The following is a 91,627-nucleotide window of genomic DNA, read 5'->3' on the forward strand; positions in this document are numbered from 1 at the left end:
CAATCGTCGCACCTGCGACGGGAACGTACCGAGGCTATCCCTTCGAGGTACTCGTGGAAGCGTCTGTCTCACCGTTCGAGAAAGACTCCTCCGTGCGACTTGATCAGATTCGAGCCGTGTCTGTCGAGAAGCGAATTCATTCGGTGGCTGGCAGTCTCGCCGACTCGACAATGGATGAGGTCGACGACGCACTCAAATTGAGTCTCGGACTCAACTGATCCGCAAACGTTTTCTGAAGAGACCAGTGTCACTGTTCATCCTCAACGCTCGGGTGTGACTCGCTAGGGGCGTGTTTGCGCCAGGATTCCATGTCCTGTGTGCCAAACTGCTCGTTGAACAGTGCAGTAACCCGCTCGTAGCCGCTGTATCCGTCGAGTCGTTCGGTCTCCTCGGTGATCGCCCAGTACGTTGCCTTGTGTTCGACGAGATCACGATCCTTCAATCGCGAGAGAGCAGTGCTGACCGCGCCCTCGTTGGTGCCAATCTGAGAGGCGATCTCGCGGGCCTTGAACGCTCGATTCTTATTGGCGGCGAGAAATCCAAGGACTTGATCAGGCACAGAGAGCTCCTCAAGTTCCTCCTTGCTCGTTTCCTCGAAAGTGCCTCGATCGATGGACATCGTTGAATGGAGGTACGTTATCCTATCTAAGACAATTCACAATTGCTATCGTAGCATATAGTTTATCGGAGAACACGACACACGGCCGAGCCTGTCGGAAAAATGCACCGCTAGCGGGTCGAGCGGGTCAAAAACGGGTGTGCTTAAAACGGCGCCTGCGGTCCTTCGTCGTCGTCGGTGGTCTCACCGGGGAACGACGGCGACATCCCGCCAGTACCACCGAGATCACCGTCAGCACCGGCGCCCGCACCAGTGTCGGCGTGGACGGTCTCAATCTCGGGGATTTCTTTCACCATCCGGGACTTGATCGCCTGAATCGTCATCGGCGAGATGCCACAGCCGGAACAGGCGCCACCGAGTTGGACGTGCACCTCACCCGTCTCACGGTCAAGGTGACTGATGGCCGCGCTGCCGCCGTGCATCTGGATCTGCGGGAAGTTCCGCCGCAGGAAGTTCGTGATACGCTCGCGAAGGTCGTTCTCCGGGTCACTCGTCTCAGTGCTCATGTGTCGCGAAACGAGTGCGCTGGGCTTATGTGTTTGGTTCGTTCCGGCAATCCTACGCTGGCCGGTCGGCATCGAGCGTGCGGTACAGCTCCGTTTCGATGCGCTCTACGTACTCTGCAAGCGTCTCCTCGAACGTCTCGTCGTCAACGACGACACCCTGGAGACGCTCGCGCGGATTCGGCGGCAATTCGACGTGGAACGCTCCGTCTTCGTACATTGGCTCCGACTCGTTGAGGACCATTTGGTCGATCCCGTGGATCAACTCTGAGTCGTGGCGATCGTTCATCTGGGAGAACGCGTTCTTGTACGCGCGTTGGAGCTCCGTAAAGTAGTTCGCGTACTTGTCTTCGAACTTCTCGGGGTCAAACTCGGCCATACTCCCACTAGGGAAACGAGCGAAAAAAGCCAGTCGGTCGGACCGGACGACACAGATGTGCCCTGGCCGTCAAGGAGGATGGAGCGGGAGAACGACGAGTGAATAAACCTCATGTGACGATATAAAATGTGGACTCGTCTACCTCGGTCAGATCCCACTACGGTGAACGAGAGCAAAGTGGAGTAAGCGAGGAGAGGGGAACACCGGAACGAGCGGGGCGGCCCGCAAACGAGACGAGTGCCGACGGCGGTCCCCACGAAGGGAGTGTCGCGCTCACCGATTCAGCGTGTGTATCGCCTGCCCACGGGCGTTCTCTGCGGCCTCCATCACGGCCTCGGCGAGCGTCGGGTGCGTGTGAACCGTGGACGCGACGTCTTCGAGCGTCGCGCCGAGCTCGACTGCGAGGGCCGGCTCTGCGATCAGTTCAGAGGCCTCCGGCCCGACGATCTGTGCGCCGAGGACGAACTCGGTGTCGGCGTCGGCGACGATCCGCACGAAGCCGTCGGTGTGGCCGGTCGTCATCGCGCGGCCGGAGGCGTCGAACGACATCTCTCCGATGACGGGGTCGAACCCGGCCTCGTCGGCGTCGGCCGCCGTCATCCCAACGGTTCCGATCTCGGGGTCGGTAAAGACGGCAGCGGGGATCGCCTGCGCGTCGAGCGCGGCGGGCTCACCGGCAACGACCTCCGCGGCGACGACGCCCTCCTGTGAGGCCGCGTGTGCGAGCATCGGATCGCCCGCGACGTCACCGACGGCGTGTACGTGGTCGACGGCGGTGCGGGTGCGGTCGTCGGTGTCGAGGAAGCCGCGGTCGGTCGGCTCGATACCAGCGTTCTCGAGAGCGAGGCCGTCGGTCACCGGCGCGCGCCCCACAGCGACGAGCACGCGGTCGGCCGGATACGCCGACTCTTCCCCGTCGTCGGTCTCCGTGTGAATCAGGTAGCCGCCGTCACCGGACTCCGACCAGCCACTGGCACCCTCGCCGAAGTGGAACTCGATGCCGAGATCCTCCGCGCGCCGTCTGACGATGCGTTTGACGTCCTCCTGGTACGGACCGAGGATGTCCTCAAGCATCTCGACGACGGTGACTGTGGTACCGAGTTTCGCGTAGACGGTCGCGAGCTCCATCCCGATGTACCCGCCGCCGACGACGACGAGCCGATCGGGAATGGACTCGGCCGCGAGCGCCGCCTTCGAGTCCCACACGTGGTCGTCCTCGAAGTCGAACCCGGGAATCTCAATCGGTCGGGACCCGGTGGCGACGACCACGTGCTCGAACCGGATGGACGTGGCGTCGCCGTCGCGCTGATCGGCGTCGTCGCGGTCGACGCGGACGGTGTGGTCGTCAAGGAACGACGCGGTCCCCGAGACGAGGTCGACGCCGTTGGCCTTACACAGCTTCTCGACGCCTCCGGTGAGCCGGTCGACGATCCCGTCTTTCCACTCGACCATCCGCGCGAGGTCGACGGCTGGGTCGGCGTGAATGCCCATCGCTTCGGCGGTTCCCGCCTCGTGCGCGAGACCGCTCGCCGTGATGAGCGCCTTCGACGGGATACACCCGCGGTTGAGACAGGCGCCACCGTACGCGTCGCGTTCGACGAGCGTCGTATCCACATCAAGCTGTGCGGCGCGGATGGCCGCGACGTAGCCGCCCGGGCCTGCACCGATTACCAGTACGTCCGTGTCAATCGTGTCGTCAGTGTCCGTCATTGGTGGGTCAAAAACAACAGGGGTTCTTCAAGCCGTTCGATCACTGTCTCGAGAAACGCCGCCGCGACCGCGCCGTCGGCGACCGACTGGTCAACCGCAAGCGAGAGCGGTATCGTCGACGCGGCGACCACATCGGCGGTTCCGTCAGGCCCTTCACGAACCGTCGGGCGCTTCTCGACAGTCCCCAGCGCGAGTGTAACCGGTGCTGAGTCGGTGACTGCCGGTGCGACGTGTTCGCGGCCGAGCACACCGGGGGCGGTGAGCGTGAACGCGGTGCCAGCCGATGGTGCATCGTCGGTCTCGACGAGGCCACCGTTTTCAGCGGCGTCGCTGTCGAGGGCTGTCGCCGCTGTCAGCTCGAATACCCCCCTGTCGGCGGCGTTCTCGACGAGCGTCGTCGTCAGCCCGTCGGCAGTCGTCACACCGACGCGAATGGGCCCTGGCTCGGCTGAGCCGTCGGCTTCGGCACCCTCGACGTCGAGTGCAGAATACCGATCGAGGCCAACAGCGACCGCCTTCGCGACGAAGGCCAGCAGACTAGGCTGATTGCCGTCTGCCGCCTGCGACGCGAGCCGGTCGCGGGCCGCGAGCACCGAGTCGACCGTGGCCGTGTCGTAGACGACAGTCGCCGTCGACGGGGTCGCCGTCGAAGTGGTCGCCGTTCCAGCGGTCGCCGTCTCGGCGGCCGGTTGGGTCGACGGCGACACAGGGGTGTCCGTCGATGCCGCCTCGATGGCGCTCGTCTCGACATCGGCACCGGTCGTCACAGCGTCGTCACCGGTCGTCTCGGCCTCCAGCTCGGCTGCGTACGTGCGAAGGCGCTCCTCGTCCACGACCGCCTCGCCGTCTCGCGTCTCGTCGGTCGGCACGCGATCGAGGGTGACACCGAGCTCGCCCGCGAGTCGGCGCGTCGCTGGCGTCGCAAGCGTGGTCGACCGCGAAGGCGCCTCACGGCTCTGAACGGCTGACGATCGGTCACCAGACCCGATATCGAGTGGCTTCGGACTCAACGATTCGTCTGCATCCGTGTCAGTCGTCGCTGTGGACGCCTCTTGACCACGGACTGCTGACTGGCGGTTATCGGAGCCGAGATCGAGTGGCTTCGGACCTGACGTCGCGTGATCCTCCATGCCGGATCCCGTATCGGTTTCGGCCACGTGATCCGTGACGTCCCCAGCGGTGATCCGGCCGGACGGTCCAGTACCCTCAACGGCCGTGATGTCGACACCGTGTTCGCGGGCGAGCCGGCGAACTGACGGGGGCGCGAAGACGCGACCCGACGGGACCGCCACCGCGTCGGTAGCGGCCTCGTCGGTCGATTCGGCGGCAGCAGAGGCGTCCCCATCGGTTGAGTCGCGGTCACTGGGAGACTCCTCATCCGTCGGGCTCGCCGTACCCGCGCCCGCCTCGGATGACGAGTCAGAGCCGGTTACCCGGTCGATGGTCGCGAGCGGGTCGTCGACGGCGACGACGCTTCCCTCCTCGACCGAGAGCGATTCGACGACGCCATCGACTGACGCGGTCACCTCGACGAGTGACTTGTCGGTCTCGACCTCGGCGACGAGGTCGCCAGCCGCGACGTGGTCGCCCGGAGCGACCAGCCACGAGACCAGCTCGCCTTCCGACGCGTCGCCGGCGTCCGAAAAGCGGAGTGTTTCGGTCATGGTCTGAACTCTACAGCCTCCCTGATACCTCTCTCGATGTCTCTCACCAGCTGGGTCCGCGCCGACTCACTGTGAGAGGACTGCTCGTCCGAGGCCCACTCGTCGGAAGTCGGGGTGACACCGACAACCGGTGCCTCCTGGTACAACAGCGACTCAGCCTGGAGGAACGCCGTGATCTCCGACGCGAGTCCCTCGGCGAGCGAGGCCGGCTGTACGACCACGGCACGGCCAGTTCGCCGGAACGTTTCGCGTATCGTCTCGCAGTCGAGCGGTGCGAGCGTGTGGAGGTCGACCACCGTACAGTCGGTCCCCGAATCGGCCAACGCCTCGGCCGCTCGAAGCGTCGGTCTCGTCGCGGCCCCGGCGGAGAACGCCGTCACGTCGTCGCCACGACGCACGACACGTGACGACCCTCCCTCGAGCGCGACGAGCTCTCGATCCCGCGGGACCATCGTTCGGGCGTGGTCCGCGGCCGGTGGGTCGAACACGACTACTGGGCGCGGATCGTGAAGCGCCGCAGCGAACAGGTCGGCGGCATCCGCCGCGGTCGATGGTGCGAGGACGACCGGCCCGGCGTCCCGCGTTGCCGCCGTGTCAGCGTCGGCGGGCTCGTCGGCGGCTGTACCGTTCCGTAGCGCCGACCCTGTTCGGACGAGACTCGAACAGACGGCAGATGCGTCACTCGGCCGGACCGACTGGGTGGGAACACGAATCGTCACCGGCGGGGGTGTGGCATCGGCGGACCGACGCGCAGGTGGGACTCGGTCGACCGCCTCCGCCACCGCTGCCGGGGAACCGCCGGCCGTGACAACCGGATGGACTCCCGCGGTGGCCGCGCCGACCGCACAGTCGACGAGCGTGGCCGTGCCAACCGGAAGCGACAGGACGCGACCGTGGCCGACAGCCGACGCCAACGCGTCGAGCTCGCGGCGCGTGCGATCCGACGCGTCGACCGTGCTTCCGAACAGCACGTAGTCGTTGCTCGCCTGGAGCGCCGCGCGGAGTTCGGCATGGATCGCCTGCCGCGGGGTGAGCGAGCGCGTATGTGCCGCACCCGTATCACCGGTGGGTGTCTCCGCTGCTTCGGCGACCACGGCCGCATCGGTCGCGCCGTCTGCGGTTCGCGCGGTTGTGGGCGTTTCAGCCGGTGGTGCGGGCCCACGACTGAGCGCTTCGTCGACCGCCTCGGCCACGCGAGCGCGCGCATCTGCTTCGATCGCGTCGAGGTCTGCGGCGTCGAGAGCACCGGTGGACCGGAGGTACTGCTCCAGTCGCGACGACGACGCGGCCGCCGAATCCGTCACTCGACAGCCGACGGCCTCGATCACGACCGCTCTGGGTCGATCTGTCGGCTGGCCACGCGCGTGCTCGACGGCGGCTGCCGTGACGGCGGACACGGCGAGCGGATCCGAGCCGTCGACACGGATCGTCTCGAGTCCAGACGCCGCGGCCTGGCGAGCCGGTCGCGACGGAGGCATGCGGTGGGCAGCGGGCGCAGCTCGTGGACGCTCGGCCTGGCGCCGGTCCGTCGGGACGCAGACGAACACGACGGGTGCGTCGAGCGCACTCGCGAGTCCACACGCCTCGTGAAACGCCCCGCTGCTGGTCGCGTCGCCGTCGACGTAACACAGTGCCACCGCGTCATCACCTTGGTGTGTGCTACCCCAGGCCGCACCGGTTGCACGCGCCGCCGCAGCGCGCGGTGGGGTGGCCGACTCGACGCGGGTGTCGGTCACAGCGCTCGCCGGGTCAAGCCGCGACCGAATTGTCGCAGTCAACGACTCCTGGTGGACGAGCGCTGTCGCGTGTGTCGGCCGTGACGCCCAGAGCGTGTCTTGTGGGTCCAGTGCGGCCGCCGAAGCGACCTGGGTCGTTGTGAAGCCAGCGACTGGTCGATACGAGTGCAATCGGCCTTGCTCGCGCAGGCTCAAGGCCCGTCGATCCGCGTGAGCGGCGAGTCGCAGCGTGCGAGCGAGCTCGACGAGCGCGTCGGGGGAACGGTCGGGGGGGTCACCGACGACAGACCCGTCCGCATCGAGGATGCGAACCGGATCGTCGGGAAATCGATCGAAGACGCTCACCGGTGGGACCACTCCATCATGGATGTGGATTCTAACGCCCGGGTAATATCGTTTCTGCGAAGTGCGGGACCGATGCGGACCATGGGCCCGATCATCAGGGGCGGCTCACCCAAGCCGGAACGACGGCTCGTCGGGATCGAATGACCGCTCGCTGTCGTCGGGATCGACCGAGTGACTGTCCGCCTCCTCGGCGTCTGCACCATCGAGGTCGTCGAGCAGGATCACGTCGTCAGACCGGTCTTCGAGCTGCGACTCGAGGTACGCGACGTAGCGTTTGTGCTCTTCGAGCTGTTCGCGGAGATGGTCCGCCTCAAGCTCGAGCCGCTCGTGTTCGCGGACAAAACTCTTTGGGACCTCGACCCGCGGAGGAAATGGGGCCGGGTCGTCGTCGCCGTCGCGCTCAGCGTCCGGAACGACACTGACCTGGCCATCGTGGGCAACGAGGTCGTCGACGTAGTCGCGGAACACGGCCGACAGCGAGATGTCGCGGTCCTCAGCAATCTCCCGCAGTGTCTCGAAGGCGTCCTCGTTGACACGGAAGGAGATTGTCTTGTTCTTATTGCCCATTGCCGGCACATAGCAGTCACGAGTACTTTAACGTTCGTCAGACGAGCACAACGGGTTGGCGACCGCGGCGCGATCGGGTTGACGTGACCGAGTCGACGTGGCTGAGACAGCGTGCCCGGGAGCCCGCGTCTGAGCGGATACCTCAGTCGGCGGCGGGATCGGGTGCGTCTGTCGTGTCGGTACCGTCGGCAGCGAGCTCGTCGGTCTCATCGAGGTCCTCGAGCGCGGACAGCGACGCACGCTTGTACGTCGCCGGATCGAGCGCGTACTGCTCGTCGGCCATCCGTGCGTACTCGTTGCCGTCGTCGTCGAACGCGGCGACGCGGTCGATCGTTCGCCGAGCCGTTTCGGCGACCCAGCGGTCGCGGACAGCCGCGTCGACCGTCGTGATCGACTCGGGTCTGACCGACACGCGGATCTCACCGTCGTCGGTCTCGTACGTCCGGGGCTTACCCACGACTGCGACGTAGGCAGGTGGCTCGAGTGCGCGGAGCGTGGAGGCGGCTTCGGGCTGGTACTGGCCGGCGTACACGAAGAACGTCCCTGTCGGGTCGACGATGCGTCCCCGCCAGTACTCGCTGTCTTCGCCGACGTCATCGCGCTCGGTGAGCGTGCCGATGAAGAAGACGCGGTTGGCCGACGCGCCAGTCGGCAACAGCAAGTACACTGGGGCGCGCTCGTCGTCCGACTCCTTGAACGTGTAGCCGGCATCGTTGAACTCACTCGCGAAGACGCGGCGCGCGACCTCGCGAGTTGGGGCAGATCCGCTCATCTCAGATCGACCTCGCTTCGATAAGTACGCTCTCGACGTCTACCGGCCCAGGCTCTTCGAACTCGTCGACCAGAACGTATCGGCCGAACGTTGGCCCGGTAACGCGGTAGTAACGACCGAGGACGTCGTCAGCCATTTCTTCAGCGACGACAGTCGTATCGAGCGCGTCCATCGCGAGATCCTTCGCTTCCTCGAGGGTCATTCCAGTGAGTCGCTCCGTGGCCTCGCGGTCGAAGATGACCTCAGTGACGGTCTCGCCGTCGTCGAGGACGCCTTTGATTCGAAGGTCGAACTCGCCGTCGACCTGGCCGTGTTCAGAGCACCGGCCGTTCTGGAGGACTCGGGTACAGTCTTCCTCGGGACAGCGCTTGATCAGTCCGGAGCCGGACTGGATGTCGACGAGCGCGCCTTTGACCGTGTCGGCGTCGTCGCCGACCTCGATCGACTCGTCAAGCTCCGTGATCTGTGTGGTCCGGTTGAGTTTGACCGAGTATCGGCCCTCGTACTCGTCGGTGACGACGTTCGAGAGCGCGTACGACTGGCCCTCCGAGAGCGCCGGAAGGTCCGACGTCTCAAACGCGACGAACTTGATCGTGCCCGACTCGTCGCCGAGGAGCCCGACTTGAGCGATCGAATCGCTGCGGGGCTCCCAGAGGTCGACGAGCGTCACTCGCAGGTCGACCCATTGTTCGTCTTCGTCGACGTCGCCAACCTGAACGCGGGTGGCACTGCCGGGGGCAAGCTCGTCGCGGTCGAGTCCGGCGTCGTCAAGGTAGCTGTTGGTGACGCTTCGGCGCGCCTCCTCGAGCGGGACGCGGTACTCGTCGACGAGGTTCTCGAGTTGAGACTCGATCTCCGCGGGGTCCACCTCGAGGTGGTCCGAGAACTGTTCTGCCATCGCTTCCGCTTCCTGTCGCAGTTCGCTCATGGGTGTCTCGCCTCCGGTCGTGTTTCTGTGGGAGGCGTACGATAGTTGGTTCCTCATCGTATTAAAACGCCGGTGACCGGGGTGAAAGTGGCAAATTGTCTGACGGACGGCAGCCGCACGGCAGTCGGGCGCGGGCGGTGTTTCGAGTGGAACGTGCCGAAACGCAGATCACAGCGGCGGGCTCCGGTAAGCCAGCGACGAACATTTTACCGGGGCGGCCGAATGGCTCGTATGGATGACCGGCTCGAGCGAGTGATCCGCGGGCAGCTCCGGAAGGCCGGCCGGCAATTCGAGGCGGCGAAGCAGGCCTACGAGGAGGGACGAACAGACACCACGGACGCGAACGAGGCCGCCGAACGGTACGACCCACCAACTGACGAAGCGGGACGCGCACAGATCGTCTGTCGACGGTACGCGGAGCGACGGACCGTCGAGGTCGACAAGGCGGGGCGGCCGGCGTGTTTCGAGGCCGCCCACGCCGACTGTGAGGGGTGTGCCGCGGACGTTCGGGCGGGCCGTGTCGAGACGTGGTGATCAGTGTTCCGAGGTGGCGTAAAGCCACGCTATCGCCGACCCGGTTCCTGGCAACGAGTGCGACAGCCTGTCAGCACCAATCGTGGATTGCCACCGCTCCGACTGGCTATCGCAGCGTGGATTGATCCAGTAGCCACGGTAGTCTGCCGGCGACAATCGGTAGCATCTCTGAGGTATCACAGAGGTCGTCACACCGCCCGAGGGTGGCACACCGTACGGGCCGCTCCACCATAGAACTGATATATTCCGTGAATTCATATCGAGTAGAGAATGACCCGACAGATCAGTCGGCGCCGCGCGCTCGCAGGGCTCGGCCTTGCGGTCGGGAGTACCGGCTGTGCCGGTCGGGCACAGAATATCGCGGGGCGTGAGAGTTCCACACAGCTCGTGTTGGAGATCCGAACCACGCCGGCCGACGAGGATCCAAACGGGATCCGAATTGCACGCGGACTCGCCGAGAGGTTGACCGAGATTGGTATCGACGCACGGATCGAGACGATGAGCCAGACGGACCTCCACCGGACGGTGCTTCTCAACCACGACTTCGACGTGTACGTTGGGCAGTACACGGAGGTGCTCCCGTACGATCCGGACGTCCTCTACGGGCTCACCCACTCGAAGTTCACCGCCGAGCCAGGGTGGCAGAACCCATTTGGTCTGACCGACCTCGAGATTGACGAACTGCTGGACGAGCAACGGGCTCCAGGCGGATCCGACCGTGCGCAGGTCGTCTCGACCCTGCAAGAAGCGGTATGTGAGAAACAGCCATTCACGGTTGTCGCCTTCCCGGACGCACTGGCCGCGGCACGAACAGATCGCTTCGTTGGATGGGAAACGAAACCACCGATAGCCGCGACGGGACTGCTGTCACTCGAGCATGTCGAACCAGAGGCCGAAGACAGCGAACCAGTCACTCTTCGTCTCACGTCGACTGACGGGCGGATCTCAACGAATTGGAACCCGCTCGCCGCAGAGTACCGCCGGTACGGCACGTTCACCTCACTTCTGTACGACCAAATCGCAATAGCCGACAACGGAGCCACGATCCCATGGCTCGCTCGCGGCTGGGAGTGGCTCGATCCGGAGACGCTCGAGATCGAACTGCGGGATTCGACGTGGCACGACGGCGAGCCACTGACGGCAGGGGACGTCGCGTTCACCTACACCTTTCTTCGAGATACCTCGCTAGGTAACGCCGAGACGCCGATACCTGCCCCCCAGTTTCGCGGCCGTAGCTCGATCGTAGATTCGGTCGCGGCCGTCGACGACTCGACCGTTCGATTGGTCGTCGGTGCCGCCGGTGAGGAGATCGCTGAGCGGGCTCTCCAAGTCCCGGTACTCCCAAAGCACGTCTGGGGCGATCGAGTCAGGACGGCGACGGTCGGCGGGTTCGAGTTCGATGTCGAAACGACAGAAGCACTCGTCACGGCCAACAAAGCTCCCGTTGGAAGTGGTCCGATGCGGTTAATCGAGGCGGACCCGGACAAACGGGTCGTCTTCGAGCGGAACCCAGATCACTTCCTCGTTCGGTCCGGCGCTGCGAGGGATGATAGGGCTGGATCGACGACGGGGATCGAAGACGAGGGATCGGTGCTCAAATCGTATCGTAAAAAGCCAGAATTTGAACGTCTCGAAGTCTTTATTGTCGGATCAGACGTATCTGCGGTACAGTGGGTCGCTGACGGCTACGCTGATGGGACGGTGTCGAATCTCGGGCCAGATTCGGTTCCTCGGATCGGTCGCGAGAGCGACATCCGCCTCGTGAGCACGCAGTCTGCCGCGTTCTACTACGTGGGATACAACACCCGACGCGCGCCGCTTTCGAACCCGCGGTTTCGTGGAGTTCTCGCGTCGCTCGTGGACAAGCCGGCTATTGTCGACGACGTATTCTCGGGGTACGCTCAACCGGCCACCAGCCCGCTGGCAATGTCACCCGAGTGGGTCCCTGAGCATCTCACGTGGGACGACAACCGCGAGAAAGACGCCGTTCATCCGTTCCGTGGAGAGGGCGGATCGCTCGATGTCGGCGCGACGCGCGAGGAACTTCAGGCGATTGGGTACCGATTCGATGAGTCGAACAGGCTGCTCGCGCGGGACCCATAGTCATGTCACTTCAGGTCGTTACTGACACTCCCATACTCTCGGTCGTGACGAGCGTTTTGCTCTGGGTAGCCGCGATGTGTCTCGTCGTGGGAGTCGTCGTCGTCGGCCCGTCGGGGCTGTACCGGGTCGGCAAGAACCTCCTTCCACACGTTCGCGAGTCGCGTCGAGAGACCGTTGCCTTGCTCGTCGTGCTCTTCGTGAGTGGAATCAGCCGACCAGCGCTCCAGTCGATATCAGCGGTGTTTGGTCTGCGATTGACCAGCACCATCTTGATCGTGGAGGGCGGATTCGTTTCGTGGATCCAGGGGACGTTCCAAGATCCACAGCTGACGCTGTACTTCTCGTCGGTCTACGTGTTCGGATACGCGTTTCTCCTCGTGTTTCCGTTCATCGCGTACGCCGCCTTACCGGATGCGACGGTCGTGAGACGGCTGATCGTGGCGTACACGCTTAATTACGCGCTCGGACTCGTGGTGTACACCCTCGTGTTGGCGTACGGTCCGCGGAACGTGATGCCGGACGCTGTGACCTCACTTCTGTACACGTTCAACCCAGACTTTCAGACGCTTACCGGACAGGTGAACGTGGAGACGAACGTGTTCCCCTCACTTCACACCTCGCTGTCGGTGACGGTCGCGGTGTTCGCCTCGCTTACGCACGGAACGTACCCCAGGTGGACACCTATCGCCTGGTGGATCGCCCTCTCGGTCGTCGTCTCGACGATGTACCTCGGGATCCACTGGCTCACAGATGTGGTCTGTGGAACTGCTCTCGCACTAGGCTGTGTGTACGTGTCGTATCGCTACGTAGACGCGGTCGAAGAACCGCGAGGAGGACGCCAGTGAGACCGTAGACGGCGCGGAAAAAGAAAGCCCACGACAGTGCTTACAGGAGAATCAAGAAAGACGATAGATCAGTTCGACGACTGAGACCGCCACCGACTAGTACAATCGGTGAATACTGTGGGGCATGCCAGCGCCCGACGCCTCCGAAGCGAGTGGTGAACAGCAAGACGATGCCACCACAAATGGTGCCGCCACGGCCGGCTCGGTCGCACGCGAGTCGCCGCCGGTCGCGCTGACGATCGCCGGCAGCGACAGCGGCGGAGGGGCCGGGATCCAGGCAGACCTGCGGACAATGGCGGCACACGGCGTCTTCGGCACGACGGCGGTGACGGCCACGACCGCACAGAACACCCGTGGCGTCCACGACGTCCACCCGCTGCCTGCCGACCACGTCGCCACGCAGTTCGAGGCCGTCGTTGACGACCTCGGGCCGGCGGCGGCCAAGACGGGGATGCTCGCCACGAGCGAGATCGTCGAGACGGTGACAGCCGTCCTCACGGCGTACGGCGGCCCGGTCGTCGTCGATCCCGTGATGGTCGCCGCGACCGGCGATCGACTGTTGTCGCCCGCGGCGGAGGCGGCCTACGAGGATCTCGTTGCCCGCGCGACGCTCGTCACCCCGAACGTCGACGAGGCGGAGGTGCTCGTCGACCGAGCGGTCGAGACGCCGGCTGATGCCGCCACGGCGGGTCGGCGACTCGTCGAGTGGGGGGCCGACGCGGCGCTCGTGAAGGGCGGACACCTCGACGGGGGCGAGGATGCGCCCCCTGAAGCCGACACACGGGAAGCCAGCACCGTGGTCGACACGCTCGTGATCGGTGACGAAGCCGGACGCGAGCCGACCGTGCGCCAGATCGAGAACCCGCGGATCGAGACCGACGCGACCCACGGATCTGGCTGCACGCTCTCCAGTGCGATTACCGCCCGACTAGCGCGCGGCGAGCCGCTGGCGTCGGCGACGGTCGAGGCGGTGAGTGAAATGCACGAGGCGATTCGCCGCGGGTACGACGTCGGGTCCGGGCCGGGAGCGGTGAACGGGTCCATCCTTGACGGCGGCCGGCCGAACGACCGCGACTGACCGACTCGGTCGGATCGCACGACGGCCACCGGCGCCACACCCGCAGGGTTTTACCGGCCCCCGCCGGGGGTACGAGTATGCCAACGGGGATCGTCGGAGAGTTCCTCGAACTCAAAGCAGAGACGGACGCGGACGTCCTGGCGATGCAGTGTGGTGACTTCTACGAGTTCTTCGCGGACGACGCCGAGCTCGTCGCCGACGAGCTCGATCTGACCGTCTCACAGAAGTCGTCACACGGGTCCTCGTACCCGATGGCCGGGGTGCCACTGACCGAGCTGACGCCGTATCTACGAGCGCTCGTCGAGCGAGGTTACCGCGTCGCCGTCGCCGACCAGTATGAGACAGACGACGGCGGCCACGCCCGCGAGATCGTCCGGGTCGTCACGCCAGGGACGCTTCTCAAGACGAGCGACGACGACGCGCGATACCTGGCGACCATCGTCGCTGGCGGGGACAACGACGGCCGCACCGGGGACAAGACGATGAGTGGCGTACCGGTCAGTGGCGAGGGCACACAGCCAATCGGCGTCGCGTTCGCGGACGTCACCACCGGTCGGTTCCTCGTCACCGAACTCGACGGGTGGGCGGACCTCCGCGCGGAGCTGTACCGGTTCGACCCGGCTGAAGTCGTTCCGGGGCCGGCGCTGCGCAACGACAACGCCTTCCTCGAGGCGGTACGCGAGGACCTTGGCGGAACTCTCTCGGTTTTCGATGCGGAGGCGTTCGCGCCGGGGCGTGCCGCCCACGCGGTTCGCGACCAGTTCGGCGCGTCGATCGCAGATAGCGTTGGACTCGACTCGACGCCCGCGACGCGCGCAGCCGGGGCTGCGCTCGCGTACGTTGACGAGACAGGCGCCGGTGTGCTGGCGTCGATGACGCGGCTAACCGGGTACGCCGCCACCGACCACGTCGAGCTCGACGCCACGACACAGCGCAACCTCGAGCTGACGGAGACCATGCGGGGCGAGACAACGGGATCGCTGCTCGAGGCGGTTGACCACACGGTCACCGCCGCTGGCGGCCGGCTGCTCCGGGAGTGGCTCACACGGCCAAAGCGCGACCGCGAAGCTCTCGAGCGACGGCTGGACGCGGTCGACGCGCTCGCCGGCGTGACACTCGAACGCGACCGGCTCACCACGATTCTCGAGGACGCGTACGACCTCGAACGCCTCGCCGCGCGGACCACGAGCGGGAGCGCCGGGGCACGAGCACTCGTATCGATCCGAGACACGCTCGGCCTGCTGCCGGAGCTCGTAGACGCCGTCGAGGAAACGTCGCTCTCGACGACGCCGGTAGCCGATGTGCTCGCTCGGCCGAACTACGACGGCGCTCAGGCGCTTCGTGAAGCGCTCGAAGATGCGCTCGCAGACGACCCGCCGAAGACGAAGACCGAAGGAGGATTGCTGTGTCGCGGATACGATCCCGAGCTGGACGAACTGATCGAGCGACACGAGGCCGCCCGAGAGTGGATCGACACGCTCGCAGAGCGTGAAAAGCAGGCACACGGGCTCACCCACGTCACCGTCGACCGGAACAAAACGGACGGGTACTACATTCAGGTGGGCAAGTCGGTCGCCGACGAGGTTCCGGCTCACTACCGGGAGATCAAGACTCTCAAGAACTCGAAACGGTTCGTCACCGACGAGCTGGTCGAACACGAGCGCGAGGTGCTCCGGGTAGAGGAGGCGCGCGCCGAACTGGAGTACGAGCTGTTCGAGGCGCTTCGCGAGCGGGTCGCCGAGTCCGCAGCCCTGGTCCAGGACGTCGGGAGAGCCCTGGCCAGACTGGACGCGCTCATCTCGCTCGCGACGCACGCCGCGAGCGAAGACTGGACCCGCCCAACGCTCACCAACTCGCGCGAACTCACGGTGACAGCCGGGCGACATCCGGTCGTCGAACAGACGACTGACTTCGTGCCGAACGATCTGCGTCTCGACACCGACCGCGGGTTCCTGATCGTCACGGGGCCGAACATGAGCGGAAAGTCGACGTACATGCGGCAGGCGGCGTTGATCCAGCTGCTCGCACAGGCAGGGTCGTTCGTGCCGGCACGCGAGGCGCACATTGGGCTCGTCGATGGAATCTACACCCGGGTCGGCGCGCTCGACGAGCTCGCACAGGGACGGTCGACGTTCATGGTGGAGATGCAGGAGCTATCGAATATCCTCCACTCAGCGACGGCAGACTCGCTCGTGATACTGGACGAGGTCGGCCGCGGTACCGCCACCTACGATGGGATCGCCATCGCGTGGGCGGCGACAGAGTACCTGCACAACGAAGTGCGCGCGCGGACGCTGTTTGCGACCCACTATCACGAGCTAACGACGCTTTCAGACCACCTGCCTCGGGTGACAAACGTCCACGTCGCGGTCGATGAACGTGACGGCGGCGTCACGTTTCTGCGAACAGTCCGTGACGGCCCGACAGATCGGTCGTACGGGGTGCACGTCGCAGACCTCGCCGGCGTTCCGGCACCGGTCGTCGACCGCGCCGATCACGTGCTCGACCGGCTGCGAGAAGAGAAAGCGATAGAGGCCCGGGGAGGCACGGCTAATGGCGAGACGACACAAGCCGTCTTCGACCTCTCGACCGGCTCGTTCGCCACGGGTGCTGACGACACGAGAACCCGGAACGGAGAATCAACAACGGACACGACAGATAACGAGACGAGGGCCAGCGACGACTCGACAGCAGACTGCGACGACTCGGCAAACAGCGACGACTCAGCAGACAGCGACGTGGTCGACCCGGCCGCACAAGCCGTCCTCGAGGAGCTGACCGACCTAGATCTCAAAGAGACACCGCCTGTGGAACTGATTTCACTCGTGGACGCGTGGCAAGACCGGGTGACTGAAAATACGGGGGCCACACACGAGGGGTGACCACTGGAGCGCGAGCTGGCCGGTGGCAGACGCGTCTGACGCAAGAACTAATGTCCGAGGTGGTCGTTATTCTGCTATGGGTATCATGAGCAAGATTCTCGGCGGGGGCGGACAGCGCTCCGTCGAGGACTACGTCGAGCTCGACATCGACGAGTTCGCCGCCGTGAGCGCCGAGTCGAGCATGGAGGTCCACATCGCCGAAATCGCAGACCAGAGCGACGTCATTCCGATCAAAGACGCGATCTACGACGGCGACTTCGTAATCGCGGACATCACCCGCCACTCGACGTCCGACCGGACGATCGAGCGGATCGTCGACGAGCTTCGACAGGTCGTCGAAGAGGTCGACGGCGACATCGTCCAGAAAGGCGACGACCAGATCGTGGTAACCCCGACCGGTGTGCGGGTGTCGCGCGAGAAGCTCTCGTAGTCGACATACAGCTGTCTCGGCGTCGACCCGACGAGTCGTCCGAGCGTCGACGCTACAATCCATCCGGATATAGTTACGGAGACCGCCGTCGAGCGGCCGCAGAACCGCATCATATATGCCGCTCTCCGGGTGAGTGTAAGGTGAATGGACGAGCCGGTCCTACTCACGGGCGCGGGCGGGCGGGTCGGCCAGGCGATCCTCGACGGCATCGGCGAGAAGTACGAGTGGCGGCTGCTCGATCGAGAGCCGATCCCTGCGGCGAAGGTGCCGAGCCACGTCGCCGACGCGGATCAGTACGTCGCGGACATCACCGACGAGAGCGCCGTTCGGGCCGCGATGGCCGACGTCGGAGCAGTCGTCCACCTCGCCGGAGATCCGCGTAAGACCGCCCCGTGGGACTCGGTGTTACGAAACAACATCGACGGGACGCAGGTCGTGATGTCGGCTGCGGCTGCGGCCGGCGTCGACCGCTTCGCGTTCGCCTCCTCGAACCACGCGGTTGGCGGGTACGAGACCGATGACCGGACGCCCGAGCTGTACCGCACGGACGATGAGTACCAGCTCACGGGCGAGGAGTTACCTCGACCAGGCAATCTCTACGGCGTCTCGAAAGCGACCGGCGAGTTTCTTGGGCGTTACTACCATGACGAGTTCGGGTTGTCTGTCGTCTGTGTCCGGATTGGGAACCTCACCAAAGGTCACCCACCGCGGGAGTACGAGCGGGGTCAGGCGATGTGGCTCTCACACCGGGATTGTGCGCACCTCTTCGATCGCACGCTCCGGGCCGACTACGGCTTCGAGATCGTGTACGGCATTTCCGATAACGACCGCAAGTACTACTCGATCGACCGCGCCCGCGAGGTGCTCGGCTATGACCCACAGGACAACTCGGCGGAGTACTCCTTCGCGGGCGACCCACTCGAGGGGACCGACCACCTGGCAACCGAGACCGACCCGCCAGTCGACGAGCCGTGAACCGCCTCGAAGTCACGTGATTCGAGACGCAGAACGTCTCGTTATCACAGAAATATTCGATCTCTGTCCGACCCCGACGCTCGCCTGACTCACCTGCAGAAGACTCACTGGCGGCTACGCTCGATGGTCGTTCAACAGCTCACTCGAAGAGGCTGCCGACGTCCCGGCGCTTTCGGTTCGCCCGCTCGACATGGTCGTCGATCCGGGCGGCAATTTGTGGACGCCGCGTGGGGTGAGTGAGGTACGAGAATATGAGGTCGATCACCTGCGTGCGGCCGGTTCCTCGCTCCTCGATCGCGAGTGTTGCAGCCGCCTCAAGGGTATCCTCATTGCCGGCGTCGACTGTCGACGCGAGTCCCGGTGCCGCGAGAAGCGCGGCGTTGAGATCGAGCTCAGAAAACCCGATAGCGGTCCCGTCGACGCGGATTCGCGGCGGGACAGCCCGCTCTATGATCTCGGGATCGATCCGGAGTCGACGACACCACTCGACGACCGGATCGAGGGAGACGTCGCGATGGCCGGGAGAAACAGCGGTGAGATAGCCGACCGCGTTGGCCGCACAGCCGGCCGCCCCAGACCAGTTGCGATCTGTGGCATGGTGCGTCGCCGCGGTCGCCGCGATTAAGCCGTGGAGGAGTCGTTCGTCATCGCCCGTTTCAAGCGGCAGCCAGGCGGCCTCCCACGGCTCGTGAGCTGCGAGGTGGTACCCTTCGTTGAACAGCGCGACCCCGGCGTAGAGCGCGGAGGTCACCGCTGGGGGACCATCGGATGCGTCGTGCATGTATCGCTGTAGCGGTGAACCGGATAAAAAGCTACAGAGAAACGAGGAGAGAGTCCTCGGCCCAGCGAGGCATTCACTCCGGCGACGATTCGTCCGCCGGCTCGAACACGAGTATCCACCCGTCGCGTTGGACGCGGATCCGGAACGCTATGTACCCGAACTCGATCGCGTCCGGCTCACACCGAGACGACACCGGCTCGGTACTGAAGAGCGCGATCTCGACCGCCTCAACGTCCACGCACGCGTACAGTGGCTGGGTGGAAACGGCGCGAGGGTCGACGTCCATCGCGTCCGCGACGGTGAAGACGATGGCAGTGGTGAGCTCAACCGGCTCCGTCGAGTCGTAGTGGCGCTGGGCGACCGGTGACCGCGGCGGCTCGGGGTCGTCGGGTGCGTCGGGGTCGTCCGATGGATCCTCGTCACTCCCGCGCCGCATCCGTCTCACGAGGGGCCTGCACCCTCGCGTAGGTCGAGACCGGTGCTGATTCCGCGCAGCGCGAGCAACACTTGGTGGGCGTTCTCCCCGGGTGCGACCGTTTCGGTCGACTCGTCGAACAACAGGACATCCTCCTCGACGAGTTTGGGGACATGAGCGTGGTAAAGTGAGACGTACACCGCAGACCGTCGCTGGTCGGTGGGCGCCTCCGGGCCGTCCGTATGCTCCCACGCAGCGATAGCTTCGGCGAGGTCTTCGAGCGACCACACGGCGTCCTCGAGGAGCGCATAGCAGAGGTATCGACGACGAGGGTGCGAGCACCGCGCGCGCCCCGCCGTTCACGGTGTCCGAAAACGTCCTGACGGAGATTTGAACGCAGAAAGACGGTCGGCCTCGCTTCGCTCGGCCGCTGCGACGTTCCTACTCAACTCTCCGCGTCGATTCTTTCAGTACGCCTGCTCGCTACGCTCGGGACGTTGTACTGAAAGAAACGTCCTGACGGAGATTTGAACTCCGGTCCCTGGCTCCGCAAGCCGTCTCCAGAAGTAGTCTCCCACTTCCAACAACGACACATCGCTCCTCCATATAGCGAGCTTCTCCGTCTCCGTACTGTAATTGTATGTGCTTTCGGCTGATAAATACCCGCCTCGATGGTGTGACCGACAACGACGATTCCGTGAGTTCTTCACCCCTGACCCAAGACCGAATCTATTCCTTGTCGAAGGTTGAGGGCACTTCCTTGGCGAACAAAGACACGCACCTACTGCTCGTCCGAACGTACCACTGTACCGATTAGAGGGCTACTCGGTACACAGAAGTCCTCGGACGAGACGGTCGATATGAGTACCGGTGGGGGGGGGCACAACTGTCACAGGTCTTGACTGATTTAGTTGAAGAAGAGGTTCGGTATTGGTGATGGATAGATGTCTCTCGAAAACTGTCGTGACACTACTGACACCCCAACCGGTATTCAGGTTCTTGTGTCACGGATGAACGTTCTCTGTATGTACAAACTACGCGGGGGTCACGTGTCTTCTTCCTCGGTATCCCGACCGAGGGAGTATTTCAGGAAGACCAGCCCGAGAATCTTCTCTTTCGACGGGTCGCTCTCTCGGCGGAGTTCGTGGACTTCTCTCCACGCTCGCGCCATCCCGCCGTTCTCGATGAGGACCGCCATCACCTGTCTGACTGACAGGTCGGCTTCGACTATGAACTCGGATGATTCCCCAAGATAGTCTGCTATCTGCTCTTGGACGTTGATGTTTTTGAATCCAGAGTACACAATTTCTTTCGCCTCATCTGATAGCTCGGTTGTTATCCCCTCGCCTCGCGAGAATCCATCTATTTGCTCTTGAGTCGACATAATTCCAATTAAGTCAATCTCGATACTGTAGAAGTCGATAAATGCCTTCTCAACCTCTCTCGCGCGTGTCTTTGGATATGGCTCTTTGATTGTATCTGTGCTGAAGTAGTCTGAAAGGAATCGTTGAGAGTCAAGACTAAGTATCATATCACATAGATTTCTACCGTCAATCAACTTCACGTTCAGGTCATTAGCTATCTGCTCTGCTTGAGACGTGAATGAACTTGTTGTCACTATGACAACAGCGTCGACGCCACTCTCTTGTCGTCTGAGACTATCGTACTGCTGGACATCTCGACTGCTTATTTTATTGCCCTCAGCCCATCTCTTTGCCTGAATAAGCTGTTTCTGCTTGAATGGGGTACTCTGTTTAGCGATAACATCAATACCTCGGTCGCTTGAATCAGGCGTCTCTGTCGTTTTCCAGCCTCGTTCTTCCCATACGTCAGCAATCAAAGATTCAAATTCGCCTCCGTTTATTTGGCGAAGCTTAGAAAGAAGTTCGTCACGGCTTAGCTTCATTGAACTACGGTGTGCGTGAACCGATAATAATTCTTTGACCCACGCGGATATATCACGCCCCTTCGTCATTCAGCAACCGCTCTGGATAGAGGTCAGAGATTAGTCCGATAATCTGGTATTCGAGTTGTTCGAGCGGAACCTCAAAATCGTGATATAGGCCGACATCCTCTTTTCGCCACGCCTTCGTCCAGAAGTACGTCCGTCGTCGGAGTTGTCTCCCCTCGTTGAAGAGCCGGTCGGCCCACTTCTCATACTTCTGCTTCTGGTTCTTGTCGTGGTCGAAGATGATGGCACTCAGATTCCCGATGTGGTAGTAGTGTCCGTCTCCCCATCGGGCGAATTTGCCGGTACTGTTTCCTCGAAGACCACGTAGATTTGCGCTCAAGCCTTCACCGTCTCTCCCGTACTTGCCGGCCTTCCCAACGTAGAGAGGAATGAGGTCTCCATCCACCATCCAGTACATCAAGTAAATCAGGCCGTCGTAAGTGTCGTCAGAGGTCGACCAATCGTTGATGGCCTTGCGACCCTCTTCTCGAACGAGGGTTTCCATTTCCTCGCTTCGCCTCAGGATTCGTCTGTCGTCTTTGCCGTAGTTCTTGTACTCGACAACCCGATTCTCGTTAGTCTCGAAGAGAGGGATAGGGCTCTCTGTGTCGACATAGCGGTTAGTCCAATCCTGCCATATCCCCACCTTTGTAGTCATACTATTTCCCACGAGATGACGGCTCCCCGTTGATGGACTGGATGACGTAGTCCATTGAAGTGAGCCACGTTCCTCGTCTCAACCTCGAAGTCATACCAGTAGTCGACATCAAGAGCAAACTTCTCTGCGACAGCTTCGGGACTCATCCGCTCGTATGACTCGTCTTCGGGCTCGTAGTATAGGCCAAGTAGTCCGCCGTGTTCCTCAAAACCTGCCTCGTAGAGCTTTTGAGCGTCTGTCAGGAGGGTCGATGTCGTTCGTTCGGGGAATGGACTGAAGACCTTCGCAAAACTGTTCGGGTCGATATTTCCGTTATCGTAGCGGAATCGAAGGAGCTTCGCCTCGACCGGAATCTCGGTCTCCTCGCTATCGATGAAGAGGTCGACCCGTTGCCCTCCATCGATGTACGGCTCTTCAGTCTTGATAGAGTAGCTGGTGTTTCCTTCGAGAGCATCTCGGAGCATCTCGACTTGTCGCTCCTCCTCGAAGGGGCCGACACCCGCTTGCCATCGGTCGTGTTCCGCCTCTGCGTCTACTGCTGGAACCACCGAAGCGAAATCGTTTGCGAGATTCGTGAGCAAGTCCGACGTATCCATTACTTGCACAGAGGGCGACGGTCGTTTAATTTTCTTACCCCGCGTGGAGACTATATCTATTCCCGATTCGGTTGAAACTACGACAGGGTAGAACAATACTTTTAGTGATTGCCAGAGAAGAGTATGGTAACTAATAACAGATATGTCGGAAACAAATGAGCAGAGAAGGGCTTCAGAACTCGCACAAGAATTGGAAGAAGATACCAGTCGACTAACCGAGTCTTATCAAGGTGATGGTACTACCAATCAGCCAATTATCGAATATCTTGAAGAGAATGAAGATATTAAATATATCTTCACGGCTTCGATAAAAGCTATTGCTGTTAATGACAAAGGTTCTGGTGAAACACTACCTAAAGATGGAGAACCCACCTATGTCCTCACAGAGTCCAGAATCTTGGGTATAATGCCTAATGAAGAGGGTGACAAAATATACGAGATACCATTTGGTTCAGTATTAGATGTCGAAAATCATTTTGGGTGGACAAAGTGGAGAATGGAAATTAAAACGAATGATAATAATTACCATCTCTGGATTTCACCATCGGATAATCAGAAAGAGACGGTGAATAACGCAAGAGATTATATTCTCGAAAAGGCTGAGAAAAAAAGGCCAGATTCGAGTAGTGATAGTGATAATATAGATGAGGAGAGAACAAATTTAGATAATAGTCAGGAATCTCAGCAAAGTCCAATTGATACTGATAATATCGACCCAGAATACTCGTTCACGGCGAAAAAGAAGGGGATGAAAATTGAGGAGGACGGCGAAACAGTCCATCTTACTTCTGAAAAAGGTTCAAAATCAAAGTTCGAGTTTGCCGGTAAGCAATTTATTGCTACGATTCCACAAGAGTCAGACGATGAAATATTTGTAGTTGATTATGAGTCTATAGATGATGTCGGGTTCTCATCGGGTTTTCGTAAGAATAGGATAGATATCCAAACAGAGAATAAGCTATATAAATTCTGGACGAAAGATAGTGTCGATTCAAATGAACTAATGGAGCTTATATCAGAAGGTGCTGTTACAGAGTCGTTCACAGTAAATGACCTATTATTTGAGGATGAAAGCATAGAGAAGGAATACAACCTTAGTAAAAATGGAGTTAACCTGATAAATGCAGAAGAAGGTGAAGATATCAAATTGATACCTTCTGATGGGAATGAAGCAAAGCTTGTTTTCACTGACAATCGGTTTCTGTCGGTAGTCCCTCAATATCTGGATGACAAGAAATTTTCTGTTAGTTATGATTCGATAATTGATGTAAAATATGAAACAGGACAAATCACTTTGTACGCTCCACCTGAAACATATCTGTTTTACGTTGGAGACTCCATTCGTGAAAAGAAATTAATCCGATTCATATATGATAAAATAAAGGGGAACGGGTCCAATAAGCTCGCTGAAGAAATTGATAACGACGAGAAGATTAAGAAAATAACTACAGCAAAGAAGCACGGAATAGAAATTAGAGGGAATCATACAAAACCGGAAACCTTTGAGGCCAAATTTGTGTTTACCGATAGTAGATTCTTATCCTATATTCCACGTAAAGAGTCAAGTAAACTCTCCATCTTAGACTACGATTCGATAGTTGATTTTGAATCATCTTCTGGAATGACAAAAAACCGTATTGATATACATCGTGGTTCGACGACCTACAAATTTTGGACAACTGACAAGCCATCTCGTATAATAAGATTCCTGTCCAGTAACGCAGGTCGGGAGAGGTTTGAGCTTGTAGAAAGTGACGATGAACAGGGGACACTGAGGATTGAGGGATGGACGAAGGGGTCATCAGATATAAATGCTGATGTCAACGCTTCATCGAATTCGAAGGGAAAATCGTTTGGCGTGCAAGGAGGCCCATTCTTTGCTTCCAAGACCGCTTCCAAATCCTCAATCAAAGGTGACATATCTGGAGAAATAACCGATAATACCTACACGGCTGAGATAGAAAAGTTGAAGATTTATAAACAGAATCTTACTTTGAAATCTGGTGTGGAGCTTGATATCCATCTTTCAGAGATAGGAAATGTATTCAAGCAACAGAACGGGCTTATTATAGAAGTAGCAGGCACAACTTTTAGAATGGGTGACCTTCCGAGCGATGCTAAGGTCAGCGAAGCAGTTAGCTACATAAAAGAACATATGACGAGTTCTGAGGAAGAGATAGAAGCCACAAGTTCAGCTGAAAAGGATGAAAATGAAAATAAAGACGAATATGCTGACTCAGCGAACGTAGACACTGCTGAAAAACTCAGGGAACTGAAAGGGCTACACGAAGATGGTATTCTAACTGATGAAGAGTTTGAAACAAAGAAAGAAGAACTTCTTGACGACTTCTGATTAGTCGCGGCTTCGGTTCCTCACTTCGACCGAGACAAGTCGATTGTCCCAGAAGACTGCCTTGACTATCACCTCATCGGCTCCGTCTGTCTCTTCTCCGATAATCGTCTCACCACACTCCTCGCACCACACTCGTCGGAGTACCCACCCATCTCGGTCATAGCGAGTGGCATACGCTTGCACAAGGTCGCCAATCCGAACACGCTTGTTACAGCGGTCGCAGATGTGACCCGACCGAACTCCGTTGAGAGCCTTCGCAGGATTCGACCGGCTCATTCCTCACTCACCTCAGAGGTAGGATTCGGCTCTTCGAAGCCGTCACGATAGCACGGCCAGCAGGGAAGCTCCTCGAAGAGAGGGATACAGTCGCAGTCATCCGGTCGCTCGTCCGAGTGGTCGCTTTCCTCTGCTTCGACCGTTACGCCCCCATCTGCCCTCATCGCTGGCTTATCGCTCGCTGCTTCAAGAACAGGCTCACGAATTGCCACAGCGACCATATGTTTACAGGCGCCATCCTGATACTCGTAGGCAGGGCAGGTACAACTGAAGGGAATCCCACCCTCGACGTGAACCGTGTAGGTGTGTTCTTTCGGCTCATCGTAGGAGCCGTTCACGACTTCGACTTTGCCACCTTCGAGGAGGGTGAACTCGAACCCTTCCCACGATGCGCGCTTTTCAATCGTGGCATCAGCATCCAGTACTTCGAGAACTTCGGAGGGAGCTAATTCCGACATGATTACCCCTCAATGAAGGTCGTGAACTCGTTGCCACACTCACGGCATCGGTGGGTGAAGATGAGCGAATCGGAGTAGCCCCGTCGCTTGCTCGTCGTGATAGCCTCGATTGAACAGAGGCAGGGAACGCCTGAATCGAGACGGAAACCCGGTAGTTGTCGCAGTCGTTCGATTTGCTGTTCGTCAAGTTCTTGACTCTCGTCGTTCGTAGTTGGCATTGGCTTTCTGCTCCAAAGAAGGCCACCGTCCGCCTGCTACAACAGGCGGGCATTTTCCGAGCGATATACCCCGAAGGGACGGCTTCCTTCTCACCTTATCCTGCATAGGCTAAAGTAATAAACCTTTGCCTTCGGAGGAAAGGGTTATGTTAGTGCCTGAGAGATGTGCCAATATGACGAATCCAGAGCGAGACCCTGAATCGGGAAAACTAACCGAACGGTATTCTGATGAGGATTTTCTCGAAGCCGTCGCGGAGCTTGAACCAGCAAGTACACGGGAAATTGCTGAAGCGGTAGGATGCTCTCGACGTAACGCTGATGTCCGATTGAGAAAACTCGAAGAGGCTAACCAAATACGAATGAAGAAGGTCGGAAATTCGCTGACGTGGTTTTCGGTAGAGTGAGTTTTATTTTTTAAGCGATAGCGCGCGAAGCCGTATATTATACAGGCCACCCCTTTCGCGAACCTACCCCTCGCTGGGGTAGGGTAAATGCGCTTGTTAACAGCCCCCACGGGTGAAGACTTGAGCCAAGAGAACCGGCTATTCCCGAATTTCTTCTCACCTCAAAATGCGGTCAGTTTGATGCGTGAGTCTTCCCACCAAGCTGAATACCGGGGGGTGTCACAAGTGTCACACTTTTCTCCCAATTGGGTCGGATAAGAACTCTCGGTACTGTTGTGGATATGGATACCTCAAAACTGTCGTGACACGGTAGACACCCACCGGTAATCAGTCATCACTGCTGTCGATAAACAAAAATGTGCGCTAATGTTGATATATGGGAGACGCCCTATGTACACCGGCTATATCTCTCCTGTCCCCGCTCTGTCTTTTATAAGGGCCGACGCATATAGTATATAAACGAGGACAAATCGGGGACACCCCCAATAGATGAGTTCTGTTCTGTCCTCAGTGTAAATCTATGCGCGATAACGAAATTCGTCTATCTGATAGCGAGAAGCAACGGTTGAAACAGTATCGAGATACACGGTTCGACAAGACAGTACCCTACGGATTCATCGTGGGGCGAATACTCGATGAGGTGGCTGACGAATGACGGAAGAATTGGTCGAAGCAGTCGAAGAAGACACGTCGCTCTTCTCGGTCGAGAAGGAGACGACTATCCGATTCTCGAAGGCTGATGACTGCGCCTCAGTCTATACGGAAGAAGCGGGCCTGATACGACGATTGCTCCGTCACCCTCATTTCGAGGTCGACACCCTTCGAGTCAATACGGACGATGCTGTGGGCAAGCAGGTCGCTCCCAACGACTTCGAGCAGGGTTCCATCACGGGAGTCGACGGAAACATCCCGGTCGAGGCGCTGGTCCTCCAGACATCGCTCCGAGAGACTTCTCAGCACTCTGCACTCGTTCCAGAAGGCGTCCTTCGAGAAGAAGCGACGACTGATTGACCGAGGCTGATTCTCCTGCCTTCTTCGAGTGATGTCTTCAGCAGATAACGTTGGCGCGAATCCAAAATCTACCTCTCCAGATGAGAATATTCCTTTCGAGGAGCGGCCCACTACTCGCGCTGATGGGTGTAAACCAGAGCCGCTCGACGATTCCGAGGAGGACTGTTACCGCCTTCACGAACCGATAGCTGATGCTCCGTCGATGGTGGGAGACGACCGCTATCTCGAAGAGGGTCAGCCGATGACAGCGTTCGAGGCAGTCGGTTCCTACATCAAGCGGCGACACGGTGAGAACGTTTCTGCCGAGAAACACGGCTTCACGAAGACGCGCCAGTGGCGACGAAAGCGCCAGTACGCACTTGGCAAAGAGATGGATAGACAGCTCCTCGATGAATACGATGAGCCGACGACTGTCCTCCTGTCATTACGTGTCTCGCCTGCCCACAGAAGGCGTCTGACACTGCTCACAGGCTTACACGAGGCGATAGAGCCGACCATTGGACAACTCCGCTATCGCCTTCAGGGAGCGGCTGACGCCCCGCTCTCGTCTGATGAGTGGGAGTACTTTGCTGTCATCGCGGGAACCGAGGAACGGGCAACACCCCATCTACACATCTTGGTCTACTGCGATGGCAACATCTCGCGCCAGCGGTTCGCTCCCGCCGTCGAGAAATTCGTGGCGAAATGCCCCTTCGCGCCAGATGATAAGCGTGGCAACTCGCCAGAGGGCGGGGCTATCTCTCTTCGTGGAAACGGGAGCGACAAGATTCCACGGATGGATGGTGAGCCTGCCGAAAGTGCTGGTGCTACCTACGTCCTCACGCAACTCCCGCACCTTCGAGATGTAGATGAGATGGCGCGAGATGAGCTTCTCCATTCTTCAACTGTAGATGCGTGGAATGGGAACGCCTTCCGCAAGAGTCAGTACACGGTTTGGGACGATGCGGATGAACCATCGGCTGAGGAGGTTTCGGGAGTAGAGCCAACGTCATCTGCTGAGAAGAGTGATGCCCTCTCCGAAACAGAGCGCGAGTTCGTTGAGCAGTACGTGGAGCAACTTGGAAAACCAAATCGAGAGGTCATCCGAGCGAACATCGAGCGGAATCGAGATGAGTTCGACGAAGAACCAGATAGGGAGAAAATCATCGGCTCAGTCATGAATGAGGTTAAGTCAGAAGCGGAGGGTGATTGACCCACAAAAGAACAGTCATAATTATGGTAATAGCGCCCACACGGGGCAGGTGTAGTTAACGAGTCTGACTGTAAATTATCGAAATCTGGTATTTCCTATATATGTGTTAGAAGGCCTAATAGCCGCTAATATGGGCATCAAAAGAATTTCATCTTTTGCTAACCACGGGACGGGGGCAGGCTCCAAAATGGTATCAGAGAAATAGTCAGTAGCGGTACCTTTATGATGTAATCGCCCGTGTGTTTAGATGCGCCTCACCGAAAACAACAAGGCGCGTGAAACAACGATGACAGCAGACTACTTCCACGAAGAGCGGCAGGTACGTCGCTCGCAGATGCCTTCGAATCACTCGACAGCCACCCGTCACGACACACCAAACACGGATTCCACTGAAACCACCAGAATCCCCAACAATCCAACAATGAACTTTCAAACCTACACGCAGAGCGAGCCGAATCAGTATCAGAACAGCCGAACGCAGTCGTGGGGGGTCGAACGATGAGTACACAGGTCTCGGCAGATGAGGTGCAGGAGGTAGACGAAGGCCACGCTGTCCCCGACGAGCTAAGAGAACTCGACCAGTGGGTCTGCTGGGAAGAGGTCGGGACTGGCGAACGCAAGCGGAAGATGCCGCGAGTTCCTGACGAGAGCGGAGAACCCGCCAAAACAAGTGACCCATCGACGTGGGGCAGTTTCGATAAGGCGTATAACGCCTGTCAGCAACGGAAAGGGGTCGGTCTCGGCTTCGTACTCACCGAAGATGACCCGTACCTCGCTGTCGACTTCGATGACGTGCGAGACCCTGATTCGGGCGAGACCGAGGACTGGGTTCTCGAAGCAGTCGACCGATGGGGGGCTTACACTGAGATTTCCCCCTCTGGTACAGGCTTACACGTCTGGCTGAAAGACGTGACTGAGCCAGAGTGGTGGGTCGATACAGACCACATCGAGGTCTACGATTCGGGCCAGTACATCACGGTCACAGGAGAGCACTTCTCCGACACTCTAACAAGGTGCGCCACTCCCTCGAATTTCGAGACGTGGTTGGAGAGCCACGCCGAGTTAAACGTGCCTGAGCCGCCGTCCCAAGAGTCGCAGGGCGAATCGGGGGAGTACGAGGTAGACATCAACCTCGACGTGCACGATGTCCTCAGCCGTGCCTCGTGTCCCGAAGGCAAGCGTGTCAGCCACCCATACCACGATTCCAGAACTGGAGAGAACTTTCAGGTCTTCGATGGTGGCGAAGCGTGGTACTGCTATCGCCACGAGGTGACTGGCTCTGCACTCCATCTCATCGGGATAGAGCAAGGGGTCATCGACTGCGGCGACCTAAACCGAAAGCTCACCGACAAGGAGTGGGCTAAAATCTTCGAAGCCGGTCGAGAAGCAGGCTACGACTTACCCGAACCATCGGACGAGAGCGACTCCTCTGCTCCGACGAACATCGTAGAGGCACTCATCGAATCGCAGGAGCGGTGGATTTCGCAAGCGGAGAAGACCATCACTGTGTGGGACGTAGGCGAGCAAGATGCCGCCGAGGTGAAGGAGATATTCGAGGAGCAATCGCTGGACTCTGACGAGTCTCTGGAGATAATTCAAGGACTGGATGGTGAGTATTCCAGCGCATTCAGCGACTTCTTAGACGAGCCTGATGAGTGGACTGTCGAAGTCGCAAGCCCCGATGACAAGTGGCGAGAGGTGCGTGGATGGTACAGTGAGGATGGTGAAAAGAAGTACGCTCGTGACTTCGCAGTCAGGCTCCTCCGCGAAGAGTACGACTTCATCACGGTGAAGGACAGCGAGCAGATGTACTGCTACGACGATGAGACGGGAGTGTACGAGAGCGATGCTAAGAAGGTCGTGAAACAGCGGTTAGAGGAGATGCTACGGAGCCACTACTCCAAACACGAGGTGCGAGAAATCCTCGCCCGCCTCTCGTCGGGTAGTTACATCGACCGAGAGGAGTTCGGTCAGAGCGGGTCGCAGGTCTGTGTCGCCAACGGTGTCCTCGACATCGAGGCAGGAGAGCTGTCGGACTTCCACCCGAACTACAACTTCCGGTCTCGTCTTCCCGTCGAGTACGACCCCGACGCAGACTGCTCGCAGTTCAAGAGCTTCCTCAAAGACGTCTGCCCCGACGACAAGATTCCGATGCTACAGGAGTTCGTCGGATACTGTCTCCAGCCACGGATGCACCACAAGAAGGCGCTCCTCCTACTCGGCCCTACTGATGCAGGGAAGAGCGTCTTCCTCGACGTGCTCGAAGCACTGTTCGGAACCGAGAGTACCACCAGTCACTCGGTGCAGTATCTCGCCAACAACCGATGGGGAGAGGCTGACCTCGTAGGAAAGATAGCCAACATCCGTCACGACCTCGACTCGTCGGCCATCGAGAACGCTGGCAAAATCAAGGAACTCACAGCAGGTGACCGAGTTCGCGCCGAACGGAAGCACGAAGACCCATTCTTCTTCCAGCCGAGAACGAAGCACATCTTCTCGGCCAACCAACCGCCAGCACGGACAAAGGAGGATAGCGGCTTCTGGAACAGGTGGCTCACGGTGGTCTTCCCTGAGTCCATCCCCCGCAAGGAGCAAGACCCACGCCTGATAGAGAAGCTGACGAGCGAGGAAGAACTCGCGGGTGTGCTAAACTGGGCTGTCGAAGGATACCAGCGACTCGAACGACAGGGGCAGTTCACGAACGAGCCTCGCCCGATGGAGAATCGTCGGCTGTGGGAGCAGTACGGCAACTCCATCGAGCAATTCGTCAGTCAGCATCTCGAACGAGAGCCGAGTGAGTTCGTTCGGAAAGACGAGGCGTATGATGCCTACAAGAAGTTCGCCAAGGCTGAGGGTATGGAGGTGGTCACGAAACACAAATTCACCTCCGAACTGAAGGAGAAAGGAGCCTCGGTCAATCAGCGGCGATTCGACAGAGAACGAGAGCGTGTCTACACAAGCTTCCAGTGGTCGGGCGAGAGACCAGACGCTTCGGCTACAGAAGAACTGGAGGGTGACATCGAAGAACTGTTCGGTTAATCGGCTGGTGGTCGCCTTCTGAATACCGTGGGGGGTGTCAGAGGTGTCACGAGTCTCTCCCAATTAGACCCTGTAGGAAGTGGTGATGAGAAATCACAGTACATACGGTGAGAAAAGTCGTGACTGTTGTGCCCCCCACCGGTATTCCCTAACCCATCCGGTTTAGAGCATCCCGTCTATCGTCTGGAGGGGCGTGGTCATAACGGAGTGTTGTCTTCGAGGAGCGATGCCGGAGTTGGGCTTGAGCCGCGGCCAGTCCCTCTTCTCGCGTCATAAATGTCCCGACACTGTGACGAATCGAGTACCAGCTTATGTCTCGATTCTCGGTGTCAATCCCCGCCTGTTCGCATACTCGTCGGAGGATGTGATTCAGTGCGTGACTTCCGTAGGGGTTCGCCTGTCGAGTGAGCCAGAGGGTGTCCGTGTCTTCGTACATCTCGTACTGTTCTCTTTCATTCAACCAGCGAGACAACGCTTCTGCGGTCCTATCTGTTAGGCTCACTGTCCAGTTGTCGACGTTTTTCGAACTCTCTTCTTTTGGGATGCGGAGCACTCGGTTCGGCGCGTCGACCCAATCGGCGGTAGCACGTTCGACCTCAATCGGGCGGAGACCTGTATCGAGAGCAGTCCAGATGAGCGAAGGGAACTTCCAAGAGTTCGCACGGTCGAAGTCGTCGGGGCCAACTTCGCCCTTCGGTTTTACGAATCGTTGCGCGAGATACTCCTTCCAGTGGTCGCGCTCTTCTGGAGAGAGCGAATTGTATGACGGAACTGAACCATACTCTAAGACCGCTTCCCGAATCTGCTTGCGCTCCTCAACGGAAAGGTAGTCACGCGGGTTCGTCGTACTGGTATCGTTCGAGAAGGTGAGTTCTGGGTCCCACTCCGCTTCATCGAACTCCCACGCGCGCCATCGAAACAGGGTCTTCAGTGCCTTCATCATATTCGCCTTCGTGTCCTGTGAGGCGTCACTGTATGCCAGTTCACGCATATACGTATCCGCGTGCTCGTGCGAGACGTGCGTGGTGTATCCGTCTTCTTGCTCCCATACCCATCGGTAGAACTTATCGACCCTCGCACAGCGGATGTCTGCTGTCGTTTCAGCATATCCTTCGCCGCGCTCTGGGTCTTTTCCGAGGTTGAGTACCCACTTGATGAATTTCTCCCGATGTGCTCGATAGTCCGAAACCTGGCGTTCTGCAAGCTCTTCTTCCGTTGGCTCAGTTATGAGCGGAATCCCGTGACGGCTCGGGGATGACTCACCCGAACCTGTTTCCTTGGCTTTCGTCATCGCGTGTCTCCGTTGGTCGGAGACGAGGAAAACCGCAATACGGCAGAGGAATGGTAACGTCCTGACGGAGATTTGAACTCCGGTCCCTGGCTCCGCAAGCCAAGAGGATAGTCCACTACCCTACCAGGACTCATATACATCTATCGGGGAGTCACATAAGACGGTTACGGTCCGGTGACATCCTCGCCCGCCGTGAACGGCGGGATTCTCTCGCTGATTAAAGATAGTCGCCGTGGGCAAATATCGCATACGAGAGCCGACTCCTTATGTACGAACCCGGCACCACTCGATGTATGCTGAAGCACTGCAGTCGGGAGCGCGTCATCACGAACCCGCTGGATGCGGCCACGAGATCGGTGCAAGGACAACGCTTATTCGTCGAGTCGACCACCGACGAGGTACGCGTATGGGAGCCATAGAGGACGTCTACGAGGACCTCGATACCGACGTCGAGTTCGAGGAGTTCGCGGCCGCAGTCGAGGACAAAGTCGAGCAGATGGGCGGTTTGGCGGACGAAGAGACCGCCGCGATGCTCATCGCTCACGAGCTCCGCGACGAGGAGGCGGACACCATCGCGGACATCGAGCCCGGCATGAACGAGGTGAAATTCCTCGGGAAGGTCACGGCCATCGGTGACGTCCGAACCTTCGAGCGTGACGGCGACGACGGTGAGGGCCGCGTCTGTAACGTCGACGTCGCGGACGCGTCCGGCTCGGTTCGAGTAGCGTTGTGGGACGAGATGGCGGCAGCAGCGGACGAACAACTCGAGGTTGGCCAGGTGCTCCGGGTTATGGGTCGGCCAAAAGAGGGGTACAGTGGGCTCGAAGTGAGCGCCGATAAGGTCGAACCCGACGACGACGCCGAAGTCGACGTACAGGTGCTCGACACATATCGTGTCGAAGACCTCTCGCTCGGCGCGTCCGACGTCGACCTCGTGGGGCAGGTCCTCGACACAGACTCGGTGAGGACGTTCGACAGAGACGACGGCTCTGAAGGGCGGGTCGCAAACCTCACGCTCGGCGACGAGACCGGTCGCGTGCGGGTGACGTTGTGGGACGAGAAGGCAGCCCTCGCGACGACGTTCGACGCCGGCGAAGTCGTCGAAGTTGGCGATGGATACGTCCGTGACCGCGACGGCGACCTCGAGCTCCACGTCGGCAATCGAGGAACCGTCGAAGCTGTCGACGCAGACGTCGAGTACGTGCCAGAGACGACCCCGATCGGTGAGGTGGAGATCGGACAGACCGTCGATATCGACGGCGGCGTCATCGAGACCGACCCGGTGCGGACGTTCGACCGAGACGACGGTAGCGAAGGGCAAGTCAGAAATGTGCGGTTGAAAGACGAGACGGGTGAGATTCGGGTCGCGCTGTGGGGAGACAAAGCCGATGCGGATATCGACTTAGCCGACCGCGTCGTCGTCACCGACGCGGAAATCGGCGACGGCTGGCAAGACGACCTTGAGGCGTCCGCAAACTGGCGATCGACGGTAACTGTACTTGAGGATGCCGACACGAGAGCAGGCGCATCGGAGACCAATCCGGACGCAGCAGGAGCGAACACAGCAGACGGTGGACTTAGCGAGTTTGCCGACGGCGGCGAGGCGACCACCGCCTCAACTTCGACCGATGAAGCGTCGACAACAGCTACGGCAACGGACGAGGACGGCCCGGCAAAAGACGATGGGGAGACGACCGTAGACGAGACGGAGTTCACCGGGACAGTCGTACAAACCGGAGACCCAATCGTATTGGACGACGGCCAGCAGACGCGTCAGGTCGAGACCGATGCGTCACTTCGACTCGGCGAAGAGGTTACTGTCCGTGGGCCAGAACGGGACGGGACGATACACGCCGCGGACGTGTTCTGATCGCCGATTCACGAGGTGAGGATAGAGTGACCCGGCGTGGCTACAAACCGCACCCAGACTAACATCCGGAGCCGACTGTATAGTGACTGCCGGCATCGATGAGGCGACGCGCACACGATCGGCGAGGCGGCCGTTCGGGCACGGAGACGCCGGTAACGGAAAGCGTTATACGCTGGACGGACACGTCTGTGTGTATGAGTGTCGAGTTGCCGTTCGCGCCGGTCGATCACATCATCCGGCGGAACGCCGGCGAGCTTCGCGTCAGCGCCGACGCGGCCGAAGAGCTCGCTCGGCGGATCCAGACACACGGCGCGGAGCTGGCGATCGACGCGGCTGAGCGCGCGACCAAGGACGGCCGAAAGACGCTGATGGCGGGCGACTTCGGCGTCGAGCAAGTGATACCGCGCGAGGAGCTGTCGCTACCGGTCGCTCCCGTCGACCGGATCGCTCGGCTTCGGATCGACGACAGGTACCGGGTGGGCGTTGACGCGCGGATCGCGCTTGCAGACATCCTCGAGGACTACGCGGACAACGTCGCGGCCGCTGCAGCGAGGCTGGCACGACACGCCGACCGACGAACGGTACAGGCCGAAGACATCGAGACATACTTCGGACTGTTCGAATAGATGCGCTTCGGCTACAGCGAGGCGTGTCTCGCACACGACACGGGCGACCGTCACCCGGAAAACCCGGACCGGCTACGGGCCATCCGCCGCGGGCTCGCGAAGCGACACGGCGTCGAGTACACCGATGCGCCGCCGGCGAGCCACGAAGCGGTGACAGCCGTACACGACGATGACTACGTCGACGAGTTCGAGGCGTTCTGTGCCGACGGCGGCGGCAGTTGGGACCCAGACACCGTCGCCGGTGAGGAGACGTGGGACGCCGCGCTCGCATCCGCCGGACTTGCAGCGTGGGGCGCTGGGGCCGCTCTCGACGGAGCAGACGGTCGCCAGACACCGTTTGCGCTCGGGCGGCCACCGGGACATCACGCGGTCGTCGACGACGCGATGGGCTTCTGTTTTTTCAACAACGCCGCGGTCGCCGCCCAACAGGTGCTTGATACGGGGGATGCGGCGCGCGTGGCAATCTTCGACTGGGACGTCCATCACGGGAACGGCACCCAAGACATCTTTTATGACCGCGGTGACGTCCTGTACGCGTCGGTTCATGAGGACGGACTCTATCCCGCGACCGGCGCAGTGAGCGAGACCGGGGCGGGCGCAGGTGACGGCACTACGGTCAACCTTGCGCTCGCGGCGGGCGCGGGCGACGCCGACTACCAGTACGCGATCGACGAGGCAATCGCGCCCGCACTCCGACAATTCGACCCCGACCTCCTCATCGTCTCCGCTGGGTTCGACGCCCACCGTCACGACCCGATCTCGCGGATGCGCGTCTCTTCGGAGGGATACGGACTCATGGCCGACCAGCTTCGGACAGTTGCAGCGGAAGTCGACGCTGCCGTTGCGTACGTCCTTGAGGGAGGGTACGGCCTCGACACGCTCGCCGACGGGGTGTCGATGGTCCACGAGACGTACGACGGCCGCGATCCCATCGAGCCCGACGATCCTGTCGACGAGACGACGAAGACGAGTGTCGAGACGCTCCGCTCGACCATAGATCTGTAGTACCAGACGATCGTCCACATCTCCCTGCGGTGGCGCGCGCCTCGCGAGCCGCGAAGCGTGCTCGCGAGCGCGTGCGAGGGATGAGCGAGTCGCTGCGCAGGCGACTCGCGAATCGGCTGGGGAGGGTGTGGCTAATTGGTGCCCGGAGGCCGTGCGGTCGTGTTGGGTGCACTACCACTGTCACATACGTATTGGGGAGGGGGTGGCTGAAAATTGTGTCCGGAGGCCGTGCGGTCGTGTTGGGTGCACTACCACCGTCATATACGTATTGGGGAGGGGGTGGCTGAAAATTGTGTCCGGAGGCCGTGCGGTCGTGTTCGTCACACCCCCTACACCAGCGTAACCGAGCAAATTAGTCAAAAGAGCCGCGACCGGTGTGCGTACGTCAGAGACTCGCGAAGACACTGCTCAACAATACATCACACTCTCGAACGAGAGATAAGACGCCCGGAGCGGGATGTGAACCCCACTCGTTCCGCTCGCTTCACTCCCTGATTCAAATCCCTGCGGAACGATTCATCGCCGCCAATATCGACTCGCTTCGCTTGTCGGTTGGCGGCGGCAGAATACACGCCCGGAGCGGGATTTGAACCCGCGTCACGACCGTGACAGGGTCGTATGATGGGCCACTACACCATCCGGGCAGACAGCGACGGCCCCGAAAATGGGGACGCCCGGAGCGGGATTTGAACCCGCGTCACGACCGTGACAGGGTCGTATGATGGGCCACTACACCATCCGGGCGCGTCGCAATCTGTCGTATCCGTGTCTGGCAGTTAAGGCTTGCCATCGGCGGTGAGGGTGGGGGGTGATCGAACGGGTCGGCACGCTTTTGTGGATGCGTGTGAATTAATCGCCTATTGGTTGCCCGTCGCGGAGAGCCACGCACAGCGAAGTTGAAAAGCCTTATCTGAGTGCGGTTAATAACAGACTGTAGTATCTCGTGATAGCTTCTCCCCACCACCCATGGTAGACGTAAGTCAACACGAACTCGTCCCGGAGCACGTCCTGATCGACGACCCCGATGAGATTCAGGCGATACTGGACGAGTACGACGTTAGGAAAACTGATCTGCCGAAGATCAAGCGCACCGATCCCGCGACCCCCGACGACGCCGAGGTTGGGGACGTGGTGAAGATCATTCGCGACTCGCGAACGACCGACCAGGCGGTCGTGTATCGATTGGTCCTCTCATGAACCGACAAGACCGACGCGTGGTGTCGAGAGAGTACTTCTCAGACGAACGGCTCGCCGAACACCACTTCCGCTCGTTCAACAACTTCCTGCGCCGGGGCATGCAGGAAGTCGTCGACGAGAAAGAGACCATCGAGACCGACATTGGCGACAAGGAGGGCCAAGAGCCGGTGTACGTCGAACTCGGAGATGTGCGGATGGTCACCCCGCGCGTCCGTGAGGCCGACGGCTCCGAGGAGCTGTTGTACCCACAAGAGGCGCGGCTCCGGAACATCACCTACTCCGCGCCGGTGTTCATGGAAATGTCCATCGTCCGCGGTGGCGATGAAGAACCAGAGACGGTCGTCGACAGCACGGAGACGAAGGTCGGTCGGATGCCGGTCATGGTCGGTTCGACCAACTGCAACATGGCCGAGTTCAGCGACGACGAGCTCATCGACATCGGCGAGGACCCGGTTGACCCTGGCGGCTACTTCATCGTCAACGGGTCAGAGCGGGTGTTGATGACGAGCGAGGACCTCGCACCGAACAAGATCCTCGCGGAGTACGACTCGAAGTACGGCGACGAGATCCAGGTCGCAAAAACGTTCTCCCAGCGCCGCGGGTACCGGGCACTCGTGTTGTGTGAGCGGAATCGTGAGGGGCTACTCGAGGTGTCGTTCCCGTCGGTCTCGGGCTCGATCGACTTCGTGACACTCGTCCGCGCGCTCGGACTCGAGTCCGACGAGGAGATCGTCCACCGCGTCTCAGACGACCCCGAGATCGTGAAGTTCATGCTGGAGAACTTAGAGGAGGCGTCGGTCCAGACCACGGAGGAAGCCATCGAGACGCTCGGTGAGCGCGTCGCCTCCGGGCAGGGGAAGAACTACCAGCTCAAGCGCGCGAACTACGTCATCGACCGATACCTGCTCCCACACCTCCACGAAGAGGGCGTCGACGAGGAGGACGTCCGGATCAACAAGGCGTACTACCTCTGCCGGATGGCCGAGGCGTGTTTCGAGCTCGCGCTTGACCGGCGTGAAGCGGACGACAAAGACCACTATGCGAACAAGCGGCTGAAGGTTTCCGGTGACCTGATGCGTGATCTGTTCCGGACCGCGCTGAATAAACTGGCACGCGACGTCAAGTACCAGCTCGAGCGGGCGAATATGCGAAATCGCCAGCTCACCGTCAACACGGTGGTTCGTTCCGATGTGTTGACAGAACGGCTCGAACACCCGATTGCGACCGGCAACTGGGTGGGCGGGCGGTCAGGCGTCTCACAGCTCGTCGACCGGACGGACTACATGGGTGTGCTCTCACACCTTCGGCGGCTGCGGTCGCCGCTGAGTCGCTCACAGCCGCACTTCGAGGCACGTGATCTTCACGCGACTCAGTGGGGTCGCATCTGTCCCTCCGAAACGCCGGAGGGGCCGAACTGTGGGCTGGTGAAGAACTTCGCGCAAGCGATGGAGCTGTCACAGACGGTCGAGGACGAACAGGGGCTGAAACGAGAACTGGCGTCGATGGGTGTCGAGGGGATCCCCGGCATCGAGGGCGTCGAACGACAGACGGCGGACGACTGATCATGGCACAAGCAGAACGCGAAGCGAAGGTGTACGTCAACGGGAGTCTGGTGGGAACACACCCCGACCCGAACGCGCTGGCCGACCAGATACGCGAGGCCCGCAGGCGCGGTGACGTGAGCGAGATGGTGAACGTCTCGGTGAAAGAACGGACCCGCGAGGTCATCGTCAACGCGGACGCGGGGCGAGCCCGGCGGCCACTCATCGTCGTCGAAAACGGTGAACCACTCCTCACCGATGAACAGATCGACGCGTTAGAGCGCGGAGACGTCGAGTTCGAAGATCTCGTCGAGCGCGGATACATCGAGTTCATCGACGCAGAAGAGGAGGAGGACATCCTCGTCGCCGTCGACGAGGAGGACGTGAGCGCGGATCACACACACCTCGAGATCGACCCGCAGCTCGTCTTCGGGATCGGCGCGGGGATGATCCCGTACCCGGAGCACAACGCGAGCCCGCGCATCACGATGGGTGCGGGGATGATGAAACAGTCGCTTGGGCTTCCATCGGCGAACTACCGGATCCGACCGGATACCCGCCAGCACCTGCTGCACTACCCGCAGCTGGCGATGGTGAAGACACAGACGTCTGATCAGATCAGCTTTGACAAGCGCCCAGCCGCACAGAACTTCGTCGTCGCCGTAATGAGCTACGAGGGGTTCAACATCGAGGACGCACTGGTGATGAACCAGGGATCCGTCGATCGCGCGCTCACGCGCTCGCACTTCTTCCGGACATACGAGGGCGAAGAACGGCGGTACCCTGGCGGCCAGGAGGACCGCTTCGAGATTCCCGATCAAGACGTACGCGGGGCCCGCGGTGAGGACGCGTATACCCACCTCGACGAGGACGGCCTCGTCAACCCGGAGACGGTGGTCGACGAATCGTCGGTGCTGCTCGGCAAGACGAGCCCGCCGCGATTCTTAGAGGAACCGGACGACATGGGTGGCCTCTCCCCACAGAAGCGCCGCGAGACGAGCGTAACGATGCGCTCTGGCGAGTCAGGCGTCGTCGATACGGTCACGCTGATGGAGGGCGAAGACGGCTCGAAGCTCTCGAAGGTGAAGGTCCGTGACCAGCGGATCCCAGAACTCGGCGACAAGTTCGCTTCACGGCACGGGCAGAAGGGCGTCGTCGGCCACCTCGCACCACAAGAGGACATGCCGTTCACTGAGGAAGGGGTGGTGCCCGACCTCGTGATGAATCCCCACGCACTGCCATCGCGGATGACTGTCGGCCACGTGCTTGAGATGCTCGGCGGGAAGGTCGGTTCCCTGCGCGGATCGCGGGTCGACGGCACCCCGTTCCAGGGTGAAGACGAGGACGAGCTCCGCAGCGGCCTCGAAACACACGGCTTCAAATCCTCCGGCAAAGAAGTGATGTACTCGGGCGTCACCGGTGAGAAGATCGACGCGGAGATCTTCGTCGGCACCATCTTCTATCACAAGCTCTACCACATGGTGTCGAACAAGCTCCACGCCCGGTCACGGGGGCCAGTACAGGTGCTTACCAGACAGCCGACAGAGGGCCGCGCTCGCGAGGGCGGACTCCGGGTCGGAGAGATGGAGCGCGACACGATCATCGGCCACGGTGCCTCGATGGTGCTCAACGAGCGGCTGCTCGAATCCTCAGACGCAGAGCAGGTGTACGTCTCCGCGGAGACAGGGCTCGTTGCCGTCGAAGACAGAGAACAGCGCCGCGTGTACGACCCGGTCACCGGCGATGAAGACGATATCCACGAGCTCGAGGTGAGCTACGCGTTCAAGCTGCTGTTGGACGAAATGATCGCCTTGGGCATCCGACCAAAACTCGAGTTGGAGGACGCAATTTAAATGTCACTACAGACACCAAAGGTGCTCGGCGGCATCGACTTTGGACTAATGGACCCGGAGACGTACCGGGACATGTCCGCGACGAAAGTAATCACAGCTGACACGTACGACGACGACGGCTATCCGATCGACATGGGGCTCATGGACCCTCGTCTCGGGGTCATCGACCCTGGGTTGGAGTGTCGGACCTGCGGGTCACACTCCGGCTCGTGTAACGGCCACTTCGGCCACATCGAGCTGGCCGCACCGGTGATTCACGTCGGCTTCACGAAGCTCATTCGCCGGCTGTTGCGGGCGACGTGTCGCGAGTGCGGTAAGCTCGCGCTCACCGAGATGGAGCGCGAGGAGTTCTCGGAGCGGCTCGTCCGCGCCGAAGAGCTCGGTGAGGACCCCCACGACGTATTAAAAGCCGCCGTCAGGCAGGCACGAAAAGCCTCGACGTGTCCGTACTGCGGCGAGCCGCAAGCAGACATCAAACACGAGAAGCCGACCACCTATTACGAGGTCCAAGACGTCCTCTCGGGTGACTACTCCGAGCGAATCGCGGCCGCGATGCAGCCGGACGAGGAGGCCGACGACCCAGGCACCTCACCGCGGGAGCTGGCCGACGAGACAGACATCGCACTCGAGCGGGTAAACGAGATCATGGCCGGCGAGTTCCGCCCACGCAAGGAGGACCGCCGGGCCATCGAGTCGGCACTCGACGTCGATCTCACCGAAGAGGACATGAACAAGCTGATGCCCTCGGACATCCGCGACTGGTTCGAGGATATCCCGGACGAGGACCTCGGCGTGCTCGGGATCGACGCCAACGACTCCCGGCCCGAGTGGATGATCCTGACGGTATTACCCGTCCCGCCGGTGACAACGCGGCCATCGATAACGCTGGACAACGGCCAGCGTTCCGAGGACGACCTTACGCACAAGCTCGTCGACATCATCCGCATCAATCAGCGGTTCATGGAGAATCGTGAAGCGGGGGCCCCACAACTCATCATCGAGGACCTCTGGGAGCTGTTACAGTACCACGTGACGACGTTCGTCGACAACGAGATCAGCGGCACGCCGCCTGCGCGCCACCGTTCCGGCCGTCCGCTGAAGACGCTCTCACAGCGGCTCAAGGGCAAGGAGGGTCGCTTCCGCGGCTCGCTCTCTGGAAAGCGGGTGAACTTCTCGGCGCGAACCGTCATCTCGCCCGACCCGACGCTCTCGTTGAACGAAGTCGGCGTGCCGGACCGGGTAGCAAAAGAGATGACCCAGACGCTCAACGTCACCGAGCGAAACGTCGAAGAGGCTCGACAGTACGTGCGGAACGGTCCCGAAGCGCACCCCGGTGCGAATTACGTGCGCCGACCCGATGGTCGGCGGTTGAAGGTGACCGAGAAGAACTGTGCGGAGCTCGCCGAGAAGGTTGAAGCAGGCTGGGAGGTGAATCGCCACCTCGTCGACGGCGACATCGTGATCTTCAACCGACAGCCGTCACTGCACCGGATGTCGATCATGGCCCACGAGGTGGTGGTGATGCCGTACAAGACGTTCCGGCTCAACACCGTGGTCTGTCCGCCGTACAACGCCGACTTCGACGGCGACGAGATGAACATGCACGCGCTCCAGAACGAGGAGGCCCGCGCCGAGGCGCGAGTCCTCATGCGTGTCCAAGAGCAGATTCTCTCCCCGCGGTTCGGCGGGAACATTATCGGTGCGATTCAAGACCACATCTCGGGGACGTACCTGCTCACGCACACGAATCCCGAGTTCTCGGAGGCACAGGCGCTCGACTTGCTGCGGGCGACCCGTGTCGATGAGCTGCCCGACCCCGACGGTGTCGATGAAGACGAAACGGCGTACTGGACCGGCCAGACGCTGTTCTCGGAGCTGTTGCCCGAGGATCTCTCGTTGCAGTTCCGCTCCTCAACCGGTGACGACGTCGTCATCGAGCGCGGTCAGCTCGTCGAGGGGACGATCGACGAGGACGCGGTGGGCGCGTTCGGCGGCGAGGTCGTCGATACGCTCACAAAGGAGTACGGCGAGACGCGCGCTCGCGTCTTCATCAACGAGATCGCCTCGCTCGCAATGCGGGCGATCATGCACTTCGGCTTCTCCATCGGGATCGACGACGAGTCGATCCCGCCGGCGGCCGAAGAGCAGGTCGACGAAGCAATAAACAGCGCGTATGAGCGCGTCCAGGAACTGATCGAGACGTACGAGGCCGGCGAGTTGGAATCGCTACCGGGTCGAGGCGTCGACGAGACGCTGGAGATGAAGATCATGCAGACACTCGGCAAGGCGCGTGACTCCGCCGGCGAGATCGCCGACCAGCACTTCGGTGACGACAACCCGGCGGTCGTGATGGCCCGGTCAGGTGCACGTGGGTCGATGCTCAACCTGACGCAGATGGCTGGTTCCGTCGGTCAGCAGGCGGTTCGCGGCGAGCGGATCAACCGTGGGTACGAAGACCGAACGCTCGCACACTACCGCGAGCACGACCTCTCTGCTGAGGCACACGGCTTCGTCGAGAACTCTTACCGCGCCGGGCTCACGCCCGAAGAGTTCTTTTTCCACGCGATGGGTGGCCGCGAAGGGTTGGTCGACACGGCGGTCCGGACCTCCAAGTCCGGCTACCTCCAACGGCGGCTGATCAACGCACTCTCGGAGCTCGAAGCCCAGTACGACGGTACCGTCCGGGATACCTCCGGGCGTATCGTCCAGTTCGAGTTCGGCGAGGATGGCACCTCGCCTATCAAGGTCGGTTCGGGCGAGGGTGACGGCATCGACGTCGACGGGATCGCAGATCGCGTATTGGAGTCCGAGTTCGACTCCGAAGCGGAGCGAGAGCGGTTCTTGGGCGAGCGCGCCCCGCCGACGAACCTCTCGGAGCATACCGCGTCCAGACCGGATGTCGCAGACGAGCTGGGGGTAGAATCCGATGACTGAGTACGACCACGTCACGGACGACATCGAAGCCGTCGTCGAGTCGAGTGAGCTGCCGAATCGGCTGAAGACGCAGGTGTACGACACGCTGGAGTCGAAAGTCGAAGAGTACGGCGACGTCACGGTCGAACAGGCGACCGACATCGTCACCGGCGTGGAGAACCGGTACCGCGAGACGCGGGTCGACCCGCTCGAGCCGGTGGGCACCGTTTCTGCACAATCGATCGGTGAACCCGGAACTCAGATGACAATGAATACTTTCCACTACGCCGGGGTTGCAGAAATTGACGTTACGCAAGGACTCCCGCGGCTCATCGAACTCGTGGACGCCCGAAAGACGCCGGACACTCCGATGATGACGGTGCACCTCGATGGCGAGTACGCGACCGACCGCGAGCGAGCACACGAGGTCGTCTGGTCGATCGAGGCGACGCGGATCCTCGCGCTGGGTGACGTTTCCACGAACGTGGCGGACATGCTGGTTCGGATAGACCTCAACGACGACACGCTCTTAGAGCGGTGGCCAACGTATTCGGATCCGACGGCAGTCGCGGAGATCATCGCCGAGACGATCGAAGACGCCCTCGGCGTCGACGCCCGTCAAGCGGGGACGGTGATCGAGTTTGGACCGAGCGAGCCGAGCTACCGAGAGCTGTTGCAGCTCGTCGAGCGACTTCGGGAGATCGTATTCAAGGGAATCGAAGAGGTCGAGCGCGTCGTCATTCGCAAAGAGCAACTGGAGTCTGGTGAGGAGTTCGTGCTCTACACCGAGGGGTCGGCGTTCGGCGACGCCTTGGAGATCGACGGCGTCGACGCCTCGCGGACGACGTGTAACAACATCCACGAGATCTACAAGAACCTCGGTGTCGAGGCCGCTCGCGAGACGATCATCGACGAGACGAAAAACACGCTCGAAGAGCAGGGGCTCGACGACGTGAACGTCAGACACCTGATGCTCGTGGCCGACATCATGACCAACAACGGCGAGATCGAGTCGATCGGACGCCACGGTATCTCCGGGTCGAAAGATTCGGTGTTAGCACGGGCTGCTTTCGAGGTGACGGTGAATCACCTGCTCGATGCGGCAGTTCACGGCGAGCACGACGACCTCGATGGCGTCATCGAGAACGTGATCGCCGGGAAGCCGATCTCGATCGGTACCGGCGACGTCGACCTCCGGATGGGGTCGCGCGTCGTGAGCGACGACTGATGTACGTCGAGCTCTCCGACGAGGCGCGGCGCTATATGGGCCGGTTCGACGAGCTGACCGGTGTAGCGCCGAGAGATTGCCTCGTGGAGGGCGACCGGCTGGTGTTCGTGATCCCGGCGGGTGAAATGGCCGCCGCCATCGGACAGGGCGGAGCGACGGTCACTGAAGCCGAACGGCGGCTGGGTCGGTCCGTCGAGTTGGTCGAGGACGCAGATACACCAGAGTCGTTCGTCGCGAGCGCGCTCGCGCCGGCGGCGGTCACCGCCGTGACGATCTCAGAACAAGACGATCGCGTGGCGTACGTCGAGGTGGCGCCGGCAGACCGCGGTGTCGCCATCGGCGCAGACGGACAAAATATCGAGACCGCACGCACGCTCGCGAAGCGTCATTACGACGTCGACGACGTACAACTGACGTGAGGAGCGACGACGACCGCTCTAGGTCGTTCGTCGACAGAGCGGTCACGTGTGGCCGTCGTTCGATCAGAAAACGCGCACAGATCCGACGAGAGGGACCGCTCGAGCGCTCTCCTGGCGTTTCATCACGACGAAAGACGACGCTTAAGTAGCTTCGCTTGAAAATATGTGTACGATGGCAAACGGCAAATATGCCGCCCGGAAGCTCAAACAGGACCGGCAAAAGCGCCGCTGGTCCGACTCCGAGTACGCTCGGAGAGAGCGCGGGCTCAAAACGAAGTCCGATCCACTCGAGGGTGCCCCGCAAGCACGCGGCATCGTACTCGAAAAGGTCGGTATCGAAGCGAAGCAACCGAACTCGGCGATCCGAAAGTGCGTCCGGGTCCAGCTCATCAAAAACGGCAAACAGGTGACGGCGTTCTGTCCTGGTGACGGCGCAATCTCCTTCATCGACGAGCACGACGAGGTCACGATCGCAGGGATCGGCGGCGCGAAGGGCCGCGCGATGGGCGACCTCTCGGGTGTCAACTACAAAGTCGAGAAGGTAAACGGTGTCTCGATGATCGAACTGGTGCGCGGAAACGCGGAGAAGCCCGTCCGATGAGCGGAGAAGAAGCTGACGCCGAGGTCGCCGCCGACGAGCCTGAGCCCGACGCCCCAGCCGCCAGCGAGTCTGCCTCAGAGAACGCCGCGTTGTTCGGCGTCTGGGACGTCACTGACGTCGCGTACGCCGATCCGTCGACGAAGCGGTACATGACGGTAACGCCCATCGCACACACGATGGGCCGGCACGCCTCGAAGCAGTTCAAAAAGAGCGAGATATCGGTGGTCGAGCGGCTAATCAACCGGTTGATGCAGACCGACGAAAACACCGGAAAGAAACAGCAGGCGACCCGAATCGTCCGAGACGCGTTCGACATCATCCACGACCGGACCGAAGAGAACCCGGTTCAGGTGCTCGTGACGGCAGTCGAGAACGCCGCCCCCCGCGAGGAGACCGTGCGGCTGAAGTACGGTGGTATTTCGGTGCCGAAGGCGGTCGACGTCGCTCCCCAGCGGCGAGTCGACCAAGCGCTGTTGTTCATCTCTGATGGCGTCGCGAGCGCGACGTATAAATCCAGCACGCCCGCCGCAGAAGCACTGGCGACACAGCTCATCGGTGCTGCCGACGGCGACGCCCAGACGTACGCCATCTCACAGAAAGAAGAGCGCGAACGCGTCGCGGCCGCAGCTCGCTGAGGTCGGTCGACGCAGGTTTTTTTCGGGGACAGTATTGCCTAGCGACGCGACTAGACGTACTCCGTGGCTGCCGGGGCACAACAAAGAACAGCGGCTCGCGGATGGTGATAAATAAAAGAACCGCGGCGTTGGTGGGGCTTGCGCTCAGTCGTCAGCAGGCGCCGCACCGGAGCCGTGCTGTTGTTTGACCCACGAGAGCTTACCGCCGGACGCGAGGATGTCGCGCTCACGCTCGGAGGCGTCGAGGGTAGCGGTGAACTCCCACTCGTCGTTCACGCGCGCCGTGAACGTCTCGGCGCCGGAGCGGACGGCGGCTGCGACGTCGTCGACGATCTCGACGTCGTCACCCTGGTCGAGTCGGTCGTACGTTTCCGCGTCGATCTCGAGCGGGACGATTCCGAAGTTGAATAGGTTCGCCTTGTGGATCCGTGCGAAGCTCTGTGCGAAGACAGCTTCGATGCCCAAGAACATCGGACAGAGTGCGGCGTGTTCACGCGAAGATCCTTGGCCGTAGTTCTCGCCGGCGACGAGGACGCCCCCGTCCGCCTCAAGCGAGCGCTCGGCGAAGGTGTCGTCAACCCGCGAGAGGGTGAACTCCGAGAGCTTCTCGATGTTCGAGCGGAACTTGAGGATATCGGCCGTTGCTGGGATGATGTGGTCGGTGGTGATGTTGTCCTCCATCTTCAAGAGCGCCTCACCGCCGATCTCGTTCGCGAGGCCGTCTTTGATCGGGACGTCGCCGATGTTCGGCCCCTTCACGAGACCGTCGTCGATCGATTCGGTTGGCGCGATGATGTCGGAGTCTGACTGGCCCATCCCGGCCCCGTAACTCGAGCCCATCTCGAGGCCAGGCGCCTCAAGGTCGCCGAGCTCATCGGCGAGGTCGCGGGGGTCGACGATCTCACCGGTGATGGCTGCTGCGGTGGCGACTTCCGGCGAGCAAAGGAAAACCGAGTCGTCTTCGATGCCAGAGCGGCCCTCGAAGTTTCGGTTGAACGTTCGCAGCGAGACCGAATCGGAAGCAGGGACGTGACCAATTCCAATACAGGCACCACACGTCGCCTCGGAGAAGTTGACGCCGGCGGCCATCATCTCTGCGGTCCATCCCTCACGCGCAAGCATCTCGGAGGCCTGCTTCGAGCCGGGCGCGACGATCATCTCGGTCTGTTTGGCGACCTCACGGCCTTCGAGCATCTTCGCGGACGGGAGTACGTCCTCGTAGGCGCCGTTGGTACACGACCCGATGATGACCTGTGAGACGTCTTCACCTTCGAACTCGCTGACGGGCGCGACGTTGTCGGGCATCGAGGGGGCGGCGACGAGGGGCTCGATCGACGAGAGGTCGACCTCGATCGTGTCGGCGTACTCAGCATCGTCGTCGGGGGCGAGCTCGACGTACTCGTCTTCACGGTCCTGACGAGAGAGCCAGTCGCGCGTCTTCTCGTCGGTACCGAAGATCGAGGACGTAGCGCCGAGTTCGGTTCCCATGTTGGTGATCGTCGTCCGCTCGGGGATCGTGAGTGAGTCAGCACCGGGGCCGGTGTACTCGAGCACTTTCCCAACACCGCCTTTCACCGTCAGCTCACCGAGCAGGTGAAGGATGACGTCCTTCGCGGTGGCCCACTCGGGGAGCTCACCGGTGAGGTGGACGTTGACCACTTCGGGCATCTCGACGTAGTAGGCGCCGCCGCCCATCGCGACCGCGATGTCGAGGCCGCCGGCACCGATCGCGAGCTGTCCGAGTCCGCCGGGCGTCGGCGTGTGTGAGTCGGAGCCGAGCAGCGTCTTGGCGGGCGCCGCAAAGTTCTCCTTGTGGACCTGGTGACAGATGCCGTTACCGGGTCGAGAGAAGTACGCACCGTAGGTACCGGCCGCAGACCGAAGGAAGCGATGGTCGTCCGTGTTCTTAAAGTCGAACTGGTACGTCTGGTGGTCACAGTACTGTGCGGCGAGTTCGGTCTGGATCTCGTCCAGCTCAAGCGCCTCGAACTGTAGCCACACCATCGTCCCAGTGGTGTCCTGTGTGAGGACTTGGTCGATGTCGATGCCGATCTCCTCGCCGGGCGTCAGATCGCCTTCGACGAGGTGATCGCCGAGTATCTGCTCCGTAATCGTCTTTCCCATATCGATCCGAAATGGCTCTCCCGTCATTATAAAACCCGCGAGTGTACCTGCGGATCGACCGTGTACGACCGGGGCCAGAGAGCGACACGACTTTACATACCCTGCGGGACCGACCGGTATGTTCGAATCAGGCGCGGTCGTGGCGGCGGCGCTCGAGGCGGCCGGTGCGTCGCTCGAACCAGCACAGACACAGCCAAACGGGGTCGACCTCACCGTCGGAGCGGTGTTCACACAGACCGGTCGGGGGCGGATCGGTCGCGACGGGAAACGTGTCGGTGACCGGACCGAGGTGGAGCCCGACGAGGGCTGGTACCGACTCGAGCGCGGGACGTACGTGGTCCGGTACGGTGAGCCCGTACGGATTCCGTCCGGTCACGTCGGATTCGTCCTGCCGCGGTCGACACTGCTCCGGAATGGCTGTACCCTCGACACCGCAGTGTGGGACGCAGGCTACGAGGGCGTCGGCGAAGGTCGTCTCGACGTCGGGCACGGAATCGACATCGAGGCGGGTGCACGGATCGGCCAGCTCGTGTTAGCACGCGCGGATCACGAGGGGACGTACGATGGAGCGTACCAGGGTGAGAACCGCTAGCGACTCGCGACCTCAAGCCTGGTTGGTAAGTCGATCACTCGGCGTGCCACGCGTCGCCGACACGGTCGAGTCCCATCATGTGCTCGCCCGGGTGTTCAGTGAACACTACCTTGGCGTTCGGCCGGGGGACGTCTAGCTCCGAGACGGCGTGTTCCATCACGTCGACGGCGAACGCGCGCTTGGTCTCGAACGGGCGGCCACCGCGAATCTCCGCATCGAGGAACACGAGCGGGCCGTCGACTCCCCGGCCGATGGCCATCGCCGACGGCGGGAGCTCGGCTATCGAGACCGCGACGTGATCAGGACACGTCTTCATCGTCGTCGCGTACGCATCGATGAGGAACGCGGTGAACGACTCGCGTGCGGGAGGGGTGAGCGAACACGTCGTCGAGATCTGCAAAAGCGGCATACGGGACGCTTGTGGGTCAGTAAGTTGGCTGTATCGGTGTGACCGAACCAATCGGTCGTCGTTGTGGAAACGAACAGCCCGGCGTGCCGGAAAAGGTGGCACGCCGGGCCGTTCAGTAGGTCCCCGCTGACGCTTCGGCCCTCCAAGCGAAGCGTCGAATGAATGAAATTGATAGACCCACTTAACGGTGCCGGCTCACGGAGAGAGCGGCTCAGTGCCGGAGACGTACGCGGCGAGATCCGAGGTGGTGATGATGCCGATTGGGGTGCCGTCGTCGACGACCGGAACGTGGTGGATACCGCGTTCGATCATCGTGGCGGCGACCGCCGAGACCGGGTCTTGGGCGGTCGTCGTAACGGGGTCCGTCGTCATGTAGCGTTTAACGGTCGTTTCTGCTTTCGGCTGGCTGCGCGCAACGATCTCGACGAAGTCCGTGCTCGTGAGGATGCCGAGCAGCCGATCGCCCTCGACGACGAGCACCGAGCTTATTTCATTGTCGAGAAGCGTCGCGGCGGCCGCCTCGACAAGTGTATCGGGAGTCATCGTGTGGAGGTCGGTGCTCATCAGCCGCGCTACGAAGATGTCGTCGATGTCGTGCATACGGACTGATCCCACTCGTCGCTGTATAAGCGTTCGCATGGGAACGAGTACCGAACACCGCAGACGAAAAAAGTGTCACTCGAACTGCGAGAGTCCAGTCTGCCGGCGCACCCCTGCGTCGACGTCGGCGACCCACGCAGTACGTGATGTGCGGAGCCGGTCGCGGTCGATCGACGGTGGCGACTCAGACTCGAAGGCCGGGCAGTCGCCACCACACTCGCGGCTCGGGTCGACGACCCGGTCGAAGTACCCACAGTAGGGGCGGCCGTCTGCGGTCGTCCGTGCGTGTGTACAGGCCGGCGGCGACGGGCGCCACCCCTTGCCGTAGGCACGCTCGCCGATCCGGCGGCGCTTCCGCGTCTTCGCCGCAGGAGAGACAAGCGAGATGTCGGTTCGAAGGGCCCGTTCTTCGCGTATCTCAACGCCCGGCTCGTCGGGCGAAAGCGGTGTCGCCTCCCGAACGACTTCGTACTCGCCGGTCTCAGCGTCGAATCGCCAGACGCCGACCGACTCGGGGATCCGGTTGAGGTGAGTGCGTGTGACGTACGAGGCAGTCGCGAGCACGACTGTATCAAACAGGCCGAGTGCGACGTCGTATCGGAGCTGTGCTTCGAGGTCGCCTGGGCGCCCAAGGTCAGGCTTGTTCTCGATTGCGGTGAGCGAGCCGATCCAGTCGTCCGGGTATCGGGCGGTCGCCCGGACGACGTCGCGGCCGTGTCGCCGCTCACGCTCGAGATACCCGGCATCGACGGCCGCATCGGCGATATCGGTCGCGCGTTCCGGCGAGCAGTCGAACGCCTCCGCGACGGGGACCGCTTCACCGGGCCCAACGGGCGCCTCAAGCGCGGCTGACGGAATCCGATGGGGGGTGATTGTCGTGCGGGCGTCGAAGTCAGGGCCTGGGCGCAACACACACACGTCAACGATCCGCGTTCCCGGACGGGTAATGCCAGACCCGAGTTGGCGGGCGACCACGCAGTCAGGCGATTCGAGGGCCGCACAGAGGGCGAGCTCGAACCGATACTCCATGCGACCGTGAGGAGCGGCCGACGCTAAAGTCCGTCGGCGGTCGAAACGGGTATTCGGCACGGCTACCAAGCGAACGCATGCGCCCGGTCACCCGGAACCTGCTGGTCGCCATCGCCGTGATCACCCTCGCGTTACTCGCGTTGGGCGCGCTCCCGAGTTACCTCGGCAGCGGCGACCCGTACCACCTCACCGTCGAACCGGCCGAGTCCGACGGGCCGTCGGTGAACGCGACCGGCCTCTCCGAGAGACGGTACCCGTACCTCTCTGAGGCGTTCGCGAGCGACGAGGGTCGATCAATGTCCTACCAGCGCGGGCCGTTCGGGCTGAAAGAGTCGTTCACACACAGTCCGTTCGACGAGGTCGACGCGCTCACCGCACGCGGGCCGAACGCCACCGTCGACGGTGGAGTACGCATTGAGCGAGACGGCGAGACGTACGTGGTCGCGATCGAGCGAGGTGTCGCATGACCGACGAGGAAGGCGGCAAGCCGGACGACAGGCGGTTGGGGACCCAGCGGGCCACAGATCTGCGTTCGCTGTCCGCGTTCGACGACGGGAGAAAGCACTCGCTACCGGGCGAGCCCGAGTGGCCGGTCGAGGAGGTCGTCATCGAGTACGACGCCGGCTGGTACGTCGGCGGATACGACCTGGTCGTCCAGCCGGACGGATCCGAAAAGCGCTACTACTGGGCGGAGCTCTCGCCGGCGACGGTCGTGATTGCGGTCGCAGACGGACAGGTGCTGTTCGTCGAACAGTACCGGCCGACCGTGCGGAACACCCAATTCGAGCTTCCGGCAGGGATCGTCGAGGCTGGCGAATCGTACACCACTGCGGGCGCACGCGAGCTCGCCGAAGAGACCGGTTTTGACCCCAACTCGACGACGCTGCTACAGGAGGTGTGGTGTTCGACCGGGGTGTTGCGTCACCGGCGCGGCTACGTCTTCGCGACCGGCTTAGAGCCGGTCGACGTCGACCACGACAGCAACGAGTTCCTCGTGCCACGGACGGTGCCAGTCGAGGAGGCGCTCGCAGTCGCCCGCGACCCGCCGACGAACGACGCCACGCTCGAGGGGCTGTTGCTCGCCGCTCACGAAGGCGTATTGTAGTGGGTCGGGGTTGTTGTTTACCGATCGTTTACCCACAGAAAAGAAACAGAATTGAACGATCGTACACTACAGTGTGTGAACGGGGAGGTATTAGTCGCTCGAGCACCACGTACTGGTATGAGCCAACACGTCGATAAGTCGGTACTGCTGTCGGAGGACCCGCCGCTTGACCTTCGCCTCTCAGAGGAGGAACTCGAGACGACTCGCGAGCGAATCGTGACGTTCATCACCAACATCGTCGACGACGCCGGCGCCGACGGGGCCGTCTTGGGACTCTCCGGCGGGATAGACTCGACGCTGACCGCGTACCTCACCGTAGAGGCACTCGGTGCGGACGGTCTTCACGCGATCACGATGCCGACCGCGGTGAACGATCCTGCCGTGATGAGCGACGCCGAGCGGGTCGCGACCGACCTCGGTGTCGAGTACGACGTCGTCGAGATACAGCCGATCGCCGAGGCGTTCTTCGACGCCCTGCCCGGTCCCGCATCGGATCGGATGGCCCGCGGGAACGTGTACGTCCGGACGCGTGCGGTGTGTAACTACTTCGTCGCCAACGCGGAGAATCGGGTCGTGCTCGGCACCGGCAACCGCGCGGAGGCAATGACCGGCTACTACACCAAGTACGGCGACCAGGCGGTCGACTGCAACCCGATCGGGAACCTGTATAAACAACAAGTTCGCCAGCTGGCCGCACACGTGGGCGTTCCACGCGATCTCGTGATGCAAGAGCCAACCGCGGGGATGTGGGAGGGACAGACCGACGCCGACGAGCTCGGGCTCGATTACGACACGGTCGACGCGATCCTCGCGCTCCACGTCGACGGCGGGCTCTCGCGGTCGGCGACGATCCGCGAACTCGACGTCCCCGCGGCGGCGGTCGACCACGTCGTCGAGCTATACGAGGCGAGTGCACACAAGCGGGCGATGCCGCCGGCGCCGTCCCGGTGAGTGGACTCGGCGGTCGGTCGTGCAGCTAGAAGGTCCGGAGCGATTCGAGCACGTCGTGTGCCGAGCCGTCGTCGATGGCCGCGCGGGCGGCCTCGATGCCGTCGTCGATCGAGTCGACGTCTTCGCGAGCGTAGATGCGGAGGGCTGCGTTGAGCGCGACCGCGTCGGCGAACGGCCCGTCTCGCTCGCCCGTGAGGACGGCCTCCGTAATCGCGGCTGAGTCGCCGGCGACGTCGTCGACCGCGAGGTCTTCTTCTTCGAGATCCATCCCGTAGGCGGCAGTCTCGATGTCGAAGTCGTCGAAGGTCGCGGCGTCGCTCCCGCCCGCGCCGGCGGTCCACTCTGCGACCTTCGTGTAGCCGGGCCGGACGTCGTCGTATCCCTCCATACCCTGGAACATCAACACGCGGTCGAGGTCGTGAAACGTACTCTCGGTGAACGTGTCGACCACCTTCTTTGCGAACGCGAGGTGATAAAACGAGCCGAGGTGGACGGACGCCCCGGCCGGGTTCGCCAGCGTCTCGATGGTGTTGAGGAACGTCCGGACGCCCATCTGATCGCGGCGGTCGAAAAGCGCGTCGACCTCGGGGTTGAACGCAGGCTGGTAGTAAAATCCGAAGCCGGTCTCGTCGACCATCGCCGCCGAGTCACGCGGCGTCAACTCCGTTGCGACCCCAAGCTCGTCGAGAACGTGTTTGTACGCGTCCTGTTTCTGGGTCGGAACACGGTCGCCGGAGTGGACGACGACTGGGGTGCCCGCGGCGGCCGCAACCGCGCCGGCGGCGACACCAAGGATAGCAGTTCGACCCTTACCGTCGTAGTTCGCCCCGCAGTCGACGGGGTCGACGTCGGGCTCAGCATACTCGACGCGGTCACACATCACGTCGACGTACGCGCCAAGCTCTTCGGGCGTGTTGCGCTTCCAGCGGTTCGAGAGCCAGAACGCTCCGAGTGTCGTCGGGTCCGGCTCCCCGGCGAGAATTCGTTCGAACGCCTCCGTCGCCTGCGCGCGCGTGAGGTCGTCTGCGGACTTGTGTCCGGAACCGCACACCTCGGTCATCAGCCGCTTCAGCGGCCAGTCGCCGAATTCCTGCGTCGCTTGCGCCATAGCATTTATTCAACTCCTCGAACAAAAAGCCTCCCGCTCGAGTCTCGTTTCTCGGGAACGAATGCGGTATGTGACTAACACACATATTGTGACATTCCGGCACCCTGCGAGAATATAGAACGACGATCGGTTGTATACGCGCTAGATAGTAGGTGTGGTACACAGTAATTTCCGATACTATTATATGAATGTCCATACAACTGGTGGGTGTACCCAATGACGTCCAAATCCGTGGCCACTGCGTTGACACTGTATCGTGCTCGTACACTGACCCTCGAACAGGCGGCGACGATCGGTGGGTGTTCGGTGTCGGAACTGGAAGCCAGCGCCGAGGCGTTTGCGCCACCAGCGGATTCACACGCATCCGACGACTGAGCGAGCGCGACGAGGTGCCGACCGTTCAAGCCGATTGGTTTCGGGGCGGTAGACGGGTGTGATGAACACGATACCGCGATGGTTGGACACTGGTCGATACACCCTCTCCATACACGTCTAGCGGTAGCTGTGTGACCAAGACGACCGTGCGGCACCCGGACACTCTTTTCAACTACACCCTCCCCAGCCGATTCGCGATACGACAGAGGCGTCGTTGGTGTGACCAGTACGATTCCGCGATACACGGACACCAATTACCGCCACACCCTCCCCAGCCGATTCGCGTCGGTGCCTCCGGCACCTCGCTCATCCCTCGCACGCGCTCGCGGGCACGCTGTCGCGGCCCGCGAGGCGCGCGCCACCGTAATGTGGGGTGTGGGACACACCTAGGTGAGGTGAACCGACCAGTTGCGCGACTACCGTCACCACTGGGAGGGAGCGATGTCGTGCTGGGCTGAGTCGGTCGCGATTCGGCTCATCGGTCACACTGGTACCGTCAGCGAAACCGGTAGGTACACTCGTCACCTGATGTAGACAAATGAGTCTTGACGCCGACTGGCGGGCCCAGATCGACGCGGTCGACGCGGTACTCATCGATGAGTACCAGAGTGACTTTCCGGTCGAAACGCGGCCGTTCGAACGACTCGCAGAAGACATTGGCGCAGAGACGGGAGCTACCCTCAACGCCGCAGAGATGCTCGCCCGAGTCGAGGCGCTACGTGAGGCGGGCGTGTTCCGCCGGTTCGGCGCGGTGCTCAACCCACCTGTTATCGGCTCGTCGACGCTCGCGGCGGTAAAAGCACCTGCGGACCGGTTCGACGCGGTCGCAGACGTCATCAACGGCTACCGACAGGTGAACCACAACTATCGCCGGGACCACGAGTGGAACCAGTGGTTCGTCGTCACCGCGGGATCGAGACGGCGGCGCGATGCGATCCTCGCAGAAATCGAATCAGAAACCGGCTGTACGGTGTTGAACCTCCCGATGCTCACGGACTACTACATCGACCTTGAGTTCCCGGTTGTAAACGCCGACCGGTTCGCCCGCGAATCGCTCGAGGAGACGCCGGTCTCGGCGACGCGGATAGCCGAGGACGCCCGCGGCGACCTCACCCCGCTTGAGGCCGACCTACTGGTGGCGATCCAAGACGGCTTCCCACTGTCGGCGACGCCGTACGCCGACGTGGCCGCCGATATTGACGCCGACGTCAACGACGTCCTCGCCGCCGTCGAGCGGCTTCGGAACGACGGCTGTATCAAACGGATCGGCTGTGTCGTCAATCACATCGTCACCGGCTTTAGGAACAACTGTATGGTCGTCTGGGACGTCCCTGACGAGGAGCTCGACGCCCGCGGAGAGGCCGTCGGCAGCCTCCCGTACGTCACGCTGTGTTACCACCGCCCGCGCCGACCCGACCAGTCGTGGCCGTACAATCTCTTCACGATGATCCACGGCCGCGAGGCTAACGCGGTCGACGCGAAGATCGACGAGCTCGCGGCCGAGCACCTGCCGTTCGACCACGAGCGACTCTACTCGACGGAGACGCTGAAACAGACCGGGGCGCAGTACGACTCGCTCGTCGCCGAAGGACGAGCCGACTAACCACCACGAAGCGACGGTTTATATTCGATACCGCAGCCACCGTCGTCGTGCGCTGACGAGCGACCCGAGACGGGAGACGGGAGTGCGGCAGTCGTCTCGGGAGATGGATGCCGCCTGTTCGCCACTACAAGCGACTTTGGAGCCGTTCGGCCGTCGTTTCGCCGACGCCGTCGACATCACAGAGGTCGTCGACGGAGGCCCGCCGGACGTTCTCGACGGAGCCGAACCGACGGAGCAGCCGTGTCCGGGTCGCTGGGCCGACGCCAGGAACGTCATCAAGCACCGTCTTCACCTCATCACGAACGCGCTGGTGGTACTGGACCGCAAACCGGTGTGCTTCGTCACGAACTCGCTGGAGCAGGTGGAGTGCCGAGGCGTCGTCCGGCCATCGGCGTGGCCCGTCCGAGGTGATGACGAGCTCCTCGGCTTTCGCGAGGGCGACGACCGGCACGTCCCAGCCGGCGGCCGCGAGAGCGTCACGCGCCGCACCAAGTTGGCCGTCGCCACCGTCGATCAACAGCAGGTCGGGGTCCGGTCTGTCGTCACGGCCCTCGGTGGCGCGGGCCGCCCGCCACCGAACTAGCTCGCGCATATTGGCGTAGTCATCGTTGCGCTCGGTGAGCTTCTTCCGACGGTACGCCCTCGTCTCGGCGCTCCCATCGACGAAACAGACGTTCGACCCGACGACAGCGGTGCCGGACGCGTGGCTCACGTCGAACCCCTCGATCCGTGTCGGGCGGTCGAGGCCGAGCCGGTCGCCGAGTGCCCCGACCGGGTCGTCTCGACCCCCCCGCTTGCGAGCGTTCTTGAGCGCCAGCTCAACGAGCTTGGCCTCACGTCCTGCACCTGGAACCCGAACCGCGACACCCGCTGCTTCGAGCCAGTCGACCACGTCAGGATCGGTCGGTCGCTCTGCTAGCAACACCGCGTCTGGAAACGCCCGTTCGGCGTAGTACTGGGTGAGAAACGCCGAGAGCACCGCAGCAGGTGTACTCGAAGCTCCGCCGTCGGTGTCGGCAAGTGACGTCTCACCGCCGTCGCCAGCCGCCTCGACCGCTGGTGCGTCGAGCCGATGTCGGCTGCGGTCGACGAGCTGACCGCGCTCGCTGTGGAGCCGTGCCACGCGAGCCACATCGCCTTCGACAGCTGCGGCAAGCACGTCGACGGTTCGGTCGTCGGAGCGACTACTCACGGCCTCGCCGCCATCACCGTGAAACGCCTCGACAGCGTGAATCCGGTCACGGAGGTTCGCAGCGCGTTCGAACTCGGCACGCTCCGCGGCGGCCTCCATACGGCGCCGAAGCGGGTCGGCGAGGACACCGGTCTCGCCGTCGAAGAACCGTTTGGCAGCCCTCACATCCTCTGTGTACGCTTCGGGGTCGATCTCACCGGTGCACGGAGCCGTACAGATGCCCATTTCGTAGTCGAGACATGGGCGGTTTCGGTCGGCGTACTTGTGGTCCGAGCAGCCACGCAGGCCGTACTCGTCACGAATTGCCTTCACCACCGTCTCGACGCTACCCTTGTCGGTGAATGGGCCGTACGCAACGGCGCCGGCGTCGGGGTCACGTGTCACTTCTATCCGTGGAACGGGGTGGTCGGTGAACGCGACAAGCGGATACGATTTGTCGTCTTTCAGCCGGACGTTGTACCGCGGTTGGAGCCGCTTGATGAGGTTCGCCTCAAGCAGGAGCGCCTGCGTTTCAGTGTCTGTGACGGCAAACTCGATCCGCGAGGCGCGCTCGACCATGCCTCGGATACGCCCAGACCGCGGGTCAGCGTACGACCGCACTCGGTTACAGAGGTCGACCGCCTTGCCGACGTACAGCGTCGTCTCCCCGGTTCGGAACTGGTACACGCCAGGCTCCGTTGGGAGGTCGGCGGCGCGCACGCGCACCTCATCGGCGTCCATCGATCCAGGATAGCCGCCCGACGCGTTTGAACGCTACGGGCGGACACACGGACTCGGTGCACCGAACGCTACACCACCCGAATGACCAACGGGAAAGCGGGGTGAGTCGTCCGGCACCGCCGAACGTTTAACCTCATTCGGTCCCCAGTAATCGTATGTCTGTGACGCCGCCCGGGCCCATCGGGGACCCGCTCTTCGGTAACGGTCGGCAATTTGCCGACGACCCGTTCTCGTTCATGCGCGCGTGTGCCGACAGCTACGGCGACGTGGTGCGGTTCGATCTCGGGCCCCGAGAGACGTACATGCTCACGAATCCCAACGACATCGAGCGCGTGCTCGTCGGTGATGCGGCTCGGTATCGGAAGCCGAACTTCGGTGACGACGCCATTACCACGCTGCTCGGTGACGGGCTGTTGTTGAGTGAGGGTGATACTTGGCGACAACAACGCGGCCTGGCGAACCCCTCGTTTCACACCCAGCGTATTGGGGCGCTTGCGGGGACGATGGTGGACCACACGGCGACACAACTCGACGGCTGGGAGCCTGGCGACGTCGTTGACGTCCAGCTCGAGGTGGCGCGGCTCACTGTACGGATCATCGTCTCGGCGATGTTCGGCACCGACGTCACCGACGAAGAGGTAAAGACCGTCCAAGAACACCTCGAGCCGCTCGGGGCCCGCTTCGAGCCGGACCCGCGTCGCTACCTGATCCCGAACTGGGTGCCGACCCGAGAGAACCGGGCGTTCACCGAGAGCATTGAGACGCTCGAAGGGGTGATAGACGGGATCGTCGACCGACGGCGAGGGACCGAACGCGATCCGTCCGTCGACCCCGCAGGCGAGGACGGCGTCTCGGTTCGCGGTCCAGCAGGTGACCCGGACGCCGACGTGCCGATGGACCTGCTATCCGTCCTGTTGCGCGCCCGCGACCGGGGTGAGCAGACGGATAAGAACCTCCGCGACGAGCTGGTGACGATGCTGCTCGCTGGACACGACACCACCGCACTCGCGCTTACGTACACGTTCTACCTGCTCTCGAAACACCCCGAGGTTCGCAAGCGCGTTGAGGCGGAGGCCGCAGCCGCCACGGCCGACGGGCCGCCGGATGCGAGCGACGTGCGCGAAATGGCGTACACAGAGCGGGTCCTCACCGAGTCGATGCGGATGTACCCGCCCGTCTACACGATGTTCCGCGAGCCGAAACTCGACGTCCGCGTCGACGGCTACCGCATCCCGGAGGGGTCCGCGCTGATGCTCTCACAGTGGGTCGTCCATCGGTCACCGCGGTGGTACGACGACCCAGAGACGTTCGACCCCGACCGGTGGACGCCGAAGCGACGCAGCGAACGCCCACGGTTCGCGTACTTCCCGTTCGGCGGGGGGCCACGCCACTGCATCGGCAAGGCGTTCTCGCTGCTCGAGGCGAAGCTCATCCTCGCGTGTGTCTGCTCGTCGTACGCACTCGAGTACGAGGGCCCGGAGCTCTCGCTGCGAGGGTCGTTGACGATGCACCCCGACCATCCGGTGCCGATGCGTGTCGCCGAGCGGTGAGCCGATGGAGAGTGAAAAAGAGCGACGGGCAGACAGCGAGGCCACGTTCTGTCGACGCTGTGGAGCCCAGCTCGTGCACGGGCTGGTGACGAGCGAGCAACGAGCGTGTTGTCTCAACGCGACCCCGATCGCCGGCGTGTGTCCGACGCACGGTCCCGTCGGTCCTCACCACGCGGTTGACGTCGACGAGCGGTGAGCGGGGTGGGACGGTTCCAGGGGCTGTTCACAGCGCGAGCGTCGCCGCGACCTCACGAAACTGCGCGTCGTAGACGGTGAGCGCGTCCGCACGCCAGCGAACCGGAGTTGCCCCGAAGTCGGCACCGAGTGCGTCGCGCACTGCCGTTGGGTCGGTGCCGCGAGCGAGCGTCACATGCGGGACGTACGCGTCTCCTTCGACACCGTCAGCAGCACCGAACGCGGCGCAGAGCCGGCGATGGAGTCGGACGAGCGGCGGGCTCTCGACAGCGAGGTAGACGACCGGCCCGGCACCAGACGCGGGCGTCTCGAACGCGTCGACACTGGTAAGCGCGAGGTCAAACGGGTCGGTCGACGCGAGGTGTGAGCGGAGGGTTACACACAGTCGCTTGAGGGCGGCCTCTCTGGGTGGAGACGGCGTATCGATCGAGTTGGAGGCGCCAGCAACACCGGGGAGCTCGGCCGGATCGGGGACGTCGCCGTCGGCAAATCGCTTGCACACGAGCGTGTGTCGCGTCCGGAGCCGGCTGGGCGAGGCTGAGCTATCGGCGATCGCAGATCCGAGCCGATCGACAGCTGGGGGAAGCGGAACGTTGAGGCTGAACACGGCGAACGCTCGGGCGACGAAGAGAAAGCTCCGTCGGCGTCGCAGCGAGTAGACGGGTACAAACCGCTCGGGGTCGATGCTCCGGCATGCGCCTCATCGCGTTCGACTTCGACGGAACGCTCTCTGACTCGGAGATGACGGTCCTGCTCGCCGAGCGGGCAGGCGTCGCCGACGAGGTGGCTGCGATCACAGAGCGGGCGATGAATGACGAACTCAGCTACGCCGAGAGTCTCTATCAGCGTGCCGAGCTGCTTTCGGGGCTCGACGACGACCTGGTGACAGACGCGTTCGACGCGGTTCGACTCCGACCGGGGGCGGGAGCACTGATCGCACGGCTCCGCGACGCCGGCCATCACGTCGCCGTGCTTACCGGAGGGTTCGAACGCGGCGTTGAGGCTGCGCTCGCGCGCGAGGGCGTCGAGGCAGACACAATCGTCGCAAATCGGCTGCCAGTCGCAAACGGGGCACTCACCGGCGGTGCCGAGGGGCCCCTCATCGAGGGGACAAAAGACGACGCACTGGAGGAGCTTGCAGCCGAACTCGGCGCGCCGCTCGCGGTGACGACCGCTGTCGGTGACGGAGCGAACGACCTGCCGATGCTGGAGGTGGCCGGGCTCGCCGTCGGGTTCCTCCCGAAGCCAGCCGTCAGGCCCGTCTGTGACGCGGTCGTCGCCTCGATGTACCGGCTTGAGCGGGTGTTCGAAGCACACGGCGTACTCTCGGCGGAGTCCTAAACGCTTAATCGGGGTCGGAGCAAACCAATGAATATGGTCGTCATCACGCGGAGGCGGGGATGATTCCGACCCTGACGTACCTCCAGTTCCACGTGGTGTTCACGCTCCCGCTGCTCGCGCTCCTTTGGTACCTCGCGCCGCGGTACGACAGGGTCCGCAGGCGCCGCGCGACACTCGGCATCGCGATCCTCGTCGCCATCGCGTACGCGTACACCACACCGTGGATCAGTTACATGATCCGCCGCGGCGCGTGGGGGTACGCCGACGGCGCGGTGTTCGTGCGGGCGCTGTCGATCCCACTCGGCGAGTACCTCTTTTTCGCTATCCAGACGATAATCGCCGCGTTCGCCCTGTACATATTCGATTTCGATCCGGCATTTCGCCCCGGTGATTTCGACTGGGGGCCGCGTATCGCCGGGGTCGCCATCGGGATCGCGATGGTGCCGATCGGTCTGTGGCTCGTCTTCAGCGACCCGTCGTACCTTTACTTGGGTGGACTGCTCGCTTGGGTGGGTCCCGTGCTCGCACTCCAGTGGGGCGTCGGTGGCGGCTACCTCGCACGGACACCTCGCGTGTGGCTGACCGTGACGTTCGTGCCGGCCGTCTACTTCTGGATCGTCGACCGGATCGCGATCGGCATGGGCACGTGGTATCTCTCAAGTGAGCTCACCACCGGGGTCGCCGTCCTCGGGCTCCCGATCGAGGAGATGCTCTTTTTCACCTCCGCGAACCTGATGACGGTGAACGGACTCGTGTTGTTCGAGTGGGTCCTCGACTGGAACGACCGGCGGACCGCGCCGTCGTCGGTCGGGACGACCCCAGCCGGTGCGGCCGACCGCTCGGGATCGAACGAGTCTGGTTCGGCCGGACTAGAACGAGACGCCGACACAGAAGAGATCGATCCGAGCGATGACTGAGTCGTCGGTTCGATCGCCCGAGGGCGTGACCGACCGCTCTTCCACGGGTGATCCGGTCGCGAGCCGTCACCGTGGTGGCACGTCGACCCGCGACGAGACCGCACTCGCTGTCGCCGACCGCTGGTTCGCCCGGTACCCGGCGATGGCGCTCGCTGTGCTTCTCCCACTCGGCGCGCTCACCCCGCTGCTTCCTGTCGAGGTGGGTGTCGCAACGTTCGCACTCGGAACGCTCGTCGTCGGAATGGCACACGGCGCAGTCGACCACCTTATGCCGCTTCGAGCGAGTGACGCGTCGCTTCGGCGGTCGATCGTAGTCGTCTCGGTCGTCTACGCGGTGCTCGGTGGGGCAGTCGTCGTCGCGTTCTTCACCGCCCCGGTTACGGCGTTTGTGGGGTTCATCGCACTCACCTGGGTCCACTGGGGACAAGGCGACGTCGCCGCGCTTGTCGTCGCGGGCGTCGAGCACCTACGGACGCCCGCAACGCGGGTACTGACGCTCGTCGTACGCGGCGGTCTCCCGATGGGTGTGCCGCTGCTTGCACACCCAAACGAGTACCGGGTGGTGACCGAGTGGGTCGTCGGGCTGTTCGTCGCCGACGCGGCCGCCGCCGTCGACCCCCTCTTCGTGCCGGCGACCCGGATCGCAGTCGGTGCATCGATGGCGGGCGCGACACTCGTGTCGGTCGGCCTCGGCTACCGGCAGGTCCGTGCTGGCGCGAGCCGACGAGGGTGGCTGCGAGACGTCGGCGAGACGGCGACGCTGTGGACGTGGTTCCTGCTCGCCGCGCCGGTGTTCGCGGTCGGCGTATACTTCGCGGCGTGGCACGCGCTGCGGCACGTCGGTCGGCTGGCACTCGTCGACGTAGCCGCCACAGAGGCGTTGGCCGACCGCGACGTGCGGGGCGCACTGCGACGGTTCGCGCGCGACGCCGCCCCGCTCACGCTCGGTGGCTTCCTCGTGGTGGGTGGCGTCGGTCTCGCGGTTCCATCGGGCGTCGCCGCACCGGGCGATGTCCTCGGCGTCTCGCTCGTCGCTATCGCGGCGATGACGCTCCCGCACGTCGCGGTGGTGGCGTGGCTCGACGGACAACAGCGCGTGTGGCAGTCGACGCGGTGACCGACCCACAGGTTTGTATTCGTGAGCACCGAGTATCGGCCGTGCCCCACGACCGGATACACGCACGAGAACCGAGCCACCACGTGGACCGCTGGACGGTCGGCCGGATCGAAGCGATCGCAGAACGGGACGGTCATGCGGTGGTAACGGTGCGACCAGCGTCGACCGAAGCGGCACCAGTGTCGGACGAGCCTGTCGACCTCGTCGTCACGCTCGCAGTACGCGACCTCTTCGTGCGGCGACTAAACCTCGAAGCCGACGAGTCGCCGGTCGGCGAGCGGGTGTGGTACCGCGTGCGCGGCGAATAAGGCGCGGGCCGCTACTCGATGGTGCTGTCGCTACTCGAGCTGGTGGTAGTCGAGCTCGTGGCCCTCATCGAGGGCCGCTTGGACGGCCGCGCTCGGCTCGTCGACCGGCTCCGTCGAGAGCGCCATTCCACCGATGTCGGCGCGCTCGATCGTAACGTTACGCCGCCACGCCTCGTCCGTCTCTGGGTGGTCGGTTCGGTAGTGTGCGCCCCGTGACTCGTCGCGTTCGAGCGCGCCACGCAGGACCGCCTCAGCGGCCGTAAGTGAAAACCCGAGATCGATCGCGAACTCGTACGACTCACTCATGACTGGTCCGACGTCGAGGTCGTTTGCGCGCTCGCGGATCTCTTCGAGTGCGTCGAGGCCGGCGCGGAGCGACTCCTCGTCGCGAAGGATACCTGCGTGCTCCCACATTGTGTCACGGAGCGCGGCGAGGACGGCCTCAACGTCTTCGTCGCCGTCGCGGTTCGCCGTCGACACGAGGTCCGCGAGGTGCGGGTCGACGAGGGTGTCAAGCAGGTCGGCTGGAATCTCTCCTGGGCCGTCGACGCGGTCAGCGACTGTCTCGCCGGCGACGACACCGAACGCAACCGTCTCGGCGAGCGAGTTGCCACCGAGGCGGTTCGCGCCGTGGACGCCCGCCATCGTCTCGCCGATCGCAAAGAGGTCGTTGACGCCGGTCTCACCGGTCTCGTCGACCGCGACGCCGCCCATCCCGTAGTGAGAGGTCGGTGCGACCTCAACGGGTTCGCGAGCCATGTCGACGCCGAGCTCTTGGAAGCGCTCGTACATACGGGGGAGCCGCTCACGGATGAAGTCCGCGTCGCGGTGTGAGATATCGAGGTAGACCCCCCCATTTTCGGTGCCACGGCCCGCAGCGACCTCCTCAGCGATTGACCGCGCGACCACGTCGCGGGCGTCGAGTTCCATCTGGTCGGGCGAGTACCGACGCATGAAGCGCTCGCCTTCGGCGTTGAAGAGCCGGCCGCCTTCGCCGCGGACCGCCTCGGTCACGAGCCGGCCGCTCCATGGCTCCCACTCGGGGTCGGTCTCGTCGACGGCCATGCCAGTGGGGTGGAACTGGATGAACGCCATGTCCATCAGGGTCGCACCCGCGTCGTACGCCAGCGCCGCGCCGTCGCCGTTGTTCTCATCGTCGCGCGAGGTGTGTCGGTTGTATATTGCCGCGTGACCGCCGGCGGCGAGCACGACAGTGCCTGCGTTAAATAGCTGGAACGTGCCGGTGTCCATGTCGAAGCCGACCGCGCCGTACACCGCGTCGCCGTCGGCGACGAGCTTCGTGATCATCACGTTCTCGCGGTACGGGATCGACAGCGACTGGGCGCGGTCGACGAGGGTGTCGAGGAGCGACTCGCCGGTGTGGTCACCCGCGAAGGCGGTCCGCCGGAATGACTGTGCACCGAAGTATCGCTGGTCGACGGCACCGTCGTCGGTCCGCGAGTAGTCCATCCCCCACTCGTCGAGCTCGCGGAGTCGCGCCGGCATCTGCTCGGTTACCGTCTCGACTAGCGCCGGGTCGTTGATCAGGTGGCCCTCGTTGAGCGTATCGGCCGCGTGGATCGCGGGAGAGTCTTCGGGGTCGTGGGTACCGAGTGCCCCGTTGATCCCGCCGCGCGCCCACGTAGTGTGTGCGTCGCCGTGGCCGCGCTTACCCAACACGAGCACGTCGTCGACGCCACGCTCGGTGAGTTCGATGGCGGCTCTAGCGCCGGCTGCGCCGGCACCGACGACGAGCACGGAGACATCCGTGCGCTCGTATTTGATCGACTCGCCCGCGGCTTCAGCCGTTGATTCGGGCATAGATAACTGGTGACACCGCGGACGGTTAAGCCTCGCGCACGCGCACGCGAGGTTGCAGATTCTGGAGTGGTCGTCTCAGTCCCACCCGGGCGTTCCGGGCGCTCCCGCGTCGTCCTCCAGTCGCCGGACCAGCGGGTCGCGGTCGTCGCAGCCGACGGCAACCGGGTCGCCGTCCGCACCCGCTCGATCACGCCACGCGCGGATCGCCCGCCCGGCCCAGGAGTCGGCCGTCTGAGCCGTCTCGCGCGCGTCGGCAGCCCGGTCACGATTGACCGCGAGCGAGCCGGGGCGAGAGCCGACGGCCGCCCCGATGAATCGAGCGCGGTCGGCGGCCGTCTCGGTGCCAGCCCGGAGACGGCCGACGGCACCCGCAAGATCTTCGGGGGCGGGGTACGCGAAGACGGTTGCACCGGCCGCGTGCGAGCCGAACGGGAGCGGCGGGGTGTCGGCGGGCGGGGTGTCATCGAGCAGCCGGTCGCCTCCGCCGGCGGCCTCGACGCGTTCACACTCGGTCCCGGCCTCGAGTTCGAGCGAGTGAGCCGGGTACGTTCTACAGGCACGCGGGTAGCGGTCGGTGTCGTGGATCCGACACTGAAGCGTGGTCGGATCGAGAAAGACGCAGGCGTCGAGCCAGCGGATCGCGTCGGTGCCGACCGGTGCTACCGGCTTCGGTGGCTTGCGGAGCCCGACCGCGAACACTGGCCGGTCGTCGACGGCGGCGACGTCAATCCCATCGATCGCGACGCGGTCGTCGGCCGGTGCCGGGGTGAACAGCCGCGGTCTGAGGACGTCAGCGAGTCCGTCGGCAAGAAATGCGGCGACCTCGTCGCGAGTGAGCGGCACCAAGTCGTAGTCGTCGTCGAGCGGGTGGCGGTCGCCGGTGCGGTCGGTGCCGGCGGCCACCGGATCGAGGGGCCGCCAGTCGACACAACACCCGGCACACCCCGCACAGCGGAGGTTCATACTGATCGGGTGATCCGTGTCGCGCTATCGTGATAAATTGGTGTCACGATTGTCGATGTGATACGTCCGCTTCGTCGGTGTGAGAAGACTGCTTCGCCTGTGGGGCGTCTCGTGGGTAGCTCAAAGCGCGCCCTTCGTGCTCGGCGTGTCGCTGCGGCGCTCGTCAAGCCGGGTTGCGTCATCGAGGGCCCGTGCAAGCGCCTTGAACAACGCTTCGACCTCGTGGTGGGCGTTGTCGCCGCACTCGATCGCTGCGTGGAGGGTGAGCCCGGCGTTAGACGCGAGCGACAGCGCGAAATGGTCGGCCATCACGCTGGTGAACTCGCCGACTGACTCCTGTGAGAACGTGCCCTCGAACGCGTAGTACGGCCGGCCAGCGACGTCGACAACGACGCTTGCGACCGCCTCATCAAGCGGGACTCGTCGGTCGGCGTATCGTCGAATCCCGCGCTTGTCGCCGAGCGCCTCCGCGAACGCCTCGCCGAGGCAGATGGCCACGTCTTCTACCGTGTGGTGGTCGTCGATGTGAGTGTCTCCATCACATCGAACGGTGAGATCGAAGAGGCCGTGCTTCGCGAAAGACGTCAGCATGTGGTCGAAGAACCCGATTCCGGTGTCGATCTCACTGTCGCCGTCACCGTCGATATCGAGTGTGAGTTCGATTGTCGTCTCCGACGTCTCCCGCGAGACGGCCGTGCGTCGGTCGTGATCGCTCATACTCGACCGTCGGCGGGCGGCGTTAAGGCCGTTGTGGGCCTTCGTCGGTGGCTATATATGTCCATCTGTCGTCACTTCAGCCTGAATGGATCCCTCAGAGCCGTCGGACCCCTCGCGGACGCTTGAGGCGACGGGGTCGCCCGGCGGCGTCGACCACGGGGCCGATCTCCCGGCGTCACAGGCTGCGGTCGACGCCGACACCGGGGAGGGCGAACTCGAGCGCACGATCGGCCTCGTCGGCGCGCTCGCCATCGGCGTCGGGACGATGGTCGGTGCGGGGATCTTTGTGTTCCCGGGATTTGCCGCCGCGCGGGCCGGTCCCGCGGCGTCGCTCTCGTTCGCGATCGGCGCCGGCGTCGCGTTGCTCGTCGCGCTACCGACCGCGGAGCTCGCGACCGCGATGCCACACAGTGGCGGCGGATACGTCTACGTCTCGCGGGCGCTCGGCACCGGCGCCGGCGCAGTGGTGGGACTCGGACTCTGGCTCGGGCTCGTCTTCGCGTCCGCGTTCTATCTCGTAGGGCTCGGCAGCTACGCCGGACAGGTGCTCGTAGAGCTCGGCGTCTCGCTCTCGGTACAGCCGGCGGTCCCGTTGGGCGTTGCGTTCGGGGTCGTGCTCACGGCGCTCAGTCTCTTTGGGACGGAGAACACGGCAACGTTACAGAACGCGATCGTGGTCCTGCTCGTGGGGATCTTGCTGCTGTTTTTGACGTACGGGAGTCTCGACGCGCTCGGCGTGTTCGGCACGGAGACGACGCCGGAGCGGTTCTTCCCGCCGGGCGGCGCGCTCGCGGTGGTGCAGACGGCCGCGTTCGTCTTCACCTCGTATCTCGGGTTCGCACAGATCGCGACGGTCGCCGGAGACGTTGAGTCACCCGAGCGAACCCTTCCACTCGCGATGGTCGGGTCGGTGGTGACCGTCGGCGGGCTCTACGTCGTCGCGATCTTCGTCGCGACCAGCGCGTTTGGGAGCGCCCGGCTCGGCACGTTCGGCGAGACCGCGATGGTAGAGGTCGCCCGGGCGTTCATCGGGCTGCCCGGTGCGATCGCGATTGTGGTCGCCGGGCTGCTCGCAACGCTCTCTAGTGCCAACGCCTCGATCCTCAGCGGCTCTCGAATGGTGTACGCCGTGAGCCGCGACGGGCTCATTCCCGAGGCTGCAAGCCGGATCAACTTCCGGTACGGAACCCCACACGTCGCACTCGGGCTCGCTGGCGTTCCGATCGTCGCACTCACCGCAACCGGGCGGGTGGGGCTGCTCGCCGAGGTAGCCTCCGTGCTTCACCTCGTGATGTACGGGCTCACCTGCGTTGCGCTGATTCAGTTCCGTCGCGAGCAGCCGGGATGGTACGACCCGTCATTCCGGTGTCCAGCCGGTACCGCGGTCGCCGGCAGCGGCGCACTCGCCAGCTTCGGGCTCATCGGATTCATGCAACCCGCGTCGATCGCCGTTGGTACAGCCGTGATGGTCGCCGCCTACGGCTGGTATCGTACGTATGCCACTGACGTCGACTTGGAGGGCGAGCGCGCGTGACCGCGACCCCCGAACCGCCGGCACACTCCGAACCGACGATCCTCGTTCCGATCGACGTCCATGGCGAGGCGTCGCTCCCGAGCGGAACTGCAGCGCTACTCGCAAACGCCCACGTCGTGTTGTTGGGGTACCACGAGATTCCCGAACAGACGGCCACAGAGCAGGCTCGTGAACAACTCGGCGAGCCCGCGATGGCGACACTCGAAGGGCTCGCAGAGGCCCTCACCGACGCCGGTGCGACCGTCGAGACGCGACTGGTGTTCACTCACGAAGCGGCAACGACGGTCGATCGGATCATCTACGAACACGACTGTCTCGCGGTCCTCGTGCCGAATGCGGTCCCTCGCGTCGAGAACGTCCTCCTCACCGTCCGAGGACTCGTCGGGCTCGACCGAAACACCGCGCTCGTCGCCGGGCTGTTCGCCGACCGTGGGACAGACGTCACGGTGTTCCACGGGCGAGACGCAGACGAACCGATGGCCGAAGCACGAGGAGTGGTGACCGAGACCGAGCGAGCGCTCGTCGATCGCGGCGTCGAACCGGACGCGATCGAGACGGTCATCGAGGAGACGGACGAACCGGTGGCGGCGATCGCCCGACAGGCGGCCGACCACGACGTCGTGGTGATGGGCGAGACGAACCCGTCGGTAGCGACGGTCGTCTTCGGGATGCCCGCTGACCGCGTCGCCGAGCAGTTTCAGGGTCCGGTGCTCGTCGTTCAACGGCCGCGTCCCGAGACGTGAGTGGTGTGCGACGTCGGGCCGTGAGCGCCAGCGGCGTGATGAGACGATCAGGCAGCGTCGACCGCCGCCTGCGCTTCGCGGAGGGTAAACCGATCCTCGTAGAGCGCGGTCCCGACGACGACAGCGGCTGCACCGGCCCGTTGGAGCGCGAGCACGTCCTCGACCGTGGCGACTCCGCCGGAGGCGATCACGGGGATGTCGACCGCCGAGGCCACGGCGTCAACCGCGTCGGTGTCGACTCCCTCGAGTTGCCCTTCGACGTCGACGTTGGTGAAGAGGATCGCTCCCGCGCCGAGTGACGCGTAGCGTGCGGCGGCTGTGGCCGGGTCGAGCCCGGTCGATTCGGTCCAGCCGGCGACGACCACCTCGCCGTCTTTCGCGTCGAGACTCACCACGACGCTGCCGGGATGCGTGTCGTCTAGCGCCGTGACGATAGACGGGTCGTCGACGGCTGCGGTCCCGAGGATAACGCGGTCGACTCCGGCATCGAGGAGGGCACGGGCGTCTGCGGCCGTGCGGATGCCGCCACCGAGTTGGACCTCGACGGTCTCGTCGGTTGCCGCGACGACCGCCTCGATGGCGTCGGCGTTGGCGCGCTCACCCTCGAAGGCGCCGTCGAGGTCGACGAGGTGGAGCGTATCGGCACCTACGTCGACCCAGTCGGTGGCCGCCTCGATTGGGTCGCCGTAGACGGTCCCGGTGTCGCGTTCGCCGCCGACGAGCTGGACGACGGCACCGTCTTGGACGTCGACCGCGGGAATTACCTCGAAGCGCGGGAAGACAGTCATACAGCAAGCGTGGCCCGGCGACCGATTAAACCGGTCGGTTCGGGAGACGAGACAGACGTATCCGATTCCGCACAATCCACCGTAGCGCACGTCTCGTGAGCACGCCAACGAATCCGCCGTGGCGCGCGCCTCGTGAGCACGCCAACGAATCCGCCGTGGCGCGCGCCTCGTGAGCACGCCGGAGGCGGGCTCGCGAGCGCGTGCGAGGGATGAGCGAGGAAGCGAAGCGACCGAGCGAATCGGCTGGGGAGGATGTGGCTGAAAGAAGTGTCCGGGGGTCGGGCGGTCGTATTCGTCACAGAGCCGCCGTCACACACAGATTGGGGAGGATGTGGCTGAAAGAAGTGTCCAGAGGTCGGGCGGTCGTATTCGTCACAGAGCCGTCGTCACACACATATTGGAGAGGATGTGGCTAACAGTGGTGTCCGTGTGTCGGAGAGTGATACCTGTGGCTGAGACGACTCGTGACACCCAGGCACCAATTACTGCCACGCCCTCCCCAGCCGATTCGCATCGGTGACTGCGGGTCGTCGCCTTCGGCTCCTCCTCGCACCACCTCGCTCATCCCTCGCACGCGCTCGCGGACACGCTACCGCGGTCCGCAAGGCGCGCGCCACCTGATAGGCGTACAAATGATGTATCGAGCGGATGGCACGGACGACCTCACGGCGGGTTGAGGACCACCCCACGCCTCCGCTGTCGGTCGGGTCTCGAGAAGACACGGATCGCTTATGTAACTACCCGGTACAACAACCCAGTGATGGACGACGCCACGACGCCCGCGCGACGACACAGCAGGCGACGATTCCTCGCGCTCTCGGGCGCAACCGGTCTCGCCGGACTCGCCGGCTGTAGCGCAGAGCGGGTCGACGAGGGGGCAAATGGGGGCGCGGGCGACGAGTCGGACGAGACCGACGATGCCGGCGGGGCGAACACGACCGAGGACACGGGCGACGAACAACCCACGCTGACCGTAGCGACCTACGGCGCGTTCGTCGACGCGCCATCGGTGAGTCCGGGCGCGTGGCTGAAAGGGACGTTCGAATCGCGCGTCGACGCCACGGTCGAATGGGCGACCCCCGACAACGAGTTGAACTACTACCTCGAGCGCGCCGCCTCAGGCGCGTCTATCGACGCCGACCTCTACGTGGGGCTCACCACCGAGGACCTCGTTCGGGCCGACAGCGAACTTGATGCCGACCTCTTCGCCGAAGCCGGCGAGGTCGACGAAACAGACGCGATCCGAGACGGCCTCCGGTTCGACCCGTTTGACCGGGCGGTGCCGTTCGATACCGGCTACGTGAGTCTCGTCTACGACGGCACCGAGACGACCGCCCCAGAGACGTTCGAGGGGCTGCTCGACGACGAACATCAGGGGGCACTCATCGCACAAAACCCAGGGAGCTCCTCGACTGGCCGGTCGTTTTTCCTCCACACGATCCATCGATTCGGGGAGGGAGACGGCGACGACGATGGCGGGTACGGCGGCGGTGGCGACGAGACGATCGAGGGCACAGACGGCGACCCCAACTACGACTACCTCGACTACTGGGCCGACCTTCAGGCGAACGACGTGCGGGTGCTGGGGTCGTGGGAGGACGCATACACCGCATGGTCGAACGGCGAGGCACCCATGGTGGTCTCGTACTCCACCGACCAGGTGTTCGCGGCCGACGCGGGCGAAGACCTCGAGCGACATCAGATCCGGTTTTTGAACGACGAGGCGTACGCGACTCCAGAGGGAATGGCGGTGTTCGCCGACGCCGACGAGCCCACGCTCGCCCGCGAGTTCATGTCGTTCCTGCTCGAGCCCGCCGTCCAAGGCGAGATCGCGAAACGAAACGTCGCGTTTCCGGCGACGACGACCGCAGAGCTGCCCGACGACTACGCATCGCTCGCACAGGAGCCGGCCACCCCAGTCACGTTCGGGTACGACGAACTCCAGGGGAGCCTCGATGCGTGGATAACCGACTGGGAGCGGCAGGTCGCCGGCAACTGAGCGGGTCGCCGTGAGAGACACCCCGCATCGGCTTTGTGACCACGTGGAGCGACGAGCACTCGCCGCGCTCACGGCCGTGACCATCGCGGTCCTCGTCGTCGTCTTCTACTATCCGGTGGGGACGGTCCTCGTCGAGGCGGTCGTCGTCGATGGCGTCGTCACGCTCGCCGTCTTCGTCGAGCTCCTTCGTGACCCGTTTTACCTCGGCGAGGTCGCCCGGCTGTTCACCGGTGAGGGACCGGTCGCGGTCGCCCGCGCGTTAGCCGCACCGGACCGGCGGCTCGGGATCGTCGGCTTCACCGCCTACCAGGCCGTACTCTCGACGATCGTCAGCGTTGCGCTCGGGCTCCCTGCCGCGTACATCCTCGCGCGCTTCGAGTTCCCCGGTCGGCGGACGCTCCGTTCCGTGACGATCCTGCCGTTCGTGCTCCCGTCAATCATGGTCGCGGTGGGGTTCGTCGCCACCTTCGGCCGAAACGGCACGCTAAACGCAGTCCTCTCCGCGGTCGGTATGCCGCGGGTCGAGCTCATGTTCACCCTCGAGGCGATCCTGATTGCCCACGCCTTCTACAACGCACCACTCGTCGCGCGGGTGACGACCGCGGCCTGGGAGTCGGTCGACGCGAGCGCGGTCGAGACCGCCCGAAGCCTCGGCGCGGGACCGCTGCGAGCGTTCATCGACGTCGTTGCCCCGCAGTTGTATCCGGCAGTGTTAACAAGTGCGGCGCTCACGTTCGTCTTCACCTTCGGCACGTTCCCGATCGTGTTGGCGCTCGGCGGGTTCGAGCTAGCGACCGTCGAAGTGTTCGTCTACCGGCTGGCGCGCGACCTCCAGTACGCGGAGGCCGCCGCGCTTGCGATCGTCGAGCTTACCATCGCACTCGGCGTGCTGTTTGCGTATCTTCGGTACGAGGCGGCAACCGCGGTCGCGGCTCGCCGCGTCCGCCCACTTCCGCGGAAGTCGCTGTGGCCGGACGCATGGACGCCGCGGGCGTTGTTCGAGCGGGCGGGAATCATCACCTACGCAGGGATCGCCGCGGTGGTCTTTCTCGCGCCGATCGTCTCGATGCTGCTCGCGAGCGTCACGACCGCCGACGGATCGCTCACGCTTGACCACTACCGATTCCTGCTGACGCGCCAGCAGACGGGCGCAGCCTTCCAAGTCCGGCCCTGGCCCGCGGTTCGCAACTCGGTGCTGTTCGCTGGGGCGTCCGCGCTGGTCGCACTTCCGATGGGCGTCGTCGTCGCCGTGATCACGACCCGCGCGTCTCGGGGGCGGTCACTCGTCGGCGCGGTCGCGATGGCGCCGTTCGCCGTGTCGGGAATCTTAGTCGGACTCGGGCTCCTCCGCGGACTCGTCTTCGGGGTCGAGGTGGCCGGGTGGCGGATCGCCGTCGCCGGGTCGGCGGCGATCGTCGCCGCCCACGCGGTAGCCGGCTACCCGTTCGTGGTGCGAACGGTAGCGCCCGGGTTGGCATCGCTTGACGCGTCGCTGGTCGAGTCAGCGCGGGCGCTCGGGGCGTCGCGGGCGCGCGCCCTCTTCGATATCGAGCTCCCGCTCGTGTGGCCGGGCGTAGTCGCAGGCGCGGCGTTCGCGGTCGCTATCTCGATGGGCGAGTTCACCGCGACGGTCGTGCTCGCGACAGGGGCGGATGCCTACACGATGCCGGTTGCGATCGAACGATTCATCGGCCGGCGGCTCGGACCGGCGACCGCGATGGGCGTCGTCCTCTTGCTTGTGACTGCCGTCAGCTTCCTCGTGATAGAGCGACTCGGGGGTGAGGTGCGTGACTACTGACGAGTCGGGCGCGCGAGACGACCGTGAGGCGCACGACGACCGCGAGGCGCTCGACGACCGCGACGAATCTCCGTACCCGCCCGGAAACGCGGGTGATACGGCGACCGGTGAGGAGCTCGACCGTCCGGGCCCGAACGCGCCGACCGCCGTCGAGTTCGACGGGGTAACAAAGCGGTACGGCGAGACGGCTGCGGTCGACGACGTGGATCTCGCGATCCGTGAGGGTGAGTTCTTCACCGTCGTCGGGCCATCCGGCTGCGGGAAGACGACGACACTGCGTCTCGTTGCCGGCTTCGAGGCGCCTACTGAGGGCTCTGTGCGATTCGGCGGCAGTGACGTCTCCGGGGTGCCTCCGGAGGCGCGCGACGTCGGCGTCGTGTTTCAAAACTACGCGCTGTTTCCGCACCTGACCGTGGGCGAGAACGTCGGGTACGGCCTCCGGTTTTCGGCCCCGCCCGGCGGGGTGAGCCGCGAGGAGCGAATCGACACGCTGCTGGAACTCGTCGACTTACCGGAGACGAGCGACCGCGACCCCGAGAGTCTCTCCGGGGGCCAACGACAGCGGGTCGCAATCGCCCGCGCGCTCGCGCCGGGTCCAGACGTCTTGTTGCTCGACGAGCCGATGAGTGCGCTTGACGCGCGGCTCCGTGAGCGGCTCCGGCTCCAAGTGCGGTCGATCCAGCGCTCGCTTGGAATCACGACAGTGTACGTCACCCACGATCAAGAGGAGGCGCTTTCTGTCTCCGACCGGGTCGCAGTCATGCGCGACGGGTCTGTCGTGCAGGTCGCCCCGCCGCGGACGGTGTACCGGCGACCGGCCTCGCGGTTCGTCGCCGAGTTCGTCGGCGACAACAACGTGTTCGAGGGCGTCGTCGCGACAGAGGGTGTCACCTCGGCAGCCGAAGACACTGGCAACGAGCGGCGGGTCGTACCGGTAGACGTCCACGACGCGACACTCCAGGTCGCTCTCGGAGCGGGATCAGCTGATCGCGCTTCCAACGACGGGGCGGAGACGGCTACTGACACCCACAGTGCCGGGTGGCCGACCGCGCCACGTCCTGGTGACCGAGTCGTCTTTTGTGTCCGCCCACAACACCTGCGAGTTGGCCGGGCACACAATGGCGTTCGAGCCGAGGTCGAGGGCGCGGAGTTCCTCGGGGAGACGACCCGCGTGCACCTCACCTGGAACGATCAGCCGCTGGTGCTCTCGGCCGACGAGCCGCTTGCGGGGTCGGTCACCGTCGGATTCGACCCGCGCGATGCCCACGTCGTCGAGCATGCGGCTTCGGACGGGGCCGACACGTCTTAATCCAGTCGGACCGAGAAGAATGCATGGCCACAGAGTCGTGTGACGTATGTGAGCGATCCGTCCGGATCGCGGGCGGTATCGGTGACCTGTGGAACTTCGCGTTCGAGTCGACACAGGGGATGACACTCGAGCTCGTCGACGGCTCGGAGTTCTTTTTGTGTTTTGAGTGTGTTGAATCGCTGCCCGAGGACACGGAGCCGACCGCAGAAGACGTCGCCGCCTTACAGAAGCGGACCGACCCCGTCGAGTCGACGAACACCGCGTTCTGGCACTGGCGGTGACGGCGGTGGTGGTGGCGACGGCGGTGACGGCGGTGGCGCGCGCCTCGTGAACACGCCGGAGGCGGGCTCGCGAGCGCGTGCGAGGGATGAGCGAGGTGCCGCAGGCACCGACGCGAATCGGCTGGGGAGGGTGTGGCTAATTGGCGTCCGGGTGTCGCGCGGTCGTGTTGTTCGCGCTGGTACTGCCACAGTCGTATAGAATCGGTTGGGGAGGGTGTGCCTAATTGGCGTCCGGGTGTCGCGCGGTCGTGTTGTTCACGCTGGTACTGCCACAGTCGTATGGAATCGGCTGGGGAGGGTGTGGCGGTAATTGGTGTCCGGATATCACGCGGTCAGGTTCGTCATAGACCTATCCTCATACACGTATAGAATCGGCTGGGGAGGAAGTGGCTAATTGGCGTCCGGATGTCACGCGGTCATATTCATCGCGTGGTCGGCGTTGTCACGCGAGTTAGTTTCGGTAGCGACGGCGACGACCGAACGTCACGCTGTCGACTGGTGCGTGCCGCCACGTCGCGAGCGCCGAGGAGAGTCGGTCGGTGAGCGGCCGCCAGACGACGACGATTGCCGCCCCCGCGAGTGCCGAGACGGCGACGGTCGGGTACGCGAGTGCCCCGAGTGCGAGGACGACGAGCGAGAACGACGCGAGCAGGGTCGCGAGCGAGCTAGCGGCCGAGGGGGGTGCAGGAAGCGGAGCGAGCGAGCGCGTCGGCTGTGTAGCGGTGAAACGTCGCATACACTAGCGGAGTGTGCGGGCAGATATAAGCTTTCATATTTCGTATATGTAGAGAGGCGAGATAGCACACCTCACGCGTTAAATCGCGCTATATCTGCCGACCTAAGCGTGTAACGAGTACCATGGTAACGCGTGTGCAGCATATCAGCTCGTGGGGAGATATGGTCTCGAACAGCGGCGGCACGAGAGAACACGGTGTGGCTGCTCCACGCTCACGACAGCGACACGCCACCCTCACGACGCGGGCGCATCAAAAGGACCATACGGGCTCCCGACCCGGTGTACGGTATCGGGTGACGCCAGTGACGAAGAAACGCGAATACCGAGACGACTACACCGACAAGACGCTGTACCTTCCGGGGCCGACCGAGGTGCGATCAGACGTCATCGAGGAGATGGCCCAGCCGATATTCGGCCACCGGATGGATCGCATGACGGACCTGTACACGACCGTCGTCGAGGACACGAAGGAGTTCCTCGGCACCGACAACGACGTGATCGTGCTCACCGCCTCCGGGACGGAGTTCTGGGAGGCGACGACACTCAACCTCGTCGACGATGGCGGGATGTTGTGTCCGACGAGCGGCGCCTTCAGCGAGCGACAGGCGAACGTCGCCGAACGACTCGGCAAAACTGTCGACCGCATCGAGTACCCGTGGGGTGAGGCGGTCAAGCCGGAAGACGTACGCGAGGCACTCGGGACCGCTGACGGCGGGTACGACGCGGTCACGGTCGTGATGAACGAGACCTCGACCGGGGTCCGCAACCCAATCGAGGAGATTGGCGACGTCGTCGCAGAGTACCCGGACACGTACTTCGTCGTCGACGCAATCTCCGCGCTCGGCGGCGACTACGTCGACATCGAGGCACACAACATCGACGCCATCTTCACCTCGGTCCAGAAGGCGTTCGCGATGCCACCTGGACTCGCCGTGTGTGTCGTCAGCGACGCGGCCTACGAGCGCGAAGCCGAGGTAGAGACCTCCTCGTGGTACGGCGGCTTCCGGCGATGTCTCGACTACTACGACCGGAAGGGCCAGACCCACTCGACGCCCGCAATTCCGTTGTTGTTGGCGTACCGCAAGCAAATGAAACACATGCTCGAGGAGACCCACGCGGCCCGCGACGAACGCCACCGAGAGATGGCCGAGTACACCCGCGAGTGGGCCCATGAGCACTTCGATACCTTCGCCGAGGAGGGATACGAATCACGCACCGTGACGTGTATCGAGAACACCCACGGTATCGACGTGGCCGAGACAATAGAGACCGTCTCCACAGAGTACGACATGGTCTTTTCGAACGGCTACGGCGATATCGGCGAGCAAACGTTCCGAATCGGCCACATGGGCGAGCACACCGTTGAGAGCGTCCAAGCGCTCACCGACGCGATAGAAGACGTCGCCGGGCTCTGACGGTCGGTCCTCACGAGACGAAGAACACGGCAGCGCGGTGTGTCACTCACGCCAGCCCGAGTAACGCGTCGGTACCGGTCTCCCATAGCGAGACGCCGGTTACGACACCAAGACCGAAGTCGAACGCGAAGAAAGCGAACAGTGCCGCGCCCACAAAGTGTGCTTTCCGCATATCGAGTCGGTGTGCAAAGCGGTGAAAGATGTACGCGTTCGCCGCACTCACCGGAACGATGGCGAGCATCTCGCCGGCCCAGATGGCCGTCGGAAACGCGCTGTATTGGGTGGCAAGAGAGATCGTGATCAGCTGCGTTTTGTCGCCGAACTCACCGAACGCCATCATCGCGAATATCGGGAGGAAGCCGCCGAACTTGTTCGGGACGCGCCACCCCACGAGCGGCACGCGTACATCGAGGTCACCGCCGTCGGTCTCTGGCGCGTCCGCCCGCGTCGGATCCCCGGCATCGGGGGCGGGCGCGCTCTTGACCAGCAAGTACGCGAAGAGGAGAAACAGCGCGGCCGTCAGCGTGTCGAGGTAGATCCCCGGGAGGACACGGGTGAGTGCACGGCCGAACACGACCTCGAGTGCTGTCCAGCCGGCGAACGCCGCCGCGGCTGCGCTCACCACAACAACCGGACGGTACCGCGCCGAGAGCCCGGCGATCAGCAGCTGTACCTTCTCGCCCGGGAGGACGGCAAGCTGGGCGCCGGCGGCGATGAACAGAACGGTCAGCCAGGTCGGTTCGGTCATCGCAAGCGGGACCCGGTCGGCTGGGTCGAACGGTACGACGGCAAGACAGACATACTCACGATGGAATTAGACTGGTCTAAACAAAAGTGTTTGTGTATCAAATCACGTCACAGCCAGAGAAGCTGAGCATGTCGTGTCCCGTCGAACTCTAAGACAGCAGCCTCGTCGACGATGCCGGCGTCTATCGCGACGTCGACCGCCTCGGTGCCGACGATGTTGCCAACCTGTGCCCGGTGAAGCGCGTCGACGACGGCCGCTGAGTCCGCCTCGGTTGCCTCAGGCCCGCCGTAAAACGACTCCTCGACGGTGATCTGGGCGGTATCGTTCTCGTACGTCTCGCCAAGACACTCGGCATCACACACCGAGACGAGCGTTCCCTCCGGCGTCTCGCGCTCACGGAGGAGCATCTAGAACCCCTCCGGTCCCTCACCCTGGAGCTCGCGTGCTGGCTCGCGGTCACGCTGCTCGGGGGCACGACCACTAGCACCCTGGCCGGCGTGTTCGTCGACCAGCTCTGCTTCGGTCTCGCGACGGAGCTCCTCGGCGCGGTCGGCAACCGTCTCAGCCTGCTCGTGTTCGCCCGCCTCCTCCAGCGCGCGGGCCTTCTCTTCGAGCACACCGGCCTCGCGGTAGCCGAGTCGGATCGCGTTGTCGAAACAGGAGACAGCGTCCTCGGCAAGTCCGCGCTCGACGAGGAGGAATCCGCGGTTGTACCACGCTTGCGCGAACCGAGGGTCAATCTCCACGGCGCGTTCTGCGTGCTCGAGCGCCTGCTCGCCCTGCCCCGACTCCCAGAGCGCGTACGCGAGGTTCGTTTCAGCCGTGGCGGCGTGCTCGGAGTCGTCGTCGACGTAGAGCGCCTCGCGATAGGCGCCGATTGCCTCGTCGTACTCCTCTAGCTCGGCGTGAGCAGCGCCCTTGTTCACCCATGCCTCCTGGGCGTCGAGTGACTCCTCGTCGGCGAAACGGGCGGCTCGTTCGAACGTCTCCGTCGCCTCCTCGAAGCGGTTGATTTGCATATACGAGAGCCCGACGTCGACCAGCCGCTCGACGTCGACGGCGTCGTTCTCGACGTTTCGGCGGTCGAGCAGGTCCGTGAGCGCGTGTGAGTCGACGGGGTCGACGGTCGTCGGGTCGGCGTCTAACGCTTCCGGGTCAAGCGTGAACTCCTCGTAGTCGACGTCGACCCCTTGGCCGGTCGAGAACTCGTGGCGGTCTGCGTCCCGCTCGTCAGTCATATCCCGTTTCTGGCGGCCACGGGGGGTAAGGGTTACGTCGGCTAGCTAGTCCCTGTTGTACGGACCAGAACACAGCCCCGGATTTTATGATGGAGACGCCGCTGGGTCGACGCGCGAATGGCATCTGAAGAACCCTCCACGGCAGTGCCGCCGCGGCGAGATCGGGGGGCCGGTCACCCCTGCCCTCGCCGACTTCGTCGTCGAAGACGATCGAGGCGGTGCGCGCGCAGTGACAGCGCAGGCCGGCGTGCCGACGCCGACGCTGACCGCGCCAGCACCGGGCGAGACGAACACGACCCAGGGACCGTCGAACGAGTCCACCCCGAACGCGACCCCACAGAACGAGACGAGCGCCTGAGCGACGACCCCCCGACGTCACCGGTCGTCGTTGCGCCGCGAGGTAGTTCGCATGGCGTCGATTGAGAGCGCAGCCGATTGTGCCGGTCGAGAGCGCAGACGACTGCGCCGGTCAGAAGACGACGAGGGGTGTCGACATCGGCCCGATATCAGTGGACGAACAGACAGTTTTGATCGGCTATCACGGCGGTGCGTGCGTCAGAACGCGGAAGGAATCCGACGAGTGCACGTGGGCGGCAAAACGCTGCGATGAGGAAAGCGTTAACCTCGCGCCGCCGGTCGATACGGGCATGAAAGTACTCGTCACGGACCCGATAGCCGACGCGGGCCTCAACCGGCTCGCGGACGCCGGGCACACGGTCGAGGCGGACTACGAGGTCGAGGGGGACGCACTGCTGGACGCGGTCGCCGACGCCAACGCGCTTATTGTTCGCTCCGGTACCGAGGTGACCGAGGCAGTGTTCGAGGCAGCACCGGACCTCGTCATCGTCGGGCGAGCCGGCATCGGCGTCGACAACATCGACATCGAGGCCGCGACCGACCACGGCGTGATCGTCGCCAACGCCCCCGAAGGGAACGTCCGGGCGGCCGCAGAGCATACGGTTGCGATGACGTTCGCCGTTGCGCGGTCGATCCCACAGGCGCACACTCGACTGAAGAACGGCGAGTGGGCGAAGGGGGCGTTCCTCGGCACCGAGCTCAACAACAAGACGCTCGGCATCGTCGGGCTTGGCCGCGTCGGCCAGGAGGTCGCAAAGCGCCTCGACTCGCTCGGGATGGACCTCGTCGTCTACGACCCGTACATCTCCCCCGAGCGCGCCGAGCAGTTCGGTGCCGAGTTGGTCGACGACCTCCACGAGACGCTCGCTCGTGCCGACGTGGCGACCGTCCACACCCCTCTGTTGCCCGAGACCGAGGGCATGATCGGTGCCGACGAGCTCGCACAGCTCGAGGGAGGCTACCTGATCAACTGCGCACGCGGCGGGATCATCGACGAGGACGCGCTCGCGGCCGCCGTCGACGATGGCGTCGTGGCCGGCGCCGCACTCGACTCGTTCGCCGAAGAACCCCTGCCGGCCGACTCGCCGCTGCTCGACGTCGAGGACGTTGTCGTCACGCCACACCTCGGCGCGTCGACGGAGGCGGCTCAGGAGAACGTCGCCGTCGACACCGCCGAGGCGGTGTGCTCGGCGTTCGCAGAGGAGCCGGTGCTCACTGCACTCAACGCGCCCTCGGTCGATGAGACCGCGTTCCCGCGAATCGAGCCGTACATCGACGTCGCCGAGACTGCCGGCCGGGTGGCTGCACAGCTGCTCGACGGACGGATCACGAGCGTGGAGACGACCTACGAAGGCGACATCGCCGCCGAGGACGTCGAACTCGTCACCGCATCGGCGCTGAAAGGCGTCTTCGAGCCGCTCGAGTGGCAGGTGAACGCGGTGAACGCGCCGCGGCTCGCCGACGAGCGCGGCATCGAGGTGACCGAGTCGAAGACGCGACAGACCGAGGACTTCCAGAGTCTCGTGCGGGTGACGGTCCACAACGGTGACGAGTCGCTCGCGGTTGAGGGGACGTTGTTCGCGGGCGACGACCCGCGGATCGTCCGTATCGATGGGTTCCGTGTCGACGCCGTCCCGTACGGTCACACGCTCGTTGCGCGAAACACCGACGAGCCAGGTGTGATCGGCTTCATCGGGACCGTGTTGGGCGAACACGACGTCAACATCGCCGGGATGTTCAACGCCCGCGAGACGCAGGGTGGCGAGGCGCTCACCGTGTACAATCTCGACCAAGCTATCTCCGAGGCGGCCGTCAAGACGCTACTCAACGACGACCGAATCGTCGAGGTGACCGAGATCACGCTCGACGACGCGAACACGCGAGACGAGGCCTGAGACCGAATCTGGACGCTGTCGTCTGGTGGGTGAGCGTGTGTGAACAACCGGGCTACGTGATTGCGTCACATTGTGTGCGCCTTCGTCTCTTCCAACCGATTCCATAGGTCGATAACGAAAAATAAACAACACGACTCCGCGACACCCGGGCGCAGTTTCGGCCACGCCCTCCCCAGCCGATTCGCATCGGTGCCTGCGGCACCTCGCTCATCCCTCGCACGCGCTCGTGGACACGCTATCGCGGTCCACGAGGCGCGCGCCACCGCAGTTGTCCGTCGGGTCGTCGTGGGTGTGCGGTGGCACTGATCTCGAGACGAAACAGATCACTGTGTCGTCTATATCCGACAATATCACTCCAGTGGTCGCACTCTCGTCTGGTGGTTTGATCGTTTGACTGCACCTCGTCTCGGCTCCTGTCACAGCTGGTAACCCCTCTGTTTCGAGTGGATCGGCCGGTCGTGACGGTTTGAGTCGACCCAAATCATTAATCCGACACTACCCCGTTCAAGAACGATGGTCGACGCCGAGGTTCACGTCATCGATCGGGGCGGACTGTTGTGTGACAGAAACTCGCTGCTTGAGGGCCACACCCGCGCGACACACGGTGACCAGAACCCCGATCTCGAGTACGCGGAGCTCCCGGTCTATGCCTTCGTGATCGAGCATCCCGCGGCGACGATCCTCTGGGACACGGGCGTTCACCATGCGGCCGCGGCGGGCCACTGGCCGGACGACCTCTGTGAGGCGTTCTATCCGCACGATGCGGCCGACCACCGGCTTGACGACGACCTCGCGGCTGCCGGCTTTGGGATCGACGACATCGACGCGGTGTTTCAGAGTCATCTCCACGTCGACCACGCCGGCGGGCTCGAGTGGTTCGCGGGGACAGACACCCCGGTGTACGTCCACGAGCGAGAGCTCCAGTTCGCGTACTACGACGCAGTCGCTGGTGCTGGCGACGGCGGGTACCTCCGGGCCGATTTCGACCACGATGTAAACTGGGTGCCGCTCACCCGAGACCGCGAGACGCACTTCGCCGACCTTGAGTTCGTCCGCTTGCCGGGGCACACTCCCGGAATGACTGGAAGCGTGCTTCATCTTGAGACGGAGACGCTACTTTTTACCGGCGACCAGGCCGCCCTTCCAGAAAACTACGAGGCGGGCGTACCACCGGGTGGGGACTTCATCTGGGGGAAAACAGAGTGGCGCGCGAGCCGCCACCACCTCCGTGAGATCGAGCGACAGCACGACGCAACCGTGGTGTTCGGCCACGACCGCGGTGGGCTCGCCGAAGCGCGATCGCCGTGACGGAGTCGAACCCTCCCGACCCACCGCCCGCGGCTGCTAGGCCGTCGGCGCGACCGACCGGCAGCACCGATCACGTGCGGTGGCGCGCGCCTCGCGGGTCGCGGTAGCGTGCCCGCGAGCGCGTGCGAGGGATGAGCGAGGTGCCGCAGGCACCGATGCGAATCGGCTGGGGAGGGCGTGGCCGAAACTGCGCCCGGGTGTCGCAGAATCCTGTTGATCACGCAGCTACAAGCACGCAGCTACAAGCACACAGCTACTAGCAGACGTACAGAATCGGCTGGGGAGGGGTGGCCGAAACTGCACCCGGGTGTCGCGCGGTCGTACTCGTCACCCGCTCACAGACCGACTCTGTGCGCGTCCAACAGTCACCGTCTCAATCGCTGATCTGTTCGAGGATCGCATCGGCGTCGTTCGGGACCGGCTCGGGGTCGCCACCAGCTTTGTAGGCGGCTTCCGGGTCCTTCAACAAGTGACCGGTCGTGAGACACACGACGAGTTCGTCTTCGTCAACGCGACCCTGCCGGCGGAGCTTCTTCAGTCCGGCAAGGCTCGCAGCAGAGGCGGGCTCGACGCCCACACCCTCGGTCGCGAGGTGCGCCTGTGCGGCCGTAATCTCGTTATCGCTGACGGCGACCGCGGTGCCGCCGGTGTTGTGCACGCCGGGAAGGGCCTTCGGCGCGTTGACCGGGTTGCCGATCCGGATGGCGGTCGCACGCGTCTCGACGTGTTCCCACCGGCTGATCTCGTCGTTGCCTTCGGTCACCGCCTCGACCATCGGAGCGGCGCCCTCGGCCTGGACGCCGGTGAGCTTGGGGACGTCCGCGACATCGAGTGCGCCCGACTGGACGAGCTCGCGGAATCCCTTATAGATCGCAGAGGTGTTCCCAGCGTTGCCGACCGGGAGGACGATTCGGTCCGGGAACCGTCCGTAGTCGGCGTAACACTGCTCTAGGATCTCGAAACCAATCGTCTTCTGTCCCTCCAGCCGGAACGGGTTGAGCGAGTTGAGCAGGTACACCACGCCGCGGGCGGCGAGCTCTTGGACGATGTCGAGACAGTCATCGAAGTTGCCGTCGACCTCGAGGATGCGTGCGCCGTGAAGACTGGCCTGAGCGATCTTGCCAGCGGCAACTTTTCCCTGCGGGAGGAGCACGAGCGTAGGCATCCCCGCGCGGCCACCATAGGTGGCGAGCGCCGCGCTGGTGTTGCCGGTGGACGCACACGCGAGCGCGTCGACGTCCAGCTCTTGGGCGACACGAACGCCCACAGTCATGCCGCGGTCTTTGAACGACCCCGAGGGGTTCATCCCCTCATGTTTGATCCGAAGCCCGTCGACGCCGACGATCTCTTCAATACGCGGCACGCGGTGTAGCGGCGTGTCACCCTCTGGAAGCGTCACTCCGAGGTCAAACGGCAGCGCCTCTCGGTAGCGCCACACACCGCGATCGGGGCCATCTGTCGAGGCGCCGGCGCCGAAGTCGTCGAATGTCGGCAGCTCGGCGTATCGCACCTCGAGCAGGCCGTCACAGTGGTCACAGGTGTACCGAACGTCCTCGAACGGGGCGAACGTCTCGCCGCACTCGATGCAAGCGAGCCACGTCCCGTCGTCCGCACAGGCGGGGACGGCGTCGGGCGCGGCGTCCATGGCGAGGCTCATTGTGGTGTAGTGTGCACTGGCGCGTCTTAAGCCGGCCGGTGGCGTCCCGCGTTGCCGGGTGCCGACAACACGGCCGTGGGCGCCAGGGTCGCACCTACTGCAGTCGCACCTGACCCAGCCGCGGCCGACACGGTCACGACGATCGGGCCCGCCTCAGTCGATGATGATCTCCGAATCGGTCGTCTCGCGGTCCGTCCCACCGCCCATCTCGGTCTGGTATCGCTGAATCCACGTCGCAAAGCACTCTGGACAGAGCCGCTGGGTGTCGATGTTCGCGCGGTCGACACTGAGTCGGACGGTCCTGGCGAGCGCGTCGGTCGTGGGCTCCCCACACCCGTCACAGGGGTCGGTCGTCGGCGCGTCGCTCATACGAGTGGGTCGTGGCGCGAGCTCTTAAATACCTGCGGCGGCCGTCCGCGCCGATCTCCGCGCGGTCCCCGCGTCCTCTAGAACGCGCACTCACGTCGTCCGGAACGCGCGGTCGCCGGCGTCACCGAGCCCGGGCACGATGTAGCCGTCGTCGTCGAGACGATCGTCGATGGCGACGGTGAGGAGGTCGGCGTCGGGGAACGCGTCGCCGACGCGTACGAGCCCATCAGGTGCGGAGACCGCCGAAAGCACAAACAGGTCCTCGAACTCGGTCGCCTCGGCGAGGATGTGCTCAAGCACCGCACACATCGTCGAGCCGGTCGCAAGCATCGGGTCAGCGACGATCACGGTGTCGGTCTCGCGAATCGCCGGTAATTTCACGTAGTCGATCGTGATGGGGAACTCACCGTCCGCATTCATGCCGGCGGCCTCATCGCGACCAGCCGAGATGATCCCCTGTTTCGCTCGAGGAAACGCCTTCAACAGCCCCTCGACGAACGGCGTCGCCGCCCGGAGGACGTTGATGATCACGACGTCATCGACGCCTTTCACCCGTTCGCCGGTCGTCTCCGCGAGCGGCGTTTCGACCGGAACGTACTCCGTCTCCATCGCGCCGTCGATGATCTCGTAGCCACAGACGCGTCCGAGTTTCACCAGGCCCTTTCGGAAGGCGACTTGTTCGGTCTCGACGTCGCGGAGCCGCGAGAGGGTGTCTTTCGCTAGTGCGTGCGTGATGAGATACGCGTTGTCCCGGTCTTCGATGGCCATTGTCGATGCGTCGACGCGACACTCATAAAAGCTTGTCACCAGCGGCCGCCGACCCGGGACGCCATCGAGACCGGATGGCACACCGCGCTCCGGTTGACTGGCCTCCAATTCACCGCAGCACGAGGAGGTACGTCACAAAAAAGACGACGAGGGTCGCGGCGGCGATGGTCCCTCGGCTCGCAGTCAGCACCTCGAGCCGGTCGAGGCCCCAGACGACGGTCCACCCGAACAACAGCGAGAGGACGGCGTTCATCGCGAGCACCACCCGCGGGTCGCCGGACGACTCTTCGAACCCCTCCGCGAGTCCCTTTGGCTCGTCGGCCATATCCACTATCCGAGCGGTCCAGCACTTAGCTCTTTGTGCGAGGACGTCCAACACGTCCTCGTGCACTCGGTCCTCCACCTCAGGAACCATCGCGGCGAGCCGATCGATCCCGTACCGTTCGGGGTGAGCGTCGGCCTCGGATTTATGCTCGCGTTCTCGATCGGTCCCATCTACGGCCAGGCGTACGGTATCTCGACCGGTGCATCACTCGCCTGGTCGGCCGGTGCGTTCCTCGTCATGACCTTCATCGCGTACGCCCAGTTCGTCCATCGCGCCCCGGCGCTTGACGCCGGTCCGCTCCCGCCAGGCCCGCGTTTCGAGCGGCTGCTCTACGCCGCGATGGGATTCGGTGCCGTCCTCGTTGGGATCACACTTCCACTCATGTGACTCGCCCGTGTGTGACCCACCCACACATCTACCTGCGGTGGCGCGCGCCTCGTGGGCCGCCGGAGGCGTGCTCGCGAGCGCGTGCGAGGGATGAGCGAGGTGCCACAGGCACCGATGCGAATCGGCTGGGGAGGGTGTGGCCGAAACTGCGCCCGTGTGTCGCGCAGTCGTCTCGAGCATACAACCACCACACACGTATGGAATCAGCTGGGGAGGGTGTGGCGGTAATTACTGCCTAGAGGTCGTGCAGTCGTGTTCATCACACAGCCACCACAGACAGCTACAATCGGCTTCCGCATCGACCGCACAGTTCGAACGCGACGGCGGGAACACGACGGACGCTACGGCTCTCGGAGCACCACCTCATCGCCGGGGGCCGCCGGGAACGAGTCAACCCCGGGAAGCTCACCGCCGGCTCGCACACGCGCCCACTCCTCGTCGGTGACCAACGCCGCGTTTAGCTGTTCGACGATCGGGTCCGCCTCGAGGTCGGTCCCGATGACGACGTAGGCGGTCTCGCGGTCGCCGTGCTCGTCGTGCCACGATAACTCGGGGCGATTCGACCGAAGCATATCGCGTTCGACCGGCGGCCGGCTCGCGATCCACGGTCCCTGTGCGGTCACCCGCACCGAGCGGCCTGCCTGGCCAACCTGTTGGCGCTGGTCGCTCCCCGCAACCCAGAGTGTGCCCTTCGACCGGACGACGGCGGCCGGCAGCGATCGGAGTGTCTCGGCGAGTCGCTCGGGGTGAAACGGCCGGCGACGCCGATACGTGAACGAGGAAACACCGTACACCTCGTCCGGGTGGCGGTGCGCGTGGTCTTCCGTCCCGTGCTCGTCGTGGTCCGCGTCTGCGAGCGCCCGTTTCCATCCGGGGAGTGTCGCGAGCTCGCTCGCGTCGAACGCGTCGATCCCGATCAGACAGTCGGGATCGACCGCAGAGAACGACGTCGGAATAGTCGTCGCATCGGGCTGAAGCGCCGCGACGAGGTCGGTGGCACGGTCGAGCTCCGCATCGGTACACAGGTCACGTTTGTTCAACAGGACGACGTTCGACACTTCGACCTGTTCGACGAGGAGATCAGAGAGCGGTCGACCGTCCGCGTCGGTGCCGCGGCGTGCCGGCACATCTGCGTCAGCAAAGGCGTCGAGGAACCGACGGGTGTCGAGTACGGTCACGAGCGCGTCGACGCGGTACCGGTCGGCGACCCGCGACTCGGTGGTAAACAGTCTGGCGACCGGGGCCGGCTCGGAGATGCCAGACGACTCGACGACGAGCGCGTCGAATGACCGGTCGCGCGCGAGTCGAACGACGGCCGTCTCGAGGTCGTCTTGGAGCTCACAGCAGATACAGCCGTTCGAGAGCTCCGTGACGCCAGCGACATCGACCTCGGAACCCTCCGCAATCAGTTCTGCGTCAACGTTCACGTCGCCCATGTCGTTGACGAGCACCGCGATGTCACGGTCCCCGGCGGCACTGAGGAGGTGATTCAACAGGGTGGTCTTGCCCGCCCCGAGACTACCTGAGAGCACCGTCACCGGGATCCGATCGCTCATGTGCGGGCCGTCGACATCGAGCCTCTTGAACGCCCCGACGTCGGCGACACACGGACACAGCACCGCGGCGGGCGCCCCGCGGTCGAAAGCCGATACGTTGATACCGCGGCCACGCCGATGGGCGGCCATGTTTGGACTCGTCTTCGTCGTCGGGATCGTCGGGCTGGTGGCGACGGCCGCGATGGTCGCCGCGATGTTGTACCTCGTCTGGCTCTCGATGGGCGACGGCACCCACGCGGCCAGCCCAGACACGGGCGAGACACCGGAACTGGACGACGACACCGCCGAGGACCGCGACCCGGAGCTGACCGACGGCAACACCGCGTGAATCGAGGCCCACGAGACGACCACACGACTGCGCGTCGTCGACGGGGATGACCACAACAGCTTTAGGGTGATTCGGCGGTCATCGTCGACCATGACACTCGCAGCCCGGATCGAAACGTTCCGGACGGTGCTCGAAGAGTGGCTCCGCGGGCTGTACCACGGAATGATCACCCACCCGGCCTACGAGAAGATCGAAAAGGAAGCCGAAGACGCCGAAGACGCGTTCATGCTGGCGTGCTTCCCGGATGCGTTCGGCATCCCATCGCCCGTCTCGTATTACACCGCCGAGCTGTTACCGTACCTCGAGAACGAGTTCGAGGCGTGGGAACGCCGGCTGTGGGATCGCGAGTCGCTCATCGAACGCAAGGGTCAACAGTACCACTTCTGATGGAACCGTTCGTCTTTTTCGGCGGTAAAGGCGGGGTGGGGAAGACCACCGTGTCGTGTGCGTACGGGTACAAGTGTGCGACCGCTGGGCTCTCAACGCTCGTCGTCTCGACGGATCCGGCCCACTCGGTCTCAGACGTCTTCGACCAATCGTTCGGCGATGAGCCGGCGTCTGTCGAGGGGGCCGACGGGCTCGACGCAATGGAGATCGACCCCGACGACGAGGTCCAACGGCACCTCGATTCGATCCGCGAGGGGCTCTCAGAACAGGTGTCAGCGGCGATGGTGAACGAGATCAACCGCCAGCTCGAGATGTCACACGGGACGCCGGGCGCGTACGAGGCCGCGCTCTTCGACGCCTTCGTCGGGGTGATGCGCGAGGAGAGCGAGCCGTACGACCGGGTCGTCTTCGACACCGCGCCGACGGGGTCGACGCTCCGGCTGCTCGGGCTACCGGAGTTCCTCGGTGACTGGATCGACCGGCTGTTGTACAAACGGCGACAGTCGATCGACCTCTTCGAGAAGGCGGCCGTCGGCGATATGGAGCCGCGACGCGTGATGGACGGGGACCCGGTGGTGGCCAGACTCGAAGAGCGCAAAGAGTTTTTCGAGTACGCCGGCGAGACACTGCGGAATGACGCCGCCTTCTTTCTCGTGTTGAACCCGGATCAGCTGTCGGTGAATGAGACGGGTCGCGCGATCGAGGCGTTCCACGAGCGAGACCTCGCTGTCCGCGGGCTCGTGGCGAACAAGCTCACCCCGTCGCCGGACGACGACGAAGACGGCCGCGGCGCCCGGTACCTCCGTGAGCGCGTTGAGACCGAGCGCGACCGCTTAGAGCAGGTCAAGTCGATGTTTACCCCGCCACTCGTCGCGACTATCGAGTCCCGGACACGCGAGGTACGCGGCGACCTCCTCGCGGAGGTCGCTGCCGCACTCGACGTCGACCCCGCGCCTGCAGCCGAGTAGTGAATCGCGCGCGAGCGCTCGATATCGACACTGTTGAAAATTTCATAAGGCTGCTGTTGAATCAACAAATAATATTACAAAATTAATTGTCACGCCGGTCTCCAACGGGTGTGTGCGGCAGATCCATCACGGATGATGGTAATATTTAACAGCCCCTTCGAGGATCCATTTTACGAGAGCCTATGACGAGCATCATTTGGATCGTGGCCGCCGTGCTGGCAACGTTCTCCGTGGGGTACGTGGGGTACTCGCGGTACCTCTCGCGGTTCGTCGACCTCGACGATGACCGCGAGACGCCGGCACACAAGTACGAAGACGGTCAAGAGTACGTTCCGGCGAAGAAGCCGGTGTTACTGGGGCATCACTTCTCGAGCATCGCAGGCGGGGCACCAATCGTCGGTCCGATAACGGCCGGCGCCATCTGGGGATGGGCCCCGGCGTTGTTGTGGGTCGCCATCGGCAACCCGCTGATGGGGGCGGTCCACGACTTCATCTCGCTGTCGAGTTCGATCCGTCACGAGGGGCGGTCTATCGGGTACATCGTCGGCCAGTATGTCGGCGAGCGTGGGAAAAACCTCCTGTTGTGGTTCGCGTTCCTCACGATCATCCTCGTCGTCGCGGTGTTCGCCCTTGTCGTCGGGATCGTGTTTAACGCGTACCCGCAAGTGACGACCGCGAGCTTCGTGTACGTCCTCTTGGCGCTCGCGTTCGGGGTGTACCTCTACCAGCTCAACGGGCCGTTCATCCCCGGCACCGTCCTCTTCGTCGCCGGCGTCTTCGCCGGCGTCTGGTTGGGCATCCAGTACCCGTTCGCGATCTTCGAGCTGGCTGGCGACGCCAGCCACCCCGCAGGGACGTTCGTGCTGTTCGAGAACGCGGGCTCGTGGTTCCCGGGTGCCGCTGCACTCGGTGGGAACACCGCAGCGTGGGTGCCCGTGATCATGGTGTACGGCGCGATCGCCAGCGCCCTACCGGTGTGGGTGCTGCTCCAGCCGCGTGATTACCTCTCGTCGTTCCTGTTGTACACGGGTGTCGGCGGGGGCGTCCTCGCTATCATCGCCGGCACGCTGCTCGGAACTGCCTCCCAGCCGCTCGTCATCGATTCGTCGATCGGCCTGTTCAACGGCTTCTGGGGGGTGGAGTCAGTCGGCCTCTTCCCGTTGTTCCCGCTGCTTTTCATCACCATCGCCTGCGGGACGATAAGCGGCTTCCACTCGCTCGTCTCCTCAGGGACGACCGCAAAACAACTGAATAAGAGGGTGTCATAGAACTCTTCTCACACCGTGATGATCGTGCTTCCCGGATTGTCTCCGCGTTCGTAGTTGGTGATAGCGACGACGAGGCGAAGGCACAGCGAGAGGAACACCTGTGCTCGTGCATGGACGCGGCCTCGGG

88 protein-coding genes, 3 tRNA genes and 3 pseudogenes (1 of these 94 running past the window's edge) are annotated in these 91,627 nt (G+C 63.2%); 52 read left to right on the forward strand and 42 right to left on the reverse strand.

Annotated elements, in window-relative coordinates; translation table 11 throughout:
- Positions 1 to 218, forward strand: the 3' portion of a protein-coding gene (locus ACWUI7_RS06290) for a type II toxin-antitoxin system PemK/MazF family toxin (protein WP_496641364.1). The gene continues 136 nt to the left of window position 1, outside the view; only the last 218 of its 354 coding nucleotides appear in the window; the start codon falls outside the window, past its left edge; its stop codon occupies positions 216 to 218.
- A gap of 29 nt (positions 219 to 247) precedes the next feature.
- Here ACWUI7_RS06290 and ACWUI7_RS06295 read toward each other — a convergent pair whose 3' ends face one another.
- The 9 genes from ACWUI7_RS06295 to ACWUI7_RS06335 all read right to left on the reverse strand — a co-directional run bounded on the left by ACWUI7_RS06295 (position 248) and on the right by ACWUI7_RS06335 (position 9,223).
- Entirely contained in the window at positions 248 to 619 is a 372-nt protein-coding gene (locus tag ACWUI7_RS06295) for a MarR family transcriptional regulator (protein WP_496641365.1), read from the reverse strand.
- 143 nt (positions 620 to 762) lie between these two features.
- On the reverse strand, positions 763 to 1,125 hold the full coding sequence (locus ACWUI7_RS06300) for a NifU family protein (protein ID WP_496641366.1): 363 nt from the start codon (positions 1,123 to 1,125) through the stop codon (positions 763 to 765).
- 52 nt (positions 1,126 to 1,177) lie between these two features.
- A complete protein-coding gene (locus tag ACWUI7_RS06305; RefSeq protein ID WP_496641367.1) occupies positions 1,178 to 1,501 on the reverse strand; it encodes a DUF5783 family protein in 324 nt (107 codons plus the stop codon).
- Positions 1,502 to 1,774: 273 nt separating this feature from the next.
- Positions 1,775 to 3,211 (reverse strand): dihydrolipoyl dehydrogenase, encoded by a 1,437-nt coding sequence (gene lpdA / locus ACWUI7_RS06310; protein ID WP_496641368.1) that lies wholly within the window; start codon positions 3,209 to 3,211, stop codon positions 1,775 to 1,777.
- Entirely contained in the window at positions 3,208 to 4,875 is a 1,668-nt protein-coding gene (locus ACWUI7_RS06315) for a 2-oxo acid dehydrogenase subunit E2 (RefSeq protein WP_496641369.1), read from the reverse strand. The genes lpdA and ACWUI7_RS06315 overlap by 4 nt, the downstream gene beginning before the upstream one ends.
- Complete coding sequence (locus tag ACWUI7_RS06320) at positions 4,872 to 6,956, reverse strand: transketolase C-terminal domain-containing protein (RefSeq protein WP_496641370.1); 2,085 nt, start codon at positions 6,954 to 6,956, stop codon at positions 4,872 to 4,874. The genes ACWUI7_RS06315 and ACWUI7_RS06320 overlap by 4 nt, the downstream gene beginning before the upstream one ends.
- Before the next feature lie 105 nt (positions 6,957 to 7,061).
- Positions 7,062 to 7,523 (reverse strand): DUF8146 domain-containing protein, encoded by a 462-nt coding sequence (locus ACWUI7_RS06325; RefSeq protein ID WP_496641371.1) that lies wholly within the window; start codon positions 7,521 to 7,523, stop codon positions 7,062 to 7,064.
- Between the two features lie 142 nt (positions 7,524 to 7,665).
- A complete protein-coding gene (locus ACWUI7_RS06330; protein WP_496641372.1) occupies positions 7,666 to 8,295 on the reverse strand; it encodes an RPA family protein in 630 nt (209 codons plus the stop codon).
- 1 nt (position 8,296) lies between these two features.
- A complete protein-coding gene (locus ACWUI7_RS06335) occupies positions 8,297 to 9,223 on the reverse strand; it encodes a replication factor A (protein ID WP_496641373.1) in 927 nt (308 codons plus the stop codon).
- Between the two features lie 231 nt (positions 9,224 to 9,454).
- On the opposite strand from ACWUI7_RS06335, the gene ACWUI7_RS06340 reads away from it, so the two are divergent.
- The 7 genes from ACWUI7_RS06340 to azf all read left to right on the forward strand — a co-directional run bounded on the left by ACWUI7_RS06340 (position 9,455) and on the right by azf (position 18,070).
- Positions 9,455 to 9,757 carry a DUF7091 family protein gene (locus tag ACWUI7_RS06340; protein ID WP_496641374.1) on the forward strand — a complete coding sequence of 101 codons (303 nt, stop codon included), beginning with the start codon at positions 9,455 to 9,457 and terminating at the stop codon, positions 9,755 to 9,757.
- A gap of 270 nt (positions 9,758 to 10,027) precedes the next feature.
- Positions 10,028 to 11,860, forward strand: a complete 1,833-nt coding sequence (locus ACWUI7_RS06345; protein ID WP_496641375.1) for an ABC transporter substrate-binding protein — start codon at positions 10,028 to 10,030, stop codon at positions 11,858 to 11,860.
- Between the two features lie 2 nt (positions 11,861 to 11,862).
- A complete protein-coding gene (locus tag ACWUI7_RS06350) occupies positions 11,863 to 12,705 on the forward strand; it encodes a phosphatase PAP2 family protein (RefSeq protein ID WP_496641376.1) in 843 nt (280 codons plus the stop codon).
- 124 nt (positions 12,706 to 12,829) lie between these two features.
- Positions 12,830 to 13,783: a bifunctional hydroxymethylpyrimidine kinase/phosphomethylpyrimidine kinase gene (gene thiD / locus ACWUI7_RS06355; RefSeq protein ID WP_496641377.1), complete on the forward strand. Its 954-nt coding sequence runs from the start codon at positions 12,830 to 12,832 to the stop codon at positions 13,781 to 13,783.
- A gap of 77 nt (positions 13,784 to 13,860) precedes the next feature.
- Positions 13,861 to 16,665, forward strand: a complete 2,805-nt coding sequence (gene mutS / locus ACWUI7_RS06360) for a DNA mismatch repair protein MutS (protein ID WP_496641378.1) — start codon at positions 13,861 to 13,863, stop codon at positions 16,663 to 16,665.
- A 76-nt stretch (positions 16,666 to 16,741) separates the two neighbouring features.
- The gene (locus ACWUI7_RS06365) at positions 16,742 to 17,095 is read left to right on the forward strand and encodes a cell division protein SepF (RefSeq protein WP_496641379.1); all 354 of its coding nucleotides are present in this window, start codon (positions 16,742 to 16,744) and stop codon (positions 17,093 to 17,095) included.
- A gap of 144 nt (positions 17,096 to 17,239) precedes the next feature.
- Positions 17,240 to 18,070 (forward strand): NAD-dependent glucose-6-phosphate dehydrogenase Azf, encoded by an 831-nt coding sequence (gene azf, locus ACWUI7_RS06370; protein ID WP_496641380.1) that lies wholly within the window; start codon positions 17,240 to 17,242, stop codon positions 18,068 to 18,070.
- Between the two features lie 139 nt (positions 18,071 to 18,209).
- On the opposite strand, the gene ACWUI7_RS06375 is transcribed toward azf, so the two are convergent.
- The 6 genes and pseudogenes from ACWUI7_RS06375 to ACWUI7_RS06400 all read right to left on the reverse strand — a co-directional run bounded on the left by ACWUI7_RS06375 (position 18,210) and on the right by ACWUI7_RS06400 (position 22,471).
- On the reverse strand, positions 18,210 to 18,851 hold the full coding sequence (locus ACWUI7_RS06375; RefSeq protein WP_496641381.1) for a DUF309 domain-containing protein: 642 nt from the start codon (positions 18,849 to 18,851) through the stop codon (positions 18,210 to 18,212).
- A 73-nt stretch (positions 18,852 to 18,924) separates the two neighbouring features.
- On the reverse strand, positions 18,925 to 19,287 hold the full coding sequence (locus ACWUI7_RS06380) for a HalOD1 output domain-containing protein (RefSeq protein WP_496641459.1): 363 nt from the start codon (positions 19,285 to 19,287) through the stop codon (positions 18,925 to 18,927).
- A gap of 5 nt (positions 19,288 to 19,292) precedes the next feature.
- Positions 19,293 to 19,592, reverse strand: a pseudogene (locus tag ACWUI7_RS06385) (DUF7344 domain-containing protein); the annotation flags it as partial.
- Between the two features lie 719 nt (positions 19,593 to 20,311).
- Positions 20,312 to 21,172 carry a restriction endonuclease gene (locus ACWUI7_RS06390; RefSeq protein WP_496641382.1) on the reverse strand — a complete coding sequence of 287 codons (861 nt, stop codon included), beginning with the start codon at positions 21,170 to 21,172 and terminating at the stop codon, positions 20,312 to 20,314.
- 52 nt (positions 21,173 to 21,224) lie between these two features.
- Positions 21,225 to 21,875 carry a hypothetical protein gene (locus ACWUI7_RS06395; protein ID WP_496641383.1) on the reverse strand — a complete coding sequence of 217 codons (651 nt, stop codon included), beginning with the start codon at positions 21,873 to 21,875 and terminating at the stop codon, positions 21,225 to 21,227.
- Entirely contained in the window at positions 21,872 to 22,471 is a 600-nt protein-coding gene (locus ACWUI7_RS06400; RefSeq protein ID WP_496641384.1) for a transcriptional regulator, read from the reverse strand. The genes ACWUI7_RS06395 and ACWUI7_RS06400 overlap by 4 nt, the downstream gene beginning before the upstream one ends.
- A 142-nt stretch (positions 22,472 to 22,613) precedes the next feature.
- On the opposite strand from ACWUI7_RS06400, the gene ACWUI7_RS06405 reads away from it, so the two are divergent.
- On the forward strand, positions 22,614 to 24,824 hold the full coding sequence (locus tag ACWUI7_RS06405) for an SHOCT domain-containing protein (protein WP_496641385.1): 2,211 nt from the start codon (positions 22,614 to 22,616) through the stop codon (positions 24,822 to 24,824).
- Here the strand turns inward: ACWUI7_RS06405 and ACWUI7_RS06410 are convergent, their stop codons facing one another.
- The gene (locus ACWUI7_RS06410) at positions 24,825 to 25,100 is read right to left on the reverse strand and encodes a DUF8112 family protein (RefSeq protein ID WP_496641386.1); all 276 of its coding nucleotides are present in this window, start codon (positions 25,098 to 25,100) and stop codon (positions 24,825 to 24,827) included.
- Positions 25,097 to 25,558 (reverse strand): SWIM zinc finger family protein, encoded by a 462-nt coding sequence (locus ACWUI7_RS06415; RefSeq protein ID WP_496641387.1) that lies wholly within the window; start codon positions 25,556 to 25,558, stop codon positions 25,097 to 25,099. Before ACWUI7_RS06415 ends, ACWUI7_RS06410 begins: the two co-directional genes overlap by 4 nt.
- A 391-nt stretch (positions 25,559 to 25,949) precedes the next feature.
- Here ACWUI7_RS06415 and ACWUI7_RS06420 point away from each other — a divergent pair, with 391 nt between their 5' ends.
- The 5 genes from ACWUI7_RS06420 (at position 25,950) to ACWUI7_RS06440 (ending at position 31,422) form a co-directional block, all read left to right on the forward strand.
- The gene (locus tag ACWUI7_RS06420) at positions 25,950 to 26,180 is read left to right on the forward strand and encodes a transcriptional regulator (protein WP_496641388.1); all 231 of its coding nucleotides are present in this window, start codon (positions 25,950 to 25,952) and stop codon (positions 26,178 to 26,180) included.
- 651 nt (positions 26,181 to 26,831) lie between these two features.
- Positions 26,832 to 27,191, forward strand: coding sequence for a hypothetical protein (locus ACWUI7_RS06425; protein ID WP_496641389.1), 360 nt, complete (start codon positions 26,832 to 26,834; stop codon positions 27,189 to 27,191).
- 202 nt (positions 27,192 to 27,393) lie between these two features.
- A complete protein-coding gene (locus tag ACWUI7_RS06430) occupies positions 27,394 to 28,383 on the forward strand; it encodes a hypothetical protein (RefSeq protein WP_496641390.1) in 990 nt (329 codons plus the stop codon).
- Between the two features lie 247 nt (positions 28,384 to 28,630).
- On the forward strand, positions 28,631 to 28,885 hold the full coding sequence (locus ACWUI7_RS06435) for a hypothetical protein (protein ID WP_496641391.1): 255 nt from the start codon (positions 28,631 to 28,633) through the stop codon (positions 28,883 to 28,885).
- Positions 28,882 to 31,422, forward strand: coding sequence for a phage/plasmid primase, P4 family (locus ACWUI7_RS06440; protein ID WP_496641392.1), 2,541 nt, complete (start codon positions 28,882 to 28,884; stop codon positions 31,420 to 31,422). The genes ACWUI7_RS06435 and ACWUI7_RS06440 overlap by 4 nt, the downstream gene beginning before the upstream one ends.
- 148 nt (positions 31,423 to 31,570) lie before the next feature.
- On the opposite strand, the gene ACWUI7_RS06445 is transcribed toward ACWUI7_RS06440, so the two are convergent.
- Positions 31,571 to 32,713, reverse strand: coding sequence for a tyrosine-type recombinase/integrase (locus ACWUI7_RS06445; protein WP_496641393.1), 1,143 nt, complete (start codon positions 32,711 to 32,713; stop codon positions 31,571 to 31,573).
- A gap of 57 nt (positions 32,714 to 32,770) precedes the next feature.
- A tRNA-Arg gene (locus ACWUI7_RS06450) sits at positions 32,771 to 32,843 on the reverse strand.
- Between the two features lie 276 nt (positions 32,844 to 33,119).
- Between ACWUI7_RS06450 and ACWUI7_RS06455 the strand changes: the two genes are divergently transcribed.
- From ACWUI7_RS06455 to ACWUI7_RS06465, 3 genes are all read left to right on the forward strand, one after another.
- Positions 33,120 to 34,583 (forward strand): single-stranded DNA binding protein, encoded by a 1,464-nt coding sequence (locus ACWUI7_RS06455; RefSeq protein WP_496641394.1) that lies wholly within the window; start codon positions 33,120 to 33,122, stop codon positions 34,581 to 34,583.
- A gap of 194 nt (positions 34,584 to 34,777) precedes the next feature.
- Entirely contained in the window at positions 34,778 to 35,209 is a 432-nt protein-coding gene (locus ACWUI7_RS06460) for a histone (protein WP_496641395.1), read from the forward strand.
- The gene (locus ACWUI7_RS06465) at positions 35,210 to 36,214 is read left to right on the forward strand and encodes a histone deacetylase family protein (protein ID WP_496641396.1); all 1,005 of its coding nucleotides are present in this window, start codon (positions 35,210 to 35,212) and stop codon (positions 36,212 to 36,214) included.
- 571 nt (positions 36,215 to 36,785) lie between these two features.
- Here ACWUI7_RS06465 and ACWUI7_RS06470 read toward each other — a convergent pair.
- Together ACWUI7_RS06470 and ACWUI7_RS06475 are read right to left on the reverse strand one after the other, a co-directional pair.
- Positions 36,786 to 36,858, reverse strand: a tRNA-Asp gene (locus ACWUI7_RS06470).
- A 27-nt stretch (positions 36,859 to 36,885) separates the two neighbouring features.
- Positions 36,886 to 36,958 (reverse strand) — tRNA-Asp (locus tag ACWUI7_RS06475).
- Between the two features lie 222 nt (positions 36,959 to 37,180).
- Between ACWUI7_RS06475 and ACWUI7_RS06480 the strand changes: the two genes are divergently transcribed.
- From ACWUI7_RS06480 to ACWUI7_RS06515, 8 genes are all read left to right on the forward strand, one after another.
- A complete protein-coding gene (locus ACWUI7_RS06480) occupies positions 37,181 to 37,411 on the forward strand; it encodes a DNA-directed RNA polymerase subunit H (RefSeq protein WP_435161464.1) in 231 nt (76 codons plus the stop codon).
- Positions 37,408 to 38,973 carry a DNA-directed RNA polymerase subunit B'' gene (locus tag ACWUI7_RS06485; protein WP_496641397.1) on the forward strand — a complete coding sequence of 522 codons (1,566 nt, stop codon included), beginning with the start codon at positions 37,408 to 37,410 and terminating at the stop codon, positions 38,971 to 38,973. Before ACWUI7_RS06480 ends, ACWUI7_RS06485 begins: the two co-directional genes overlap by 4 nt.
- A 2-nt stretch (positions 38,974 to 38,975) precedes the next feature.
- A complete protein-coding gene (gene rpoB / locus ACWUI7_RS06490; RefSeq protein WP_496641398.1) occupies positions 38,976 to 40,805 on the forward strand; it encodes a DNA-directed RNA polymerase subunit B in 1,830 nt (609 codons plus the stop codon).
- The gene (locus ACWUI7_RS06495) at positions 40,806 to 43,739 is read left to right on the forward strand and encodes a DNA-directed RNA polymerase subunit A' (RefSeq protein ID WP_496641399.1); all 2,934 of its coding nucleotides are present in this window, start codon (positions 40,806 to 40,808) and stop codon (positions 43,737 to 43,739) included. It begins immediately after the preceding gene.
- Positions 43,732 to 44,946 carry a DNA-directed RNA polymerase subunit A'' gene (gene rpoA2 / locus ACWUI7_RS06500; RefSeq protein ID WP_496641400.1) on the forward strand — a complete coding sequence of 405 codons (1,215 nt, stop codon included), beginning with the start codon at positions 43,732 to 43,734 and terminating at the stop codon, positions 44,944 to 44,946. Before ACWUI7_RS06495 ends, rpoA2 begins: the two co-directional genes overlap by 8 nt.
- Complete coding sequence (locus tag ACWUI7_RS06505) at positions 44,946 to 45,365, forward strand: NusA-like transcription termination signal-binding factor (protein ID WP_496641401.1); 420 nt, start codon at positions 44,946 to 44,948, stop codon at positions 45,363 to 45,365. The genes rpoA2 and ACWUI7_RS06505 overlap by 1 nt, the downstream gene beginning before the upstream one ends.
- 172 nt (positions 45,366 to 45,537) lie before the next feature.
- Positions 45,538 to 45,966 carry a 30S ribosomal protein S12 gene (locus ACWUI7_RS06510; RefSeq protein ID WP_156587671.1) on the forward strand — a complete coding sequence of 143 codons (429 nt, stop codon included), beginning with the start codon at positions 45,538 to 45,540 and terminating at the stop codon, positions 45,964 to 45,966.
- On the forward strand, positions 45,963 to 46,601 hold the full coding sequence (locus ACWUI7_RS06515; protein ID WP_496641402.1) for a 30S ribosomal protein S7: 639 nt from the start codon (positions 45,963 to 45,965) through the stop codon (positions 46,599 to 46,601). Before ACWUI7_RS06510 ends, ACWUI7_RS06515 begins: the two co-directional genes overlap by 4 nt.
- 144 nt (positions 46,602 to 46,745) lie before the next feature.
- On the opposite strand, the gene ACWUI7_RS06520 is transcribed toward ACWUI7_RS06515, so the two are convergent.
- Positions 46,746 to 48,725: an aconitate hydratase gene (locus tag ACWUI7_RS06520; RefSeq protein WP_496641403.1), complete on the reverse strand. Its 1,980-nt coding sequence runs from the start codon at positions 48,723 to 48,725 to the stop codon at positions 46,746 to 46,748.
- 118 nt (positions 48,726 to 48,843) lie between these two features.
- On the opposite strand from ACWUI7_RS06520, the gene ACWUI7_RS06525 reads away from it, so the two are divergent.
- On the forward strand, positions 48,844 to 49,317 hold the full coding sequence (locus ACWUI7_RS06525) for a deoxyuridine 5'-triphosphate nucleotidohydrolase (RefSeq protein ID WP_496641404.1): 474 nt from the start codon (positions 48,844 to 48,846) through the stop codon (positions 49,315 to 49,317).
- A gap of 34 nt (positions 49,318 to 49,351) precedes the next feature.
- Here the strand turns inward: ACWUI7_RS06525 and ACWUI7_RS06530 are convergent, their stop codons facing one another.
- The 3 genes from ACWUI7_RS06530 to ACWUI7_RS06540 all read right to left on the reverse strand — a co-directional run bounded on the left by ACWUI7_RS06530 (position 49,352) and on the right by ACWUI7_RS06540 (position 51,355).
- Complete coding sequence (locus ACWUI7_RS06530) at positions 49,352 to 49,726, reverse strand: tautomerase family protein (protein WP_496641405.1); 375 nt, start codon at positions 49,724 to 49,726, stop codon at positions 49,352 to 49,354.
- 195 nt (positions 49,727 to 49,921) lie between these two features.
- The gene (locus ACWUI7_RS06535; protein WP_496641406.1) at positions 49,922 to 50,326 is read right to left on the reverse strand and encodes a CBS domain-containing protein; all 405 of its coding nucleotides are present in this window, start codon (positions 50,324 to 50,326) and stop codon (positions 49,922 to 49,924) included.
- 75 nt (positions 50,327 to 50,401) lie between these two features.
- The gene (locus ACWUI7_RS06540) at positions 50,402 to 51,355 is read right to left on the reverse strand and encodes a DUF5787 family protein (RefSeq protein WP_496641407.1); all 954 of its coding nucleotides are present in this window, start codon (positions 51,353 to 51,355) and stop codon (positions 50,402 to 50,404) included.
- Between the two features lie 77 nt (positions 51,356 to 51,432).
- Between ACWUI7_RS06540 and ACWUI7_RS06545 the strand changes: the two genes are divergently transcribed.
- From ACWUI7_RS06545 to ACWUI7_RS06555, 3 genes are all read left to right on the forward strand, one after another.
- Positions 51,433 to 51,822, forward strand: coding sequence for a hypothetical protein (locus ACWUI7_RS06545; protein ID WP_496641408.1), 390 nt, complete (start codon positions 51,433 to 51,435; stop codon positions 51,820 to 51,822).
- Positions 51,819 to 52,460, forward strand: a complete 642-nt coding sequence (locus ACWUI7_RS06550) for an NUDIX hydrolase (protein ID WP_496641409.1) — start codon at positions 51,819 to 51,821, stop codon at positions 52,458 to 52,460. The genes ACWUI7_RS06545 and ACWUI7_RS06550 overlap by 4 nt, the downstream gene beginning before the upstream one ends.
- A gap of 117 nt (positions 52,461 to 52,577) precedes the next feature.
- Positions 52,578 to 53,411 (forward strand): NAD+ synthase, encoded by an 834-nt coding sequence (locus tag ACWUI7_RS06555; protein ID WP_496641410.1) that lies wholly within the window; start codon positions 52,578 to 52,580, stop codon positions 53,409 to 53,411.
- Positions 53,412 to 53,436: 25 nt separating this feature from the next.
- Here the strand turns inward: ACWUI7_RS06555 and ACWUI7_RS06560 are convergent, their stop codons facing one another.
- Positions 53,437 to 54,519 carry an anthranilate phosphoribosyltransferase gene (locus ACWUI7_RS06560; protein WP_496641411.1) on the reverse strand — a complete coding sequence of 361 codons (1,083 nt, stop codon included), beginning with the start codon at positions 54,517 to 54,519 and terminating at the stop codon, positions 53,437 to 53,439.
- Positions 54,520 to 54,735: 216 nt separating this feature from the next.
- On the opposite strand from ACWUI7_RS06560, the gene ACWUI7_RS06565 reads away from it, so the two are divergent.
- Positions 54,736 to 54,894 (forward strand): DUF7317 family protein, encoded by a 159-nt coding sequence (locus ACWUI7_RS06565; protein ID WP_496641412.1) that lies wholly within the window; start codon positions 54,736 to 54,738, stop codon positions 54,892 to 54,894.
- 538 nt (positions 54,895 to 55,432) lie between these two features.
- The gene (gene ahbB, locus ACWUI7_RS06570; protein WP_496641413.1) at positions 55,433 to 56,497 is read left to right on the forward strand and encodes a siroheme decarboxylase subunit beta; all 1,065 of its coding nucleotides are present in this window, start codon (positions 55,433 to 55,435) and stop codon (positions 56,495 to 56,497) included.
- 124 nt (positions 56,498 to 56,621) lie between these two features.
- On the opposite strand, the gene ACWUI7_RS06575 is transcribed toward ahbB, so the two are convergent.
- Complete coding sequence (locus tag ACWUI7_RS06575; protein WP_496641414.1) at positions 56,622 to 58,409, reverse strand: excinuclease ABC subunit C; 1,788 nt, start codon at positions 58,407 to 58,409, stop codon at positions 56,622 to 56,624.
- 155 nt (positions 58,410 to 58,564) lie between these two features.
- Between ACWUI7_RS06575 and ACWUI7_RS06580 the strand changes: the two genes are divergently transcribed.
- Both ACWUI7_RS06580 and ACWUI7_RS06585 read left to right on the forward strand, forming a co-directional pair.
- Positions 58,565 to 59,959 (forward strand): cytochrome P450, encoded by a 1,395-nt coding sequence (locus ACWUI7_RS06580; RefSeq protein WP_496641415.1) that lies wholly within the window; start codon positions 58,565 to 58,567, stop codon positions 59,957 to 59,959.
- 4 nt (positions 59,960 to 59,963) lie between these two features.
- Positions 59,964 to 60,155: a hypothetical protein gene (locus ACWUI7_RS06585; protein WP_496641416.1), complete on the forward strand. Its 192-nt coding sequence runs from the start codon at positions 59,964 to 59,966 to the stop codon at positions 60,153 to 60,155.
- Positions 60,156 to 60,182: 27 nt separating this feature from the next.
- On the opposite strand, the gene ACWUI7_RS06590 is transcribed toward ACWUI7_RS06585, so the two are convergent.
- On the reverse strand, positions 60,183 to 60,761 hold the full coding sequence (locus ACWUI7_RS06590) for a 2'-5' RNA ligase family protein (protein ID WP_496641417.1): 579 nt from the start codon (positions 60,759 to 60,761) through the stop codon (positions 60,183 to 60,185).
- An 86-nt stretch (positions 60,762 to 60,847) separates the two neighbouring features.
- Here ACWUI7_RS06590 and serB point away from each other — a divergent pair, with 86 nt between their 5' ends.
- Genes serB through ACWUI7_RS06610 form a run of 4 tightly spaced genes read left to right on the forward strand, consistent with a single transcriptional unit; the run spans position 60,848 to position 63,837 of the window.
- A complete protein-coding gene (gene serB / locus ACWUI7_RS06595; RefSeq protein ID WP_496641418.1) occupies positions 60,848 to 61,495 on the forward strand; it encodes a phosphoserine phosphatase SerB in 648 nt (215 codons plus the stop codon).
- Positions 61,496 to 61,554: 59 nt separating this feature from the next.
- The gene (locus ACWUI7_RS06600; RefSeq protein WP_496641419.1) at positions 61,555 to 62,412 is read left to right on the forward strand and encodes a lycopene cyclase domain-containing protein; all 858 of its coding nucleotides are present in this window, start codon (positions 61,555 to 61,557) and stop codon (positions 62,410 to 62,412) included.
- Positions 62,405 to 63,529: a Brp/Blh family beta-carotene 15,15'-dioxygenase gene (locus tag ACWUI7_RS06605; RefSeq protein ID WP_496641420.1), complete on the forward strand. Its 1,125-nt coding sequence runs from the start codon at positions 62,405 to 62,407 to the stop codon at positions 63,527 to 63,529. Before ACWUI7_RS06600 ends, ACWUI7_RS06605 begins: the two co-directional genes overlap by 8 nt.
- Before the next feature lie 41 nt (positions 63,530 to 63,570).
- Entirely contained in the window at positions 63,571 to 63,837 is a 267-nt protein-coding gene (locus ACWUI7_RS06610; RefSeq protein ID WP_496641421.1) for a DUF7861 family protein, read from the forward strand.
- A gap of 30 nt (positions 63,838 to 63,867) precedes the next feature.
- Here ACWUI7_RS06610 and ACWUI7_RS06615 read toward each other — a convergent pair whose 3' ends face one another.
- The 3 genes from ACWUI7_RS06615 to hisB all read right to left on the reverse strand — a co-directional run bounded on the left by ACWUI7_RS06615 (position 63,868) and on the right by hisB (position 67,338).
- Positions 63,868 to 65,658 carry an L-aspartate oxidase gene (locus ACWUI7_RS06615; RefSeq protein WP_496641422.1) on the reverse strand — a complete coding sequence of 597 codons (1,791 nt, stop codon included), beginning with the start codon at positions 65,656 to 65,658 and terminating at the stop codon, positions 63,868 to 63,870.
- A 75-nt stretch (positions 65,659 to 65,733) separates the two neighbouring features.
- Positions 65,734 to 66,621: a YkgJ family cysteine cluster protein gene (locus ACWUI7_RS06620; protein WP_496641423.1), complete on the reverse strand. Its 888-nt coding sequence runs from the start codon at positions 66,619 to 66,621 to the stop codon at positions 65,734 to 65,736.
- A 120-nt stretch (positions 66,622 to 66,741) separates the two neighbouring features.
- The gene (gene hisB / locus ACWUI7_RS06625) at positions 66,742 to 67,338 is read right to left on the reverse strand and encodes an imidazoleglycerol-phosphate dehydratase HisB (RefSeq protein ID WP_496641424.1); all 597 of its coding nucleotides are present in this window, start codon (positions 67,336 to 67,338) and stop codon (positions 66,742 to 66,744) included.
- Between the two features lie 85 nt (positions 67,339 to 67,423).
- On the opposite strand from hisB, the gene ACWUI7_RS06630 reads away from it, so the two are divergent.
- Positions 67,424 to 68,872, forward strand: a complete 1,449-nt coding sequence (locus tag ACWUI7_RS06630; RefSeq protein ID WP_496641425.1) for an APC family permease — start codon at positions 67,424 to 67,426, stop codon at positions 68,870 to 68,872.
- Positions 68,869 to 69,615: a universal stress protein gene (locus ACWUI7_RS06635; RefSeq protein WP_496641426.1), complete on the forward strand. Its 747-nt coding sequence runs from the start codon at positions 68,869 to 68,871 to the stop codon at positions 69,613 to 69,615. Before ACWUI7_RS06630 ends, ACWUI7_RS06635 begins: the two co-directional genes overlap by 4 nt.
- Before the next feature lie 47 nt (positions 69,616 to 69,662).
- On the opposite strand, the gene hisA is transcribed toward ACWUI7_RS06635, so the two are convergent.
- Positions 69,663 to 70,403, reverse strand: coding sequence for a 1-(5-phosphoribosyl)-5-[(5-phosphoribosylamino)methylideneamino]imidazole-4-carboxamide isomerase (gene hisA, locus ACWUI7_RS06640; protein ID WP_496641427.1), 741 nt, complete (start codon positions 70,401 to 70,403; stop codon positions 69,663 to 69,665).
- A 760-nt stretch (positions 70,404 to 71,163) separates the two neighbouring features.
- Between hisA and ACWUI7_RS06645 the strand changes: the two genes are divergently transcribed.
- Genes ACWUI7_RS06645 through ACWUI7_RS06660 form a run of 4 tightly spaced genes read left to right on the forward strand, consistent with a single transcriptional unit; the run spans position 71,164 to position 75,790 of the window.
- A complete protein-coding gene (locus ACWUI7_RS06645) occupies positions 71,164 to 72,402 on the forward strand; it encodes a thiamine ABC transporter substrate-binding protein (RefSeq protein WP_496641428.1) in 1,239 nt (412 codons plus the stop codon).
- Positions 72,403 to 72,412: 10 nt separating this feature from the next.
- Positions 72,413 to 74,200, forward strand: a complete 1,788-nt coding sequence (locus tag ACWUI7_RS06650; RefSeq protein ID WP_496641429.1) for an ABC transporter permease — start codon at positions 72,413 to 72,415, stop codon at positions 74,198 to 74,200.
- Positions 74,190 to 75,509, forward strand: a complete 1,320-nt coding sequence (locus ACWUI7_RS06655; RefSeq protein ID WP_496641430.1) for an ABC transporter ATP-binding protein — start codon at positions 74,190 to 74,192, stop codon at positions 75,507 to 75,509. The genes ACWUI7_RS06650 and ACWUI7_RS06655 overlap by 11 nt, the downstream gene beginning before the upstream one ends.
- A gap of 23 nt (positions 75,510 to 75,532) precedes the next feature.
- Positions 75,533 to 75,790: a DUF7561 family protein gene (locus tag ACWUI7_RS06660; RefSeq protein WP_496641431.1), complete on the forward strand. Its 258-nt coding sequence runs from the start codon at positions 75,533 to 75,535 to the stop codon at positions 75,788 to 75,790.
- A gap of 451 nt (positions 75,791 to 76,241) precedes the next feature.
- Here ACWUI7_RS06660 and ACWUI7_RS06665 read toward each other — a convergent pair whose 3' ends face one another.
- Positions 76,242 to 76,526, reverse strand: a complete 285-nt coding sequence (locus ACWUI7_RS06665; RefSeq protein ID WP_496641432.1) for a hypothetical protein — start codon at positions 76,524 to 76,526, stop codon at positions 76,242 to 76,244.
- Positions 76,527 to 76,828: 302 nt separating this feature from the next.
- On the opposite strand from ACWUI7_RS06665, the gene ACWUI7_RS06670 reads away from it, so the two are divergent.
- Complete coding sequence (locus ACWUI7_RS06670; RefSeq protein WP_496641433.1) at positions 76,829 to 77,941, forward strand: pyridoxal-phosphate-dependent aminotransferase family protein; 1,113 nt, start codon at positions 76,829 to 76,831, stop codon at positions 77,939 to 77,941.
- Between the two features lie 46 nt (positions 77,942 to 77,987).
- Here the strand turns inward: ACWUI7_RS06670 and ACWUI7_RS06675 are convergent, their stop codons facing one another.
- From ACWUI7_RS06675 to ACWUI7_RS06685, 3 genes are all read right to left on the reverse strand, one after another.
- Positions 77,988 to 78,689: a TMEM165/GDT1 family protein gene (locus ACWUI7_RS06675; RefSeq protein ID WP_496641434.1), complete on the reverse strand. Its 702-nt coding sequence runs from the start codon at positions 78,687 to 78,689 to the stop codon at positions 77,988 to 77,990.
- A gap of 107 nt (positions 78,690 to 78,796) precedes the next feature.
- Entirely contained in the window at positions 78,797 to 79,096 is a 300-nt protein-coding gene (locus ACWUI7_RS06680; RefSeq protein WP_496641435.1) for a DUF424 domain-containing protein, read from the reverse strand.
- Positions 79,097 to 79,927, reverse strand: a complete 831-nt coding sequence (locus tag ACWUI7_RS06685; protein ID WP_496641436.1) for a tetratricopeptide repeat protein — start codon at positions 79,925 to 79,927, stop codon at positions 79,097 to 79,099.
- Positions 79,928 to 79,982: 55 nt separating this feature from the next.
- Here ACWUI7_RS06685 and ACWUI7_RS06690 point away from each other — a divergent pair, with 55 nt between their 5' ends.
- The 3 genes from ACWUI7_RS06690 to ACWUI7_RS06700 all read left to right on the forward strand — a co-directional run bounded on the left by ACWUI7_RS06690 (position 79,983) and on the right by ACWUI7_RS06700 (position 83,487).
- Entirely contained in the window at positions 79,983 to 80,285 is a 303-nt protein-coding gene (locus ACWUI7_RS06690; RefSeq protein ID WP_496641437.1) for a hypothetical protein, read from the forward strand.
- 289 nt (positions 80,286 to 80,574) lie between these two features.
- Positions 80,575 to 82,179: a phosphoglycerate dehydrogenase gene (serA, locus tag ACWUI7_RS06695; protein ID WP_496641438.1), complete on the forward strand. Its 1,605-nt coding sequence runs from the start codon at positions 80,575 to 80,577 to the stop codon at positions 82,177 to 82,179.
- A 513-nt stretch (positions 82,180 to 82,692) separates the two neighbouring features.
- The gene (locus ACWUI7_RS06700; protein WP_496641439.1) at positions 82,693 to 83,487 is read left to right on the forward strand and encodes an N-acyl homoserine lactonase family protein; all 795 of its coding nucleotides are present in this window, start codon (positions 82,693 to 82,695) and stop codon (positions 83,485 to 83,487) included.
- 373 nt (positions 83,488 to 83,860) lie between these two features.
- Here the strand turns inward: ACWUI7_RS06700 and thrC are convergent, their stop codons facing one another.
- The 4 genes from thrC to ACWUI7_RS06720 all read right to left on the reverse strand — a co-directional run bounded on the left by thrC (position 83,861) and on the right by ACWUI7_RS06720 (position 86,606).
- Complete coding sequence (gene thrC, locus ACWUI7_RS06705; protein ID WP_496641440.1) at positions 83,861 to 85,144, reverse strand: threonine synthase; 1,284 nt, start codon at positions 85,142 to 85,144, stop codon at positions 83,861 to 83,863.
- A 153-nt stretch (positions 85,145 to 85,297) separates the two neighbouring features.
- Positions 85,298 to 85,513, reverse strand: coding sequence for a DUF7569 family protein (locus ACWUI7_RS06710; RefSeq protein ID WP_496641441.1), 216 nt, complete (start codon positions 85,511 to 85,513; stop codon positions 85,298 to 85,300).
- 90 nt (positions 85,514 to 85,603) lie between these two features.
- Entirely contained in the window at positions 85,604 to 86,281 is a 678-nt protein-coding gene (gene upp, locus ACWUI7_RS06715) for a uracil phosphoribosyltransferase (RefSeq protein ID WP_496641442.1), read from the reverse strand.
- Between the two features lie 109 nt (positions 86,282 to 86,390).
- Positions 86,391 to 86,606 (reverse strand): DUF8107 family protein, encoded by a 216-nt coding sequence (locus ACWUI7_RS06720; protein ID WP_496641443.1) that lies wholly within the window; start codon positions 86,604 to 86,606, stop codon positions 86,391 to 86,393.
- Positions 86,607 to 86,666: 60 nt separating this feature from the next.
- Here ACWUI7_RS06720 and ACWUI7_RS06725 point away from each other — a divergent pair, with 60 nt between their 5' ends.
- Positions 86,667 to 86,993, forward strand: coding sequence for a hypothetical protein (locus ACWUI7_RS06725; protein WP_496641444.1), 327 nt, complete (start codon positions 86,667 to 86,669; stop codon positions 86,991 to 86,993).
- 341 nt (positions 86,994 to 87,334) lie between these two features.
- On the opposite strand, the gene ACWUI7_RS06730 is transcribed toward ACWUI7_RS06725, so the two are convergent.
- A complete protein-coding gene (locus tag ACWUI7_RS06730; protein WP_496641445.1) occupies positions 87,335 to 88,549 on the reverse strand; it encodes a CobW family GTP-binding protein in 1,215 nt (404 codons plus the stop codon).
- A 127-nt stretch (positions 88,550 to 88,676) separates the two neighbouring features.
- Here ACWUI7_RS06730 and ACWUI7_RS06735 point away from each other — a divergent pair, with 127 nt between their 5' ends.
- From ACWUI7_RS06735 to ACWUI7_RS06750, 4 genes and pseudogenes are all read left to right on the forward strand, one after another.
- A complete protein-coding gene (locus ACWUI7_RS06735; RefSeq protein ID WP_496641446.1) occupies positions 88,677 to 88,877 on the forward strand; it encodes a hypothetical protein in 201 nt (66 codons plus the stop codon).
- 90 nt (positions 88,878 to 88,967) lie between these two features.
- On the forward strand, positions 88,968 to 89,264 hold the full coding sequence (locus ACWUI7_RS06740; RefSeq protein WP_496641447.1) for a DUF7990 family protein: 297 nt from the start codon (positions 88,968 to 88,970) through the stop codon (positions 89,262 to 89,264).
- Positions 89,264 to 90,232 carry an ArsA family ATPase gene (locus tag ACWUI7_RS06745; protein WP_496641448.1) on the forward strand — a complete coding sequence of 323 codons (969 nt, stop codon included), beginning with the start codon at positions 89,264 to 89,266 and terminating at the stop codon, positions 90,230 to 90,232. Before ACWUI7_RS06740 ends, ACWUI7_RS06745 begins: the two co-directional genes overlap by 1 nt.
- Positions 90,233 to 90,414: 182 nt before the next feature.
- A pseudogene (locus tag ACWUI7_RS06750) lies at positions 90,415 to 91,488 on the forward strand (carbon starvation CstA family protein); the annotation flags it as partial.
- Between the two features lie 20 nt (positions 91,489 to 91,508).
- Here ACWUI7_RS06750 and ACWUI7_RS06755 read toward each other — a convergent pair.
- Positions 91,509 to 91,627: pseudogene (locus tag ACWUI7_RS06755) on the reverse strand (IS5/IS1182 family transposase); the annotation flags it as partial.

It is taken from the genome of Halorubrum orientale (assembly GCF_059623105.1).

Bases quoted from the DNA above. Each gene is read 5' to 3' on its own strand.
- ACWUI7_RS06480 (WP_435161464.1), top strand. From the start codon at position 37,181: ATGGTAGACGTAAGTCAACACGAACTCGTCCCGGAGCACGTCCTGATC.
- ACWUI7_RS06735 (WP_496641446.1), top strand. From the start codon at position 88,677: ATGTTTGGACTCGTCTTCGTCGTCGGGATCGTCGGGCTGGTGGCGACG.
- ACWUI7_RS06420 (WP_496641388.1), top strand. From the start codon at position 25,950: ATGACGAATCCAGAGCGAGACCCTGAATCGGGAAAACTAACCGAACGG.
- serB (WP_496641418.1), top strand. From the start codon at position 60,848: ATGCGCCTCATCGCGTTCGACTTCGACGGAACGCTCTCTGACTCGGAG.
- ACWUI7_RS06530 (WP_496641405.1), bottom strand. From the start codon at position 49,726: ATGCCGCTTTTGCAGATCTCGACGACGTGTTCGCTCACCCCTCCCGCA.
- thrC (WP_496641440.1), bottom strand. From the start codon at position 85,144: ATGAGCCTCGCCATGGACGCCGCGCCCGACGCCGTCCCCGCCTGTGCG.
- ACWUI7_RS06540 (WP_496641407.1), bottom strand. From the start codon at position 51,355: ATGGAGTATCGGTTCGAGCTCGCCCTCTGTGCGGCCCTCGAATCGCCT.
- ACWUI7_RS06515 (WP_496641402.1), top strand. From the start codon at position 45,963: ATGAGCGGAGAAGAAGCTGACGCCGAGGTCGCCGCCGACGAGCCTGAG.
- lpdA (WP_496641368.1), bottom strand. From the start codon at position 3,211: ATGACGGACACTGACGACACGATTGACACGGACGTACTGGTAATCGGT.
- serA (WP_496641438.1), top strand. From the start codon at position 80,575: ATGAAAGTACTCGTCACGGACCCGATAGCCGACGCGGGCCTCAACCGG.
- ahbB (WP_496641413.1), top strand. From the start codon at position 55,433: ATGAGTCTTGACGCCGACTGGCGGGCCCAGATCGACGCGGTCGACGCG.
- ACWUI7_RS06465 (WP_496641396.1), top strand. From the start codon at position 35,210: ATGCGCTTCGGCTACAGCGAGGCGTGTCTCGCACACGACACGGGCGAC.
- ACWUI7_RS06525 (WP_496641404.1), top strand. From the start codon at position 48,844: ATGTTCGAATCAGGCGCGGTCGTGGCGGCGGCGCTCGAGGCGGCCGGT.
- ACWUI7_RS06455 (WP_496641394.1), top strand. From the start codon at position 33,120: ATGGGAGCCATAGAGGACGTCTACGAGGACCTCGATACCGACGTCGAG.
- ACWUI7_RS06375 (WP_496641381.1), bottom strand. From the start codon at position 18,851: ATGCACGACGCATCCGATGGTCCCCCAGCGGTGACCTCCGCGCTCTAC.
- ACWUI7_RS06345 (WP_496641375.1), top strand. From the start codon at position 10,028: ATGACCCGACAGATCAGTCGGCGCCGCGCGCTCGCAGGGCTCGGCCTT.
- ACWUI7_RS06615 (WP_496641422.1), bottom strand. From the start codon at position 65,658: ATGCCCGAATCAACGGCTGAAGCCGCGGGCGAGTCGATCAAATACGAG.
- rpoB (WP_496641398.1), top strand. From the start codon at position 38,976: ATGGCACAAGCAGAACGCGAAGCGAAGGTGTACGTCAACGGGAGTCTG.
- ACWUI7_RS06665 (WP_496641432.1), bottom strand. From the start codon at position 76,526: ATGCGACGTTTCACCGCTACACAGCCGACGCGCTCGCTCGCTCCGCTT.
- ACWUI7_RS06340 (WP_496641374.1), top strand. From the start codon at position 9,455: ATGGATGACCGGCTCGAGCGAGTGATCCGCGGGCAGCTCCGGAAGGCC.
- mutS (WP_496641378.1), top strand. From the start codon at position 13,861: ATGCCAACGGGGATCGTCGGAGAGTTCCTCGAACTCAAAGCAGAGACG.
- ACWUI7_RS06380 (WP_496641459.1), bottom strand. From the start codon at position 19,287: ATGCGGCGCGGGAGTGACGAGGATCCATCGGACGACCCCGACGCACCC.
- ACWUI7_RS06315 (WP_496641369.1), bottom strand. From the start codon at position 4,875: ATGACCGAAACACTCCGCTTTTCGGACGCCGGCGACGCGTCGGAAGGC.
- ACWUI7_RS06730 (WP_496641445.1), bottom strand. From the start codon at position 88,549: ATGAGCGATCGGATCCCGGTGACGGTGCTCTCAGGTAGTCTCGGGGCG.
- ACWUI7_RS06505 (WP_496641401.1), top strand. From the start codon at position 44,946: ATGTACGTCGAGCTCTCCGACGAGGCGCGGCGCTATATGGGCCGGTTC.
- ACWUI7_RS06605 (WP_496641420.1), top strand. From the start codon at position 62,405: ATGACTGAGTCGTCGGTTCGATCGCCCGAGGGCGTGACCGACCGCTCT.
- ACWUI7_RS06645 (WP_496641428.1), top strand. From the start codon at position 71,164: ATGGACGACGCCACGACGCCCGCGCGACGACACAGCAGGCGACGATTC.
- hisA (WP_496641427.1), bottom strand. From the start codon at position 70,403: ATGACTGTCTTCCCGCGCTTCGAGGTAATTCCCGCGGTCGACGTCCAA.
- ACWUI7_RS06410 (WP_496641386.1), bottom strand. From the start codon at position 25,100: ATGAGCCGGTCGAATCCTGCGAAGGCTCTCAACGGAGTTCGGTCGGGT.
- ACWUI7_RS06335 (WP_496641373.1), bottom strand. From the start codon at position 9,223: ATGAGCGAACTGCGACAGGAAGCGGAAGCGATGGCAGAACAGTTCTCG.
- ACWUI7_RS06395 (WP_496641383.1), bottom strand. From the start codon at position 21,875: ATGACTACAAAGGTGGGGATATGGCAGGATTGGACTAACCGCTATGTC.
- ACWUI7_RS06535 (WP_496641406.1), bottom strand. From the start codon at position 50,326: ATGCACGACATCGACGACATCTTCGTAGCGCGGCTGATGAGCACCGAC.
- ACWUI7_RS06600 (WP_496641419.1), top strand. From the start codon at position 61,555: ATGATTCCGACCCTGACGTACCTCCAGTTCCACGTGGTGTTCACGCTC.
- ACWUI7_RS06330 (WP_496641372.1), bottom strand. From the start codon at position 8,295: ATGAGCGGATCTGCCCCAACTCGCGAGGTCGCGCGCCGCGTCTTCGCG.
- ACWUI7_RS06575 (WP_496641414.1), bottom strand. From the start codon at position 58,409: ATGGACGCCGATGAGGTGCGCGTGCGCGCCGCCGACCTCCCAACGGAG.
- azf (WP_496641380.1), top strand. From the start codon at position 17,240: ATGGACGAGCCGGTCCTACTCACGGGCGCGGGCGGGCGGGTCGGCCAG.
- ACWUI7_RS06295 (WP_496641365.1), bottom strand. From the start codon at position 619: ATGTCCATCGATCGAGGCACTTTCGAGGAAACGAGCAAGGAGGAACTT.
- ACWUI7_RS06660 (WP_496641431.1), top strand. From the start codon at position 75,533: ATGGCCACAGAGTCGTGTGACGTATGTGAGCGATCCGTCCGGATCGCG.
- ACWUI7_RS06545 (WP_496641408.1), top strand. From the start codon at position 51,433: ATGCGCCCGGTCACCCGGAACCTGCTGGTCGCCATCGCCGTGATCACC.
- ACWUI7_RS06440 (WP_496641392.1), top strand. From the start codon at position 28,882: ATGAGTACACAGGTCTCGGCAGATGAGGTGCAGGAGGTAGACGAAGGC.
- ACWUI7_RS06485 (WP_496641397.1), top strand. From the start codon at position 37,408: ATGAACCGACAAGACCGACGCGTGGTGTCGAGAGAGTACTTCTCAGAC.
- ACWUI7_RS06620 (WP_496641423.1), bottom strand. From the start codon at position 66,621: ATGAACCTCCGCTGTGCGGGGTGTGCCGGGTGTTGTGTCGACTGGCGG.
- ACWUI7_RS06365 (WP_496641379.1), top strand. From the start codon at position 16,742: ATGGGTATCATGAGCAAGATTCTCGGCGGGGGCGGACAGCGCTCCGTC.
- ACWUI7_RS06710 (WP_496641441.1), bottom strand. From the start codon at position 85,513: ATGAGCGACGCGCCGACGACCGACCCCTGTGACGGGTGTGGGGAGCCC.
- ACWUI7_RS06510 (WP_156587671.1), top strand. From the start codon at position 45,538: ATGGCAAACGGCAAATATGCCGCCCGGAAGCTCAAACAGGACCGGCAA.
- ACWUI7_RS06425 (WP_496641389.1), top strand. From the start codon at position 26,832: ATGACGGAAGAATTGGTCGAAGCAGTCGAAGAAGACACGTCGCTCTTC.
- ACWUI7_RS06300 (WP_496641366.1), bottom strand. From the start codon at position 1,125: ATGAGCACTGAGACGAGTGACCCGGAGAACGACCTTCGCGAGCGTATC.
- thiD (WP_496641377.1), top strand. From the start codon at position 12,830: ATGCCAGCGCCCGACGCCTCCGAAGCGAGTGGTGAACAGCAAGACGAT.
- hisB (WP_496641424.1), bottom strand. From the start codon at position 67,338: ATGAGCGATCACGACCGACGCACGGCCGTCTCGCGGGAGACGTCGGAG.
- ACWUI7_RS06560 (WP_496641411.1), bottom strand. From the start codon at position 54,519: ATGGCGCAAGCGACGCAGGAATTCGGCGACTGGCCGCTGAAGCGGCTG.
- ACWUI7_RS06700 (WP_496641439.1), top strand. From the start codon at position 82,693: ATGGTCGACGCCGAGGTTCACGTCATCGATCGGGGCGGACTGTTGTGT.
- ACWUI7_RS06680 (WP_496641435.1), bottom strand. From the start codon at position 79,096: ATGCTCCTCCGTGAGCGCGAGACGCCGGAGGGAACGCTCGTCTCGGTG.
- ACWUI7_RS06555 (WP_496641410.1), top strand. From the start codon at position 52,578: ATGAGCCAACACGTCGATAAGTCGGTACTGCTGTCGGAGGACCCGCCG.
- ACWUI7_RS06745 (WP_496641448.1), top strand. From the start codon at position 89,264: ATGGAACCGTTCGTCTTTTTCGGCGGTAAAGGCGGGGTGGGGAAGACC.
- ACWUI7_RS06675 (WP_496641434.1), bottom strand. From the start codon at position 78,689: ATGACCGAACCGACCTGGCTGACCGTTCTGTTCATCGCCGCCGGCGCC.
- upp (WP_496641442.1), bottom strand. From the start codon at position 86,281: ATGGCCATCGAAGACCGGGACAACGCGTATCTCATCACGCACGCACTA.
- ACWUI7_RS06350 (WP_496641376.1), top strand. From the start codon at position 11,863: ATGTCACTTCAGGTCGTTACTGACACTCCCATACTCTCGGTCGTGACG.
- ACWUI7_RS06495 (WP_496641399.1), top strand. From the start codon at position 40,806: ATGTCACTACAGACACCAAAGGTGCTCGGCGGCATCGACTTTGGACTA.
- ACWUI7_RS06460 (WP_496641395.1), top strand. From the start codon at position 34,778: ATGAGTGTCGAGTTGCCGTTCGCGCCGGTCGATCACATCATCCGGCGG.
- ACWUI7_RS06430 (WP_496641390.1), top strand. From the start codon at position 27,394: ATGGTGGGAGACGACCGCTATCTCGAAGAGGGTCAGCCGATGACAGCG.
- ACWUI7_RS06435 (WP_496641391.1), top strand. From the start codon at position 28,631: ATGCGCCTCACCGAAAACAACAAGGCGCGTGAAACAACGATGACAGCA.
- ACWUI7_RS06400 (WP_496641384.1), bottom strand. From the start codon at position 22,471: ATGGATACGTCGGACTTGCTCACGAATCTCGCAAACGATTTCGCTTCG.
- ACWUI7_RS06325 (WP_496641371.1), bottom strand. From the start codon at position 7,523: ATGGGCAATAAGAACAAGACAATCTCCTTCCGTGTCAACGAGGACGCC.
- ACWUI7_RS06520 (WP_496641403.1), bottom strand. From the start codon at position 48,725: ATGGGAAAGACGATTACGGAGCAGATACTCGGCGATCACCTCGTCGAA.
- ACWUI7_RS06565 (WP_496641412.1), top strand. From the start codon at position 54,736: ATGACGTCCAAATCCGTGGCCACTGCGTTGACACTGTATCGTGCTCGT.
- ACWUI7_RS06630 (WP_496641425.1), top strand. From the start codon at position 67,424: ATGGATCCCTCAGAGCCGTCGGACCCCTCGCGGACGCTTGAGGCGACG.
- ACWUI7_RS06405 (WP_496641385.1), top strand. From the start codon at position 22,614: ATGTCGGAAACAAATGAGCAGAGAAGGGCTTCAGAACTCGCACAAGAA.
- ACWUI7_RS06390 (WP_496641382.1), bottom strand. From the start codon at position 21,172: ATGAAGCTAAGCCGTGACGAACTTCTTTCTAAGCTTCGCCAAATAAAC.
- ACWUI7_RS06740 (WP_496641447.1), top strand. From the start codon at position 88,968: ATGACACTCGCAGCCCGGATCGAAACGTTCCGGACGGTGCTCGAAGAG.
- ACWUI7_RS06305 (WP_496641367.1), bottom strand. From the start codon at position 1,501: ATGGCCGAGTTTGACCCCGAGAAGTTCGAAGACAAGTACGCGAACTAC.
- ACWUI7_RS06720 (WP_496641443.1), bottom strand. From the start codon at position 86,606: ATGGCCGACGAGCCAAAGGGACTCGCGGAGGGGTTCGAAGAGTCGTCC.
- ACWUI7_RS06415 (WP_496641387.1), bottom strand. From the start codon at position 25,558: ATGTCGGAATTAGCTCCCTCCGAAGTTCTCGAAGTACTGGATGCTGAT.
- ACWUI7_RS06585 (WP_496641416.1), top strand. From the start codon at position 59,964: ATGGAGAGTGAAAAAGAGCGACGGGCAGACAGCGAGGCCACGTTCTGT.
- ACWUI7_RS06685 (WP_496641436.1), bottom strand. From the start codon at position 79,927: ATGACTGACGAGCGGGACGCAGACCGCCACGAGTTCTCGACCGGCCAA.
- rpoA2 (WP_496641400.1), top strand. From the start codon at position 43,732: ATGACTGAGTACGACCACGTCACGGACGACATCGAAGCCGTCGTCGAG.
- ACWUI7_RS06550 (WP_496641409.1), top strand. From the start codon at position 51,819: ATGACCGACGAGGAAGGCGGCAAGCCGGACGACAGGCGGTTGGGGACC.
- ACWUI7_RS06580 (WP_496641415.1), top strand. From the start codon at position 58,565: ATGTCTGTGACGCCGCCCGGGCCCATCGGGGACCCGCTCTTCGGTAAC.
- ACWUI7_RS06445 (WP_496641393.1), bottom strand. From the start codon at position 32,713: ATGACGAAAGCCAAGGAAACAGGTTCGGGTGAGTCATCCCCGAGCCGT.